Source organism: Halonotius sp. GCM10025705 (genome assembly GCF_042662885.1).
Taxonomy (GTDB): Archaea; Halobacteriota; Halobacteria; order Halobacteriales; family Haloferacaceae; genus Halonotius; species Halonotius aquaticus.
In genome coordinates this window covers 1,894,503-2,008,123 of the sequence record NZ_JBHSZD010000001.1, presented here as the reverse complement: position 1 = coordinate 2,008,123, position 113,621 = coordinate 1,894,503, and the positions used below count along the sequence as shown (strand labels likewise).

Annotated in this window: 101 protein-coding genes, 1 tRNA gene and 15 pseudogenes (2 of these 117 cut by a window edge); 63 read left to right on the top strand and 54 right to left on the bottom strand. The window is 62.6% G+C overall.

Annotated features, from left to right (window positions below):
* A protein-coding gene (locus ACFQJB_RS11215) for a DUF2150 family protein (protein WP_379727316.1) crosses the window boundary here: on the top strand, positions 1–343 show its 3' portion. 248 nt of this gene lie to the left of the window's left edge; only the last 343 of its 591 coding nucleotides appear in the window; the start codon falls outside the window, past its left edge; its stop codon occupies positions 341–343.
* A gap of 71 nt (positions 344–414) precedes the next feature.
* Positions 415–1,755, top strand: coding sequence for a hydroxymethylglutaryl-CoA synthase (gene hmgB / locus ACFQJB_RS11210; RefSeq protein WP_379727313.1), 1,341 nt, complete (start codon positions 415–417; stop codon positions 1,753–1,755).
* Positions 1,756–1,777: 22 nt separating this feature from the next.
* On the opposite strand, the gene ACFQJB_RS11205 is transcribed toward hmgB, so the two are convergent.
* The 3 genes from ACFQJB_RS11205 to fer all read right to left on the bottom strand — a co-directional run bounded on the left by ACFQJB_RS11205 (position 1,778) and on the right by fer (position 3,215).
* Complete coding sequence (locus ACFQJB_RS11205) at positions 1,778–2,290, bottom strand: hypothetical protein (protein WP_379727310.1); 513 nt, start codon at positions 2,288–2,290, stop codon at positions 1,778–1,780.
* Positions 2,291–2,593, bottom strand: a complete 303-nt coding sequence (locus tag ACFQJB_RS11200; RefSeq protein WP_379727307.1) for a hypothetical protein — start codon at positions 2,591–2,593, stop codon at positions 2,291–2,293. It abuts the gene before it with no gap.
* Positions 2,594–2,825: 232 nt separating this feature from the next.
* Entirely contained in the window at positions 2,826–3,215 is a 390-nt protein-coding gene (fer, locus tag ACFQJB_RS11195; protein WP_379727304.1) for a ferredoxin Fer, read from the bottom strand.
* 158 nt (positions 3,216–3,373) lie between these two features.
* Here fer and ACFQJB_RS11190 point away from each other — a divergent pair, with 158 nt between their 5' ends.
* The gene (locus ACFQJB_RS11190) at positions 3,374–4,243 is read left to right on the top strand and encodes a CheF family chemotaxis protein (RefSeq protein WP_120103651.1); all 870 of its coding nucleotides are present in this window, start codon (positions 3,374–3,376) and stop codon (positions 4,241–4,243) included.
* Positions 4,244–4,296: 53 nt separating this feature from the next.
* Here ACFQJB_RS11190 and ACFQJB_RS11185 read toward each other — a convergent pair whose 3' ends face one another.
* From ACFQJB_RS11185 to cheB, 6 genes and pseudogenes are all read right to left on the bottom strand, one after another.
* Entirely contained in the window at positions 4,297–5,160 is an 864-nt protein-coding gene (locus tag ACFQJB_RS11185; RefSeq protein WP_379727301.1) for a CheF family chemotaxis protein, read from the bottom strand.
* Between the two features lie 72 nt (positions 5,161–5,232).
* On the bottom strand, positions 5,233–5,778 hold the full coding sequence (locus ACFQJB_RS11180; protein ID WP_379727298.1) for a HEAT repeat domain-containing protein: 546 nt from the start codon (positions 5,776–5,778) through the stop codon (positions 5,233–5,235).
* Positions 5,751–6,098 (bottom strand): HEAT repeat domain-containing protein, encoded by a 348-nt coding sequence (locus tag ACFQJB_RS11175; protein ID WP_379727295.1) that lies wholly within the window; start codon positions 6,096–6,098, stop codon positions 5,751–5,753. Before ACFQJB_RS11175 ends, ACFQJB_RS11180 begins: the two co-directional genes overlap by 28 nt.
* Before the next feature lie 358 nt (positions 6,099–6,456).
* Positions 6,457–7,257: pseudogene (locus tag ACFQJB_RS11170) on the bottom strand (CheR family methyltransferase); the annotation flags it as partial.
* Positions 7,254–9,563: an ATP-binding protein gene (locus ACFQJB_RS11165; protein ID WP_379727292.1), complete on the bottom strand. Its 2,310-nt coding sequence runs from the start codon at positions 9,561–9,563 to the stop codon at positions 7,254–7,256. The pseudogene ACFQJB_RS11170 and the gene ACFQJB_RS11165, both read right to left, overlap by 4 nt.
* Positions 9,560–10,582 carry a chemotaxis-specific protein-glutamate methyltransferase CheB gene (gene cheB / locus ACFQJB_RS11160; protein ID WP_379728034.1) on the bottom strand — a complete coding sequence of 341 codons (1,023 nt, stop codon included), beginning with the start codon at positions 10,580–10,582 and terminating at the stop codon, positions 9,560–9,562. Before cheB ends, ACFQJB_RS11165 begins: the two co-directional genes overlap by 4 nt.
* Positions 10,583–10,827: 245 nt before the next feature.
* Between cheB and ACFQJB_RS11155 the strand changes: the two genes are divergently transcribed.
* From ACFQJB_RS11155 to ACFQJB_RS11130, 6 genes are all read left to right on the top strand, one after another.
* Positions 10,828–11,289, top strand: a complete 462-nt coding sequence (locus ACFQJB_RS11155) for a chemotaxis protein CheW (protein ID WP_379727290.1) — start codon at positions 10,828–10,830, stop codon at positions 11,287–11,289.
* A gap of 208 nt (positions 11,290–11,497) precedes the next feature.
* Positions 11,498–12,118, top strand: coding sequence for a DUF7504 family protein (locus ACFQJB_RS11150; protein WP_120103644.1), 621 nt, complete (start codon positions 11,498–11,500; stop codon positions 12,116–12,118).
* Positions 12,119–12,362: 244 nt separating this feature from the next.
* Positions 12,363–12,683, top strand: coding sequence for a DUF5783 family protein (locus tag ACFQJB_RS11145; protein ID WP_379727287.1), 321 nt, complete (start codon positions 12,363–12,365; stop codon positions 12,681–12,683).
* A 156-nt stretch (positions 12,684–12,839) separates the two neighbouring features.
* Positions 12,840–13,199 carry a NifU family protein gene (locus ACFQJB_RS11140; RefSeq protein ID WP_379727284.1) on the top strand — a complete coding sequence of 120 codons (360 nt, stop codon included), beginning with the start codon at positions 12,840–12,842 and terminating at the stop codon, positions 13,197–13,199.
* 281 nt (positions 13,200–13,480) lie between these two features.
* Positions 13,481–14,491, top strand: a complete 1,011-nt coding sequence (locus ACFQJB_RS11135; protein ID WP_379727280.1) for an NADP-dependent oxidoreductase — start codon at positions 13,481–13,483, stop codon at positions 14,489–14,491.
* 251 nt (positions 14,492–14,742) lie between these two features.
* Entirely contained in the window at positions 14,743–15,786 is a 1,044-nt protein-coding gene (locus ACFQJB_RS11130; RefSeq protein ID WP_379727277.1) for a hypothetical protein, read from the top strand.
* A 20-nt stretch (positions 15,787–15,806) separates the two neighbouring features.
* On the opposite strand, the pseudogene ACFQJB_RS11125 reads toward ACFQJB_RS11130, so the two are convergent.
* Positions 15,807–16,090, bottom strand: a pseudogene (locus tag ACFQJB_RS11125) (amphi-Trp domain-containing protein).
* A gap of 237 nt (positions 16,091–16,327) precedes the next feature.
* Here ACFQJB_RS11125 and ACFQJB_RS11120 point away from each other — a divergent pair.
* Together ACFQJB_RS11120 and polC are read left to right on the top strand one after the other, a co-directional pair.
* Positions 16,328–16,747 (top strand): PPC domain-containing DNA-binding protein, encoded by a 420-nt coding sequence (locus ACFQJB_RS11120; protein WP_379727274.1) that lies wholly within the window; start codon positions 16,328–16,330, stop codon positions 16,745–16,747.
* A gap of 101 nt (positions 16,748–16,848) precedes the next feature.
* Positions 16,849–21,914 (top strand): annotated as a pseudogene (gene polC, locus ACFQJB_RS11115) (DNA polymerase II large subunit).
* 118 nt (positions 21,915–22,032) lie between these two features.
* On the opposite strand, the gene ACFQJB_RS11110 reads toward polC, so the two are convergent.
* From ACFQJB_RS11110 to ACFQJB_RS11100, 3 genes are all read right to left on the bottom strand, one after another.
* A complete protein-coding gene (locus ACFQJB_RS11110; RefSeq protein WP_379727271.1) occupies positions 22,033–22,230 on the bottom strand; it encodes a hypothetical protein in 198 nt (65 codons plus the stop codon).
* A gap of 755 nt (positions 22,231–22,985) precedes the next feature.
* Positions 22,986–23,270 (bottom strand): hypothetical protein, encoded by a 285-nt coding sequence (locus ACFQJB_RS11105; protein ID WP_379727268.1) that lies wholly within the window; start codon positions 23,268–23,270, stop codon positions 22,986–22,988.
* 164 nt (positions 23,271–23,434) lie between these two features.
* Positions 23,435–23,602: a DUF7556 family protein gene (locus ACFQJB_RS11100; RefSeq protein ID WP_165853312.1), complete on the bottom strand. Its 168-nt coding sequence runs from the start codon at positions 23,600–23,602 to the stop codon at positions 23,435–23,437.
* 103 nt (positions 23,603–23,705) lie between these two features.
* Between ACFQJB_RS11100 and ACFQJB_RS11095 the strand changes: the two are divergent.
* The 13 genes and pseudogenes from ACFQJB_RS11095 (at position 23,706) to argF (ending at position 36,552) form a co-directional block, all read left to right on the top strand.
* Positions 23,706–24,562 (top strand): annotated as a pseudogene (locus tag ACFQJB_RS11095) (CBS domain-containing protein).
* Positions 24,562–26,355, top strand: a complete 1,794-nt coding sequence (gene glyS, locus ACFQJB_RS11090) for a glycine--tRNA ligase (protein ID WP_379727265.1) — start codon at positions 24,562–24,564, stop codon at positions 26,353–26,355. Before ACFQJB_RS11095 ends, glyS begins: the two are co-directional and overlap by 1 nt.
* A 49-nt stretch (positions 26,356–26,404) precedes the next feature.
* Complete coding sequence (locus tag ACFQJB_RS11085; RefSeq protein WP_379727262.1) at positions 26,405–27,022, top strand: dolichol kinase; 618 nt, start codon at positions 26,405–26,407, stop codon at positions 27,020–27,022.
* Between the two features lie 61 nt (positions 27,023–27,083).
* Positions 27,084–27,224, top strand: a complete 141-nt coding sequence (locus ACFQJB_RS11080) for a hypothetical protein (protein ID WP_165853311.1) — start codon at positions 27,084–27,086, stop codon at positions 27,222–27,224.
* Between the two features lie 107 nt (positions 27,225–27,331).
* Entirely contained in the window at positions 27,332–28,546 is a 1,215-nt protein-coding gene (locus ACFQJB_RS11075; RefSeq protein WP_379727259.1) for an argininosuccinate synthase, read from the top strand.
* 6 nt (positions 28,547–28,552) lie between these two features.
* A complete protein-coding gene (gene argH, locus ACFQJB_RS11070) occupies positions 28,553–30,049 on the top strand; it encodes an argininosuccinate lyase (RefSeq protein ID WP_379727256.1) in 1,497 nt (498 codons plus the stop codon).
* Positions 30,050–30,241: 192 nt separating this feature from the next.
* The gene (gene lysW / locus ACFQJB_RS11065; protein WP_142443720.1) at positions 30,242–30,412 is read left to right on the top strand and encodes a lysine biosynthesis protein LysW; all 171 of its coding nucleotides are present in this window, start codon (positions 30,242–30,244) and stop codon (positions 30,410–30,412) included.
* A 54-nt stretch (positions 30,413–30,466) separates the two neighbouring features.
* On the top strand, positions 30,467–31,348 hold the full coding sequence (gene lysX / locus ACFQJB_RS11060) for a lysine biosynthesis protein LysX (RefSeq protein ID WP_379727252.1): 882 nt from the start codon (positions 30,467–30,469) through the stop codon (positions 31,346–31,348).
* Positions 31,349–31,373: 25 nt separating this feature from the next.
* Positions 31,374–32,417, top strand: coding sequence for an N-acetyl-gamma-glutamyl-phosphate reductase (gene argC, locus ACFQJB_RS11055; protein WP_379727250.1), 1,044 nt, complete (start codon positions 31,374–31,376; stop codon positions 32,415–32,417).
* Between the two features lie 16 nt (positions 32,418–32,433).
* A complete protein-coding gene (locus ACFQJB_RS11050) occupies positions 32,434–33,399 on the top strand; it encodes an acetylglutamate/acetylaminoadipate kinase (RefSeq protein ID WP_379727247.1) in 966 nt (321 codons plus the stop codon).
* Positions 33,396–34,532 carry an aspartate aminotransferase family protein gene (locus ACFQJB_RS11045; RefSeq protein ID WP_379727244.1) on the top strand — a complete coding sequence of 379 codons (1,137 nt, stop codon included), beginning with the start codon at positions 33,396–33,398 and terminating at the stop codon, positions 34,530–34,532. Before ACFQJB_RS11050 ends, ACFQJB_RS11045 begins: the two co-directional genes overlap by 4 nt.
* The gene (locus tag ACFQJB_RS11040; protein WP_379727241.1) at positions 34,532–35,662 is read left to right on the top strand and encodes a [LysW]-lysine hydrolase; all 1,131 of its coding nucleotides are present in this window, start codon (positions 34,532–34,534) and stop codon (positions 35,660–35,662) included. The genes ACFQJB_RS11045 and ACFQJB_RS11040 overlap by 1 nt, the downstream gene beginning before the upstream one ends.
* Complete coding sequence (argF, locus tag ACFQJB_RS11035) at positions 35,659–36,552, top strand: ornithine carbamoyltransferase (protein ID WP_379727238.1); 894 nt, start codon at positions 35,659–35,661, stop codon at positions 36,550–36,552. Before ACFQJB_RS11040 ends, argF begins: the two co-directional genes overlap by 4 nt.
* 37 nt (positions 36,553–36,589) lie before the next feature.
* Here the strand turns inward: argF and ACFQJB_RS11030 are convergent, their stop codons facing one another.
* The 5 genes and pseudogenes from ACFQJB_RS11030 to ACFQJB_RS11010 form a co-directional block, all read right to left on the bottom strand.
* Positions 36,590–37,477 (bottom strand): hypothetical protein, encoded by an 888-nt coding sequence (locus tag ACFQJB_RS11030; protein ID WP_379727235.1) that lies wholly within the window; start codon positions 37,475–37,477, stop codon positions 36,590–36,592.
* A gap of 821 nt (positions 37,478–38,298) precedes the next feature.
* The gene (locus tag ACFQJB_RS11025) at positions 38,299–38,745 is read right to left on the bottom strand and encodes a hypothetical protein (RefSeq protein WP_379727232.1); all 447 of its coding nucleotides are present in this window, start codon (positions 38,743–38,745) and stop codon (positions 38,299–38,301) included.
* Positions 38,742–39,277, bottom strand: a pseudogene (locus ACFQJB_RS11020) (helix-turn-helix domain-containing protein). The gene ACFQJB_RS11025 and the pseudogene ACFQJB_RS11020 overlap by 4 nt, the downstream one beginning before the upstream one ends.
* 75 nt (positions 39,278–39,352) lie before the next feature.
* Positions 39,353–39,853, bottom strand: a complete 501-nt coding sequence (locus tag ACFQJB_RS11015) for a hypothetical protein (RefSeq protein WP_379727230.1) — start codon at positions 39,851–39,853, stop codon at positions 39,353–39,355.
* Positions 39,854–40,072 (bottom strand): UPF0175 family protein, encoded by a 219-nt coding sequence (locus ACFQJB_RS11010; protein WP_379727227.1) that lies wholly within the window; start codon positions 40,070–40,072, stop codon positions 39,854–39,856.
* A 105-nt stretch (positions 40,073–40,177) separates the two neighbouring features.
* On the opposite strand from ACFQJB_RS11010, the pseudogene ACFQJB_RS11005 reads away from it, so the two are divergent.
* Positions 40,178–42,364: pseudogene (locus tag ACFQJB_RS11005) on the top strand (ATP-dependent DNA helicase).
* Between the two features lie 91 nt (positions 42,365–42,455).
* Complete coding sequence (locus ACFQJB_RS11000) at positions 42,456–43,823, top strand: homing endonuclease associated repeat-containing protein (RefSeq protein ID WP_379727224.1); 1,368 nt, start codon at positions 42,456–42,458, stop codon at positions 43,821–43,823.
* 118 nt (positions 43,824–43,941) lie between these two features.
* On the opposite strand, the gene ACFQJB_RS10995 is transcribed toward ACFQJB_RS11000, so the two are convergent.
* Together ACFQJB_RS10995 and ligA are read right to left on the bottom strand one after the other, a co-directional pair.
* On the bottom strand, positions 43,942–44,487 hold the full coding sequence (locus ACFQJB_RS10995) for a DUF7437 domain-containing protein (protein WP_379727221.1): 546 nt from the start codon (positions 44,485–44,487) through the stop codon (positions 43,942–43,944).
* 43 nt (positions 44,488–44,530) lie between these two features.
* On the bottom strand, positions 44,531–46,642 hold the full coding sequence (ligA, locus tag ACFQJB_RS10990; RefSeq protein ID WP_379727219.1) for an NAD-dependent DNA ligase LigA: 2,112 nt from the start codon (positions 46,640–46,642) through the stop codon (positions 44,531–44,533).
* Positions 46,643–46,852: 210 nt separating this feature from the next.
* Between ligA and ACFQJB_RS10985 the strand changes: the two genes are divergently transcribed.
* The 4 genes and pseudogenes from ACFQJB_RS10985 to ACFQJB_RS10970 all read left to right on the top strand — a co-directional run bounded on the left by ACFQJB_RS10985 (position 46,853) and on the right by ACFQJB_RS10970 (position 52,605).
* On the top strand, positions 46,853–48,550 hold the full coding sequence (locus ACFQJB_RS10985; RefSeq protein WP_379727216.1) for a histidine kinase N-terminal 7TM domain-containing protein: 1,698 nt from the start codon (positions 46,853–46,855) through the stop codon (positions 48,548–48,550).
* An 88-nt stretch (positions 48,551–48,638) separates the two neighbouring features.
* Positions 48,639–49,919: an O-acetylhomoserine aminocarboxypropyltransferase/cysteine synthase family protein gene (locus ACFQJB_RS10980; protein WP_379727213.1), complete on the top strand. Its 1,281-nt coding sequence runs from the start codon at positions 48,639–48,641 to the stop codon at positions 49,917–49,919.
* Positions 49,920–49,958: 39 nt separating this feature from the next.
* A pseudogene (gene metX, locus ACFQJB_RS10975) lies at positions 49,959–51,214 on the top strand (homoserine O-acetyltransferase MetX).
* Positions 51,215–51,316: 102 nt separating this feature from the next.
* Positions 51,317–52,605 (top strand): annotated as a pseudogene (locus ACFQJB_RS10970) (O-acetylhomoserine aminocarboxypropyltransferase/cysteine synthase family protein).
* Positions 52,606–52,619: 14 nt separating this feature from the next.
* Here the strand turns inward: ACFQJB_RS10970 and ACFQJB_RS10965 are convergent.
* The gene (locus ACFQJB_RS10965; protein WP_120103610.1) at positions 52,620–52,862 is read right to left on the bottom strand and encodes a ferredoxin; all 243 of its coding nucleotides are present in this window, start codon (positions 52,860–52,862) and stop codon (positions 52,620–52,622) included.
* A 72-nt stretch (positions 52,863–52,934) separates the two neighbouring features.
* Entirely contained in the window at positions 52,935–54,044 is a 1,110-nt protein-coding gene (locus ACFQJB_RS10960; RefSeq protein ID WP_379727209.1) for a pyridoxal-phosphate-dependent aminotransferase family protein, read from the bottom strand.
* A gap of 127 nt (positions 54,045–54,171) precedes the next feature.
* Between ACFQJB_RS10960 and ACFQJB_RS10955 the strand changes: the two genes are divergently transcribed.
* The 3 genes and pseudogenes from ACFQJB_RS10955 (at position 54,172) to cgi121 (ACFQJB_RS10945) (ending at position 57,156) form a co-directional block, all read left to right on the top strand.
* Positions 54,172–56,664, top strand: a complete 2,493-nt coding sequence (locus tag ACFQJB_RS10955) for an ATP-dependent DNA helicase (protein WP_379727206.1) — start codon at positions 54,172–54,174, stop codon at positions 56,662–56,664.
* Positions 56,661–56,876 (top strand): annotated as a pseudogene (gene cgi121, locus ACFQJB_RS10950) (KEOPS complex subunit Cgi121); the annotation flags it as partial. The gene ACFQJB_RS10955 and the pseudogene cgi121 (ACFQJB_RS10950), both read left to right, overlap by 4 nt.
* 1 nt (position 56,877) lies before the next feature.
* Positions 56,878–57,156: a KEOPS complex subunit Cgi121 gene (gene cgi121 / locus ACFQJB_RS10945; protein WP_379727203.1), complete on the top strand. Its 279-nt coding sequence runs from the start codon at positions 56,878–56,880 to the stop codon at positions 57,154–57,156.
* Positions 57,157–57,269: 113 nt separating this feature from the next.
* On the opposite strand, the gene ACFQJB_RS10940 is transcribed toward cgi121 (ACFQJB_RS10945), so the two are convergent.
* Positions 57,270–57,342, bottom strand: a tRNA-Gln gene (locus ACFQJB_RS10940).
* 154 nt (positions 57,343–57,496) lie between these two features.
* On the opposite strand from ACFQJB_RS10940, the gene ACFQJB_RS10935 reads away from it, so the two are divergent.
* Entirely contained in the window at positions 57,497–58,090 is a 594-nt protein-coding gene (locus ACFQJB_RS10935) for an IMP cyclohydrolase (protein WP_379727200.1), read from the top strand.
* Between the two features lie 26 nt (positions 58,091–58,116).
* On the opposite strand, the gene ACFQJB_RS10930 is transcribed toward ACFQJB_RS10935, so the two are convergent.
* Complete coding sequence (locus ACFQJB_RS10930) at positions 58,117–58,536, bottom strand: universal stress protein (protein WP_379727197.1); 420 nt, start codon at positions 58,534–58,536, stop codon at positions 58,117–58,119.
* A 51-nt stretch (positions 58,537–58,587) separates the two neighbouring features.
* Positions 58,588–59,774: pseudogene (locus tag ACFQJB_RS10925) on the bottom strand (anion permease).
* 138 nt (positions 59,775–59,912) lie between these two features.
* Between ACFQJB_RS10925 and radA the strand changes: the two are divergent.
* The 4 genes and pseudogenes from radA (at position 59,913) to thpR (ending at position 63,483) form a co-directional block, all read left to right on the top strand.
* A pseudogene (radA, locus tag ACFQJB_RS10920) lies at positions 59,913–60,945 on the top strand (DNA repair and recombination protein RadA).
* 120 nt (positions 60,946–61,065) lie between these two features.
* Positions 61,066–62,457, top strand: coding sequence for a PAS domain-containing protein (locus tag ACFQJB_RS10915; protein ID WP_379727194.1), 1,392 nt, complete (start codon positions 61,066–61,068; stop codon positions 62,455–62,457).
* Positions 62,454–62,918 carry a sensor histidine kinase gene (locus ACFQJB_RS10910; protein WP_379727191.1) on the top strand — a complete coding sequence of 155 codons (465 nt, stop codon included), beginning with the start codon at positions 62,454–62,456 and terminating at the stop codon, positions 62,916–62,918. The genes ACFQJB_RS10915 and ACFQJB_RS10910 overlap by 4 nt, the downstream gene beginning before the upstream one ends.
* 4 nt (positions 62,919–62,922) lie before the next feature.
* A complete protein-coding gene (gene thpR / locus ACFQJB_RS10905; protein ID WP_379727188.1) occupies positions 62,923–63,483 on the top strand; it encodes an RNA 2',3'-cyclic phosphodiesterase in 561 nt (186 codons plus the stop codon).
* 36 nt (positions 63,484–63,519) lie between these two features.
* Here the strand turns inward: thpR and ACFQJB_RS10900 are convergent, their stop codons facing one another.
* Positions 63,520–64,950, bottom strand: a complete 1,431-nt coding sequence (locus ACFQJB_RS10900; protein WP_379727185.1) for a PAS domain-containing sensor histidine kinase — start codon at positions 64,948–64,950, stop codon at positions 63,520–63,522.
* A gap of 169 nt (positions 64,951–65,119) precedes the next feature.
* Here ACFQJB_RS10900 and sufU point away from each other — a divergent pair, with 169 nt between their 5' ends.
* Positions 65,120–65,548: a Fe-S cluster assembly sulfur transfer protein SufU gene (gene sufU / locus ACFQJB_RS10895; protein ID WP_120103600.1), complete on the top strand. Its 429-nt coding sequence runs from the start codon at positions 65,120–65,122 to the stop codon at positions 65,546–65,548.
* A 56-nt stretch (positions 65,549–65,604) separates the two neighbouring features.
* Here the strand turns inward: sufU and ACFQJB_RS10890 are convergent, their stop codons facing one another.
* The 5 genes from ACFQJB_RS10890 to ACFQJB_RS10870 form a co-directional block, all read right to left on the bottom strand.
* The gene (locus ACFQJB_RS10890; protein ID WP_165853309.1) at positions 65,605–65,769 is read right to left on the bottom strand and encodes a DUF7576 family protein; all 165 of its coding nucleotides are present in this window, start codon (positions 65,767–65,769) and stop codon (positions 65,605–65,607) included.
* A 97-nt stretch (positions 65,770–65,866) separates the two neighbouring features.
* Positions 65,867–66,853 carry a porphobilinogen synthase gene (gene hemB, locus ACFQJB_RS10885; RefSeq protein WP_379727182.1) on the bottom strand — a complete coding sequence of 329 codons (987 nt, stop codon included), beginning with the start codon at positions 66,851–66,853 and terminating at the stop codon, positions 65,867–65,869.
* A 78-nt stretch (positions 66,854–66,931) separates the two neighbouring features.
* Entirely contained in the window at positions 66,932–67,096 is a 165-nt protein-coding gene (locus ACFQJB_RS10880) for a DUF6757 family protein (protein ID WP_165853308.1), read from the bottom strand.
* Positions 67,097–67,126: 30 nt separating this feature from the next.
* Complete coding sequence (locus ACFQJB_RS10875; protein ID WP_379727179.1) at positions 67,127–67,915, bottom strand: PHP domain-containing protein; 789 nt, start codon at positions 67,913–67,915, stop codon at positions 67,127–67,129.
* Between the two features lie 61 nt (positions 67,916–67,976).
* Positions 67,977–69,047 (bottom strand): DUF5784 family protein, encoded by a 1,071-nt coding sequence (locus ACFQJB_RS10870; RefSeq protein WP_379727176.1) that lies wholly within the window; start codon positions 69,045–69,047, stop codon positions 67,977–67,979.
* A 116-nt stretch (positions 69,048–69,163) separates the two neighbouring features.
* On the opposite strand from ACFQJB_RS10870, the gene ACFQJB_RS10865 reads away from it, so the two are divergent.
* Positions 69,164–69,337, top strand: coding sequence for a DUF5786 family protein (locus ACFQJB_RS10865; protein WP_379727173.1), 174 nt, complete (start codon positions 69,164–69,166; stop codon positions 69,335–69,337).
* Between the two features lie 97 nt (positions 69,338–69,434).
* Here ACFQJB_RS10865 and ACFQJB_RS10860 read toward each other — a convergent pair.
* A pseudogene (locus tag ACFQJB_RS10860) lies at positions 69,435–70,156 on the bottom strand (hypothetical protein).
* Positions 70,157–70,180: 24 nt separating this feature from the next.
* A complete protein-coding gene (locus ACFQJB_RS10855; protein ID WP_379727170.1) occupies positions 70,181–71,164 on the bottom strand; it encodes an NAD(P)H-binding protein in 984 nt (327 codons plus the stop codon).
* A gap of 213 nt (positions 71,165–71,377) precedes the next feature.
* On the opposite strand from ACFQJB_RS10855, the gene ACFQJB_RS10850 reads away from it, so the two are divergent.
* The gene (locus ACFQJB_RS10850) at positions 71,378–72,268 is read left to right on the top strand and encodes a CheF family chemotaxis protein (protein ID WP_379727167.1); all 891 of its coding nucleotides are present in this window, start codon (positions 71,378–71,380) and stop codon (positions 72,266–72,268) included.
* A 30-nt stretch (positions 72,269–72,298) separates the two neighbouring features.
* Here the strand turns inward: ACFQJB_RS10850 and ACFQJB_RS10845 are convergent.
* Positions 72,299–73,983, bottom strand: a pseudogene (locus ACFQJB_RS10845) (ABC1 kinase family protein).
* Positions 73,984–74,343 (bottom strand): Hsp20/alpha crystallin family protein, encoded by a 360-nt coding sequence (locus ACFQJB_RS10840; protein WP_379727164.1) that lies wholly within the window; start codon positions 74,341–74,343, stop codon positions 73,984–73,986.
* Between the two features lie 94 nt (positions 74,344–74,437).
* Between ACFQJB_RS10840 and glp the strand changes: the two genes are divergently transcribed.
* Together glp and ACFQJB_RS10830 are read left to right on the top strand one after the other, a co-directional pair.
* A complete protein-coding gene (gene glp, locus ACFQJB_RS10835) occupies positions 74,438–75,697 on the top strand; it encodes a gephyrin-like molybdotransferase Glp (protein ID WP_379727161.1) in 1,260 nt (419 codons plus the stop codon).
* A complete protein-coding gene (locus ACFQJB_RS10830; RefSeq protein ID WP_379727158.1) occupies positions 75,694–77,646 on the top strand; it encodes a molybdopterin biosynthesis protein in 1,953 nt (650 codons plus the stop codon). The genes glp and ACFQJB_RS10830 overlap by 4 nt, the downstream gene beginning before the upstream one ends.
* 18 nt (positions 77,647–77,664) lie before the next feature.
* Here ACFQJB_RS10830 and ACFQJB_RS10825 read toward each other — a convergent pair whose 3' ends face one another.
* The 3 genes from ACFQJB_RS10825 to ACFQJB_RS10815 all read right to left on the bottom strand — a co-directional run bounded on the left by ACFQJB_RS10825 (position 77,665) and on the right by ACFQJB_RS10815 (position 79,179).
* Entirely contained in the window at positions 77,665–77,844 is a 180-nt protein-coding gene (locus tag ACFQJB_RS10825) for a hypothetical protein (protein ID WP_379727155.1), read from the bottom strand.
* Positions 77,845–77,885: 41 nt separating this feature from the next.
* Positions 77,886–78,263 (bottom strand): hypothetical protein, encoded by a 378-nt coding sequence (locus ACFQJB_RS10820; protein ID WP_379727152.1) that lies wholly within the window; start codon positions 78,261–78,263, stop codon positions 77,886–77,888.
* 67 nt (positions 78,264–78,330) lie between these two features.
* Positions 78,331–79,179 (bottom strand): ubiquinol-cytochrome c reductase iron-sulfur subunit, encoded by an 849-nt coding sequence (locus tag ACFQJB_RS10815; RefSeq protein WP_379727149.1) that lies wholly within the window; start codon positions 79,177–79,179, stop codon positions 78,331–78,333.
* Between the two features lie 161 nt (positions 79,180–79,340).
* Between ACFQJB_RS10815 and ppc the strand changes: the two genes are divergently transcribed.
* Positions 79,341–82,034: a phosphoenolpyruvate carboxylase gene (gene ppc / locus ACFQJB_RS10810; protein ID WP_379727146.1), complete on the top strand. Its 2,694-nt coding sequence runs from the start codon at positions 79,341–79,343 to the stop codon at positions 82,032–82,034.
* Positions 82,035–82,280: 246 nt separating this feature from the next.
* Here the strand turns inward: ppc and ACFQJB_RS10805 are convergent, their stop codons facing one another.
* Positions 82,281–83,300, bottom strand: a complete 1,020-nt coding sequence (locus tag ACFQJB_RS10805; RefSeq protein ID WP_379727143.1) for a hypothetical protein — start codon at positions 83,298–83,300, stop codon at positions 82,281–82,283.
* A 236-nt stretch (positions 83,301–83,536) separates the two neighbouring features.
* On the opposite strand from ACFQJB_RS10805, the gene ACFQJB_RS10800 reads away from it, so the two are divergent.
* A complete protein-coding gene (locus ACFQJB_RS10800; protein ID WP_379727140.1) occupies positions 83,537–83,797 on the top strand; it encodes an AbrB/MazE/SpoVT family DNA-binding domain-containing protein in 261 nt (86 codons plus the stop codon).
* 213 nt (positions 83,798–84,010) lie between these two features.
* Positions 84,011–84,241 (top strand): type II toxin-antitoxin system VapC family toxin, encoded by a 231-nt coding sequence (locus ACFQJB_RS10795; protein WP_379728032.1) that lies wholly within the window; start codon positions 84,011–84,013, stop codon positions 84,239–84,241.
* Here ACFQJB_RS10795 and ACFQJB_RS10790 read toward each other — a convergent pair.
* The 5 genes from ACFQJB_RS10790 to ACFQJB_RS10770 form a co-directional block, all read right to left on the bottom strand.
* The gene (locus tag ACFQJB_RS10790; RefSeq protein ID WP_379727137.1) at positions 84,234–84,569 is read right to left on the bottom strand and encodes a DUF7126 family protein; all 336 of its coding nucleotides are present in this window, start codon (positions 84,567–84,569) and stop codon (positions 84,234–84,236) included. The genes ACFQJB_RS10795 and ACFQJB_RS10790 overlap by 8 nt on opposite strands.
* The gene (gene guaA, locus ACFQJB_RS10785; RefSeq protein ID WP_379727134.1) at positions 84,566–85,483 is read right to left on the bottom strand and encodes a glutamine-hydrolyzing GMP synthase; all 918 of its coding nucleotides are present in this window, start codon (positions 85,481–85,483) and stop codon (positions 84,566–84,568) included. The genes ACFQJB_RS10790 and guaA overlap by 4 nt, the downstream gene beginning before the upstream one ends.
* Positions 85,484–87,172: a CTP synthase gene (locus ACFQJB_RS10780; RefSeq protein WP_379727131.1), complete on the bottom strand. Its 1,689-nt coding sequence runs from the start codon at positions 87,170–87,172 to the stop codon at positions 85,484–85,486.
* 82 nt (positions 87,173–87,254) lie between these two features.
* A complete protein-coding gene (locus tag ACFQJB_RS10775; RefSeq protein WP_379727128.1) occupies positions 87,255–87,599 on the bottom strand; it encodes a DUF5615 family PIN-like protein in 345 nt (114 codons plus the stop codon).
* Positions 87,592–87,894: a DUF433 domain-containing protein gene (locus tag ACFQJB_RS10770; RefSeq protein ID WP_379727125.1), complete on the bottom strand. Its 303-nt coding sequence runs from the start codon at positions 87,892–87,894 to the stop codon at positions 87,592–87,594. The genes ACFQJB_RS10775 and ACFQJB_RS10770 overlap by 8 nt, the downstream gene beginning before the upstream one ends.
* A 99-nt stretch (positions 87,895–87,993) precedes the next feature.
* On the opposite strand from ACFQJB_RS10770, the gene ACFQJB_RS10765 reads away from it, so the two are divergent.
* The 9 genes from ACFQJB_RS10765 to ACFQJB_RS10725 all read left to right on the top strand — a co-directional run bounded on the left by ACFQJB_RS10765 (position 87,994) and on the right by ACFQJB_RS10725 (position 95,512).
* Positions 87,994–89,649: a potassium channel family protein gene (locus tag ACFQJB_RS10765; RefSeq protein ID WP_379727123.1), complete on the top strand. Its 1,656-nt coding sequence runs from the start codon at positions 87,994–87,996 to the stop codon at positions 89,647–89,649.
* A gap of 68 nt (positions 89,650–89,717) precedes the next feature.
* Entirely contained in the window at positions 89,718–90,710 is a 993-nt protein-coding gene (locus tag ACFQJB_RS10760; protein WP_379727120.1) for a beta-ribofuranosylaminobenzene 5'-phosphate synthase family protein, read from the top strand.
* 14 nt (positions 90,711–90,724) lie between these two features.
* The gene (locus tag ACFQJB_RS10755; protein ID WP_379727117.1) at positions 90,725–91,795 is read left to right on the top strand and encodes a hypothetical protein; all 1,071 of its coding nucleotides are present in this window, start codon (positions 90,725–90,727) and stop codon (positions 91,793–91,795) included.
* Positions 91,796–91,870: 75 nt separating this feature from the next.
* The gene (locus tag ACFQJB_RS10750) at positions 91,871–92,233 is read left to right on the top strand and encodes a hypothetical protein (RefSeq protein ID WP_379727114.1); all 363 of its coding nucleotides are present in this window, start codon (positions 91,871–91,873) and stop codon (positions 92,231–92,233) included.
* Between the two features lie 24 nt (positions 92,234–92,257).
* A complete protein-coding gene (locus ACFQJB_RS10745) occupies positions 92,258–92,587 on the top strand; it encodes a transcription factor S (RefSeq protein ID WP_379727111.1) in 330 nt (109 codons plus the stop codon).
* A gap of 140 nt (positions 92,588–92,727) precedes the next feature.
* Positions 92,728–93,840, top strand: coding sequence for an AAA family ATPase (locus ACFQJB_RS10740; protein ID WP_379727108.1), 1,113 nt, complete (start codon positions 92,728–92,730; stop codon positions 93,838–93,840).
* A gap of 110 nt (positions 93,841–93,950) precedes the next feature.
* Positions 93,951–94,661 carry a TOPRIM nucleotidyl transferase/hydrolase domain-containing protein gene (locus ACFQJB_RS10735; RefSeq protein ID WP_379727105.1) on the top strand — a complete coding sequence of 237 codons (711 nt, stop codon included), beginning with the start codon at positions 93,951–93,953 and terminating at the stop codon, positions 94,659–94,661.
* A 247-nt stretch (positions 94,662–94,908) separates the two neighbouring features.
* Positions 94,909–95,154 (top strand): antitoxin VapB family protein, encoded by a 246-nt coding sequence (locus ACFQJB_RS10730; RefSeq protein ID WP_379727102.1) that lies wholly within the window; start codon positions 94,909–94,911, stop codon positions 95,152–95,154.
* Positions 95,155–95,218: 64 nt separating this feature from the next.
* The gene (locus tag ACFQJB_RS10725) at positions 95,219–95,512 is read left to right on the top strand and encodes a ribbon-helix-helix domain-containing protein (RefSeq protein WP_379727099.1); all 294 of its coding nucleotides are present in this window, start codon (positions 95,219–95,221) and stop codon (positions 95,510–95,512) included.
* A gap of 99 nt (positions 95,513–95,611) precedes the next feature.
* On the opposite strand, the gene ACFQJB_RS10720 is transcribed toward ACFQJB_RS10725, so the two are convergent.
* The 7 genes from ACFQJB_RS10720 to ACFQJB_RS10690 form a co-directional block, all read right to left on the bottom strand.
* The gene (locus tag ACFQJB_RS10720) at positions 95,612–95,749 is read right to left on the bottom strand and encodes a hypothetical protein (RefSeq protein ID WP_165853305.1); all 138 of its coding nucleotides are present in this window, start codon (positions 95,747–95,749) and stop codon (positions 95,612–95,614) included.
* Between the two features lie 61 nt (positions 95,750–95,810).
* Entirely contained in the window at positions 95,811–96,392 is a 582-nt protein-coding gene (locus ACFQJB_RS10715; protein WP_379727096.1) for a hypothetical protein, read from the bottom strand.
* A gap of 55 nt (positions 96,393–96,447) precedes the next feature.
* On the bottom strand, positions 96,448–96,891 hold the full coding sequence (locus ACFQJB_RS10710) for a chemotaxis protein CheW (RefSeq protein ID WP_379727093.1): 444 nt from the start codon (positions 96,889–96,891) through the stop codon (positions 96,448–96,450).
* 5 nt (positions 96,892–96,896) lie between these two features.
* Positions 96,897–97,664 carry a methyl-accepting chemotaxis protein gene (locus tag ACFQJB_RS15255; protein WP_417448580.1) on the bottom strand — a complete coding sequence of 256 codons (768 nt, stop codon included), beginning with the start codon at positions 97,662–97,664 and terminating at the stop codon, positions 96,897–96,899.
* Positions 97,665–98,309: 645 nt separating this feature from the next.
* Positions 98,310–99,929: a bacterio-opsin activator domain-containing protein gene (locus tag ACFQJB_RS10700; protein ID WP_379727087.1), complete on the bottom strand. Its 1,620-nt coding sequence runs from the start codon at positions 99,927–99,929 to the stop codon at positions 98,310–98,312.
* A 76-nt stretch (positions 99,930–100,005) separates the two neighbouring features.
* Positions 100,006–100,764: a DICT sensory domain-containing protein gene (locus ACFQJB_RS10695; protein ID WP_379727084.1), complete on the bottom strand. Its 759-nt coding sequence runs from the start codon at positions 100,762–100,764 to the stop codon at positions 100,006–100,008.
* 51 nt (positions 100,765–100,815) lie between these two features.
* The gene (locus tag ACFQJB_RS10690; protein ID WP_379727080.1) at positions 100,816–102,393 is read right to left on the bottom strand and encodes an ATP-binding protein; all 1,578 of its coding nucleotides are present in this window, start codon (positions 102,391–102,393) and stop codon (positions 100,816–100,818) included.
* A 334-nt stretch (positions 102,394–102,727) separates the two neighbouring features.
* Here ACFQJB_RS10690 and ACFQJB_RS10685 point away from each other — a divergent pair, with 334 nt between their 5' ends.
* Positions 102,728–103,594 (top strand): PspA/IM30 family protein, encoded by an 867-nt coding sequence (locus ACFQJB_RS10685; RefSeq protein WP_379727077.1) that lies wholly within the window; start codon positions 102,728–102,730, stop codon positions 103,592–103,594.
* Between the two features lie 365 nt (positions 103,595–103,959).
* Entirely contained in the window at positions 103,960–104,382 is a 423-nt protein-coding gene (locus ACFQJB_RS10680) for a universal stress protein (protein WP_120103569.1), read from the top strand.
* Positions 104,383–104,452: 70 nt separating this feature from the next.
* Here the strand turns inward: ACFQJB_RS10680 and ACFQJB_RS10675 are convergent, their stop codons facing one another.
* From ACFQJB_RS10675 to ACFQJB_RS10665, 3 genes are all read right to left on the bottom strand, one after another.
* The gene (locus ACFQJB_RS10675; protein ID WP_379727074.1) at positions 104,453–105,061 is read right to left on the bottom strand and encodes a Vms1/Ankzf1 family peptidyl-tRNA hydrolase; all 609 of its coding nucleotides are present in this window, start codon (positions 105,059–105,061) and stop codon (positions 104,453–104,455) included.
* 317 nt (positions 105,062–105,378) lie between these two features.
* Complete coding sequence (locus tag ACFQJB_RS10670) at positions 105,379–105,723, bottom strand: DUF5802 family protein (RefSeq protein ID WP_379727071.1); 345 nt, start codon at positions 105,721–105,723, stop codon at positions 105,379–105,381.
* 180 nt (positions 105,724–105,903) lie between these two features.
* On the bottom strand, positions 105,904–106,422 hold the full coding sequence (locus tag ACFQJB_RS10665) for a peptidylprolyl isomerase (RefSeq protein ID WP_379727068.1): 519 nt from the start codon (positions 106,420–106,422) through the stop codon (positions 105,904–105,906).
* An 81-nt stretch (positions 106,423–106,503) separates the two neighbouring features.
* Between ACFQJB_RS10665 and ACFQJB_RS10660 the strand changes: the two are divergent.
* From ACFQJB_RS10660 to ACFQJB_RS10635, 6 genes and pseudogenes are all read left to right on the top strand, one after another.
* Positions 106,504–107,482: pseudogene (locus tag ACFQJB_RS10660) on the top strand (succinylglutamate desuccinylase/aspartoacylase family protein).
* A gap of 48 nt (positions 107,483–107,530) precedes the next feature.
* Positions 107,531–108,459, top strand: a pseudogene (locus ACFQJB_RS10655) (NAD-dependent epimerase/dehydratase family protein).
* Positions 108,460–108,558: 99 nt separating this feature from the next.
* Positions 108,559–109,758: a lysylphosphatidylglycerol synthase transmembrane domain-containing protein gene (locus ACFQJB_RS10650; protein WP_379727065.1), complete on the top strand. Its 1,200-nt coding sequence runs from the start codon at positions 108,559–108,561 to the stop codon at positions 109,756–109,758.
* Between the two features lie 46 nt (positions 109,759–109,804).
* Positions 109,805–111,001: an alpha-1 4-glucan-protein synthase gene (locus tag ACFQJB_RS10645; RefSeq protein WP_379727062.1), complete on the top strand. Its 1,197-nt coding sequence runs from the start codon at positions 109,805–109,807 to the stop codon at positions 110,999–111,001.
* Between the two features lie 30 nt (positions 111,002–111,031).
* Positions 111,032–112,168, top strand: a complete 1,137-nt coding sequence (locus tag ACFQJB_RS10640) for an extracellular solute-binding protein (protein WP_379727059.1) — start codon at positions 111,032–111,034, stop codon at positions 112,166–112,168.
* A 33-nt stretch (positions 112,169–112,201) separates the two neighbouring features.
* Positions 112,202–113,621, top strand: partial view of an ArnT family glycosyltransferase gene (locus ACFQJB_RS10635; RefSeq protein ID WP_379727056.1) — the 5' portion only. 398 nt of this gene lie beyond the right edge of the window; the window shows 1,420 of its 1,818 coding nt (coding positions 1–1,420); it begins with the start codon at positions 112,202–112,204; the stop codon falls past the right edge of the window.

The window sequence follows — 113,621 nt, the reverse complement described above, 5'->3', positions numbered from 1 at the left end:
GGAGTTCGACGCCGAGAACAAGCTCCTCTTGCTCGACAGTGTCCAGACCAGCCTCATCCCCGTTTTCTATGCCGCCGAAGAGTACCTGATCGGTGGGGCTGTCGAGGAACAGCCGCTCGATGACAACATCAGTGCGGCTGTCGACGCGGCCGCCGAGGAGGATGAGGACGCTGCCCTCGCGTACCTCGTTCAGGCCGGCACCCAGATCATCGACGGCACCGAGTTCGACGGCAGCGACATCGAGGAACTCGACTCCTGGCTCGTCTCCGAGTGGCTCAACGGGCTTGATAGCTTGCAGGACGCCTTTGCTGACCCCGAAGTTATCGAAGAAGACGAGGACTGAGCCGGCTGTTCTTCGACGATCGACGTCATTCGTATCGACACACCCATAAGCCACCTCGGGCAACCTCGCGTATGGAACCTGTCGGCATCGACGCGGTTGAGGTCTGGACCGGCAAGCTCAAACTCGATCTGCCGGAGACCTTCGCCCCACAGAAAGGCGAGGATCCGGACAAATACCGCAAGGGAATCGGCCTCGTCGGCTCCTCGTTCCCGGATCTCTACGAGGATATCGTCACCATGGGTGCCAACGCCGCCAAGCGACTCATGGATCGCAAGGGGCTCACCCCCGACGATATCGGCCGGATCGACGTCGCCACCGAGTCGGCCTTTGATAACTCCAAGCCGGTGTCAACGTACATCGCCGGCTGTCTCGAACAGTACTTCGACGGCGAGTTCCGCCACGCCAACAAGGGCGAACGGAAGTTCGCCTGCGTCGCCGGCACCCAATCCATCGACGACGCCTACAACTGGATTCGCGCGGGGCGCAACCGCGGGCGAGCGGCCCTCGTCATCGCCACCGACACCGCCCTCTACGCCCGTGGTGATCCCGGCGAAGCGACACAGGGTGCGGGCGCGGTCGCCATGCTCATCGACGAAGACCCCGATCTCGTCGAGATCTCGAACGAGCAGGGGTACGGCAGCATGGACGAAACCGACTTCCTGAAACCGAACCAGCAGTTCCCGTCGGTCGACGGTAAACGGTCGATGCAAGTGTACCTCTCGCGCATGCGCGAGGCCGTCGAGGATTTCGAATCCGTTGCGTGGGATATGCATCCCGACGATTTCGCCTACGTCCCGTTCCACACCCCGTTCCCGGGGATGGTGCGAAAGGCAGCCTTGCTTGGCTACCGGCATATGAGCCGCGACACCGAGATCGAAGACGCCCTCGCCGACGAGATCGGTCGCCAGCCACGCGAGGACGATTACGCCTCACGAGAAGCCTACGAGGAGGCGATCCGCGAGTATATGGACGCTCTCAAAGAGACCGAGCAGTACCAAGCGTGGTACGATCGCACCATCGAGCCGACGCTCAACATCTCACGGCAGGTCGGCAACTGGTACACCGGTTCGGTGCATATCGCCCGTATTGCTGCGCTCCAGTACGCCGCAGAGGAAGATCAGGAGCTTGCTGGCGAGAAGCTGCTGGTCGGGTCGTATGGCTCCGGCGCGCAAGCCGAAATCCACGCCGAAACCGTCCAGCCGAACTGGGAACAGGAGATCGCTCAACTCAACGTCGACGCCCAACTCCAGGCTCGATACGATCTCTCGTATTCGGAGTACGAACACGTACACGACAGCCACAACCACGAGAAGGGGGCTGTCGATATCGATGACTTCACCGAGCCGAGCGACGAATTCGTGTTTACCGGTTGGGGCCGGATGAACGAGCGACAGTACGAGTACATAGAGTAATCATCTCTGTACGACCCTGATTTCACTCCTCGGCAAGCAACGATCGTGCCCGTTGGACATAGCTATTCGTGCTCCAACTGCGCTCCTCGCTGATTTCCGCAAGTAGTGTCCGAGCTTCTTCGGGTGGCAGAATGTCGGTTCGAACGAGCACCGACAGGAGGGTCGGCGTTGTGATGAGTCGTGTATCAGCGAGCGATGCGTGGAGAAGTCCGATTTGGGTGAATTCATCACAGAGCAGTACGGTAGCATCGATCTCATTGGCAAGGGTCACAGCGGCGTTTTCGCCGGCATCTAACGGAAACTCCTCGTCGAGCACAACTGAGCGGGTCGTCATCGAATCGGTTTGATCGAGTACGAGTGTTGCGGCGTTTCCGTGGGTGTCCTCGTAGGCGGCGATATCCTGTAGCTCGTCGATGACGGCCGTTGGAACGACAACCTCGTACCGGGTGAGACACATCGAGAGTGGATCTGGTGGCTTGCCCGCGACGATGCCAAGACTGACAAGCCCGGACGTATCCGGCACAAGAATCGACATCTACGTTTCAGCCACCTCGTCGATAAAGTCGTCGTCTAACTGCTGTTTCAAGACGCGAAGATTCGCAGCTTCCGCCGCACCCAGCAGCGTTTGCACCTGTTTGCTGGTGATCTCATCATCGTAGTAGGCGGCTGCGATCTCTTGGACAAGCGTGTCGTCGTGGGTCGCCTCCTGGAGGTACTCTCGGAGTGCGGTCACAAGGATATCTGTTCGGTTCTCACCGAGCACATCCGCAAGCGCATCGGTGCGATCGATAAGCCGATTGGGTGCCCGAAACTGGACACGCTTCTTCTCACTACTCATTGAATATACTGTGTGTTTCTCTCGACTTGTACCTTTGCGTGTGTACACTGTGAGTTTCTAACCTGTTGCCACTCGCGCGTTGAGTAACACTGAGCAGCCTGCAATAGGTCTGAGCAGGCTCACGACTCACGGTTTCCACAACCACGTATCGTGTCGCCAGCTATAGCTACGTACTAGAAGAAAGCCACACCCTCACGCGAGGATGTGTTGAGTGCTGGACACAGTCCAGCGTTCAGATAACGCGGTTCTGGAGGTAATCGAGGTGTTTGGCGTTGTAAACGATCTTCACGTTGTCGGCGTCTGGGCTGCCGATGCAGGTGAGTCGGACGTTTTTCTCTTCGACTTCCTCATCCGAGAGGATCTGCTGCATGTCCATGTCGATGTCGCCCTCTTTGACGATGGCGGCACAGTTTGCACACGCACCAGCGCGACACGAGAAGGGCCAATCGTAGCCCTGGGCTTCGGCGGATTCGAGGATGTACTCGCCTTCGTTGACATCGAGTTCGCCGTAGTCCTCGCCGTCAAGCCCTGCGTCCTCGGCTTTCTCGAAGAGGTCGTCGTCGTCCATCTCCCAGCCGTGATCGTCGAGCACTTCGTAGTTGAGGTAGGTTACCGTTGGCATCACCCGACGGTTGGGTACCCACCGCATTAGACTTTGCTGTTCCCGCAGGTGCGGACTCCTCTCTGTCTGTGTCTCGGGTCTCTCGGCCACATGGGAACCGGTACTGTGTCATCGACAGCGCGAAACAATGAAGAGGACTGCGGAACGAACAGTAGTATATGAGCGAGGCAGTGGTGGCGGATTTCGCCGGTCGGTTCTACACCGAGAAGATGGAGACGATGGAACCGATCACCGGCCGCGTGCTCCTCAGCCGCAAACAGTTGGTGTTGGTCACCGACGACCAGGAGACGCGCATCCCGCTGTCCTCGGTTGTCGACACCAACATCGGCTCGCCACCACAGGCGTTCAAGCAGTTTTTCAACGACACCGTCACCATCGCCTACAAGAAGGACGGCCAACAGAAGGTTGCGGTCATCGAGGGAACCGGCCAAAACGTCGAGAAGTTCAAAACTGTCTTTTTCAAGGTGATCATCGGCGGTCAAACCGTGATCGTCAAACATCCGGCCAAACGCGGTGGGCGGATCACCGACGCCAGCGACCGCAAGATGAAACTCGGCCTCAAACGCGGTCAGTTGGATCTCAAAGGTAACAACGAAACGGTGACCATCGACCTCGGCGGCGTCATTGACTTCGGCCGCGAACAGCGCGATATCGGCGGTAAGACCCGGCCAACGCTGTCGGTCGATCACTCCGAGGCCGGGACGACACTGACGACGCTGATCACGCTGCCAAACGGCCGCAAACTCAACCTGCTTGGTCGGTATGTCCGGCTCGAATACAGCGACATCATGGAGGATCTCGAAGAGATCGAGGTCGGCGAAGAGGAGGTCGAAACCCTCGTCTCGCTGTACAGTGCCGGCGGCAGCGCGGAACTTGGCATGCTTGTGACCGGCGATATCAACGAGACGAAAGCCATCGTTGACAAGCTCAAAAGCAAGGAACTCGTCGAGGACGGCGATGAAGGGCTGTCGTTGACGGCAAAGGGCCAAGTGATCGTCAACAAGAAGATCGAGTCCGTCAACGCCTGACGACGACAACGCGGCTCTGGGCTGTCGGCCTATTCTTCAGAATATCCAGGTGCTTACTGCTCGTTCATCGCCTCGCTGGCGATGTTGCGGCCACGCGAGTTCAGTGTGACCTCGTGGCGGGTTCGCACCTCATCGACGATATCGAGTTCGATGAGCTTCTCGAAGGTTTCCTCGACATTGTCGACGTCTTGACCGATGAACGCTGGGATCTCGAACGGTGAGACTCCGGAGTACAGCGCCATCAACACCTCTTTTTCGGAGGGTGCGAGATCGACATTGGCCTCACTGCGGCGTTCGCCCTCCTTGAGGAACGACTGGACAAAGACACAGGTTCGTTGCGGCCCCGTGATGTGGGTCTCGACGGAGGTTTGTCCTTCGACGTGGGAGACCTGAATCACGGTTCGCTCCTCGCCGCCCATTGTCCGTTGTTCGGTGTTGATCTCGCTGATCTCCTCTAATTCGAGTTCGACAAATTTCCCGCTTTGAAGGGCGGTGGCGATCGCATCTTCCTCGACTTTCAGGCGGGCTTTCTCCCAGGAGGTATCCTGGACGACGCCACCCTCGACAGCCGGGTGTTTGGCCTTGACGATGTTTTCATCGAGTACCGCTTTGAAGAATGCTGTCTTGAACTCCTCGTGGTCGGCGGCCGACACCAGCATGACATCCTCACCGAGTTTGAGTGCCAGATAGTTCGAGGCCGCCGCGATCGACTGACTGGCGTCCTGTCGGCCCGACAAGCCGGTGATATCTGAGAGGGCGATCGTCCGCTTGCCGTCGTTGCCGGCAAGGATAAGACGGCGGTTCGACAGCAGGATCCGGCCCTGTGACCAGTCGACGTTGTTGAGCTGTCGCCCATCCTTGACCGCCATGGCGAACCGGCCTTTCGTATCCGCGATCTTGTACTCACCCTCACTCATAGGAACTCACCGCCCCACATGGGGTGTCGATCGATACATGTTGTTGTACTGTCTCGCCCCTCTGTAATATCACTATCGACCTTTGAGTTTCGAAATGGCCGAGAATGCCCGCTTGCGAACCTGTTTACTATCATCCTCAGTAAGATTTTCGACCACATCGCGGGATCGCTCGCCGCCAACCTTCCCGAGAATGAACACGCCTTGTGCACGGGCGTCGTCTGGGGCATCACTTTCGACCAGCTCCAGCAATTCGTCTTCAACCAACTCCCCGCCCATCTCCGCAAGGCTGGTCGCCGCAAACTGGGCGGTTTGGGTGTCATCGCTTTCCAGCGCATCGACGAGTACGTCGACGGTTTTCCGGTTTGGTTCGTCGACGACCCGTCCGAGGAACCACGCGGCATTACGGCGTTGGCGTTGCTGACTGCTCTCTTCGAGGATCTCGACGATCGGTTCGACAGTTGCGTCGTCGGCATCCTGGAGTTCGGTGACGATCCGCTCGCGGATCGAGTGGCTCTTTTGGGTATCAACGTTTGACAGCAACTCGATAATCGAGTAGATCGCCGCGCTTCGCACCCCTTCGTCGGGGTCGTTCAACGCCGCCGCCAGCGGCTCGACCACGTCGGCGGTGCCAGCTTCCCCAGCGCTGAGGCCGCAATTCGTCGAATCGCCGTGTTGTCGGCGTCCATCATGTTTTTCAGCGCGCCAAGAGCCTGGTCGGTGCCGATCGCCGACAGCGCGATCGCCGCCTCATGACGCACCTGGCCGTTGGGATCGGAGAGCCGATCGATCAACGCCGGCACCGCCGAGGGATGGTTGATCTCGCCGAGGGCCATACAGACCCGCTGTCTGACACGGGGATCCTCATCCGAGAGCGCGCTCTTCAGCGAGTTGATGCCGGATTCATCGCCGAGCTTGCCGAGCGCGGAGGCTGCCGCCATCCGCAACTCGGGGATGTTTGAGGAGAGGGCCTTGGCGAACCGCTTGGCGACCGCCCAGTCGGCACCCTCGTCGATCTTTTCGCCGGTGATCTCGACCAGCAGCTGTTCGACAGCCTCCGCGCCGATCTCATCGAGGCCGTCGACGGCGGCGGCCTTGACTGCGCTGACTCGTCGGTGACCGCAACCGAGACGAGCGTCTCGATGGCATCCATATCCTCTTTGGTGGCGATCTCGCCGAGGAGCTCGCAGGCGCGTTTCCGCACCGCTGGGCTGTCGCTTTCCAGCAGCATCTCTTCGAGCCCGTCGACATCACCGGATCGTGCGAGATCGTACAACGACATTGGCACCAGGGTGTGTACTGGTAGATGCGGCAGCGCTTGTTGACCGGCTCGAAATCATCCCGCAACTCCTGTGGGATGGTTTCGGTCATCCCGATGACGAGATAGCTGCCGTCCTGCATCGAGTCGGTCAGGGTGTTGAAGATCGGGATCTTGAACTCGCTGTCGATGTAGATCAAGAGGTTCCGACAGAAGACCAGATCACAGTTTCGTCGTGGCCCGTCTTGGATCAGGTCGTGGCGTTCGAACTGGATCGAATCACGGATCTCCGGTTTGACCGTGAACGTGTTGTCCTCGACATTGACGTACTTCTCCGGATCGTCAAGCAGGCTGAGCTCCTCGCCGATATCGGTCGTCCGGGTTGTCTCGTAGGTACCCGCCCGGGCGTTTTCGAGCGCCTCGTCGCTGATGTCGGTGCCGACGATGGTGAGCCGGCTGTCGTCGATCTTTCGATCATCACGGGACAGCATCGACACCGAGTACGGTTCTCGGCCGTCGGCACACGGCGCGCTCCAGACTCGCACCCGGCGATGTTCGTCGGTCAGATCGCGCAACACCGGCCGGAGAGCCTCCCACATCTCCTGGTTGCGGAAGAAGTTGGTGACGTTGATCGTCAGCGAGTCCATCAACGCCTCCTTCTCGCGGCTGTCCGACTGCAGTATCTCAAGGTAGTCGTCGTACTCCTCGACCTCCTGGCGTCGCATCCGGGCGGTGATCCGCCGGTCGAGATAGTCCGGGTTGTAGTACTCCGGCTCGAACTCGACCTCATCCTGAATATGCCGGATCACCCGGCCGAAGCCTTCGTCTTCGAACTGTCTCATAGTGTCACCACATCGAGGACAGCAACCACATCACCATCACCCAACACGGCCGTCCCGCTGAGCCCGGGGATCCCGCTGAGGACGCCCTCAAGCGGTTTGACGACGACCTCCTCTTGATCGATCACCTTGTCACAATGCAGGGCGACCTTGCGGTGTTCTTCCCGAATCCGCAACAGCATCCCGTCGCCGTTGACGCTGCTCGGTTCGTCGAGGGCGTCGCTGAGCCGGAGGATCGGATAGATCTCGTCGTCGTGGTTGATGATCTCGTCGCCTTTGGTCGTCCGGATATCGTCGGCACGGGTGACCTCGGCGATATTTTTGACCGGAATGCCGTACTCGGTGCCGCCGACCTCGACGAACATCACCTTCACGATCGCCACGGTCACCGGCAGCCGGAGGGTGACGGTCGTTCCCTCGCCGAGTTCGCTCTCGACGTTGACGGTTCCGTCAAGCTGTTTGACGGTGTTGTGAACGACATCCATCCCGACACCGCGGCCGCTCACGTCGGTGACCTCCTCGGCCGTCGAGAAGCCCGGATGGAAGACCAGATCGTAGATCTCTGATTCCTCCATCCGTTCGAGTTCGCTCTCGGTTTTGACGCCTTTCTCGATGGCCTTCTCCTTGAGCATCTCCGGATCGAGCCCCGCGCCGTCGTCGGCGACCTCGATGTTGACGTGATCGCGGTCGCGGGTCGCCGTCAGCGAGACGTTGCCGGTCGGATCCTTGCCCTTCTTTTCGCGTTCCTCCGGCGGCTCGACCCCGTGGTCGACGGCGTTGCGCAGCACGTGGATCAGGGGATCGCGGATCTCGGTGAGGATGGTGCGGTCAAGCTCGATGTCCTCGCCGGTGACGGTGAAGTTCACCTGTTTGCCCGTCTCGCGGGCCACATCCCGCACCAGCCGCGGGAAGGTGTCGACGATCTTCGACAGCGGGATCAGCCGCATGTCCATCGCCGTATCCTGGAGATTGCCGGTGATCTTATCGAGTTCGTCGAGATTGTCGGAGTCGATCCCCTCCCGTTCCATCTCTCGGCGGAGCTTGATCCGGCTCGTAACCAGCTGCTCGACGAGATTGTAGAGTTCGTCGAGTTGGTTGACATCGACTCGCACCGACTGGATGTCGGCGTCGTCGGAACCGGAGCTGCCCGGCCCTGAGCGACCACCTGAATCGGGGCTGGATCGTCCGCCCCCGCTGTCGTCGCTGCTGTCACTGCTATCGTCGGTCTCGCTGTCAGCATCGCTGTCGGTGTCGTCACTTTCGGCGGTGTCGCTTTCGTCGTCGGCTGCTGTCTCAGGTTCCGCGTCGGCGTCGTCCGATTCCGCAGCCGGCTCCGCATCGGCGTCGCCTGCTCCGTCGGCTGATTCGACCGCCTCGGCGACAGTCATCGGATCGTCAACGTTCGGCGTCACCGGGCTGACGGAGGCAAACTCCACCTTGCCCAACTCGCCGAGAATCCCTTCGATCTCGCTGGCCGAGATGTCGACAACGAAGACGTCAAAGGTTTCATCGAAGTCGCCGTCCTCGATCGTATCCTGGGCCGGATCGGTGCCGAGCCGGTCGTAGGCGTCCTCGATCTCCTGCATGATGAAGATCGCCTCGACGCCCGGCATCTCGGTGTCACCGAGGCCGATCTCCGCCCGGTAGACCGCCTCGCTTGTCTCCAACTCGGCGTCGGCGATCTCGTCTGGGAGGTCGTCGATGGCGATCGTTTCGGTCTCGTCGCCACCGGTATCAGCCGTCGGTTGCTCGGCCGCCTCGGTGGCTGTTTCGTCGGCGGTGTCGTCACCGTCGTCGTCAACCGTCTCTGCGGCCGTGTCATCGGCTGGTTCCGCGGTCGTGTCGTCGCTGGCCGCGCCGTCGGGTTCATCGGCTGTGTCGTCGGGTGCCGTCGTCCCGCTATCACCCCCGCCGTCTCCGTCGCTGACGCTGCCGGTCTCCATCTTCTCTCTGAGATCGGATTCGACGCCGCTGGCGTCGATATCCGTTTCGCCGTCCTCGGCGATATCACTGACCATCGCATCGAGATAGTCGACGGAGTCGAAGAGTAGATCCATCAGCTCGATATCGACATCGATGTTGCCCTCTCGGACTTCATCGAGCAGATCTTCCATCTCGTGGGCCAGCTCACTGACCGACTCATATCCCATCGCTGAGGCATTTCCTTTCAGCGTGTGCGCGATCCGGAAGATCGAGTCCATCGCCTCGTCGTCGTCGGGGTCGGACTCTAGATCCAGCAGCGCGTTGTTAAGCTCGGTGATACCTTCCTCGCTTTCAGCCACGAAGGCCTTGCGGTGTGCGTCACTCATTGTACCAGCTCCCTGATTGTTGTCGCAATGTCATCGATATGGCAAACCTCATCGATACAGCCCGCCTCGATCGCGCGTTTCGGCATCCCGTAGATCACACAGCTCTCCTCGTTTTGGGCGATCGTCGTCGCGCCAGCCCGCTGCATCGCACAGATGCCCTCGGCGCCATCCGAGCCCATCCCGGTGAGGATGACCCCGGTGAGCGGATCGTCGATCTGTGCGGCGACCGACGTCATCGTCTCGTCGACGGCGGGTCGCACCGAGTGGCCGCGATCCTCCTCGATCAACTCGACGCGGATCCGCCCGTTGCTGTAGCCTGTGATCCCGAGATGGCTCCCGCCGCGGGCGACGACAGCCTCGCCGGCACCGATCCGCGCGCCATCGGTTGCTTCTCGGACGGTGTACCGAGAGGCGTTATCGAGGCGGTCGGCGAACCGCTCGGTGAACGCCTCCGGCATGTGTTGGACGATGATCACCCGACAGTCGCCGCCCGGCAACTCGCTCATCACCTGCTCGACGGCGTCGGGGCCGCCGGTTGAGGAGCCGATGACGACGGTGCGTTGGTCGTCGAAGGCCTCGATCCCCGTGGCCGCCGCGCCGCCAGCACCCGGACTCGCCGGCTGGCGTTGGGTCTCGGCGGCCTGTCGGCTGGCCTGTGTGAGGTCGGCGTCGGCGACCGATCGCAGTGTCGCCACGAGTTGGTCGGCGTGTTGGGAGACGCCCATTGACACCTCGCCGCCGGGTTTCGAGAAGAAATCCACCGCGCCCTTTTCGAGGGCCTCGAAGGTGACCTCCGCGCCGTCCTCGGTGTGGGCACTCAGCATGAGCACCGGTGTCGGATGCTCGTCCATGATACGCTCGACGGCCTCGATGCCGTTCATTCGGGGCATCTCCAGATCCATCGTCACCGCATCCGGATCCTCCTCGGCGATGACCTCAAGGGCCTCAACGCCGTCTTTGGCCTCGCCGACAACGGGTACCCCGGCCTCATCGAGGAGGTCGGAGATCAGTCCACGCATAAATCGGGAGTCGTCGACGACGACCGTCCGTGGCTTACGCACCGCTGTCACCTCCGGCCCACAGCCGGCGGGGCGGCTCGTCGGTGACACCGGGCACGGCGGCTGCGCCCATCGGCCTGCGTCGGATCTCGCCCCACATTGTTGTAGGTACTACAAAAAGGGCAAGAATAAACCCACCGGCTCTCTCCGGGTGATTGATACGTTATTGGACAGAGTTAACTACCGGTACCCCGTCAATAACGCACATGTCCGAGAGTGAAGCCCAACCCGCCGATGCTGACGCCGCCACGGGCGAGGCAACCAAAGTGCTGGAGTTCGGGCTCAGCGATGAGACGTACTGTCTTGATATCGGGGTGATCGACGAGATCGTCGATGCCGGTGATCTCACCCGTATCCCGAACTCGCCGCCACACGTTGAGGGCGTCATGGATCTTCGAGGGCGGACAACCTCGATTATCAACCCGAAGACGATCTTCGATATCGAGGAAGGCGGGGCCCGCGAACGGATCATCGTCTTCGATCCCGATGCCATGGACGACCAGGCGACCGTCGCGTGGATCGTCGATGAAGTCTATCAGGTCACCGATGTCACCCCCGACGAGGTCGACGAGACGACGACCGCCGACGACGAAAACGTCCACGGCATTGTCAAAGACGAGGATCGCTTTGTCGTCTGGGTTGATCCCAACGTCGTCACCGCCGAGTAGCCGATCGGTTTCACCTGTGAGAATTTGAGGCCAATGTTTATTTGCCACTGTGAGACGTATCTATCTATGAGCGTCCCCGCCGTCTGTCACCGACCTGCTTTGCTTCTCGGGGGGACACTCTCCGCACCCTGCCGAACGGCCGGGTCTCCGTATCGACCGCTCACCACGCGCCGCGTCGCCCGGCTTGTCGGCGGCCCCGTCCGATCCAATGTCCGTAACCGAACTCCCCTTGGCTGACCGGCTCACCGATACGCCGAGTATCATCATTGCCGGGCCGCCGATGAGCGGGAAATACGAGCTCATGCATCGGATCTTTGGCGCGCGCGCCGATCGCGCGCTCGTGTTATCGACCGGCCATGACGCTCCGACCGTCCGCGAGGATTATGAGACACTCACCGGCCACGACGGCGACACGATCGGCGTTGTCGACTGTGTCAGCCGCGAGCAGGGATCGGATGTCGAGGACACGGAACTGACGAAATACATCTCCTCGCCGAAGAACCTCACCGATCTGGGCGTGAAGTTCACACAGCTGACTGAGGCGATGGCCGACGACGACCTGACAGTCGGGCTGCACTCGCTGTCCCAACTCCTGATGTACTGGGAGGCCGACCGGATCTACCAGTTCACCCGGGTGTTGCTCGGCCAGACGCAAAACGAACAGTGGCCAACGATCGCGGTGATCAACGAAACGATGCACGACGAACAGACGATTCACACGCTGCTTGATCCATTTGAGACTGTCGTCGACACCCGAACGGCCGACGACGGCCGTGAACTGCGGATTCGTGGTCGGCTCTCCTCGCCGACGCCGTGGCAACAGTTCTGATTCGCCGTTCGACTCGGCTCCGCGTCGTCGATTTCGACAGCCACGTAGCGATGCGTAGCTGAGCAGCCATTTTCTTGGTGGACGAGGGCGTCGAGGACTTTCAAGCGGTGTTGGCGGAGGAGTAGGTCACGACACAGCCGGTACTTCGGCGATCCGTCGCTATCGAATCGAATTTGATATCGCGCTATACCATTTATCGCGGCGAATCGCCCCGCTTTTTGGCCTCCTTCCGAACTACCAGCCAATGGTCGAGTTCGATCCCGAGAAGTTCGAAGACAAGTACGAACACTACTTTCCACAGCTCCAGCGGGCCTACAAGAACGCATTCAACACGATGAATGAGGCCTACGACTCGACGTTGATCCACGGCATCGATCAGCAGGTGCTCAACGAAAGCGAGCCGATATACGACCCCGACGACGGGTTTACCGTCGCGTTGCCGGAAGATCCGTACGACCGGCTGACGGGTGTCGTTGTCGACCGCGAAACCTTCGAGGAGACGCTGGATCGCTACACCAAGGAGATCGAAACTGAGCTCCGCCAACTCTTCGAGTTGACCGAGTAAGCTGTTGGTCGAGTTGTGATCGTGATGTGGGGACGGCGAACATCGTGGTCGTGACGTGAGAACCGCGAACAGTGATGGCGGACGGAAGCGGTGTGATCACACGCCTCGCTCCACCTGAACCAAAGGCCTAAGCCCGTCGCTATGTAATCAGTCGGTATGAGTACCGATTCCGCAGCGTCCGATTCTGACCTCCAAGACCGCGTGGTGAACTTCCTGCGGCGCAACTTCCCGCAGATTCAGATGCACGGCGGCAACGCCGCGATCCAGCGCCTCGACGCTGAGACCGGCGAGGTCGAGATCCAACTCGGCGGTGCCTGTTCCGGCTGTGGCATCTCGCCGATGACGATCCAGGCGATCAAAAGCCGGATGGTCAAGGAGATCCCCGAGATCAACGAGGTACACGCCAACACCGGACAAGGTGCTGAACCGGATATGGGCGAAACTGAAGGGATGAGTCCCTCCTTCCCCGGTGAAGGTGGCGACGACAGCGACGAAGGCCCGCAGGCTCCGTTCTAACGCCGATTTCGGCTGTTTTCGCTGCGTTTTCACAGACTACATGCTCGTGAGCGGTTGCTGTGAAATCGCCGGAATAAATCGTATATTGCGATACAAAATCGCTGGAGCTCGCGAATCTGCCGTTCGGGGTGGGTGAAATTCTGACTGTTCTCGTTGTGTATGGCCAGGTTATCCCATGATTTCGCTTTCAACGGCAGCGCCACTCCAACCGCAAATAAACTGCTGGCTTGTTTGGTGTGTTTAACAAGCCTATTCCGCCCGCCGCTGCGATGAAAACGTGAATGTACGCAAACCGCCAGTGGGTTCTCGCCCAGCGGCCGGCCGGTAAACCTGATCTTGATTGTTTTGAGCTCCGCGAGACCGACACTGACGCGCCAACTGATGGGGAACTCCTCGTCGAAACCCGCTATCTCTCAGTTGACCCCTACATGCGAGGTCGGATGAGCGAGCAAGAATCCTACGCAGAGCCGTGGGCGGTCGGTGAGCCACTCGAAGGCGGCATCGTCGGTGAGGTTGTCGAAACTGACAGTGATGCCTACGACATCGGCGATCTCGTCACAGGCCAAGGCACATGGGGAGAGTACAGTCTCCTCGATGCTGCTGATGTCGCCCCAGTTGACCCGTCTGTGGCACCACCTGAAGCCTACCTTGGTATCCTGGGGATGCCAGGCCGGACGGCGTATTTCGGCCTGCTTGAGGTCGGCGATCCAGCACCCGGTGACACGGTCGTCGTCTCAGGAGCTGCCGGAGCCGTCGGCTCCGTGGTCGGCCAGATTGCGAAGCTGAATGGCTGTCACGTCGTCGGCTTTGCTGGCACTGATGAGAAAACACGCTGGCTGACTGAGGATCTCGGCTTCGACGCTGCGATCAACTACAAGACCACCGACGACTATCAGGCTGCCTTAGCGGACGCCGCCCCAGATGGCGTGGATGTCTACTATGACAACGTTGGCGGCCCGATCACGGATGCGGTCTTCACGCAGTTGAATCTGGATGCAACTGTCGCTGTCTGTGGCCAGATTGCGCATTACAACGCTGAGTCGATGCCGACGGGGCCGCGAAAGCTGCCCCAGTTGATCGCCCCGCGAGCAACGGTTCAAGGACTGCTTGTCGGTGACTTTGCCACCCGGTTTGAGGTGGCGACCGAACAGCTCAGCGAGTGGGTCGCCGACGGGAAGCTCACGCATCGAGAGAGCATTGTCGAGGGGCTTTCGAACGCACCCGAGGCGTTCCTTGGACTCTTTGCTGGCGATAATATCGGCAAGCAGGTCGTGCAAGTTGCGGGTGAATAAGCACGGATCGGCCCGAACGATACGTGATTGCACCCACGACAGCGAGATAGCCGCTCTCTGAGCGATTATTAATCAACCCGCGTCGGCGACACGCTCACAGCAGGCCGCCGGTGGCCATCATGAACCGCGTGTCGCTGCCCGCACCGGCGTTGATCGATAGTGTCTCGCTGTTTCTCTGTGTTCCGTCCCGCTGCCGGCACCCGGAGGTAATCGACCCCAAACCGTTTGCAGGTCGCCCGTCAACTGGTGGTATGACAGTCGCTGAGCTGCTCGATCTGCCGGTGTCGATCACGTCGCTATCGACTGAGCGATACGAACGCGAGACCTCACAGTTCACTCGGGTGACGACCGAGATCGTCCTGTCAGGTGACGGCGAAACGGGTCGCGGCGAGGATGTGGTCTACGAGGCCGACGCCCACGACGACCTCGCGGATGCAGGATTACCCGATCTCACCGGCGAGTACACGCTTGCCGCGTTCTCTGAGCGGGTCGCCGACGCCTCGTTGTTCCCCTCACCGCCGGCGCGACCGGTCTCCCGACACTACCGACAGTGGGCCCTCGAATCGGCCGCCCTCGATCTTGCGTTGCGACAAAACGAGACCGATCTCCCGACGCTGCTTGATCGTCGCCGCGAGCCGGTGCGGTTTGTCACGAGCATGCGGCTCGGCGATCCCCCGACGACCGAGCGGATCGACGCGCTCCGCGAACGGGTGCCCGGCGTCGAGTTCAAACTCGATCCGACGCAAGCGTGGGATGACACCCTCGTCGCAACGCTGTCCGACACCGACCGCGTCCGGATTCTCGACCTCAAAGGCCACTACGAGGACACCGATGTCGACTCGCCAGCCGACCCCGCGCTCTACGAGCGAGTTATCGATGGGTTTCCCGAGGCGATCATCGAGGATCCCGCGCTGACAGCGGAGACGCGGCCGCTGTTCGAGGACGACGCCGTCCGGAGCCGGGTCTCGTGGGATGAACCGATCGAGAGCCTCGCTGATGTGAAATCGCTGCCGTGGGAACCCGACTGGCTTAACATCAAACCCTCGCGGTTCGGAAGTCTTGAATCACTGCTTGAGACACTAACCTACTGTGAGGCCCAGGGGATTCGCTGCTACGGCGGCGGGCAGTTCGAACTCGGTGTCGGCCGCGGACAGCTCCAACTGCTGGCGTCGCTGTTCTACCCTGATGGACCCAACGATATCGCCCCGCGAGCCTACAACGAGCCGGCGGTCGGGGATGCGTTGCCGACGAGTCCGCTCACTCCGCCCGACAGCCGCGGGTTTCGCTGGGAGTAGCCGCTCCTGTCGGTGCTCGCTTACTCGACCTGTGGGGCGGTGTCGTCCGGCCGCCCGGGGAGCTCGATCTCCAGTTCGAGTTCGGGATCGTCCATCCCCTCAAAATCGACTTCGACTTCGACCGGCTCACCGAAGGCAAGGGAAGCTCCCACTCCTCGTCGGTGATCGTGATCTCGTCGCTATCGCGGAGCTGTTCGCCGACCGCGATCAGAAACTCGCCGGTCTCGGCGGCCGACAGCCGGTAGGTCTGCTCGAAGTTGCGGCCGGTGCGGATGGTTGTTTGCTCATCGCTGTCGTTGGTCATTTCCTCATCGCCAGCCGCTTCGTTGTCGGCGGTCGCCTCGGTATCATCCGGGCCGCTCTCTATGTCAGTCATGTGTATCTACCTCATCGTGGCCCAGCGGTAGATCAGTTCTGAATCATGGTGTATGTCTACATACCACTATTCGGGGCCATGCGGTGCTGTCATCGATCGGGCTGGTGCGGCGTCTGCCCCGTCGACAACTGAACCTTTTTGCCCTCCAGCCCCGATGGTGAGTCCATGAACTACCGCGAGGTCACCGTCACCGGCGAGTACGTCGCTCGACTCGAAACCGGGGCGGACTGGCGGGCTGAGATCGAATCGCTCGCCAGCGAGGTCGACGCCGAGGCCGGCTGGTTTTCCGCGATCGGCTCTGTCGAAGACGCCGAGGTCTGGTTTTACGATCAGGACGACGGCGAGTACCAGTCGGTCGACTTCGAGGAACCGCTGGAGGTCGCTGCCTGCGTTGGCAACGTAAGCAAGCTTGACGGCGAGCTGTTCGCCCACACCCACGCCGTGCTCTCCCGGCGAAGCGGACAGGCTCTCGCCGGCCACATCAACACGGCGACCGTCTTCGCGGGCGAGCTCTACTTCCGGGCTTTCGAGGAACCACTCACGCGCGAGTACGACGAGACGACGGCACTGGATCTCTGGTTGTGAGCGAAACGAGCGATCCGGATGGGGGCGGAAGCGACGCTGCCGATAGCGACGCCGACGCCAATAACGCAGGCGACGACGCCAGCGAATCCAACCGTACGCCGATGCGGCCCGAAGACGAGCAGTATTTCGACCGTCTTGAATCCGGCCTCGACGAGGCGATGACGGTCGCCGAACGCGCCAAGGGCCAGGGCAAAGACCCCGAACCCGAAGTCGAGATCCCCATTGCCAAGGATATGGCCGACCGCGTCGAGAACATCCTCGGCATCCCCGGCGTCGCCGAACGCGTCCGCGAACTCGAAGGCGAGATGTCCCGCGAGGAGGCCGCCCTCGAACTCGCCAAGGACTTCGCTGAGGGCCGGGTCGGCGACTACGAAGGCAAGGCCGGAAAGATCGAAGGCGCGGTCAGAACCGCCGTCGCCCTCCTCACTGAGGGTGTCGTCGCCGCGCCGATTGAGGGAATCGACCGCGTCGAACTGCTGGAAAACGACGACGGCACCGAATTTGTCAACGTCTACTACGCCGGGCCGATCCGCTCGGCGGGCGGCACCGCCCAGGCTCTCTCGGTGCTGGTCGCCGATTACACCCGGAGCATCCTCGGCCTCGCCGAATACAAGGGCCGGGACGCCGAGATCGAACGCTACGTCGAGGAGATCAACCTCTACGACAAGGAGACGGGCCTCCAGTACTCGCCGAAAGACAAGGAGAGCCGCTTTATCGCCACCAACATGCCGATCATGCTCGACGGCGAGGCGACCGGCGACGAGGAGGTCTCAGGGTACCGCGATCTCGACCGCGTCGACACTAACTCCGCGCGTGGTGGGATGTGTCTGGTCGCTGCCGAGGGGATCGCACTCAAGGCCCCGAAGATTCAGCGGTACACCCGCCAACTCGATGAAGTCGAGTGGCCGTGGCTGCAAGACCTGATCGACGGCACCATCGGCAACGACAGCGGCGACGCAGCCGATTCCGACGATGACGGCAGTGACGGCGACGAGGATGCTGCCGACGACAGCGACGCCGACGACGCCGATGGCGACGCTGACGACCCCGCAGCCGATGCCCCCGCCGGCCCGCCGCGCGTCGAACCGAAATCGAAGTACCTGCTGGATCTAATCGCCGGCCGGCCCGTTTTCGGCCACCCCTCCGAGGCCGGTGGGTTCCGACTTCGCTACGGCCGAGCGCGAAACCTCGGCTTTGCGACCGCGGGCGTCCACCCGGCGACGATGCACATCATCGACGATTTCCTCGCCACGGGCACCCAAATCAAAACCGAACGACCGGGCAAGGCCGCCGGCATCATCCCCGTGGACTCCATCGAGGGGCCGACTGTCCGGCTGGCGACCGGCGAGGTACGGCGGATCGACGACCCCGAGGAGGCGCTCGAACTCCGCAACGGCGTCGAGAAAATCCTCGATCTCGGCGAATACCTCGTCAACTACGGCGAGTTCGTCGAGAACAACCACCCGCTCGCGCCCGCCGCGTACGCGCCCGAGTGGTGGGTGCAGGAGTTCGACGACGCCGGCGCGGACGTGCAGGCCCTCGAAGACGACCCCCGGATCGATCTTGAGGATCCCTCAGCGGCCGAGGCCATCGAGTGGGCCACCGAGTACGACTGCCCGCTGCACCCGACCTACACCTACCTCTGGCACGACATCTCGGTCGACGACTTCGAGGCACTGGCTGCGGCTGTCGCCGACGGCGAAACGGCGGACGGGCATCTCGTCATCGACCGCACCGAGTCGGTTCGGGAGACGCTGGAAACGTTGCTCGTCGGCCATCACCAACGCGAGGCGACCATCGCAATCCCTGACTGGAAACCGCTCGCGCTGTCGCTCGGCCTCGACGACGACCTGACGAAACCGTGGGACGAGCTCTCAGCGGCGGCTCGGGAGTTCGACGGCGGCGACAACGCGATCACCGCTGTCAACGAGGTTGCGCCCTTCGAGATCCGGGAGCGTGCACCGACCCGGATCGGCGCGCGGATGGGCCGCCCCGAGAAATCCGAAAAACGTGACCTCTCACCGGCCGTCCACACGCTGTTCCCGATCACCGAAGCCGGCGGCAATCAGCGCGATGTCGCCAAGGCTGCGACGACGATGGACGAGCAGGGTCGCCGCGGCGTCCACGACATGCAGATCGGCCAGCGTCGGTGTCCCGACTGCGAGGCCGAGACATTCAAACTGCGGTGCCCGGACTGCGGCAGCCACACCGAGCCCCACTACGAATGCGAAGAGTGTGAAATCGTCTGCGAGCCCGACGAGGCCGGTCGCGTCGAATGTCCGGGGTGTGGCCGCGAGGTCGACGCCGCCGGCTGGGAAACTGTCGACCTCAACGCCGAGTACCACGACGCTCTCGACGAGATCAACGAACGCGAAGGCAACTTCCAGATCCTGAAAGGCGTCAAGGGGTTGTCCTCGGCGAACAAGACACCCGAACCGATGGAGAAAGGGATTCTCCGGGCAAAACACGATGTCTCCTCGTTCAAAGACGGCACCGTCCGCTACGACATGACCGACCTCCCGGTCACGGCGGTCAAACCTGAGGAGTTGGACGTGACGGCCGATCACTTCCGCGGACTCGGCTACGAGACAGACATCGACGGCGATCCGTTGCGGCATGACGATCAGGTGGTCGAACTCAAGGTACAGGACATCGTTCTCTCCGATGGCGCGGCCGAACACATGATCAAGACGGCCGACTTCGTTGACGACCTTTTGGAGCGGTTCTACGGGCTGCCGGCGTTCTACGATATCGACGAGCGCGACGACCTCGTCGGCGAACTCGTCTTCGGGATGGCCCCTCACACGAGTGCCGCAGTTGTCGGCCGTGTGATAGGATTTACGAGTGCCGCCGTCGGCTACGCACATCCGTACTTTCATGCCGCCAAGCGGCGGAACTGCTTCCACCCCGACACGAAACTCTGGCTCGAAGACGAGGCTGGCGAGTGGCACCACGAGACGATCCGGACAGTCGTTGAGGATCGCTTAGACGACCCACGCGAGGACGACTTCGGGACGCTCATCGAGGAGATCGACGGCGCGATTTCGGTTCCCAGCATCGACGAAGGCGGGTCGCTTGTGACGAAGTCGGTCGAGGCCCTCTCGAAACACCCCGCACCCGAGCACATGGTCGAGATCGAAACCCGGAGCGGGCGGGAACTCACAGTGACACCGGATCACGAGATGCAGGTTTTCGCGGACGGCGAGCGACGAACGAAACGGGCCAACGAACTCACGACGGCGGATTCGCTCATCACGCCGGAACACCTCGATACGGTGCAGCCGTCCGCGGAGCCACAGCAGTTCGATCTGTTAGCGGAGTTCATCCGCGCCGACACCATCGACAACAGTCGGTTGATGATCAAAGGCATCGAGAAGGATGCTCTCTACGACCTCTTCGAAGCGAAACTGGCGGCTGAGTGGGACGGGCAGTTCTACCCGCTGAAGCATACGGCCGAGTACTTCGAGATGTCGCACAAGACGCTGAGCAACTATCTCTACCGAGGGAGCGTGCCGGCGCATATCCTGCTAGAACTGTGCGACTCGGTCGAGGCCGTTCTCGACTTCGTCCCCGATGACGTGACGCTTGGCATGAAACGGGATTCCGCTGAAATGAACCGCATGGTGGATCTCACCGAAGACGTTGCGACGCTGCTGGGATACTATGCCGCAGAGGGATTCGCCCGCGAACAGGAGACACCGAAGGGGACGATCCACCAGACGACGATCTGCGGGACAGAGACGGAAGCGCGTGAGTTCTACATTGACGTGTTCGAACGCGAGTTTGGCGTTGAGCCGTACCGCGAGAACGACGCGAAAGTGACCGTCTCGGGGCGGTTGCCGCGGACGTTCTTCGATACGGTGTTAGACGCGGGTATCTTCGCGGAGACGAAGCGCGTGCCGCAGTGTATTTTCAACGCACCGAAGCCGATTATCTCGGCATACCTCAGTGGCTATTTCAGCGGTGACGGAAGCACTGCTTCGGGCAGTCTTGCTGTGTCGGCAACAACAGTGAGTCAGGAACTGAAACAGGATCTCTTGGCACTTCTCACTCGACTTGGAATCGCCACGAGAGTAACGACAACCGATCCGAAACCCCTCGTTGAAAACTTCCCCGCGTTCTATGATAGTGAGGAGTCGCCTCTCTCGGCGCGGTGCTACAGGCTCAGAATAAGTTCACAGGATACCGTCCGGTTCGCCGAAACAGCCGGGTTTCACCTCTCAGGAAAGAAACACGACTTCAGCAACAGGTAGAATCGATCCCACACAGAAGACGGCGCGTGTTCGACGGTGGAGCTGGCGATTTCCTTGTTGATCCCGTTGTGACTACTAATAATACAAAATCTGACACTGAATATACGTATTGTCTTACTGTCGAAGATACCCATAGAATTGTCGTAAACGACACGCTGCAAGCCCAGTGTGATGGTGACGAAGACTGCGTCATGCTGCTCATGGACGGCCTCTTGAACTTTAGCCGACAATTTCTCCCGGACAAACGCGGCGGCCGGATGGACGCCCCACTGGTTATGTCCTCGCGGGTTGATCCAACCGAGATCGACGACGAGGCCCACAACATGGATATCGTCTCGACGTATCCTCGGGCGTTCTACGAGGCGACCCGCGAGATGGCCGATCCGGAGACCGTTGACATCACAACCGGCGAGGATACTCTCGATACGACCGAGCAGTACCACGGCTTCGAACACACCCACTCGACAACGAACATCCACATGGGGCCAAGTCTCTCAGCGTACAAGACGCTGGATTCGATGATGGATAAGATGGATGCCCAACTGGAGTTGGCGCGCAAACTCCGGGCAGTTGACGAAACTGACGTGGCCGAACGCGTCATCGAGTACCATTTCCTGCCCGATTTGATCGGCAACCTCCGGGCCTTCTCGCGGCAGGAAACTCGGTGTCTCGACTGCGGAGAGAGCTACCGTCGGATGCCGCTGTCGGGTGACTGCCGGGAGTGTGGCGGCCGGGTGAACCTGACTGTTCACGAGGGATCGGTCAACAAATACATGGACACCGCCATCGCCGTCGCCGACCGGTTCGGCTGTCGGGAATACACCAAACAGCGACTTCGTATTCTTGAGCGTTCTTTGGAATCGATCTTCGAGAATGACAAAAACAAACAAAGCGGGATCGCGGACTTCATGTGAAGCTCGGGCTGGCGAGCACGGTGCTGCGCTTACTCGGTTGCTTGCCACCGAAAACGGAGCACACCTCGGAGACGATGTGGATGTTTGTCTCAGCGGAAACGCTTCGTTTCGAAGCTAACTACTGCGGACTGTCTCCCGATAGTTGGTGTTCGATCCGGGCGAGGTAGCCGAGGCTGAGACAGGTCGCATGGACGACCCAAAGAGCGAGGCCGACAACCAGCAGCGCGGCACTTGTATAGAGCATTACACGGGCGACGACAAACGAGAACAGATTCAGGCCAAAGGAAAGCGCGACCGCGACAAGCCCGCCGATCATGAACGTACCCCCGTAGAGCAGCAGGGTATCCGAGTTCGGATTTGTCTTTAAGTGCTCAGAAAAGTATGTCTCGGCGATCCAGCACTGTATTTGTGCTAGAATTGACACTATTCTTCCGATGCTATCGCTACCCCTCGGTCTGTCCCCGTTGGTTTGCTGTCGCACTCTAAACCCCCGTTAGCTATGCTGTTGTGTTCCGCGTGTAAAAACGATTGTACTACCGATCTGATAGGTGTGGGTATCGCGTTGTCGCTGACAGCCACAGTGGATGGCGGCGTCAGTGTCGTGAACTGATAGCAACGAACAGCGACCGGGTTCCAACAGTCATCGTTGAGAGACGTAGAGTGGGAAGTACGTATCACTTCCCGACCTGTTCCGGGCAGGCGTGTTCGACAGTCGCCGTCGTTGACACGGCGACGCCTGTTGATTCCGACGTGTGATATAAATAAGTAGTGTTCAGAATATCAAATCAAATAATGCAATCCAACCAACACGACTGCAGTCCGGATCTCTGCTTGAGACGGCGCGAACCGACCGACTCGGGAAATTATTTTCTCTGAGACTTTCACGGATAGTTTTATTACCATTCCCGTCCACATTTCTGATACCGTCTGACCTTTTCCGGGCAGGCGGAAACCGCCACCTTTCCGGGCAGGCGGTTTGAACAGTCAACACACGTTGACACTGGTTTGGTATCGCCTGATCCCGTCATACAGACGGGAGGGCGGTTTTCGACACATTGGTTTCTCCGGCTTTCAGTTGATCTGATCCCAGTCGCCGGCGTGTCCGGCACGGATCTCAACTTCGTGTTCATCCAGCATCTCGTACGGTTCGGAGTCGAGTTTGTCCTCTAAGGTTTCGTCGATGGAGTCGATGATTCCTGAGAGAGCGGCCCAAATTCCGGCGTCCTCAATGGGTGAGGTAAAGATCTCGTTTTGGCGTTCGATCCGCATGACGATCTCGCCGTCAACCTTGATTTCGATGACTTTCCCGTTTTCGAACCGCCGCGTCTCGCTGGGATCCGGGATGTCCTTCGGCATACGTGGTGGTATTCGGTGTGGGGATTTGACTGCACCGGGTTATCCCGGGAGCATGGAATCAGGCGATCGGTGGTTGCTGTGAGCGCATATGAGCCGTTATCGAGGGTAGCAACAGCTGACCCGCAGTGACCGATACAGCAACAGGCAGGTGTGGGCGGTCGGCCTCAACACCACTCAGAAAGGATCACAGCGTCGGTTTCGTGGACGGAGAGCCACGCGCCGTCCCGGCTGATGTCGGCGATGACATACGAGGGCCGGCTGTCGGCGTCGTCGACGGCGGCCATGACTTCGGGTGTTCCGGCATCCCCAACAGGCGTGTGATCCTGTGTCATGGAATACTGTCACACGCTCAGGTATTTAATGATGTCGGAACCGACCGTCGCGCCGACGGCCGCCTTCGGTTGATACAAGAGGCTGGCCGACGGTAGCCGGGGTATGAACGTCGCTGACGCGATGACACCCCGTGACGAGCTTGTCACTGTTGAGCTGCCCGGCACTCGTGACGATGTCCTGACGTACCTGCAAGACCACGGCTTTTCGTCGGTTCCGGTGACCAAAGCCGTCGATGGCGTCGATGTCTACCGGGGGATCATCTCCCGGGATTCGCTGATCGAACGCCCTGATGAGGATCAACTCGCCTTGCTCACCCGCGAGGTCGAGACGGTGACCCCCGACACTGATATCCTCGATGCGGCGGCTCACATGGTCGACAACGACGCCCGCCGCGTGCCAGTTGTCGATCCTACTGACAACGACGAACTCGACGGGATCATCACCGTTACCGACGTGGTACGCGCCATCGCCCGCGAGCAGATCCCCGGCGACACCCAGGTCGGCGAGTTGGCGACCCGCGATATCAACACCACCTACGTCGGTACCCCCTCACTGTCGCCGAACGCGAGATCTACCACGCAAACGTCCCCTACACGGTCGTCCTCGACGACGACGGCGACATGACGGGGATGCTCACGGAGGTCGACATCGTCGAAATCGCCCGCGTCGTCGAAGGCGAAGACGACACCGGCGAATCCATCGCCGAGCAGGACTCCGAGTGGGCCTGGGAGGGAATCAAGGCCGTCGGTAACAGCTACTTCCCGACCCGCAACGTTGAGATCCCCGCGGAACCGGTCGCTGAGATCATGACCAGCGATGTGATCACCATCGGCAAGACGAAAACCGCGACCGACGCCGCCCAGACGATGATCTCCAATGAGATCGAACAGATCCCGCTCGTTTCGGGTGGTGAGCTGATCGGCATCGTCCGCGATATCGACCTGCTGGAGGGGCTCTGATGGCCAGCCAACAGGCTCTCACTGAACTCGCCAAACGCCGGGGCTTCTTTTTCGGTGCCAACGAGGCCTACGGCGGGACGGCGGGCTTCTACACCTTCGGCCCGGAGGGCGCGGCGCTCAAACGCAACGTCGAGTCCGCGTGGCGCGAGCAGTTCACGCTCCGGCTCGGTAACGAGGAGATCGAAGCCCCGACCGTGATGCCCGAGCCCGTCTTCGAGGCCTCGGGACACCTCGACGGCTTCGACGACATGCTCATCGAGTGCGCCGAGTGCGGCGAAAGTCACCGTGCCGACCACCTGATCGAAGACGCCGTCGCCGACATCGAGGACGCCGAAGCCCTCGGCGTCGACCGCGTCGAGGAACTGATCCGCGACCACGACCTCGCGTGTCCGACCTGCGGAGCCGACCTCGCCGGCGAACCGGTCGAGGACTTCAACCTCATGTTCGAGACTTCGATCGGCCCCGGCAGCGGCCAGCCCGGCTATCTGCGACCAGAAACCGCCCAAGGGATCTTCGTCGAGTTCCCGCGACTCAAGGAGTACGCTCGCGGGCAACTCCCCTTTGGTATCACCCAGATCGGCCCGGCCTACCGCAACGAGATCAGCCCACGTCGCGGGATCATTCGCGTCCGGGAGTTCACCCAAGCCGAACTCGAACAGTTCATCGATCCCGAGGAAGATGAGCCGCCGCTCGAAGCTGTCGAAGATGTCGAGGTTACGCTCTACCCTGTCAGTGAACAGCACGCCGACGACGGCGAGTATATCGAGACAACGATCGGCGAGGCGGTCGATGACGCGATCATCACCTCGCCGTGGGTCGCCTACTTCCTCGGTGTCGCCCAGGGCTGGTACGAGCGGGTCGGCGTCGACATGGATCGGTTCCGGTTCCGCCAGCACCTCAGCGGCGAGCGCGCCCACTACGCCGCCGACTGTTGGGACGCCGAAAGCGAGATCGGCGGTAACTGGATCGAGATCGCCGGCTTCGCCTACCGCGGCGACTACGACCTCACGAAACACGGCGAACACTCCGAGGATCGCTTTACGGTCTTCAAACGCTACGACGAGCCAAAAACGGTCGAAACGGCGACCGTTGATCCCGATATGGCCGCCCTCGGCCCCGAGTTCGGCGGCGCGGCCGGCGACGTTGCCGACGCGCTGCAGGCCCTCGCTGAGTCCGATCCCGACGCCTTCGATGGCGACGAAGTCACCGTCGAGATTGATGGCGAGATCTACACCGTTGACACCGAGGTCGCAAACTTCTCCGTCGAGGAGCAGACGGAAAACGGCGAACACATCACGCCGCACGTCGTCGAACCCTCCTTCGGCGTTGGCCGGACGGTCTACACGCTGCTCGAACACGCCTACAGCGAGGACGAAGTCGACGACGAGACACGCACGTACCTCTCCTTAGCACCGGAGATCGCGCCGACCGATGTGGCCGTATTTCCGCTGGTCAGCAACGACGATGCACTCATCGACGTTGCCAGCGACCTCGCAGACGAGCTCCGAGCGGCTGGCATCTCTGTCAGCTACGACGACTCCGGCTCGATCGGCCGCCGATACCGCCGCCAGGACGAGGTCGGCACGCCGTTCTGTGTGACTGTCGATCAGGACGGCTTGGAGGGCGACGACGAGACGACTGTGACGTTGCGAGAGCGCGATTCCGCGGCCCAACTCCGGTTGCCGGTCGCCGACCTCGCCGCGGAGTTGGAGGCCGTCTTCGACGGCGACCGCGAGTTCGCCGATCTGCAGGATCGCTACGAGCGCGTCGACACCGACGTGACGACTGACTGACGATGCACCGGGCAGTATCGACCTCCTGGTTAGTTCCGAGACAACGCCCATGAGCGAGTACGGCCGGCGGGCGATCCACGCCAGCGGCGTCGGGATGCCGGCGATCTACCTGCTGGACATCGTCACGTGGCGGGAGCTCCGATACTTCATGCTCGTCGTGACGGGGATCGTTTTCACCCTCGAATTTCTCCGGCTGGTCGTCGGCCTCAACCACCGGCTCTACGACGAGATCACCCGCCCGTACGAGCAGCACGCGGTCGCCGGCTACGCGCTGTATATGCTCAGCATGACCACCGTCGCCGTGCTGTTCGGCCCGTCGGTGACGATTCCGGCGATGCTGATGTTGATTCTCGGCGATCCAGTCAGCGGGATGCTCGGCGACAACGCGGCCGACGAGCACAAACGGCCCGCCGTCGTCGCCGCGACGTTCGGGGTCTGTTTTCTGTTGGCTGTGCCGTTCACGGTCGCTGGCAGCAGTACTACAGTCGGCGTCGCCGCGGCAGGGGTCGGTGCGGCCGTCGGCGCGGTCGCTGACGGCGTCAAGCCGGTCATCCGTGGCGTCGGCGTCGACGACAACCTCACGATTCCGCCGATCGCGGCGGCCGGTATCGTCGTCACGTTCTGGCTGTTCGGCGTCGACGTTGGATTCGATCCGTTGTGGGCCTGAAATCGGCTCCACACGAAGCGATCACGAAATCGTTTTGTAGCCGACCGCCAAGGAATCACTAATGACCGCTGACCGTCGCTCTGCTGTGCCTGTTGTCGGCCAGCGGCGGCTGCGGCGACTACCGCGAGCGGGGCCGACCGGCGGCCTCGCCTCGTCTCGACGGTCGGGCCGGGAGGCCTCATTTCGGTTCGACCGTCGCTGATTCCTTCCGCGAAAATCCTGTTTTCAGCCACGTAGAGCCGTCTATCCGGCTATTTTCGGATTTGTAAATCACTGAATTTAAGGCCTACTCCCCGTTTGGTGTAGGTAATGACAAACCGCGTGGCACTGGCGTTCAGCGGTGGGCTCGATACCACCGTCTGCGTGCCGGTTCTCGAAGAGGAGTACGGCTACGACGAAGTGATCGGCGTCACCGTTGACGTCGGCCAGCCGGATGATGAGTTTGAGGAGGCTCGGGAGACTGCCGAGGCACTTGACCTCGATCACCACGTCGTCGACGCCAAAGCGGAGTTCGCCGACCTCTGTTTCGACGCCGTTCGCGCCAACGCTGACTACCAGGGCTATCCGCTCGGGACGGCCCTCGCACGCCCGGTGATCGCCAAAGCGATCCTCCGCGTCGCCGAGGAGGAAGGCTGTGACGGCATCGCTCACGGCTGTACCGGCAAGGGCAACGACCAGCTCCGCTTCGAGGCGATCTGGCGTGCCTCCGACCTCGAAGTCATCGCGCCCGTCCGCGAGATGGGGATGACCCGCGACTGGGAGATCGAGTACGCCGCCGAGCGCAACCTCCCCGTCGAGGCCGGCAACGAAGGCACGTGGTCGATTGACACCAATCTCTGGAGCCGTTCCATCGAGGGCGGCGATCTCGAAGAACCCGATCACGTCCCGGGTGAAGAAATCTACGAGTGGACGACCGCGCCGAGTGGCTTCGGCGAGGAGATCGAACTCGGCTTCGAGAACGGGTATCCCGTCTCGCTGAACGGCGAGGCAATGGAGCCTATCGAGTTGATCGAGGAACTCAACGAACTCGCCGGCTCCTACGGCGTTGGTCGCACCGACATGATGGAAGATCGCATGCTCGGCCTGAAAGTCCGCGAGAACTACGAACACCCCGCGGCGACGACGCTGCTCAACGCCCACGAAGGGCTGGAAGCACTCGTCCTCACGAAAGAGGAACGCGACTTCAAACAGCAGGTCGACGCCGAGTGGAGTCAGAAGGGGTACGAAGGACTCGTTGATGGTCCACTTGTCGCCGCGCTTGAGGGCTTCATCGAGGAAACCCAGACCAAAGTCACCGGCACGGTGACGATCCGCTTCGAGGGCGGCCAAGCCCGCGTCGTCGGCCGCGACAGCGAGTATGCGGTGTACTCTGCCGACGCCGCTTCCTTCAACACGGAGAAAGTCGGCGACATCACCCAAGCCGACGCGACCGGCGTCGCCAAATACCACGGCTATCAGGATCGCATCGCCGCCGAGGCCAAGCGCGCCGCCGAGGCGAAGCAGGCCGACAGCGACGACGACTAACGAGCAATGGTAGATGACGAGCGCAGCGATACCGACGGAGCCGGCGACGACGAGACGGTCGTCCGCCGTGACCGCTTCAGCGGCGGCCCCGCCCGCGAGTTCCTGTCGAGTCTCGCCGGCGACAGCCGGATTTTCGACGCTGACCTCGCGGTCGACCGCGCCCACGTCGTTATGCTCGCAGAACAGGGAATCATCGGCGACGACGAGGCCGGCGACATTCTGGGCGCGCTCGATGATGTCGAAGCAGCCGGCCACGGCGACCTCCCCGACGGCGAAGACGTTCACGAGGCTATCGAGTCGGCGGTTATCGACCGCGTCGGCCCCGACGGTGGGAAGATGCACACCGCCCGCAGCCGCAACGACGAGGTGGCGACCTGTATTCGCTACCGCCTTCGCACCGATTTGCTGGACGCAGTCGAGACGACGCTCGCGCTGCGCGAATCGTTGCTGGAGGCCGCCGCCGAGCACACCGAGACGGTGATGCCCGGCTACACGCACCTCCAGCCGGCCCAGCCGATCACGGTCGGCCACTACCTCTCGTCATATGCGGCCGCCGTCGGTCGCGATACGGCGCGGCTGCTCGATGCCTACGACCGCACCAACGCCTCGCCGCTCGGCGGGGCAGCCTTCGCGGGCACGCCGTTCGATATCGACCGCGAGCGTACCGCCGAACTGCTCGGCTTCGACCGCGTCGTCGAGAACTCGATGGATGCCGCCTCGGCGCGGGATTTCCTCGCGGAAGCGACCGCTGCCCTGGCGATCCACGCGACCACGCTGTCGGGGCTCGCCGAGGACATCGTCGTCTTCGCCAACAAGGGCTACATCGAGCTATCGGACGACTACAGTTCGACCTCCTCGATCATGCCACAGAAGAAAAACCCCGACACGCTGGAGTTGACCCGCGCGGTCGCTGGCGACGCGACCGGCGAGCTGACCGGGTTGTTGACGACGCTGAAGGGACTGCCACGGGCGTACAACCGTGACCTCCAGCGCGCGCATCCGCACACGTTCCGTGCGGTCGACGCCGTCGTTGAGGCGTCGTCGATTGCGGCTGGCGCGGTGGCGACCGCCGAATGGAACGCCGAGGTGTTGGCTGCGGAAGCGGGTGCCGGCTTTGCGACGGCAACCGGGATTGCCGACCTGCTGGCGATGGCCGGGTTGCCGTTCCGCACGGCTCACGAAGTGGTCGCGCTGGCTGCCGAGGAGGCGGAACACAGCGACAACGGCGTGACCGCTGCCGTGCTCGACGCGGCCGCCGAGGATGTGCTGGGCGAATCGCTGTTCGCGTACGTCGACGAGGCGAGCGTCGAGTCGGCACTCGATCCGGCCGACAGCGTGGCGAGCCGCGATTCGGTCGGCGGCCCCGCGCCCGGAGCCGTCGACGCGTCGATCAAAACGGCCCGTGAGAGTGTGGCGACCGACAGCGACGCCCTCGACGCGCGCCGGGAGACGCTGTCGGCTGCTGCCGCGCGGCTCCAGCGGGAGGTCGACCAGTATGTCTGAGCTTCGGCGGCGGCGCGTCCGACTCCGGCGACCCCCGTTCGGGGGCACTCACCAAACATGAAATTCAGCCGAGAATTTCGCCAGGCCGTCGATACGCGCTCAACCGCCGGGAGTGGCGACGCTGAGTAGTATAAATTATCCTACAAGTTCGATGTGTTTAAGTATATACGTCGGGAACGCCTGCATACACCCATGTCAGAAGCAGATTGTCCGGAATGCGGTGCCGGCGTCGACTTACACGACGACCTCGAAGTCGGAGAGATCCTTGACTGTGGCACCTGTGGTGCCGAGTTGGAAGTGCTCGCAGCCGACCCGCCGGAACTCGACACAGCCCCGGAACTCGAAGAGGACTGGGGCGAGTAACGTGACCGCGACGCCCGTGGCGCCAGCGGGAGCGACTGATTCACAGATAGTATCATGAAAATCGGTATCCTCTACTCGCGCATCCGCCAGGACGAGAAGCTGTTGCTCAACGAGCTACGCGACCGTGACCACGAGATCGAAAAGATCGACGTGCGAAAACACCAGTTCGGTCTTGACGGCACGACGGCCGACGTCGACGACCTCGATATCGTCGTCGACCGCTGTCTCTCGACCAGCCGGTCGCTGTACGCGACGCGCTTTATCGACCACTACGGGGTTCCGGTCGTCAACAGCCCAGAGACCGCCGACGTGTGTGCCGACAAGGCGAAAAACAGCCTCGCGCTCGACGCCGCGGGCGTGCCGACCCCCGAAACGAAAGTCGCCTTCACCGTCGAGTCGGCGATGGACGCCATCGAATCCTTCGGCTACCCCTGCGTCCTGAAACCGGTCGTCGGCTCGTGGGGTCGCCTAATGGCGAAAATCGACTCCGAGAGCGCGGCCGAAGCGATCTTGGAGCACAAGAAAGTCCTCGGCCACTACGAACACAAGGTGTTCTACGTCCAGGAGTTCGTCGACAAACCCGGCCGCGACATCCGCGTGCTGGCGACCGACGGCGAACCCGTCGCGGCGATGACCAGAAGTTCGGATCACTGGCTCACCAACGCCGCGAAAGGCGGCGACACCGCGGGCTTCGAACTCGACGACACCGCACTCGATCTCGTCGAACGCGCGAGCGACGCGGTCGGCGGCGGCCTGCTCGGCGTCGACCTGATGGAGGTCGGCGGCGAGGAAAGCGGCGACTACACCGTCCACGAGATCAACCACACCGTCGAGTTCAAAGCGCTCAACGGCTGTGTCGATATCGACGTGCCCGCCACCGTCGTCGACTGGCTGGAGACGAAAGCGAACGAAGCGACGCCGGAGGCGACGCAATGAGCGACACGACCCCGGAGGCATCCCGATGAGCGAGACCTACACCGCCAGCGTCGTCGGCGGCACCGGCTTCACCGGCGGCGAACTCCTCCGCCTGCTCGCCGGGCATCCCAACTTCGAGATCAAACAGGCCACGAGCCGCTCGAAAGCGAACAAGACGGTTGGGTACTCGCATCCGAACCTCCGCGAACTCGACCTGCGGTTCAGTTCGCCCGATGACCTCGAATCAGTCGATGTGCTGTTCGCGGCAACCCCGCACGGCGTTTCGATGGAGCAGATCGACGAGTTTGACGAGCACGCCGACACCGTCGTCGACCTTTCGGCGGATTTCCGTCTCAACACGGCCGAGCAGTACGAGGAGTGGTACGACGGTCACAGCGCGCCCGAATACCTCGAGGAAAGCGTCTACGCGCTCCCCGAGCTGACCCGCGAGCAGTTGCCGGGTGCCGACCTCATCGCCAGCGGCGGCTGCAACGCCGCCTCGACGATCCTCGGCCTCAAACCGCTGTTCGACGACGGAATTCTCTCGGGCGACGAACAGATTGTCGCCGACGTGAAAGTTGGCTCCTCGGAGGGCGGCGCGGGCGGCGGCGACGCCTCCAGCCATCCCGAGCGGTCGGGCGTCGTCCGCCCGTACGCACCGACGGGCCACCGCCACGAGGCAGAGATCGAGCAGTTCCTCGGCGTTTCGCTGTCGTTCACCGTCCACGCGGTCGATATGACACGTGGCTCGTCGGCGACCTGCCACGTCTTCCCCGGCGAACCGGTCTCGAAGGGCGACCTCTGGAGTGCCTACCGCGAAAGCTACGAAGAGGAACCCTTCGTGCGCCTGGTCGCCGGCGGCGGGGGCGTCTACCGCTACCCCGAACCGAAGGCGGTCGCCGGCACTAACATGGCCGAGATCGGCTTCGAACTCGACCCCGGCAACAAGCGACTCGTCGCCTTCTCGGCAATCGACAATATGATGAAAGGCTCGGCCGGGCAGGCGATCCACGGCACGAACATCGCCCTCGGCCTCGATGAGACGGCCGGCCTCGACTTTCAGGGGCTCCACCCGGTCGGCGCGCCATAACACGGAGTGGTTGCTTATGACTGAACACGATTCACCAACACCTACTCGCCGTTGCCAGCATCATTCTGCTGATCACTCACAGACCCACACAGACACACGACAGCGGCGACTCCGGGCCGACGGCGGTCAGCCGCCGGTCGTCGTCAAAATCGGCGGCGCGAAAGCCGTCGATCCCGAAGGCGCGGTCGGTGATATCGCCGCGCTCGTCGAATCGGGCCGCGAGGTCGTCGTGGTTCACGGCGGCTCGACGGCAGTCGACGACACGCTCGAACGCATGGACATCGAGCCCACCTACGTCGAAACGCCGGGCGGCGTCACCGGCCGCTTTACCGACGAAGAGACGATGGAGGTCTTTGCGATGGTGATGGCGGGCAAGCTCAACACCGAGTTGACGACGCTGTTCCGCAACGCCGGCGTCGACGCCGTCGGCCTGTCGGGTGTCGATGGCGGCCTGCTGAGCGGCCCCCGCAAATCAGCGGTTCGGGTGCTCGAAGACGGCAAGAAGAAAATCAAGCGCGGCGATCACTCCGGCAAGATTACCGACGTGAACAGCGAGCTGCTGGACACACTGCTCGACGACGGCTACACGCCGGTCGTGAGCGTCCCGATGCTCGGCGAGGACGACGACGAAGTACTACCGGTCAACGCCGACGCCGACCGCTCGGCAGCCGCCGTCGCCGGCGCGCTCGGAGCCGAACTCGTGGTGTTGACGGACGTGGACGGCATCTACGCCGACCCGGACGACCCCGAGACGCTCATCGAGTCGGCAGCAACACCCGAGGAACTGGAAGCGGTGAAAGACGCTGCAGAAGGATTCATGAGGAAGAAAGTGATGGCCGCAACCGAGGCACTGGAAGGTGGCGCGACGGCAGTCCACGTCGGCGACGCCAACCGCGACGCGCCGGTAACCGACGCGCTCAACGGCGCGGGCACGAAAATCGAGGCGAGCGCGCTGGCAGATAACGGAGAGATCACCCAATGAGTGGCTTTGTCTTCTCGGAGAAACCGATCGAGATCGTCGAGGGTGACGGCGCGTTCGTCACCGACAGCAACGGCACCGAGTATCTGGACATGGGCGCGAGCTACGCCTGCGTCCCGCTCGGCCACGGCCACGAGGCCGTCCACGACGCCATCACCGACCAGCTTTCACGACTCACCTACGTGCAGGCGTCCTATCCGGTCGAAATCAGGACGAAGCTGTACGAACTCCTCGCCGAAACCGCCCCCAAAACCGTCGACAAGGTGTGGCTCTGTAACTCCGGGACGGAGGCCAACGAGGCAGCACTGAAGTTCGCCCGCTCGGCGACGGGGAACTCGAAGATCATCTCGACGAAGCGCGGGTTCCACGGCCGGACGATGGGCGCACTCGCAACGACGTGGAAAGACAAGTACAAGAAACCCTACGAGCCACTGATCGGCGATGTCGAGTTCGTCGCCTACGACGACGCCGAGGAGATGGCCAACGCCATCGACGACGACACCGCTGCGGTGATCGTCGAACCGGTGCAGGGCGAAGGCGGGATCAACCCCGCTCGCAAGGAGTTCCTCCAGCGCGCTCGCGTCGAAACCGCGACCAGCGGCGCGGCGCTGATCTTCGATGAGGTACAGACCGGAATGGGTCGCACTGGGACGCTGTGGGCTTCAGAGTGGGCCGACGTGGTGCCGGATATGATCACGAGCGCGAAGGGCCTCGGCAACGGGCTCCCGATCGGCGCGACGCTCTGCCGTGACTGGATCGCCGACAACTACGGCTCGCATGCCTCGACGTTCAGCGGCGGCCCGGTCATCTCCGCGGCAGCACACGCGACCGTCTCGACTATCGTTGACGAGGAGATTCCGCAGCACGCCGCCGAAATGGGCGAGTACATGATGAGCGAGATCGAGGCCGCCGCCGAGGAACACGATCTCGGCGTCCGCGACGTACGCGGTAACGGGCTGATGGTTGGCGTCGAGGTGAAGAAGGGCGCGAACCGCGTCCTCCGCGACTTAGCGATGAACCACCAGATCCTCGCGCTGCCGGCGGGCCGCACGGTCGTCCGATTTTTGCCTCCGCTCACCATTGACGAAACACACGTCGACCGCGTCGTCGACGCGCTCACGGAGGCACTGGACTGATGGCTGTCGAATCAACCCACGGCGCGTTGGAGCATCCCGCTATCGACACCGAGGGCCGCCGACTCCTCACCGAGTTGGTGTCGATCCCCTCGGTCTCCGGCGAGGAGACGGAGGCAGCCGAACGGCTGGCGGCCTTTTTCGAATCGCATGACCGCGAGGTCTGGATCGACGACATCGGCAACGTCCGCGCGCCGGGCGACGATACCGTCCTCCTCACCTCACACATCGACACCGTCCCCGGTGAGATCCCCGTCGAAATCAAAGACGGCGAGGATGGCCCCGAACTCTGGGGTCGCGGCAGCGTCGATGCGACGGGCTCGCTGGCGTCGATGGCGATTGCGGCGGTCGAAACCGGCGCGTCCTTTGTCGGCGTCGTCGGCGAGGAATCGACCTCGCGTGGCGCGTGGTACCTGACCGACCACCGCGAAGCACCCGACCTCATCATCAACGGCGAGCCCTCCGGCTGGGACGGCATCACGCTGGGCTACCGCGGCCTCCTTGAGGGCACCTACGTCGCCGCCAGCGAGTCCGGCCACCACTCCCGGCCCGATCTCAACGCGATCCAACACGCCATGAGCTGGTGGGATCGCGTCGAGACGATCTTCGAGCCCGACGAGTGGGTACCCGTCTTCGAGCAGGTGACGACGAAACCCGTCGACATCGAGGGCGGCGTCTCCGTTGACGGGCTTTCGATGGAGGCGACGATGGAGTTCCAGCTTCGCGTCCCGCCCGAGCGAACGCCCGACGAAGTGCGCGAACTCTCGGATGCCGAACTTGAGGTCGGGACGGTCAACTGGACGGAGTCGATCCCGCCGGTGATGACCAACCCCCGCACGGAGTTGGCCCGCGTCTTCCGCGCGGCGATCCGCGAAGGGAGCGGCGATCCGCGCTTGCTCCGGAAAACCGGTACCAGCGACATGAACGTCTTCGCCACGGAGTGGGACTGCGGCATGGTGAGCTACGGCCCCGGCGACTCCAGTCTCGATCACACGCCGAACGAACACCTCCCGCTCGCCGAGTTCGACAACGCCATCGAGGTGCTGATCGACGTCTGTGAGCGACTCGGCGTTGGCGACGCTGCGGCGAGCGACGACAGCGAGGCGACGGCTGACACGGAGGCAGCACAATGAACGCCGAGAACTTCCTCGATATCGACGACGTCTCGGCCGACGAACTCGACGATCTGCTCGCGCTGGCAGCCGATCTGAAAGCCGGCGACAACGACACCCGACTGGCCGACCAGACGCTCGGCATGCTCTTCGAGAAACCGAGCACGCGCACGCGAATCTCCTTCGAGACGGGGATGACGCAACTCGGCGGCCACGCGATCTTCATGGGCCCCGACGACATCCAACTCGGCCACGGCGAGCCGTTGAAAGACACCGCTCGCGCGATGGGCCGCTACGTCGACGGGATCATGGCCCGGCTGTTCGATCACGACGACGCCGAAACCCTCGCCGAATACGCCGATGTCCCCGTGATCAATGGCCTCACCGACGACGCCCACCCGTGTCAGACCCTCGCTGATCTGTTGACGATCCGCGAGCAGTTCGGCGGCCTTGACGACGTGCGAGTCGCCTGGGTCGGCGACGGAAACAACGTCGGCCAGTCCTTTGCGGTCGGCTGCGCACTCGCCGGCGTCGATCTCGCGGTCGCAACGCCACCCGAGTATGCGATGGACGACGCCGTCATCGACCGCGCCGACGAACTCGGCGAGGCCCCCGAGGTCTACACTGATCCCGACGCCGCCATCGACGGTGCGGACGTGATCTACACCGACGTGTGGGTCAGCATGGGCGAGGAGGACGAACGCGAAGAGAAATTGGCCGCCTTCGACGGCTTCCAACTCAACGACGAACTGCTGGCCGACACTGAGGCGACGGTGATGCACTGCCTGCCGGCCCATCGCGGCGAGGAGATCACCGACAGCGTCATCGAAAGCGACCGCTCGATTGTCTGGGAGCAGGCCGAAAACCGGCTGCACGCCCAGAAGGCCCTGCTGGTCGAGTTACTCGGCTAACTGGCCACCGCTGCGGCCTGCGTTTTTTGCTTATCAGTTACCGATCAGATTGCTGGCGGCGGCCACCACGGCCGTGTTTCCAGGCCTCCGAGAGGCTCCCCGCTATTAAGAGCCCAGCCATCACGCCCCAGGCGAGTCGGTAGCCATGGAGGTCGAATACGGCAAACAGCAACAACATGCCACCCAGTGGGAGATACGACAGCGGCAGCCGCCGGGCCGGCGAGTCAGAGAGCCGGAGGCCGATGTCCGGGCCGAAAAACAGCAGCACCAACAACGCGAGGACGAGCAACACGAACGTTCCGCCGGGGAAGCGCACAAGCTCCGCGGCGGTGAGCCCGCCGCTGCGGACGACGGTAGCGGCGAGGCCCCAGCCGACGTACAGCGAGCCGAACTCGACGACCGTTGCGGTCGGGATCGCATACGTTGCCGACAGCGGTGGCTGCGGCGTTCGTCGCATCGTCCAGTAGACTGCCAGGCCGATCACGGCGGCCGACAGCGGCCAGACAAGCCCGTACAGCGAGAGGATCGCGTCGGCCGCCCCGTAGAACGCAAAGTCGGTCACGTCGCCGATCTGGATGAGGACGATCGCATGCGTGATCACGAGCGCAAACGGCACCAACAGCCACGCTGGCCGCGCAACCGGCTCGTCCGTCGGCTGTTCACCGAGTGTGTCCACGCCGGCCGCCTCGTGCCACGCTGTGAGAAACGCCGGCAGTCGTCGAAACACCCGGGCCCAAAACCACAGCGCGTACAGACATGCCGCGGCGATACCGACGATCATGCCAACGACCGCCCACGCGAGCACCGGCTCAGCGACGCTGACTGTGTCGCCGACCAGTAGCCGACGGGTGTACACCGGCAAACCGACGAGAAGAATCGTTGCTGGCACGCCCATCCCGAGGCTGACGAGTGTGAGCGTCGGCACCCCTTCTCCGATCGGCGGACGACCGAGATGATCTTCAGTGTGTCGGCGATCTGATCGCGTGGGTTCGGCTGCCAGTTGATTCGGGCAGCCACCGCTACCCCAATCGGCCAGCCGATCGCCAGCAGCTCCGGAAGCGGATACAGGCGTCCACCGACAGCGAGTAACAGCCCGGCGAGGGTGAGCCCGGTGCCGAGGCCGACACCGGCGTAGAGACAGGTCGTCGCTCTCCCCGGATCGTCGCCGCCGGATCCGCCGATCCGTCGCTCCAGTGTAGACCCTGCCGAATCGAGGTCGACGCCGCGCCAGTAGACAAGGATCGCCACGTAGGCCGTTGTGATGGCCACCGCGCCGATCGTGATAGCGATCAACACAGCTTGTGGTGTCGATGCCGCCCCACCGATCAGCGTGCCGAACACCGTTGCCGTGCCGACGGCGATGACCGCAGCCAGCAGCCGGAAACTCCATCGATTTGTGACGGCTGCAAACTCCGTGGGGATGAGCCGTGGGAGGACAACGGCGGCTGCGAGGCCGAAAAACAGCAGCCTGACGGCGATTGTGACGGGGCTGCCTGCAACTCCAAGCACCGATCCGGCGAAGGTCTCTCTTGCTGCCGGGGCGGCGGCTGTTGTCTCGGCTGTGAGCAGCAGGATCTCGACGACGGCGAGGCCAGCGACCGCGAGCAGCGGGCTCACCTGCTGTCGTCGAGCGGTGCGTTCCATGCGCTCTCCAAGGGTCGGTGCGTACTAAAACGATTCCCGCGCAGTCGCCGACGGCGGATGGTACCGTCTCACGTCGACACTGGATTACTGTGGCCTCACCCGTTATGAGCTGTCTGCCCAGCGGTCACTGAGTCGTTGCTGAATTGCCGAAAACACTGTTGCGTACACATCAAGCGGGTGTTGTGAGTCTAAGGAAAGATCTCGAACCGCTTCCGCGTCGGGCGGCTGATGAAAATGCAGTCGAGTGTTGTGGCTGTTGGGATGGCGATCCCAGCGGCACTCCCATTGCTTGCCATCGGTCGTCGTTTCGATGTAGTGCAGCGAGAAATCGCCGGTCGTGAACCATCGGATGTCAAGCCGAGCGGTCGCAACTGTCTCGGGAAACGCGTCGGTATCGAGTGTCGCCATCAGGCGGCGCGGCTCCGTCGCGCTCGGCTGGAATTCAGTATTGGTGACCAGCGGCGTGGTCGCACACTGGCGTTCGAGCAGTCGCAACGTTTGGCGATCCGGCGGCCCCGTCGAACCGCCTGGCGGCTCCGCTGGCGTCATGCTGGGATCAGGTGCCCATCGTTTTGCGCGAGTTGGCGGGCAGTTCGTAGAGTCGCAGATCCCGGATCAGCCCTTGCCACTCGCTAACTGCGGTCATACGCTCGTGAATCTCGTCGTGGTTGTCGTGATCGAAGACGGATACTTCGGCGGGGTCGGTCGTCCCGAACCGCTCTTCGTACTCGTCGCGCTCGGCTTCCAGCGATTCAACGCGGTCGATGATCTCGGCGACCGATAGATCGCGGGCGATCTGGCTGGCCTCCTGCCATTCGAGGTAGCCGTCGTTGCGGCTGTAGCGTGCGGGGCGGCTTTCGCGGTCGGCGTTGACGACGCCCATCTCTGCCAGTCGGGAGAGGTGTTTGGTCGCGGCGTTGGGCGAGCAGTCGGCGATCTCAGCGATCTCGGCTGCAGGTGCCGGTGTCGTGATGCCGAGCACAACGTCGTAGACCCGGCCAAAGGTGTCGGTGTCACCGAGCCACTGCTGACGTGGCTCGGTCACGTCGTCAACGGCTGGAGCCGGATCGAACTCATCCATGCCTGTCTATACGGGGTGTGTTGCAATATAGTTTGTGAGTATGCAAATATATGCAAAAGTCGCCTCGTCGGATGGCTACAGTACCCCAGAGATGCTGTCGACAGGGGCGTAGTATCCGCGTTTGTCCCGCCACGTCGTGAGCCAGTCGTCCGCGGTTTCGGGACTCAACTCATCGTGAGTAATGCAGTGAACGAGAAGTCCGATTGAGCCGGTTACCGGCACGTCCTGCTGTGTGGCGGCCCGTCGTGCGGCCAGATCGTCGGTTGCGATGGTTCCGTCGGTGGCAATCGCACCCCGAAGTGATTCAGCCTCACCAGCATCGAGTTCAATCTGACTCGACGGTTCCACAGCCGGTGTTGACACCGTGTGAACGGAGATGGTATCGCCGATGGCAGCCACTGCCGTCGCAAGGTATTCATGGCCGTGGGCTTCGCCGCGTTCGAGCTCGTCTTGGACTGCTGGCGTGACTACCGGAGAATCAAGCGTTCGGGCAAGCAGTTCACAGCCGTCCGTGCTGGCAAAATTGCTGACGACCGTCGCATCGAGAAAGAGTGGCCCCGGATACACGTCAGCCATCTACTCGTTGAGGTTCCGTGCAGTGTCGATTTCCTCGGCTAACTGATCATCCGTTCGCGGGCCATAGAGCGCGTCGAAGCCGGCCTCCTGTAGCCGCGTTTCGAACTCCCAGCGCGACAACCCCGCAGCTTCGGCTGCCTTGCCGAGTGACACCTCACCGAGGACGTACCGGCCAATGGCCGTTGCCAACTCCTCGTTTGTGGATCCAGTCGAGGCCATCGTATGTCATAGTAGAGCCCCTACGTGCAAGAATCTATCTCCAGTCTATATTGATCAAGCCGCTGTGGCCCCCACGTTTTAATCGATTGCCGCCAAAGGGCCGGTGTGACAGCCGCGGACGACGACCTCCGGTTCTTCCCCTACGAGACGCCGTATCCGAACCAGCGCGAGGCCATCGACCGGATCGCCAACTCGCTGGGCCAGGCCCGCGACGTGCTCTTCGAGGGCGCGCCCGGCACGGGAAGACCCTCTCGGCGCTCGTGCCTGCCCTCGCCTACGCGCGCGACAACGACAAAACGGTCGTCATCACCACCAACGTCCACCAGCAGATGCGGCAGTTCGTCGACGACGCCCGTTCGATCACCCGCACGAAGCCGATCCGGGCGGTCGTCTTCAAGGGCAAAGGCGAAATGTGCCACATCGACGTGGGGTACCAGGAGTGCCAGACGCTCCGGGATACCACCCGCGAACTCGTCGACACCGAAACCGACCACGAGGAACTGGCCGCCCGACAGGAGGAACTGCTCGAAGCGAGCCAAGAGGGTGAGGCCGGCGCGGCCGAAGCCCGCAGTGCCGTCATGGACGAACTCGACGACCTGGAGGAGGAACTCGACGAGCTACAGGACGGCAACGTCTGCGACTACTACTACAACAACCTCACCGCCGACACCGACGACTTCTTCGGCTGGCTCTTTGAGGACGTACGAACGCCGGAGGAGATCTACGAGTACGCCGACCAGCAGAACCTCTGTGGGTACGAACTCTTGAAAGAGGGAATGGAAGACATCGACCTCGTCGTCTGCAACTACCACCACCTGCTCGATCCGATGATCCGCGAGCAGTTCTTCCGGTGGCTCGACTGCGATCCCAGCGACGTGATCACCGTCTTCGACGAGGCCCACAACATCGAGGGTGCGGCCCGCGACCACGCGACGAAAACCTTGACCGAGAACACGCTTGACGCCGCGCTCGACGAACTCGCCGGCGTCGAGGACTCTCGCGCCGAGCCTGCACGCAACGTCATCGAGGCGTTCCGGGACGCGCTCATCGTCGCCTACGAGGACGAACTCAGCGAGTACGAACGCGACAACGTCGGCGAGCACTGGGAGGACGTATCGATCTCCAATCCCGACGCTCGCGATGAGGTCACGCTGGCCTTCCTCCGGCTCTACGAGGGCCGCGGCATCGATACCGAAACCGAACTCGCGGTACAACTGGGCCGCACGCTCGACGAGGAGTACGAACGCGCCTACAAGGAAGGCGAAGCGACGAGCCGCGCGGAGTGTCAGACCCTCCAGGCCGCCCAGTTCATCAGTACCTGGATGTCGGAGGGCAGCGAACTCGGCCAGCACCCGATGGCCGGCGTCCGGCGAAACGACCAGACCGACGAGGTCTATGGCCGGGCCGAACTCTACACCTGTATTCCACGAGAAGTCACCCGCGACCTCTTCGACGAAGTCTATGCCAGCGTGCTGATGAGCGCGACCTTGCGGCCCTTCGAGGTGACCGAAGACGTGCTCGGCCTTGATTCGCCGGCGACGATGGCCTACGGCCTCGCCTACCCCGAGGAAAACCGCCGGACGTACGCCGCCAAAGTACCGGCCCTGTTCGCCAGCGAGCGCGACGATCCCGAGACACAGGAGACGATCACAAACCTCCTCCGGGACGTGATCCGATTTACGCCCGGCAACACCCTACTCTTCTTCCCCTCGTATTCGGAGGCCGAACGCTACCACGACCGCCTCAGTGCCGAAAACCGCGGCGACGAGCCACTCGGTCAACTCATCCTCGACGAATCGGGGAAATCGACCGAAGAACTCCGCCAGCGGTTCGTCGCCAGCGACGACGCCACGCTGTTCACGTCGCTGTGGGGCACCCTCGCCGAGGGGTGAGCTTCGACGGCAACCAGGCCCGCACCGTCGCCGTCATCGGCGTGCCGTACCCCAGCTCTCCGAGCGGATGGAGGCCGTCCAGGACGCCTACAAACGCGCCTACAAGGGCAAACACCAGAAGCGCGACGCCGGCTGGGCCTACGCCGTCGAGATTCCGACGATCCGCAAAACACGGCAGGCTCTCGGGCGCGTCATCCGCTCGCCGGAGGATTTCGGCGTGCGGATTCTCGCCGACAAGCGCTACACCAACGCTGACATGGGGAAATACAGCGTCCGGCGGAGTTTCCCGGTCGAGGAACGCGAGGAGTTGGTCGACATCAGCCCCGAGAAGCTGAAGTTTGCGATGCTGAACTTCTACACCGATCACGACGCCTACGACGGTGCGCCGCCGGAGCCGTGAAAACGATGTGCTCTACTTAGAGAATAAATTTTGTAGTTGATGTTATAATCAAGGAGATTCTACATTAACACGACAGATTACGTGATTCGTCGTGAGCGATCAATCCAATATCTCAGATTTCGGAGTGGGCGAGGTTCCAGAGACGAATCTATATGAATGTGAAATCTGTGGAAGTGAATTTGATTCAGCGAAGGGCAGAGGTATTCATAGATCAAAAGGACACGAAGAAGAAGAAATCAAGAGAGTCTATATTGGCGAGTTACAGAGACTTGCAGACGAATTAGATAGGTCTCCCAGTTTGAGTGATATGAATCAGTACGGAAATCATAGTTCAAAATCATATCAGAATACATTCGGTTCATGGAATGAGGCTCTCAAACAGGCTGGTCTTGAGATTAATGAAGAGCAGAACATAGCTAAACCTGATTTATGTGAGGAAATGGAACGTCTTGCGGATGAACTTGAACGGACACCAACCAGTCGGGATATGGCTGAGAATGGCAAATATTCAACTGCAAACTATTCACGAAAGTTTGGCTCTTGGAACGATGCCGTTCAGGAAGCAGGGCTTGAACCAATACGAGAACAATGCGTGCCTACAGAGGAGTTGTTGAACGAACTTGATAGGGTGGGTGAAAAACTGGGTCATGCACCCACAACCGTACAAATGAAACAATACGGCGACTATGGAGTCAGCACGTACACAAGCGAATTTGGTACTTGGAACGATGCTGTTCGGGAAGCGGGGTTTGATCCAGTGAGAGAAAAAAATGTCTCCGAGGGCGATTTAATTGACGCGATTCATTCTCTCGGCGATGACCTTTGTCGGACACCGTCTGCTTTTGAGATGGATAAGGTGGGAGAATATAGCGTAGGTGCGTATGAAAGACGGTTTGGGTCGTGGAACAACGCTCTTCAAGAGGCGGGATTCGACCTAAATAATCGATCAGGGGTACCAGACGACGAACTCATAGCCGAACTCAGAAATCTTGCTTCAAGATTAGATCGGACTCCGAGGGCTATTGATATGGATTCTGAGGGTCAGCATGGGTCTGCGACATACACAACATCGTTTGGATCATGGGCAGAGGCTCTAAACAGAGCTGATCTTGAACATAAGAGGATTTTACATCCAGATCATTTGGATCACTTAGCGCGCTCAGGGTATGAAGTAGAAGTGGCAGAGATACTGCTTGATATCGGTATAGAGTATGAATATGAAGGTTTGGTGATTGAGTACGAAGATAATCGGACATATACACCAGACTTTGTGACCGAGCAGTACGTTATTGAGGTGAAAGGTCACGTCTATCGCAATGAGGAAAAATTAGCAGAGTTAGCATTAGAGAAACTAAGCGAGAAGCAGTACGTGGTCATACAAGATTCAGGTCCGAAACTCCCCGCAGACGTACACATCTCGTGGGACGAACGAGGGAAAGTCCGTAGATTATTTGAGTAGAAGTTGTCAGCGAAAAGAGGATTGAAGAAGTTACTGTGTTGCAAACGCGCCCGGAGTGCTGCGATAGAAACGGTCTACAAACTCATTCGGAGAGAGATTCCAACGATGTACGCTGTCCTCACGTGATCCGGTACTCGGTCACGACAGGTTCCAGTGCTTGCAGAATGATTTCGGCCTCAAGCGGCGAGAGATCGAGTTCGCGGGCTGTGATGCGATGGTTGACGGTTCCCTCAACGTAGTCGGCAGCATACTCAACTGCAGCGGCAAGGCCGTCGAGGCCGTGGCGGTCGATGAACACATCGATATCCTCGTCGGTTTCACCGCGAGCGACGGCCGCAATGAGTGCTGACGTGATCGTTTGGCTGTCGTCATCAGTCGAAGACGTGCGCGGAATCGTCTTAGTGTCGTACTCGGCGGGCCGCTGGTCGTCGATTTCGACATCAATCCCACGATCAGCAAGGTAGGCCTGTGGATCGGATATCTCTTCGCCGTCGCCGAAATGACTAACGAGAGCATCAGCAAGCTGGCGAAGGGCTTCGGACTCGGTGTCACCAAAGGAGGCGACGCCGGCCTCAACGTGCCGGGCCGTGACGCGACCGTCATCCTCATGGACAAACTCTATATCGGCCAGTAGATCGTGGCCGGTATCCGATCCAGCGACCATACTTCCGATATGTAGCGAGAGCGACCTAAGCGTGCCGCCTGATTTACTCGCCCGGCGGCCAGGGGATCCCGTAGTCGGCCAGCAGTTCGGCGAAATCACGCTCCGAGAGGATCGGTACGTCGTTGTCGTCGGCGTCGTCCTGTTTTCGCTGGCCGGCGTTGTCGCCGGCGACGAGGTAGTCGGTGTTGCCGGAGACACCCCCGGTCGCGTTCGCGCCGTGGGCTCCGACCAGCGCCTGGGCGTCGTCCCGCGAGACCGCCAGCGAGCCGGTGAAGACGAAGGTGAGCCCAGCGAGTTCGTCGCCAGCGTCAGCCCCCTCGACTGGCTGTGGATCGACACCCGCCTCCAGCAGTGCGTCGATGGCGTCGCGGTTGTCAGGGTTGTCGAAGAACTCCCGAATCGTTTCGGCGACAATCGGCCCTACGTCGTCGACGGCTTCGAGGTCGGCAGTGTCGGCGGCAATCAGCGTATCGAGATCGCCGAACTCCCGGGCGAGGGCGGTCGCGGTCGCGCCGCCGACCTCCGGAATAGAGAGGGCAGTAAGGAACGAATCAAGCGGCGGTTCGCTGGCGGCGTCGATCTCATCGAGGAGGTTTTGCGCGCTTTTCTCGCCCCACCCCTCCAGTGCGGCGAGTTCCTCGCGGTCGAGCCGATAGAGGTCGTCCAGCGAGTCGAGCAGGTCGGCCGCCCGGAGTTGAGTGATACGCTCGGGGCCCAGCCCCTCGATGTCAAGGCCGCCGCGGCTGACGTAGTGCTCGATGGCGCGCTCGCGCTGGGCCGAACAGCCCAGCCCACCGGTGCAGAACGCCAGCGGGCCGTCGCGCTCGACCGGGCTGTCGCAGACCGGGCAGGTTCCGGGGAACGCGAAGGTGCCGCCCGTCTCATCGTCGACGACTTCGTCGATGTAGGGGATCACGTCGCCAGCGCGCAACACGCGCACTCGGTCGCCGACATCGACGCCGAGGGATTCGATCTCGCCGGGGTTGTGCAGGGTGGCCCGCGAGACGGTGACGCCGCCGACCTGTACCGGCTCCAAGAGGGCGACAGGTGTGAGCCGCCCGGTGCGGCCGACCTGCACGACGATATCGGTGATCGTCGTCACTTCGGTGCGGGCCGGGAACTTGTAGGCGAACGCCGACCGTGTCTCGCGGGCCGTGTTTCCGAGGGCGTCGGCCGCGGCGGTGTCGTCGACTTTGATGACGACGCCGTCGATCTCGTAGTTTAGGTTCTCGCGGTCGTCGAGCAGCGAATCACGGTACGCGATTGCGCCCTCGATGTCGTCGACGCGGTCGGCAAGGTCGTCGACGTGGAACCCCCACGCCTCGATGGCGTCACGTTCGGCCCATTGGGTGTCGGGGCGGTCGTCTGCCTCGTCACCGGCCTCGTAGGCCATGATATCGTAGACGAAGCAGTCCAGCGGCCGGTCGGCAACGACCGACGGATCGAGTTGGCGGATCGTCCCCGCGGTCGCGTTTCTGGGGTTGGCGAACGGCTCTTTCCCGTCTTCGACGCGCTCGCGGTTGTGCTCCCGAAAACCGTCTTTCGGCATGAAGACCTCGCCGCGAACCGCCAGCAGGTCGGGTGCGTCGCCGCGGAGTCGCTGTGGAATCGCGCGGATGCGACGCGCCTGTGCGGTCACATCGTCGCCCTCCGCGCCGTCGCCGCGGGTCGATGCGCGGGTGAGGCGGCCGTCCTCATAGACGAGTTCGATCGAGATGCCATCGAATTTGGGTTCACAGACGTAGCCGATTGCGTCGGGGTCGAAGCCCGCATCGCGGAGTAGTCGGGCGGTTCGCTCGTCGAATTCGCGGACATCGTCGGCGTCGCCGCTCTGGCTGATCGAGAGCATCGGGGCGGTGTGTTCGACCGTGTTGAGGTCGTCGACCGGCTCGCCGCCGACGCGGTTAGTCGGACTGTCGGGATCGTCGAGATCGAATTCGGCTTCGAGCGTCTGGAGGCGGTCGAACAGGTGATCATAGACGCGGTCGGCGATCAGCGGATCGCTGTCGACGTAGTACAGATAGTCGTGGTCGCGGATCGCAGCTCTGAGCTGCTCGACCTGCTGTTCGGCTTCGTCGGGTGTGAGGTCGTCGACAGGGCTGAATTCGGTTGGTGGATCACGGAGATAGGGGTTGTCGCTGTCGGCGTAGCTCATTGCCAGCAGGTAACAGCCCGTGTGTGAAAAGTCAATTCGATCCACGTGGGACGAAACGCTGATTCAGTCAGCGATGGACACGAGACGGCATACGAGGCAGAGTGCCACACCTTCGTATGAAGGCTCAAAACCGCAGAATTCCCCGGTGCTGGAATCACTAGCCTATTTATGACACGCGAGTAATAGAATGGATAGTGAGCGATCCCCGCAATGGCCGATGACGTCGTCCTGAGCCTTGTCGTCATTGGACTCGTCTTCCTTGCGACGATTGTCAGTGGGCTGCTTGCCGTCTACTCATTCGGCCGGATTGACCACCCGCTGTCGGAATCCTACGGCGTACTGATGGCTGTGGATAGCTTTTGGGCTGCCGGCTACTTTTTGATGCTTGTCGCGGGGGGCACACTGTTCGCGGAGGTTGGGCTGTTCATTAAGGCTCTGTCCTCGGCGTTGGCCGCCTTCGCGTGGCTCCGGTTTGTCAGCGAGTACACCGGCGACAGCGAGTGGCTTCCAGGGTGGCTCTGGTGGGTCGGGGCGATCGAATCCGTTGTGTGGTCGATTCTTGTCGTGAGCAACCCTGGCGGCCTCATGCTGGCGGGCGTCGATGTCGGCCAGTTTGGCGTGGTCACGGCCGCCATCGAGGTTGCTGGGCTTGGTGCTTTCCTCCAACTGCTGATCGGCGCGGCGTTGGTCGGCCTCTCGCTGTTTTTGCTGGGCCGGTTTTTTGTTCAGACACAGGGCATCTATCGGTATCAGGCGCTGATCATCTTCGTGATCGGCGCAATCGTCCTCGTTTCGACAACGCTGTTTATCGGCGATTACCGCCCGCATCCGCTGGTTGACCCGACGCCACTCCTGTTTAATCTTCAAGCACTCGGTGTCGGGTGGGCACTCTACCGGTATGATTTCCTGCGTGTCGCCCCGGTGATTGTCACCCGATTTTTCCGGGAGATGGGCGATCCGGTTTTGCTGATCAACGGCGAGCGTGTCGTCGCCGATTTCAACGCGGCTGCCGACGACTTAGTCGATGGCCTTCGCACGCAGGTCTCAATCGACGCGCTTGCTGACACCGCATTCAGCGAGACGCTCACGGCCGCTGTTGCCGACCCTGACGCCCCCGGCGAGTTCACGACGGCGTCGGCTGCAACCGGCTCGCAACGAACGTATGATATTGAGGTAACTGAGGCCACCGATCAGTTCGATATCACCCGTGGCTATGTCGTCGTCCTCCGCGATATCACCGACCGCAAACAACGGGAGCGACAGCTTGAGGAGCAAAACGACCGTCTCGAAGAGTTCGCCGATGTCGTCTCGCATGATCTCCGCAATCCGCTGTCAACAGCTGAGGGGTGGACAGCCGCTGTCGGGGACGCGCTTGACGGCGAGGAGCCGGATATCGAAACCGCCCAGATGGGGCTTGAGCACATCGCACACTCCCACGACCGGATGGACGAACTCATCGAGGTGTTGTTGACGATGGCCCGGCAAGGCCAGACAGTTGCCGATCCCGAACCCGTCTCCATCGAGGACTGTGCGACCGACGCGTGGGTGACCGCCGACACCGGTGAGATGGAACTCGCTGTCGAGGGCGACCGAACCGTCGCCGCAGACCCAGCCCGCCTCCGGCAGGCCTTCGAGAACCTCTTTCGGAACGCCAACGATCACGGCGCGGCATCGACGGTGACGGTCACACTAACGCCCGACGGCTTTGCTGTTGAAGACGACGGAGCCGGCATCGACCCCGACGACCACGAGGAACTCTTCGAGTTCGGCTACAGCACCGACGAGGACGGAACCGGGATCGGCCTTGCGGTAGTCAAACGGATCATCGAGGCCCACGGCTGGCAGATCAGGGTCGACGAGCGCGACGACGGCGGGACATGCTTCGAGATTACCGGCGTTTCGACCTAAGCTATCGTTTAGTGATACCACACCGCATACCAGCCGCTTTTGCCGTAACTCTCACGCATAAACACGTAGAGATATATGCACACTATACATGACCACGGGCTTCAACACGCGGAGTCTGCACGCCGGGACGGAGCCTGACCCCGACACCGGCGCGCGGGCGACGCCGATCTATCAGACCTCCTCCTACGTGTTCGATGATGCCGACACCGCCGCGGATCTGTACGCCCTCCGCGAGGAAGGCGACGTGTACTCGCGGGTCTCAAATCCCACCGTTCGCCAGCTCGAAGCCCGGCTGGCCGACTTAGAGGGTGGTGTTGGCGCGGTCGCCACCGCCTCGGGGATGGCCTCGCTGGACTCGCTGACAACGGTGCTGGCCCAGAGCGGCGACAACATCGTCGCCAGCCGCGACATGTACGGCGGCACCGGCAGCTACCTCTCGACGCTCGCGCCGCGCCGCGGGATCGAGGCCCGCACGGTGCCCACCCTTGAGTACGATGCCTACGCCGAGGCCATCGACGACGACACGGCCTACGTTCACGTCGAAACTATCGCCAACCCCTCACTCGTCACGCCGGATTTCGAGCGGCTGGCCGACATCGCCCACGACCACGCCGTCCCGCTTGTCGTCGACAACACCTTCGGGACGCCCGCGCTCTGCCGCCCGCTGGAACACGGCGCGGACATCGTCTGGGAGTCGACGACCAAGTGGATCCACGGCTCGGGAACGACCGTCGGCGGCGTCGTCGTCGACGGCGGCACGTTCCCGTGGGATCACCCCGACGCCGACTACCCCGAGCTATCGGGCGAAAATCCCGGCTTCGGCTTCGACTTCAGCGAGCGGTTCGGCGACCGCGCGTTCACGCTGGCGGCTCGCCATCGTGCGGTTCGGGCCATCGGCAATCAGCAGTCACCGTTCGACGCCTGGCAGACGATGCAGGGGATCGAAACGCTGCCACTGCGGATGGATCGACACTGCGCGAACGCCCACGAAGTAGCGGCGTTCCTCCGGGACGACCCCCGCGTCGCGTGGGTGACGTATCCCGGCTTCGACGACCACGCGACCCACGACACCGCAAGCGACTATCTCGACGGGTACGGCGGGATGGTCACCTTCGGCGTCGAGGGCGGCTTCGAGGCCGCCAAGGCGTTCTGTGAGGCCACCGAGCTGACGAGTTTCCTCGCCAACATCGGCGACGCGAAGACGCTGGTCATCCACCCGGCCTCGACGACCCACGCCCAACTCAGCGAGGACGAACAGCGCGCGGCTGGTGTCGCCCCCGACATGCTCCGGCTGTCGGTCGGCATCGAGAACAGCGAGGACATCATCGCCGACCTTGACGCCGGCCTGGAGGTGGCCGCCGACCAATGAGCACCACTATCACCGAGGACGACAAACTGGAGGCAATACATGAGTGCGACTGAGGTCGACCGCGGGACGGTGGAACTCGGCGAGTTCCGCTTCGAGTGCGGCGAGTCGATCCCCAACTTAGAGATTGCCTACGAAGCCTACGGCGAGTTCACCGGCGACAACGCCGTGTTGGTCTGTCACGCGCTGACCGGCAGCCAGAACGTCGCCAGCTACAACACGCCCGGGACGGCGGGGCAGGCCCGCGCGTGGTGGGGCGACATCGTCGGCCCCGGCAAGGCTATCGACACCACCGACTACTACGTCGTCTGCGCCAACGTCCCCGGCTCCTGTTACGGCTCCTCGGGGCCGTCGTCGACGAACCCCGAGACCGGCGAGCCCTACGGCACTGACTTCCCACCCGTCACTATCAGCGACTGGACGCGAGCCCAGCGTCGCTTGCTCGACCATCTCGGCGTTGGTCGCCTGCGCCTCATCATCGGCGGCAGCGTCGGCGGCATGAACGTCTTGGAGTGGGCCAAACAGTTCCCCGACGACGCGGAGTTGATCGCGCCGGTCGCGGCGGCGGCCACCCTCGACCCGCAGTGTCTCGCCATCGACGCCGTCGCGCGGCGAGCGATCCGCAGCGACCCCAACTGGAACGGCGGCGACTACTACGGCGGCGACGACGAAGAGGCGAGCCCGCCACAACAGGGCCTCGCCATCGCCCGCCAGCTCGGCCACATCATGTACCTCTCGAAGGCCTCAATGGAGCGCAAGTTCGGCCGCCGCTCGGCCGGACGGGACAGCGGCATCGAGGGCAGCGACGCCTTGTTCCCGCCGGATAAGGCCGCGGCGTTTTCCCCTACCGGGAAGTCGAGTCGTATCTCGATTACAATGCCGAGAAGTTCACCGAGCGATACGACGCCAACAGCTACCTCTACCTGACGCGGGCGATGGACGACTACGACCTCGCGGAGGGCCACGGCACCATCGAGCGGGCGATCTCGGCGTTTGAGGGCGAGGCCCTGTTGCTGTCGTTCACGTCGGATTGGCATTTCACGGTGAGCCAGTCGGAGACGCTGGCGGAGGCGTTCCGCGCGGCCGACGTGCCCGTCGCTCACCACGTCGTCGACTCCGATCACGGCCACGACGCGTTCCTCGTCGAACCCGAAAACGTCGGCCCGCCGGTGGCTGATTTCCTCGCCAACGGCCTCGATGGCCGGGCGATCACCGATACGGCAGCCGACGACGAGGAGTCCGTCGACGACGGCGAGGCCGACTTCGCGCCCGTCCACAGCAGCCTCTTTTCGGGCTGACGCTGTCGCCAACGGCTACTACGGCAGCATCGCGTCCGAGATACCGGCAGTCCGGCGGGCAGCAGGCAGTTTTAGGTGGCCGCTCGGCGTCTACCCGCCCGTATGTCCGACGACACAGACGGCTTCGAGACCCGAAGCCTCCATGCCGGCACCGATCCCGACCCCGCGACCGGGTCGCGCGCACCGCCGATCTACCAGACCACCTCCTACGTCTTCGACGACGCCGAAGACGCCGCCAAACAGTTCGCCCTCGAAAAACCGGGTCACATCTACTCGCGGCTGATGAACCCGACGGTCGGCAGCCTCCAAGAGCGGCTGGCCTCCCTTGAGGGCGGCGTCGGCGCGGTCGCCACCGCCTCGGGGATGGCCGCCCTTGACGTGGCGACGTTCCTGCTGGCGGAAGCCGGCGACAACATCGTCTCCTCGTCGTCGCTGTACGGCGGCACCTACACCTACTTCACCCACAGCGTCGAACGCCGCGGGATCACGACCCGCTTCGTCGATACCCTCGACTACGATGCCTACGCCGAGGCCATCGACGACGACACCGCCTACGTCCATCTCGAAACCATTGGCAACCCAGCCCTCGTGACGCCCGACATCGAACGCATCGCCGACATCGCCCACGAGCACGACACGCCGCTGTTCGTCGACAACACCTTCGCCTCCCCCGCGCTCTGTCGCCCGCTGGAACACGGCGCGGATCTGGTCTGGGAGTCGACGACGAAGTGGATCCACGGCGCTGGCTCGACGGTCGGCGGCGCGCTCATCGACGGCGGCTCCTTCGACTGGCTGCCCACGCCGACGACTACCCTGAGATCGGCGCGCCGAACCCGGCCTACCACGGCGTCAACTTCGCCGAGACGTTCGGCGACGCCGGCTTTACCTACGCTGCGATCGCCCGCGGGCTGCGGGATCTCGGTAATCAACAGAGTCCGTTCGATGCGTGGGTCACCATGCAGAAACTCGAAACGCTGCCGATGCGGATGGAGCGACACTGCGAGAACGCCATGGCCGTCGCCGAATTCCTCGACGACCACTCGGACGTGTCGTGGGTGACCTATCCGGGGCTCGAAAGCCACGAAACCCACGAGATGGCCTCGAAATACCTCGACGGCGGCTACGGCGGCATGATCACCTTCGGGCTGGAAGGCGGCTACGACGCCGCCCGCGGGACGGTCGAATCCACCGAGTTGGCGTCGCTGTTGGCGAACGTCGGCGATGCGAAAACGCTGATTATTCACCCGGCCTCGACTACCCATCAGCAGTTGAGCGACGAGGAGAAACTGTCCGCGGGCGTCACCGACGACCTCGTGCGGCTGTCGGTCGGGATCGAGGATCCGCAGGATATCATCGACGATCTCGATCAGGCGATCACGGGGTCGAGTTAGGATACGTCGGCAGGTCAGATGATCTGCTCGCCGTCGTCATCGTAGACGGCAATGGCGTCGACCGGGCACGAGCGGGCCGAAAACTTCGCGTCGAGTTCCTTGCCCTCCGGAATCTCGGCAACAAAGACATCTTCCTCGGTTTCTTCGCCACCTTTCAGCACAGCCTTGCCGGCGTCCATATCCTTCTCGAAACCGTCCCACTCGGCAACGCACTGGAACATCCCGATACAGGTATCGCGGTCGAATTCGATCTGCATGCGTCGGTGTTGGGAGGTGGGCTACATAGCCGTGTTGCACGCGGAAGATTTGCAGAGAAACGGTGATGTCGTCTACAGGTCAGCGACGTCTTCGATCGCGTCGGTGAGTTCCGTGATCGACTCAAGGGTGTGTTCACCCATGTGGCCGATCCGGAACGACTCCTCGCTGAGATCGCCGTAGCCGCTCGAAAAGACCATGTCGTACTCCTCGGAGACCTGTTCGACGGTGGCCGCGACATCGATGTCGCGGGCGTTCTCGATGCAGGTCACGGTCTGTGACTCATACCCCTCCTCGGGGAAGAGCCCGAAGTGCTCGCGGGCCCACTCGCGGGTATACTCGGCCATCTCCTGATGGCGTTGGTCGCGAGCCGTGTGGCCCTCATCGAGCATGTGTTTCATCTGCTTGCGGTAGGCCAGCATGAGCGGGATCGCAGGCGTCGAGTGGGTCTGACCCTTCCGGTCGTAGTAGTCGAGACACCGCTGGAAGCCGCCGTACCACGACGCGGAGTCCTTTGCCAGTTCGCGCTCGTAGGCGGCATCGCTGACGGTACAGACGGCGAGGCCGGGCGGCATGGCGAAGGCCTTCTGGACGGAGGTGAAGATGCAGTCGATGTTGTGTTCCTCGACATCGATCTCGTCGCCGCCGAGACAGGAGATCGCGTCGACGACGAAGTAGGTATCCGGGTAGTCGCCGAGCAGGTCGCCGATCTCTTCGACCGGGTTGCGGACGCCGGTCGAGGTCTCGTTCATCACCATGCCGACGACGTCGTACCCCTCGTCGCTGGCTTCGAGTGCGTCGCGGATGTCGTCGGGTTTGACCGCTTGGCCCCACTCGTATTCAATGCGGTCGACCTCCTTGCCGAGGCGTTCGGCGACGTTGGCCTGTCGCTCGCTGAATGCGCCGGAGGTCGGCACGAGCATCCGATCCTCGACGAGGCTGAGCGTCGTCGACTCCCAGAACTCGGTGCCTGAGGCCGTGAGGATGATGACCTCGTTGTCGGTACCGAGGAACTCCTTGGTGTCCTCGACGATCGTGGTGTAGAGGTCGGTCATCCGATCCATCCGATGGCCGAACATCGGCTGGGCCATCTCCTCGATCACGTCGTCGCGGACTTCTGTCGGGCCGGGGAGATACAGCGTCTTCTCGGGATAGTCGCCGGTGTACTCTTGTTTTTTGCTCACGGAATCCACCTTGTAGCAGTAGGTCGTCAGCGAGGGGGCATGGTAGTTTTGATACCGCGCTGGCGGCGTTGCGACCGATGGCCCGCTGTCCGGAAATTTAAACCCGACCACCGGCCAAGGAACGCTAATGAAGCCAGCCGAGATCCCCAACCTACCGCCGGGGGTCGCCGACCACCTCGCCGGCGAGGGGATCGAGGAGCTGTACCCACCCCAAGCCGAGGCCGTTGAGGCCGGCCTCACCGAGGGCGAAAGCCTCGTCGCCTCGGTGCCGACCGCCAGCGGCAAGACGCTGATCGCCGAACTCGCTATGCTGTCGGCCATCCAGCGCGGCGGCACCGCCCTCTACATCGTCCCGCTGCGTGCCCTCGCCAGCGAGAAGAAGACCGAGTTCGAACGCTGGGAGGAGCAGGGCTTCTCGGTCGGCGTCTCGACCGGCAACTACGAGGCCAGCGGCGAGTGGCTGGCGAGCCGCGATATCATCGTCGCCACCAGCGAGAAGGTCGATTCGCTCATCCGCAACAACGCGCCGTGGATCGACGACCTCTCCTGTGTCGTCGCCGATGAAGTCCACCTCGTCGACGACACAAACCGCGGGCCGACGCTGGAGGTCACGCTCGCCAAACTCCGCCGCATCAACCCTGAGCTCCAAGCTGTCGCGCTGTCGGCGACCGTCGGCAACGCCAACGAAATCGCCGACTGGCTTGATGCCGAACTGGTGCAGTCCGACTGGCGGCCCATCGACCTCCGGATGGGTGTCCACTACGGCAACGCGATCAACTTCGACGACGGCAGCCAACGGGAGGTGCCGGTTGCGGGCGGCCAGCGACAGACCGAAGCCCTCGTCGACGACACGCTGAGCGAGGGTGGCTCGACGCTTGTGTTCGTCAACTCCCGGCGCAACGCCGAATCGGCCGCGGATCGGCAGGCCGCCGTCGTTGACCGCCATCTCACCGACGACGAGCGCGCCGACCTCCGCGACCTCGCAAGCGAGATCCGACAGGTCTCCGATACCGACACCAGCGACGACCTCGCCAACTGCGTCGAAGGCGGTGCGGCGTTCCACCACGCCGGCCTCGCCGCGGAGCATCGCAGCCTCGTTGAGGATGCCTTTCGGGATCGACTCCTGAAGGTGATCTGTGCGACGCCCACTCTTGCGGCGGGCGTCAACACGCCGAGCCGCCGCGTCATCGTCCGCGACTGGCGACGCTACGACGGCGAGTTCGGTGGGATGCAGCCGCTCGATACCCTCGAAATCCACCAGATGTGCGGGCGCGCGGGTCGTCCCGGTCTCGATCCTTACGGCGAGGCCGTCCTGCTGGCAAAGGACACCGAGACGATGGACGAACTCTTCGAGCGATACGTCTGGGCCGACCCCGACCCTGTCCAGTCGAAACTGGCCGCCGAACCCGCCCTGCGAACGCATCTGCTGGCGACGATTTCCTCTGGTTTCGCCAACAGCCGCGAGGCCCTATTAGAATTCTTAGACGCGACGCTGTATGCAACTCAGACCGGCGACGAAGGCCGGCTGGCCACCGTGACCGACACCGTCCTCGCCTACTTGGAGCGCAACGAATTCATCGAACGCGAAGACGACACGATCCGCGCGACGAACATCGGCCACACCGTCTCGCGGCTCTATCTTGATCCGATGAGCGCCGCCGAGATCATCGACGGGCTGCGGTACGGCGAGGAGAATCGCGGGGCGACGGCGGATACGTCGCCTGCGAACCGACAGGACGACGACTTGGAGCGACCGGCAGCCGACGACGGTGACGGGTTTGTCTCAGCGAGCGAACTCCAGTCGAACGGGGCTGACGACGATGTCGCCGCCGAAAGCGACAGCGAGAGCGGCGAAACCGACGGCGAGGACGACGACACCGACAAGGAGCCAGCGCAACCCCCGCCGCTCGGCCTCTACCATCTCGTCAGCCGGACGCCGGATATGTACGAACTCTATCTGAAATCCGGGGATCGAGAGACCTACACTGAGCTCTGCTACGAGCACGAATCCGAATTCCTTGGCCGCGTCCCCTCGGAGTACGAGGATGTTGCCTTCGAGGACTGGCTGGCCGCGCTGAAGACGGCGAAGCTGCTGGACGACTGGGCCAGCGAGGTCGACGAGGATCGAATCACGGAACGGTACGGCGTCGGGCCCGGCGACATCCGCGGGAAGGTCGACACCGCCGAGTGGCTGCTTGGTGCCGCCGAGCAGTTGGCCGGCGAACTCGGCCTGTCCTCCCGCGTTGCCATCCGCGAGGCGAAAAAACGGATCGAGTACGGTGTACGGGAGGAACTGCTTGATCTCGCGGGCGTCCGCAACGTCGGCCGGAAGCGTGCCCGCCGGCTCTACGAGGCCGGCGTCGAGAGCCGCGCCGACCTGCGTGCGGCCGACAAAAGCGTCGTGTTGGGCGCGTTGCGGGGCCGCGAGAAAACGGCCGAAACGATCCTCGAAAACGTCGGGCGACAAGATCCATCGATGGACGACGTGAACGCGGCTGAAACGGCAACCGCCGCGGTCGCCACAGGTGATGATGGCGCAGGCGGCGACAGCAGTAGCGACACCGGCCGCACCGTCGGCGACGACGGCGACGATCAGTCCAGCTTGGGTGATTTCGGATGAAAACCGTCACCGCGACGACAACCATCGACGACCTCGATGGCTTTCTCGGTGAGATTGAGGCGATCAGCGAGGCGACCGGTGCGGCGATCCAGTGTGTCGACGCCGACTACGTCGCCGGCGACCGCCATCTTCGACGGGCGGTTGAACTCGCCGCCCGCGCCCGCGAGCAGGGCACGGCCGTCGCCCGCGAGCCGGCGGTCGAAATCCTGCTGTATGCGGCTGGGCGACGCCAGATCAACCAAGCACTCGAAATGGGCGTCAGCGAGGAAAGCTGGCGTCGTCGCCGTCGTCAGCGGTGGCGACGAATCAGCAGCCGAACAGCGCGTTCGAGACCTGCTCGGTGCGACCGACGTTGGCGACGGAGTCCCTTCCGGTGACGCGGACACGATCAAGACGTTCTTCGATATCGGCGACGCCGAGATGGCCGTCGTTGACGGCGATCTGGAAGCGATCGTTCTCGAACGCGTTGCGCTGCTCGATGTCGAAAAGTAGCGATTCTGGCCGATCCCCTTCGTTTCAACTGGAGATCAGCTGACGAGTGTCTGACGCATGGCCGACGCGCGTTCGTATCGTGGCGAACCGTCGGAAAAGATCAAACAGCTGAATAGTTCCACCAGGATTCGAACCTGGGTCGTTGCCCCCAGAAGGCAACAGGATTGGCCACTACCCCATGGAACTGCGCACTCGATGGAAGTGGATGTGTTTACAAAACCGTGTCGGTTCCCCGCCTGTGGGTGATTCTGCCACACGTATCGCTGTCAATCGGGGTGTTTCGGCCGTCTCCCGCGGCCGTATCAGCAGCTATTTGTTCGGTAGCAACGCTCCAACGAATATGTACATCGGCCGTTTCATCGTCGTTGGCCCGGGCGTTGGTGCCTACCGCGTCTCCTCGCGGTCGTTCCCGAACCGCCGGATCGCCGACCGCGACGACCTGCTGACCGTCGAACCGACACCGGATGCTCCCGAGACGGACAACCCCTACGTCTCATATAACTGCCTCCAGGTGGTCTCGCCACCAGCCAGCGACGACGAGTGGGTCGTTGTCGGCAACGGTTCTCATGTCGACCCGATCGCCGAAAAGATCGAGTTGGGCTACCCCGCCCGCGATGCACTCGCCGAGCCGTTGCTCGCCCTTGATTACGAAAAAGACGACTACAACACGCCACGGATCGCGGGCGTCGTCACCGCCGAGTCGGCCCACATCGGTACCGTCCGCGACGATGCGCTACTGGTCAAGGCCGTCGATGAGCCGACGCTGGTGGCGACCTACGAGGAAGATAGCCCGCGACCCTACGATTTCGATGTGGAGAGCGCGGCTGATGCCGCAGCGGCGGTCTACGACGCCGACTACGAACACGCGATCTGTGCGGCCGCCGCGACCGCCGACGCTGACGGCGTCAGCTACGCTATCGACAACGGCGAGTAGGGATCAGTCCTTACCCTGGGATCGTGTCATCGAACGATCGTGACCGGAATTGGTGCGTCGCGGGCGACGGTTTCGGCAACGTTGCCGAGCAAGAGCCGCGAGGCAAGCGAACTGCTGTGGCTGCCGAGGACGACCAGATCAAAGCCCTCCGCGTGGTCGATGATCGTTTTCGCCGGCGAGCCAAGTTCGATCTCGGTGGTGATCTCACGGTCGGCGTCGTCGGCGATCGCTCTGGCGCGCTCGAAGACGGGTTCGGCGCGGTCGGCGACCGCTGCATCGACATCGTCGGCGACAGCGAGACTCATCGCCTCACCCATGTAGGATGTCGGCCCGCCGGCGACATGGAGCACGGTCACCGCCGCCGAGGGAAACGCCGACAGTGCAAATTCAAGAGCAGCATCGGCCATCTCGGAGTCATCCATCGGGACGAGCACACGTGATACCATATCACATAAACGAGGTCATGGGTGATAAACCCGCCCCCGTCGGTGCCGTCGTTATGAGAAGCCGAAGACGGGAAGAAACCGGAAGACGAGATATGCCCCGATCGTCGAGATCAGCGGGACGACGTTCTGCATCAAGATCACCCGGGCGGTCGTCGAGGGGTTGAACAGATCGGCCGCCGCGGGGATATCCTCGGGATCTTCCTCGCCGATGTCGGGCAGTTCCTCACCCTCGGTGTCGGCGGCCAGCGAGCCAACGGTGACGCGGGCGTCGCTGGCTTGATCGCTGATCGATTCTCTGGAGGCCCGCATCGTCCGGGTTGCTCGCCCCCAGCCGAGGCCGATGATCGACATCGTGGCGATGACGACGAAACTGGCGGGGATCTTGATCGCCGAGAGGCCGATCACAAGCAACGAGCTGACGGTGGCGACGACGATCGCCGCTGTCAGCGGAAGCGAGGTGATGTCGCTGCCGAGGGTGTCCAGTGTTCGGCGGGCGATCGTGAACGCTCCAAGCGCGACGGCGACACAGGCGAGGATAATCCCGGGGTTCATCTCAAGGGCCCCGCTGCCGACCAGCGGCGCGATGGCGTTGGCAACGTTGCTGGTGCCGGAGCTAAACGCCATGATACAGCCGATCGCAACGACGATTGTGGTGCCGACCATCTCCCGTCTGGTCGTCCCCGGCCCAAGCGCGATTTTCGGGAGCGTTCCGGAGCGATCGACGGTCACCAGCGGGCCATCGCTTTGGACGAGGGCGACCCGCTTGTTGAGCGCGGCATAGAAGTACCGCCCGATGACCGCTGAGACCCAAAACCCGACGACGGGCGCGACAAGCCACCAGGTGACGATCTCGCCCATGACGGCCCAGTTCAGCGAGTTGCTGGCGAGCCCAAGGCCGGCGATCGCGCCGACGGCGGTCATCGACGTCGAGGCCGGGACGCCGAAGACATTGCCGACAAACAGCGCGAGGCCGATGAAAAACAGCACCGTGATGCTGGCCGGCAGCGTGAAGACGCCGGGGTTGGTGACGAGTTCCCGGCCCAGCGTGTCGACGACGCGGCGGCCGATCGTCCATGCACCGAGGAAAAAGAAGAGGCTCATCAACGCGGCGGCAACCGTCTTCGAGATCGTTCCCGCCCCGACCGCCGGCCCGAAGGCGGGTCGGTGGTCGACCCACCGATGTTGTAGCCGACAAACATCGCAACGAGCACACCGATGAGTAATAATCCCTCTATCACGCCTCTCGTTTTGCCCTCGGGTGGGTTAACTCGTCGGATATCCGGCGACCACTCACCTGCGACCCAACCGACGGCCAGCCGTCAGCCGCTCACGGTCGCGGAGCGATCCCTTATGCCACCACGGCGACTACCACCGGGATGGCCACGCATACCGACATGGAAGCGCTGCCCGGCGTCGGGCCGGCAACCGCGACGAAACTCACCGACGCCGGCTATGAGTCCTACGGCGGGCAGCAATCGCTGCCCACGGGAGGTCGTTGCCGCCACCGATATCGGCGACGGCACCGCCACCGACATCATCGCTGCGGCCCGGGAGGCCGCCGACGTTGGCGGCTTCGAAAGCGGAACCGCGATCCGTGAACACCGCACCCAGATCGGGAAACTCTCGACGGGCGTCCCGGCTGTCGACGATCTCCTCGGCGGCGGCATCGAAACCCAGTCGATGACCGAGATCTACGGCGGCTTCGGCGTCGGCAAATCCCAGTTCAGCCATCAGTTAGCGGTGCTGGTACAACTGCCAGAAGAATACGGTGGTCTTGCCGGGCGAGCCGTGCTTGTCGACACCGAGGACGCCTTTCGGCCCGAGCGGATCGACGATATGGTTCGTGGACTTGACGGCGAGATCGTCGCCGCCGAACTCGACCGCCGTGGGATCGAGGGCTCGCCCGACGATCAGGCGACGATGGACGCGCTTGTGGCTGATTTTCTGGAGTATATCCACGTCGCCCGGGCGTTCAACTCCGATCACCAGATGTTGTTGGCCGAGACCGCAGCCGATATCGCCAGCGAACACGCCGACAGCGACCGCCCGGTGCGACTCGTCATTTTCGACTCCCTGACGGCGCATTTCCGTGCGGAGTACGTCGGGCGTGGCGAACTCGCCGCCCGCCAGCAGAAACTCAACCGCCACATCCACGATCTGTTGCGGCTCGGCACCCTCTACAATATCGCGATTCTCGTGATGAACCAAGTCCAGAGCAACCCTGATTCCTACTTTGGCGACCCGACAAAACCCGTCGGCGGCAATATCCTCGGGCATGCCTCGACGGTTCGGATCTATCTCAAGAACTCGAAGGGAACGAAACGCGTCGTTCGGCTGGTCGACGCGCCGAACCTCGCTGACGGCGAGGCGATCATGCGCGTCGAAACCGGCGGCCTGCGACCGGAGTGAACCGTGCCGATATCCGGCGTGAGAACCCCGTGACACGCCGGGTGGGATCAGCTGTTGTTCTCCTTAGCGTAATACTAACAATTAACCCCGGACTTGCTAATAGTAGTACAATCGCCTGCGATGAGTGATCCCACTGTCAACTCCCTGCTTGCCGTCAGCGATGGACTGTTTCTCGTGTTCGACGAGTCCGGGGAGCTTTGCGATTGGAACCAGACGGTCGTCGAGCGAACCGCGGCTGATCCCGAGTCGCTGTCGACGATGACTCCCGGCGATATCGTCGCCGACGAGGATGCCGACACCATGCAGGACGCCATCGAGGCACTCGACGAGACTGAGCGTACCACCGTTGAGACCGTCTTGGTGACCGATGCCGGCGCGCGACGCCACTACGAGTTCACCTTACAGCAACTCACCGAAGCGGATGGCGAGCCGACCTATGGGGCGATCGGCCGGGATATCACCGAGCGCAAACGCGCCCAACAGGAACGGGAAGCGATCTTTGATCGCATGTCCGATGGCGTCTTCGCTGTCGACACCGGGTGGCACATTACCTACGCCAACGCCTTTGGGGCGACCGTGCTGTCTGAGGCGATGGGCCGGGAGCTAACCGCCGACGAGATCGAGGGCTGCCACCTCTGGGAGGAGATCCCCGAAGCCGTCGACACCGTCTTCTACGACAACTACCACGAAGCGATGGCGACTCAGGAGCCGGTAACCTTCGAGGAGTACTACGAGCCGCTGGACATCTGGTTTGACGTGCGGGCGTACCCCTCCGAGACCGGGCTGTCGGTGTATCTGTACGATATCACCGAACGCTACCGCAACCAGGCCGCTGTCGAGCGCCGCGAGCGCATCCTCCGGGAGATGCACGAGATCATCGCCGATCACGATCGTGGCTTTCAGGATCAGGTCGAATCCCTCCTCGAACTTGGCCGGAACGTCCTTGAGACGACGTACGGCACACTTTCGCGGATCGACGGCGAGGAGTATCACTTCGAGATCGTCGCCAGCGACGACGATTCGATTCAGTCCGGCGATGTCGGCACGCTGTCGGCGACGAACTGCGAACGTGTCGCCAGCACCGAGGAGACGGTCGTCCTCGGTGATGTCGCACGCGACGCCCCCGACCAAACTGACCGCGTTGGCTTCACCGACTGGGGGATCAGCTGTTATATCGGCGCGCCGGTCTACGTTGCCGACGGTGTCTATGGGACGTTCTGTTTCTACGACACCGACCCACGGGACGGCGAGTTTTCGACGTGGGAACAGACGATCGTCGATCTGATGAGTCGGTGGGTGAGCTATGAACTCCAACGCCAGCGGGCGACCGAACAGCTCGAAGCCAAAACCGAGCGACTGGAAGCGAAAAACGAGCAACTGGAGCAGTTCGCCGAGATGGTCTCTCATGACCTCCGAAATCCCCAGAAGTCCTCACTGGCTGGCTGCAAAACGCCAACGAAACCGGCAGCGAGGACGCCTTCGATCGCTGTTTCAACGCCCTCGATCGGATGAATACCCTCATCGACGATATCCTCACGCTGGCACAGGCCGGCTCTGTCATCGACGAGCGGACGCCCCTCGATATCGCGGTCGTCGCCCAGGCAGCCTGGGAGACCGTCGAAACGCCCGACTCGACGCTTGTCGTCGAGACCGACCGCACCATCAGGGCCGACGAAACGCGGCTGCAACAGCTCTTTGCGAATCTGTTTCGGAATGCGATCGAACACGGGGGACGCGACGTGGCGATCCGGATCGGCTCGCTTGACGACCACGGGTTCTATGTCGAAGACGACGGCCCTGGAATTCCGGCGGCTGACCGTGAGGCTGTTCTCGAAAGTGGGTACACCACAAGCGACGACGGCACCGGCTTCGGCCTCGCGATCGTCGCTGAGGTCGCCGACGCTCACGGCTGGGAGGTAACGGTGACCGAGGGTGCCGATGGCGGCGCGCGATTCGAGTGTACGGGGGTGTGAGCCGATGCGGCTTTTCGTCAGCGTCGACCTTCCGTCGTCACTTGCCGAGGCGGTCGCCGACGCACAGGCCCCCTTCGAAGCCCGCGCCGGCCTCCGGCTGACCGATCCAACGCAGGCCCACTGCACGCTCACCTTCCTCGGCGACACCGATCCCGACCGCGTCGACGAAATCGAGGCCGCCCTCGAAACGGCCGTCGCCGACGCCGGTGTCGACCCGTTTGACTGTACGGTCGGCGGGCTGGGCGTGTTTCCCTCCATGGCGTACATCAGCGTCATCTGGGCTGGCGTCCGTGAGGGTGCCGGCGACGCCGAACTCACCGCCCTGGCTGCGGCTGTCGAAGACGAACTGACAGCGATCGGCTTCGATCCTGCCGACCACGAGTTCACCCCACATATCACCCTCGCCCGGATGGATGCTGCCCACGACAAACAGCGCGTCCAGCGGCTCGTCGACGAGACGGATCCGATAGTCGGGACGTTTCAGGTCGAGTCCCTTCGCCTCACGAAGAGCACGCTGACCGACGACGGCCCGGTCTACGAGACGGTCAGCGAGATCCCGCTGTGATCGGCTGCGGTAGGGGAGTTTGACCTGCTGCGGTTCCTACCGGATGTCGACGCCTGAGAACACAAACCGCGTGCCGCCGCCGCTGCCCTCGGTGATCGCCACCTGCCAGCCGTGGGCCTCGGCGATCCGCTTGACGATTGTAAGCCCGAAGCCGGTGCCATCGCGTGTCGAGCTGTGGCCGGGCTCGAAGACCGTCTCGCGGTCGTCCTCGGGGATTGGTGGCCCGGTATTTTCGACAAAGAAGGCGTCGGCTCCACACTGTTGGACACGAACGGTCACAGCAGCCCCGCCGTGTTCGATCGCGTTCCGAAACAGGTTCTCGAAGATGTGTTCGAGGCGACTTCGATCACCCATGATCGTCGTTTCGCCATCGAATTCGAGGTCGGCGTCGGCTGTCGAGACGTTGCCCCAGCAGGTGGCGACGACCGCCCCGAGGTCGACCGGTGTCGGTGCTGCGACCACTTGGCCCTGTCTGGCGAGGGTCAGCGTCTCCGAGACGAGCGTCTCGATCCGATCTAACGCCCGGGTGATCGGCGGCAGGTGGTCGCTGTCGCAGTCATCGGCAAGCAAGTCTACTCGTCCCTGTGCCACGCCAAGCGGGTTGCGGATGTCGTGGGCGACGATGCCGGCGAAGGCATCGAGCTGTTCCTTCTGGCTTCGGAGCTGTCGTTCACGGCCGACGCGGTCGGTGATGTTGCGGGTCACCCCGATGATCTGGCTGACCTCGTCGCCGGTGATGACGGGTGTCAGGCTTGTCTGCCAGTGGCGCGCGCCGGTGTCGACGGGCACCTCCTCTTGGTACTGCCGTGACTCACGCTGGTCGACACACTGCCGGTAGTTGGCCGCCATCTCGCCGCCGAGTTCGTCGCCAAAGACGGCTGTCGGCGACCGCCCGCGGATCTCGCTGGCCGCGATCCCCGTGACCGTCTCGAAGGCGTCGTTGACCCGGATGAACTGAAATGTCGGCTCGGCTCCCGCGGTGTCGACATCGAGAAAAAACAGTCCGTCATCGATCGTCGACAGGAGCGTTCGGTACTCCTCGGCAAGGGCGCGAAACCGATGATCTCGCGCCTTCCGCGTCGAGATATCCCGGGAGTTGATGACGTAGTGGCCCTCCGGCGTCGGCGTCGACGAGGCGACCGATTCGACCCAGAGATAGTTGTCGTCGGCCACGCGATGCCGGTATTCGACGGTTTCGATCTGGTGGGCTGTCGCCACCTGCAGCGTCTCAAACGCGTCGAGTACCCGCTGTCGATCCGATGGGTGAATGTATTCAGCGACTTGTTCGCCGACCAGTGCGTGTTGGTCGTAGCCGTACAACGCTTCGATCGCCGGGCTCTCATAGCGAATCGTTCCGTCGGCATCGAGCAACGTCAGGAGATCCGTCGAGTGCGTCGGTAGCGTCTCCAGATCCGGGATCGGTGGCCCATCCGTGGTTTCATCCGTCCGTGGCGTCCGCTCGTCCATGGCATCTACTAGCGTCGAGAGCACATCACGCTACTGGTTAGCAGCGTGACGCTTGCTGTCGATCCCTCCCGATTTGTTCGGTGTGCTATCGATCGAATCAATCCAGCTGTGCGGCTCCGTTGTCGCCCCCGGAACCCTTTTGCGGCCGACTGGCTTATCGGCGTACAACATGGGAACAGGCTCTGACATGTATCGACAGCAGATCCTCGATCACTACAAGAGCCCCCGAAACTACGGGGAACTCGAGGATCCGGATTTCAGCCATACCGGCGAAAACCCCTCCTGTGGCGATACGATCCAGATGGACGTGAAACTCGACGAGGACAACGAGGAGATCGAATACGTCAGCTTCACCGGCGACGGCTGTGCCATCTCACAAGCCTCGGCGAGCATGCTCTCGGAACGACTTGTTGGGATGACCTTAGCAGAGCTAGAGGATCTCGAAACCGACGATATCACCGACATGCTCGGCGTGACAATCTCGCCGATGCGGATCCCCTGTGCCGTGTTAGGCAACCAAGTTGCCAAGGACGGCGCGAAGATCTATCAAGGTGAGCTTGATCCCGAGGACTACGGCGAGACGATCACCGAGGAGTAACGGCGGCGTCGCTTATCGATCAGTCGATCGGGTCAAAAAATCTGCTCACCCGGCGATTAGGTGTGATACGACGACTCACAGCTCGCCGAGCAGAAATGTTTGTAGCTGACCTCGCCGTCGGCCGTGGTTGCGATCACACGGTCAGTCGGCAGATCAACGATTGATTCGTCACACACGGCACAGTTTGGCGCGTTTTCCTCGGCGATTGTTGTGTCGCTCATACAAGCAGATGAATACTGGGTGAATATATAGTGCTACTGCGGCTGTGCTATGCGAGCGCACACCCCGAAATGAGGTTGGATCTGCGAAGGCAATCGGTTACAACTGCTCGGCAATATCCTCGGCGAAATAGGTCAAGATCAGATCCGCGCCCGCGCGCTTGATGCTTAGCAGCGATTCATATGCCGTGGCTTCGAGATCCAGCCAGCCCTTCTCGGCGGCCGCATGAATCATCGCATACTCCCCGGAGACGTTGTAGGCGGCGACCGGCTTATCGGACTGTTCGCGCACGTCACGGACGATATCGAGATACGGCAGTGCCGGTTTCACCATCAGCACGTCCGCACCCTCCTCGGCGTCGAGAGCGACTTCGCGGTGGGCTTCCCGCCGGTTTGCGGGATCCATCTGGTAGTGTCGCCGGTCGCCGAAGGCCGGCGCACCGTCGGCAGCTTCGCGGAACGGCCCATAGAAGGAGGATTCGTACTTTGCGGCGTAGCTCATGATCGGGATATGCTCGAAGCCAGCATCGTCGAGAGCCGCCCGGATCGCCCCGACCATCCCGTCGGTCATACTGGATGGGGCGACCATATCTGCGCCGGCCTCAGCCTGTGAGACGGCGATATCGGCCAGCAGCTCCAGGGTGTCGTCATTTTTGACCGTTAGCGTCGGATCGTCGTGGGCATGCGGTTCGAGGACGCCACAGTGGCCGTGGTCGGTGTACTCACAGAGACAGACGTCGCCGATGACGTATGCATCGGTGTTGGCGGTGATTTCACGGATACCGCGTTGAACAACGCCATCCTCGGCGTAGGCCTCGCTGCCGACCTCGTCTTTCGTGTCGGGGACACCGAAGACGATGACAGCCTCGACACCGGTTTCCTGGATCTCTTCGACGCGGGCGGCAGCCTCGTCGACGGGGACGCGCTCGTGGCCTGGCATCGAACTGATCGGGACGCGCTCGTCGGTCGTTTCGTCGACGAAGACGGGCGCGATGAGATCCTGTGCATCCACGGTTGTCTCCCGCACCAGTGGGCGAATGCCGTCGGTACGGAGACGGCGTGGCCGGTCAGTCGGCGTAAATGACATACCGGATCGTCGGCCGCACCGCCCATAGACGTATCGCTCCGAAAACAGCCGCACCACACCTGCCCCGCTGCCCGTCAGCTACTCGGTTCGGTTGACATCGAGTTGATCCTCAAGATCGGCGAGTTCGGCGGAGTCGGTGAGCTCCTCCATGCGCTCTCGGAAATGCTCCGTACAGAGGCCGACTTTCAGCCCGTCTTTCTCCGCCGCAAACGCCGCCTCCTCCTCACAGTAATGACAGCGCATACCTCAGTGTAGGGCTGGGTTGTGTTTAACTCACCGCTTTTCGAGCCGGCGGCGAAATGCTTCGACGGCCGACGGCGGTGGCCCGGCCTGTCCCAGCGTCGTCCTGTGGGCATCGCTGCCGCCGGTCGCCAGCAGCGAATGGCGGTCGATGGCGGCGTCGACGAGGTCGGTATCGACCGCGTGATCGTAGGGGTAGTAGCGTTCGACCGCATCAAGCTCGGCGGCGTGATCGAGGGCCGCGCTGGGATCGTCGTACCGAAGCGGATGGGCGAGGCCGACGACCGGACAGGCCTCGGTGAGGAGGTCGATCCCGCGGTCAACCGGCGTGATCTCTCGGGGGACATAACAGGGGCAGCCGTTTCCGATGAGTTCGTCGAAGGCTCCCTGAAAATCGTCGTCGGCGTCGCTGTCGGCGATCGCCCGCGCGATGTGTGGACGGCCGATACCGGGCTGTGGGTCGAGATCGAGAGCCACACCGAGCCGCGTTTCGACGCAGTCGATGATCTGCTGAGCGCGCTCGATGCGATCTTGCTGGAGGCGATCGAGTTCGGTGGTCAGTGCGTCGGTGGATCTGACGCCGTAGCCCAGCAGGTCGAGTCGCTGGCGGTCGGTGTCGACCCGCAGCTCGATCCCGCGGATCACGGTCACCCCGTCGTGGTCGGTGATCGGCGCGTCAAGTTCGGGATGGATTCGATCATGGTCGGTGACCGCAACGAGATCAATATTTGCGGCGTCGGCCGCCGCCGGCACCTCCTCGATGGTCAGTGTCCCGTCAGAGGCCGTCGTGTGAACGTGGAGATCCGCGGCCGGCTGCGCCATACGCTTCGTCGCCGCCGCTGTGAAAAGAGGCTGTCGGCCCCCGCGACGACAGCAGCAGCGGCTACACTGCCGGCTCGTTATCGGGGATGAACTCGATGGCATCGTCGAGCGACAGCGGGAGCCGCCCCGTTCGGTAGCCAGTTGTGGTTCCGTCCGGTCGACGCCGGAAGACAACTGCCGGTCGGTGGCCGACCTCCGGCTGCTCGGCGACGATCGGCTGCCAGTCTGCGTCGGGAAACGACGAACAGTCGACCAACAGCACGACGCCGCCGGCGTGGGCGTCGAGTTGGCCATCGGTCTTCGTTTTGACCGTCTCTCGGATCGCGGTCGTTGCGGCGTTTGCCGCCCGTCGATCCGGCGGCAGCGGGCGGGTCACCTCGACAAGGATCGCGTCTCTCCCGTCGTTGTCCGGCAGATCCGCCCGGAAGTCGATCGAGTGGCCGGTCGTGACCTCGATCTCCGGGGTGATCTCATAACCCGCCTCGACCAACAGCTTCGCAACGTTGAACTCGCCCATCGCGGCGGTCATCCGCGTGAGATCAAGCTGTTCGGAGGTGCCGAGCTTGCCGGCCATCTCCTCGCGGTACTCGTCGAGTGCGCCGGTGTGGAGGACGTCCTCGTAGTGCTGGAGGGCCTCTTCGGCGGTCGCGTTCGGAAAGCCGGCGGCGTGATCGATGAAAAACGACCGGGTGCTCTCGCGGCCATCCTTCGAGAGGAACACGGGCAGAAAGAACCACGCGAGGTGGTCGTAGGGCGCAAGCCACGGCGATTCCATCCGTAGCTGCGCCAACAACTCGCGTTCAGCCCACCGCGAGACCGGGTAGGGCACCTCGCTGAACCCGTATTTTTCGGTTCGCCAGAGGCTGCTCGGCGTTTCGGTGTTACCGAGCCAGTAACCGCCGGGGCCACCGTCGACGCCATCGGGGCCGTCGTCGCCGTCGGTCCAGATGAAGAGGGCAGTGTCGCCGTTGTCCATCGCAAAGCGAACCGCGTCGTAGCCACTTGGCGGTCGGTACCACGGCCCGTCCATCGTCGCGCCGAGGTTGTCGTCCAGCGGCTGGAGCACCTCCGAGCGGAGTCGGTCTCTCGACCACCTGCCGGGGGCATACCGGAAGCGAAGCGGTCGCGCCACGCACACATAGTCGCCTGCGGGGTAGTTACGTGTTCTGGCTTCGGCAGGTCGGCTGTGCGCAGCGATGCCGCTGACCGATATCTATTTATTTGGCAGCTTCCAAGGTATGGTATACCATGTCACTTGGCGACTACGACGAAGCTGAACACGAACGCCGGGAGCGAAAGAACGCGACGGTCGATGCCGATTTCGAGCAGGCCCGCTCCGAGTACGAGGGGTCGATGGAGTACGACACCGGCGAGTCCGCCGACAAGCTGTTGGCGCAGTTCGAACAGCTCCAAACCGAGTGACCTGCCGGGTCGCCGCGGTGACACCGTCTGTCGGGCTTTCATTCGCGTAGCACCGCTGCTATCGACCCGTCGCTGTCATCGGCGTCGACAGTTGTCCTCAGTCGGGTGTCGTCGCTAAAAGCGGGTCGGCGGCTGTCCGCGTGAGCCAGATCGACGCCGCCGAGACGACACCAACGGCAACGATGTGGCCGCTGACCGCGACGAGCAACACCGGCTGGTCGAGCAGAAACGGCAGCAGGATGACCTGTGAGAACGCAAACCCGACGTTTTCCAGATCGGTTCGAACGAATTGGTTCGCAACGCCCGGCTCACAGGCGATGGTGAGCGCGCGCCACAGCGAGACGACAGCAGCCCACCACGAGGTGCCGATCCGGTAGCAGAGATCCCAGGCGACCAACAACACGAGGTAGACGACGACCACCGGCGGCTCGGGGCCGAACAGTGTGGTGATCAGCGGTTCGCCGGGCGACTGCACGTCAAACACGAATAGATGCGTAATAAGCGCGATAAACGCCAGCACCGACAGCACGACCTCGATGCTGGAACCAAACAACAGCCGGTAGTATTTTGCTGGCGCGTCGATCGCCCGGTTTCGTGTGCCAGGCGGTGCATGGCGACGCTGCCAACCGTTGCGACGACGACGGCGGCCGTGCCGGCAAGGGCGGCCGACCAGAGATCATAGATCGCCGCAAACACGAAGATCCCGACCTGAAACAGCCCAAACTGGATGGCGACGGCATGGGTATTCGAGAGGTCGATCCCCGGGAGTCCGCCAACAATCCCTTCATAGACCCACGTGTCGCCGTACTCCTTGGCCATCAGTGTCTCCCGATTGACCGCCAGCTACTCGGAGCTATCGGTTTCGGTGTCGGCTCGCCGACGCCGCTCATGGCTTGCTCCCGCGAAGCAATCGCCCGAGGCGAGCCTTCGGGGTCGGTGTTGCTGCCGGCTCGTCAGCAAGCGCGTCGGCGACCGCTGCCTCGAAGCGGAGCCGATCGCGGGGAGGATATCCTGGATTCGGGTGTCGGTGACGACAACGGAGTTTTTGACGCCGTCGATCAGCGGGCGGGCGACCGCGGGGTCGACATCGGTCACAAAGCGGATCCACCACGAGGATAGCCGCGGGGTCAACACCGGTACCGGCACGATCCGGAGCCGACCGCCGAGCTGGCGGCGCGTTTCCTTGAGAATCTCCGCGTAGGTCAACACATCTGGGCCGCCGATCTCGTAGGTTTCGCCGGCGGTCTCGGGCGTTTCGGCGACGCCGACAAGATAGCTGATCACATCGTCGATGGCGATCGGCTGGCACTTGGTGTGTACCCATTTTGGCGTGATCATCACCGGCAGCCGCCCCGCGAGTTGCCGAATTAACTGAAAGCTGATCGAGCCCGCGCCGATGATGATCGCCGCCCGAAGGACGGTGAGGTTGTACTCGCCACGGCCGAGGATGCGCTCGACCTCCCGGCGTGAGCGCAGGTGCGGCGAGAGGTTGTCGCGGTCGGCCCCAAGCCCGCCGAGGTAGACGACGCGGTCAAGATCGGCGTCGCTGGCGGCTTCCGAGAAGTTGCGGGCGGCCCGGCGGTCGCGTTCGGCGTAGTCGCCGCCGGCACCCATCGAGTGGATCAGATAGTACGCGAGGTCGACATCGAGGGCGTCAGCGAAGCTGCCCGGCTCCAAGACGTTGCCCTCGACGACCCGAACTTCCTTGGGGCCGTCGTAGCGCTCGCGGCTTCGGGTGAGGATCGTCACCTCATGGTCAGCAGCGAGAAGGGCGTCGACGAGGTTGCCGCCGACGAACCCGGTCGCGCCGGTGACGAGTATTTGCATATATGCTGTACGGTCGGGACGCGAATAACTGTTGGCTCGAATGGTTTCACGACTGTCGGCCACGGCGGTCACCACTGGGCGTTGTTTCAGTCGTCTCGCCACTGCCCACTGACACCACCACGGGGGTGCTCTTGGCATTAACTGTGTCACTGACCAGCAGGGCAGACCGAGGATATATTCAATAGCACGATCGAACACACCTACTACACACCTATGCGCGGCGGCGACGATCCGGCTGGCTTTACAACACAGTTCCAGACCCGATTTTACTCCACCGCCATCAGGCGCTCGGATATCCAGAACGGCGTCTGTGAACTCGATGGCGACAGCATCTCACTTCGGGCCGGCACCCAATCGGTGGACATCGCCGTCGATACGGTCACGAACCTCACTATCGGCACCCCACCCGAGCGATTCGAGGATGCGTTTACACAGGCCGTCGGCATCAAATTCTCTCCCGAAGACAGCTCCCACGTCTGTTTTATCGAGTACGACCCGGAGTACGCTGATGTCTTTGAGTATCACCTGTTTGCGAAGTCCATCAACGGCGCCACTGGCCTTGTGGAATTTGGGGCCCAGAAGGGTGGCCAACAGACGGACACAGCCGCCCAACAGGTGCAGGTCGCGATCAAACCGGATCGGGTGGTGTTCACACCGGAGACAGGGGGCACCAAATCGATCGCTCTTGGCGAGATCGTAAATATTCAGTTCGGCAAACGGACGATCGGCGGAGGCAAACGGGATGTGATCAAGGTCGATCACATGAATTCCCACACCCGAACCACCAGCTACCTCTCGCTTACGCAGACCCGCCTGCAACGCCTGTTCAACCGCTATCTCCGGACGGAATACGCCCAACTCCAAGCGGAGATCGAGGAGACGAACGTGAGTGAGGCTGAAACCCAGTTAGTCGTCGGCTACTACACCACGCATGATCTCACACAGACCATGCACGCCCTCACTGACGGGAATACAAGCGAATTTGAGGCACTCTATGAGCAAGCACTTGATCATGGATTGGTGACACATCCCGACGACGGCGTCGGCCTGACACAGAAGGGCAAGATGCTGGCGAATACAGAACTTGACACGGTCAACACCTAACCTGCCAAGAGTGCAGCCACGTCACGCGGGCTATCGCTCCTCGTCACGCTGCCGCTGTTGGCGCATGCTCTGGCGGGTGAACTGCGGGCGCGCCCGCAGCCCGGTCGGCTGTTTGAACGACCGATAGAGGAAGAACACCATCGGCACTGTCAACGCCAGAATCGCCACCGAGATGCGCCACTGGCCGGTAAAGGAGTAGATGATCGACGCCGACAGCAGCCCAACGGCGACGATAATCGAGTAGGAGATGCGCTTGGCCAGCTTATCCAGCACGTGGTTTTCGTCATCGATCTGGACGTTGACGGTCAGGTTGTCGCGTTCGACTGTATCCAACACCCGGTTCAGCTTTGGTGGGACGGTAAACAGCGCCTCGGCAGTGTCCTGTACCTGTTCGCCGGCCTCCGTGGCCAGCCGCTTGACCGTCTCCTCGCGGTAGCCCTGCTCGGTGAGGTAGTCGGTCGCCACCGAGATGAAATCGAAGTCCTCATCGAGGGTGACACAGACTCCCTCGACGACGGTCGCCACCCGGAGGACGAGCGCGAGATTGCGGGGGAGCCGCAGCGGGAACTCATAGATCGTCGACTCGACCTGTTCGATGATCTGGTTGACGCGGTACTGCTCGATGTCCTCCCCGCGAGCATCGGCGATAGCGAGCTCTAAGACGTTGCCCATGACCTCCCGATCGGCCGTTGGGCTGAGCGTCCCCATGTCGATCAGCGTATCGAGGATCGCGTCGATATCCTGGTTGGCGACGGCGATATAGAACTCGACGATCTTCTCTTGGATGAAGGGGTCGACCGTCGTCGACATCCCGAAATCATAGAAGATGATCGTGCCATCGTCTTTCACCGCGAGATTACCCGGATGGGGGTCAGCGTGGAAGACGCCGTCCTCGATGATCATCTGGAGGTAGACCTCCTGGAGCGTCGTCGCCAGCTCGGTGCGGTCGAGCCCCTTCTCGTCGAGCGTTTCGATATCGTTGATCTTCGTTCCGGGGATGTACTCCATCGTGAGCACCCGCGGGCTACAGACCGGATCGATCGGCTCGGGGATGTCGATGGCGTCGTTGCCGTCGAAGTTGCCGCGGATCTCCTCTAAGATGTCGCGTTCGCGGCTGTAATCCATCTCTTGGCGGATCGTTTTGCTGAACTCGTCGGCGAGGCTGTCAAGTGAGAAGGCACGGCCCTCGCCGATGAACCGCACGAGGATCGGAATCGACCACCGCAACACCTTCAGATCGGCTTCGACAAGCGATTCGATCCCCGGTCGGCGGATCTTGACGGCAACCTGCTCGCCCTCGTATTCGGCGAGATACACCTGGCCGAGGCTCGCGCCGCTGATCGGCTCGGTGTCGAAGTCGTCGTAGACATCGTTGACGTCGCCCAACTCCTCTTCGATGACGAGCTTCGATTCCGCCCACGGCGCGGGCGGCACGTCGTCCTGCAGGCTCGACAGCACCTCGATGTAGGCCTTCGGCAGGATGTCGGGCCGTGTCGACAGCAGCTGGCCGAGCTTGATGAACGTCGGCCCAGCGTCAACAGCGTGTCTAAGAGTACCGCTGCGCGCTCGCGTTGCATCTCGCGGCTGACCTGCCGGCCCCCGCCGACGATGAGGAACCGCCGCCGATCCCGAAGGTAGGCGACGATCAGGGGCAGAAACCGGTAGGCGACGACGACGAACCGCCAGTAGGCACGCAAAGAGACCAGAGCGACCACCTACGCCGAGGCGTCGTCGATCGGGATCGGCTCCCCGTCGGCGTCGGCTTTCGGCAGCCGGATCTCTAAGACGCCGCGGTCGATCTCGGCGCTCGCCGCGCTCCCGTCTGCCTCGCGTGGCAGCGGCAACTCGGCGTCGAGAAACAGCGGCCGATCCTCCCGGAGATACTGAAACTCCGGTGGCACCGACTTCCCGCGGCGGGCCTCGACGACCAGCCGTCCGCCTTCGGTGCGGATGTCGGCGGTCTCGGCGGTCACCCCCGGAACATCGAGCACCAGCAGGTAGGCGTCGTCGGACTCCAAGAGATCAGCGAACACCGCATCCGGCAACTCCTGCAACGCATCGCGCAATGGTGACATATGCTCTTGTAGGGTCGGGAGGTCGAAAACCCCGCGGTCGGTGCCGTTGTGCCGCGAGGCCGCGGCTTAAGAGGACGGCCCTGTAAGCGAGGCTATGCCACCCGAGGATCGACGCCGTGCCGGGTTCAAGGATCGAACCCGCCTTGCGGCCGCCCGCGAGCAGTTGCTGTCGGCGATCACACCCCACGACCGCACCGAACGCCTGCGGCTGTCGCTGGCCGACGGCCGTGTGGTGGCGACAGAACTCACAGCCCCCGCTCCGGTGCCAAACTATGAGCGCGCCGCGATGGACGGCTACGCCGTTCGCGCACGCGACACCGTCGGCGCGTCGAGCCGCAGCCCAGTCGTTTTGGACGCACTCGACCGCGAGGCCGACTGTCGACCCGACGGAGCCGTTCCCGTCCACACCGGCAGTGAAATCCCACGCGGAGCCGACGCCGTCGTGAAAATCGAGGAAGCCGACCCCGTCGGCGACGAGATCGAGGTCTTTGCGGCTCTCGCTGCGGGCACCAACGTCGGCCCGATCGGCGAAGATGTCACCGAGGGTCAGTTGCTCTACGAGCCGGGCCACCGGCTCCGACCCTCGGATCTCGGCTTGCTGAAATCGGTCGGCTGCTACGAGGTCGAGGTCTACCAGACCCCCACCGTCGGCGTCGTCCCGACCGGTGAGGAACTCGTCGAGGCTGATCCCGAGCCGGGCGAGCTCATCGAGACAAATGGGCTGACCGTCTCGCAGTTGGTCGATCGGTGGGGCGGCGTCGCAACCTACCGCAACACCGTCACCGACGACGAATCCGCGCTCCGGGCGGCGATCCAGCGCGATCTTACGAAGGACGTGATCGTCACGACGGGTGGCTCCTCGGTCGGCGAGCGCGATCTCCTGCCGGAGGTCGTCGACGAACTCGGCGAGGTGTTTGTTCATGGTGTGGCGATCAAACCCGGCTCCCCCGTCGCCCTCGGTGTTGTTCAGGAGACACCGGTGCTCATGCTGCCCGGCAATCCGGTCGCCTGTATCATCACCGCCCAGCAGTTCCTCCGCCCCGCGCTCAAGCAGGCGGGTCACATGTCAGTTGAGCCGGTGCCAACGCAGTCGGCGACGCTGGATCGCAAACTCCCCAGCGAGCCCGGTACTCGAACGTTCGCTCGTGTCAAAACGAGCGCGGGCGACGGCGACAGCGAGACCGACACTGGCGACGAGGAGAACAGGCTCACCGCAACGCCAGTCCGCACCGGCGGCGCGGGTATCCTCTCCAGCGTCGCGCTGGCTGACGGGTGGGTCGTCATCCCCGAGGAGCGGGAGGGCTACAGCGCGGGCGAGACGGTCGCGGTCGAACGCTGGGAGGCGATGCCATGACCAAGGAGTTCCGCACACTGGCCGACCCCGACACCGTCCGCGAAACCATCGCCGATCTCGATCTCGGTGGCGGGGTCGAACAGGTCGACCTCCGCGACGCCCGCGGTCGGGTGCTGGCCGAGCGCGTTGACGCCGCCATCGACGTGCCGGGGTTCGATCGGGCGGCGATGGACGGCTACGCCGTTCAGGCGAGCGACACCGTCGGCGCGGGCGAGGTCGATCCAGCCGTTCTCGATCTCGCCGGCACGGTTCACGCCGGTGAGACGCCGGAGGTGACAGTCGCCCCCGGCACGTGCGTCGAGATTTCGACCGGCGCGGTCATGCCGCCCGGTGCCGACGCGGTCGTCGTTGTCGAGCGAACCGACGAGATCAATGATGATGGCGACGCCGACAACGACGACACTGCCATCGAGATCCGCACGGCGGTCGCCCCAAGCGAGAATGTCATGCTCGCAGGAGCGGATATTGCTGCCGGCACGCGCGCACTCGGCCCCGGCACCCGCCTGACGCCGCGGGAGATCGGCCTGCTGTCGGCACTCGGCGTTGACGAGGTGCCGGTTCGGACGCGCCCACGCGTCGGCATCATCTCGACGGGCGACGAACTCGTCCCGCCGGGCGACCCGCTCGACAGCGAGCGCGGGGAGATCTACGATGTCAACACGACCACGATCGCCGCCGGTGTCGACGCTGCGGGCGGCGAGCCCGTCGTCTATCCCCACGCTGGCGACGACTTCGAGGCGATGGAGACCCTGCTCCGACAGGCGGCCGACGAATGTGATCTCGTGCTCTCCTCAGGGTCGACCTCCGCCAGCGCGGTCGACGTGATCTACCGTGTCATCGAGGAACGCGGCGAACTCCTGCTCCACGGCGTCGCGGTCAAACCCGGGAAACCGCTGTTGGTCGGTCGGATCGACCAGCACGACGACGCGACCGAGCCGTCAGCAACCGGCGAGACGGCCCAATCAGCCTACATCGGGTTGCCGGGCTACCCCGTCTCCGCGCTGACGATCTTCCGGGTTTTTGTCGCGCCGGCGATCCGGGCCGCTGCGGGCCAACCCGAACCGACAACCGCGACCGTTGACGGCGAACTGATCGCCCAGCAGCGACATGACGAAGGCCGGCTTCGTCTGCTCTCGGTCGCGCTGATCGAGGACGCCGACGGCGAGCCGTTGGTGTATCCCGTGGATAAGGGCTCGGGCGCGACGACGAGTCTCGTCGATGCCGACGGCGTCGTTGCGATCGATCCTGATACCGACTATCTCGCAGCCGGCGAGTCGGTGACGGTACAGCTGTTCGATCCTGACGTGCGCCCGCCAAGCCTGCTCGCGGTCGGTGAGGCTGATCCGGCGCTTACCGAACTGCTGGATCAGCTTGACCGCCCCCGATTTCTCCCGGTGGGGAGCCGTGAGGGGCTACGCCGGCTTCGGGATGGGATCCCCGATCTCGCGGTCGTTGCCGGCCCGACCGACCGCGAGGTCGACGCGGTCGACGTTGGCGAGTTGTCACGGGAGTGGGGGCTCCTCGTCCCCAAAGGGAACCCTGACGGCGTCGATGGGCTTGCCGATCTCATTGACGACGATATCGATTTCGTCAACCGCAACCGCGACTCCGGGCTGCGAGCCAGCTTCGACGCCGAACTCGACGCGCTGGCAGCGTCTCGCGGCGTCGACCGCCGCGATCTGACGGCGGCGATCAACGGCTACGAAGCGACTGTGAGCGGGGTCGAAAGTCCCGCCCGCCGCGTCGCCGACGACCGAGCGGCCGTCGGGCTCGGCCTGCGAGCGACCGCCGACCGCCACGATCTCGGGTTCGTGTCGCTCGGAACCCAATCCGTCCGGCTGCTCGGTAATCCAGATCGAGATGAGAAACCCGCAGTCGACGCGGTTCAAGACGCACTCGACACGCTGCCGGCGGCCTGCTCGTCGCTTGCAGGCTATCAGTTTGAGTGATGGTGACGCTTGTCTCGATTAGAGAAACCAGACGATTGCACCACCGATGACGACCGCTGCCGGAATCGCCTGTGCGATCCCGGTCGCCGTGAACCCGCCACCGTTTGCGATGCCGAGCACAGCAACCCAACGAGCGCGAGCAACGCGACTACTTTCCCGCCGATCGACCCCTTGGGCAACTGGTTGTTGTCCATGCACGACGTTCCGATCAGCGCGACACAAAACCGTTGCCAAACTGCTCACTCTTCGTGGGTCGTGTCGTCGTCGACACCGTTCGTTTGTTCAGTGGGAGTGTCAGCATCGGTTACTGCCTCGTCGATGTCGTCGGCCGCTCCTTCGATCGGGAGTTCATCGAGTTGCCCGGCGATCGCTGCCGCGTCGGCGGCGACAGCCTCGTAGTCGGCACCGGCTTCGGCGGCGACCGCCCGGATATGGGTTGCCAACAGCGAGAGCGTGTGGATGCTCGGGTTGTAGTCGCTGGCTGGATCTCTGGCGATAACGGTGTCGACGGTCTGATCGTCGCGGATGACGCCGAGATGCAGGCCGGTGATGTCGTCGTTGTCCAGCAGCCTTCGCGCACGGTCGCGGTCGGACGTAAACTCAGAACGGTCGCTCATAGGCACTCTCGACGGAGAACGCTGAAAAAGACGCGGGTCGGGCGACCGTGGCTGTGACGCTGGGTCGTTATCCGTCCGGTCGCGGGCGGCCGACGTAGATCGCACTGACGATCGAGAACGGGTCGTACACCGACTGGTGGCACTGACAGTAGACCTTATCCTCGGCGTCGTAGCCCGCTGAACCACTGAGCGTTTTATACCCCGGCACACAGCAGAAGTGCGTACACTTGTTCAGGTACGCCATGACACCCTGATCGGTGCTGGCTTGCAGCCACGGATCGTCTTGGGCGGCTTCTTCGATCGCCTCCGAGCGGATGATCGCCACTGGCACAAGATTCTCGGAGTCGGCTGATCGCCACTTTGCCTGTGCTGGCTTGCCGAGGCCGGCCTGGCCGATCCCGTTGCCCCACTCGGTGTAATCATCGAAGTCGCTAACGTTGAACCGATCGCCCTCCGATTTCGCCTCCTGTTGCCACGCGTAATCGGGGGCTTCCGTGGCGACAAAGTAGTTGTCCGACTCGTAACTGGGGACGAGTGCGTTGTTCGATTCGAGCCCGCAGTACTGGAACCACTCCTGGGAGTAGGTGACACCCGAGCCCTTGAAGTCCTCCTGTTTGGCAACCTCGAACTCGACGCCCTGTTGCTTTTCCGTTGTTACTTCCGGCCAGACACCCTTGATGAAGCCATCGTCATCGATCTCGATGGGGATCTGTGGCATCCCACGTGGGGCCGGGCCAGCAACGTTCTCGACAACGCGGGCTTCGACCGTCCCGCCACCCGCACCTGAGGCGGTTGTCAGGGTGTTGACCGAGACCGCACCGGTTGCGCCAACGCCGGCCAACGCGCCACCGCCAACGACGCCTTTAACGAACCGCCGTCGCCCGGACTCCGGGGGATACTTGTCGTCTTCGCTCATGGCCGAAAGTTGGTCGCGGGCGTGAAAAGCATGACGAATATCGTGACCCTGAACTGACCGAAATCAGCCCGTTTGTCGGCTCTCGCGTAGTATATCTGTCGAAAACGCCTGGATAGCCGATGTGGTGAGACTTTTAGGAGTGGGTTGTTCTACCATACGGTATGTCTTTGCACAACCGAGGTGTGCGGCAAGATGTCCGTGAACTCGGTGCCCTACTTGGTGACGTACTGAAAGAACAGACTTCGACCGGTGCCTTCGAAACCGTCGAATCCCTCCGCCAGGCCGCGATCGCCTACCGCGACGGCGAGATCAGCTCCCGCGATGAGCTCCGTACCACGATTGAAGGATTATCCCCCGACGAAGAGGGTGACGTCGCACGTGCCTTCACCACCTACTTCGAGTTGATCAACCTCGCCGAGGAGCGCGAACGCGTCCGCGCGGTTCGAGAAGGCTCACAGGAAGGCACCCTTGATGACAGCCTCGATAAGACGATCTCCACGCTTGCCGACGACGGGGCCGACAGCGAGACCGTCGAAGGCATCCTCAACGATGTGCTCATCGAGCCGACGTTTACCGCCCACCCGACAGAGGCCCGCCGCAGCACGGTCAAAGCCAAGCTTCGCTCGATCGCCGACCACCTCAAAACGCTTGACGAACACAATCTCACCGACCACGAGGCCGACGATGTCTGGCAGGATATCACCGCTGAGGTGACCAGTCTCTGGCAGACTCGACAGGTGCGGCAGCGACAGCCCGAGCCACAGGATGAGGCTCGCAACGTGCAGTGGTATCTCGAAAACACGCTGTTCGATGTCGTCGGCGAGGTCTACAGCGAGTTTGAGGATGTCATCGCCGACGAGTACCCCGATATCGACGTGCCAAAACTCTTCGAGTTCCGCTCGTGGGCTGGCAGCGACCGCGACGGCAACCCCTTCGTCACCGTCGACGTGACCGACGAAACGCTGGAAACCCAGCGGGATATCGTCCTTGATCGCTACAAGACCCAACTCAAGCGGCTTTCGGCCGTGTTGAGCCAGGACGGCAACCGGTATGCGACAACCGGCGCGTTCCAAGCCTCCCTTGAGGCTGACATGGAACGGTTCCCCTCCGTCTCCGAGGTCGCCAAGGAACGCTACCCCGAGGAGCCCTACCGCCAGAAGTTCGGCCTCATGCGGGAGCGACTCGCCCGCGTCGGCGACGTTCGCCCCGGCGGCTACGAGGATGAAGAAGAGCTTCTGGCCGATCTCGAAACCGTCGACGCCAGCCTGCGGAGCTACGGCGGCGTCGACATCGCCGATGCGTTCATCGAGCCGCTGATCCGCCAGGTCGACACCTTCGGCTTTTCGCTGGCCAGCCTCGATCTTCGGGATCACCGCATCCAACACACGAAAGCGGTCGATGAAGCCCTCGCCAACGAGGGGATCGACTACCGCGATCTCGACGAGGAAGCCCGCGCTGAACTCCTGACGGAGGCGATTCTTCAAGACGAGCCGCTGATCGACATGGAGTCGCCGGGCGACCTCACCGAGGAATCCCAGAAGGTACTCGACCGGTTTGTCGCTCTCGGCGACTGGCAGACGGAGTACGGCACCGAGGCCATCGACACCTACTGCATCTCGATGGCCGAGGAGCCGAGCCACGTCCTCGAAGTCCTCTTCCTCGCCGATCAGGTGGATGTCGTCTCCCTGCCCGATCACGTCGGCCTCGACATCGTCCCGCTGCTCGAAACCGAGTACGCGCTCAACGGGGCCGACCGGATCATGGGCACGCTGTTCGAAAACGAGGCCTACGGCCAGGCCCTCAAGGCCCGCAACGACACCCAAGAGATCCTGCTGGGGTACTCCGACTCCAACAAGGAAAACGGGTTCATGGCGGCCAACTGGGATCTCTACAAGAACCAGCGACGCCTCGCGGAGATCACCGCCGACTACGATATCACGATGCGGCTGTTCCACGGTCGCGGCGGCTCGATCTCTCGTGGCGGCGGCCCGATGAACCGCGCGCTGCTCGCACTGCCCAACGAGACTGTCACCGGCCAGGTCAAATTCACCGAGCAGGGCGAAGCGATCGCCGAAAAGTACGGCACTCCGCGGATCGCCGAGCGCAATCTTGAACAGATGCTCGACGCCCAGATTCGCGCGCGCAACAACGCCCTGCAGGAACCCGTCGAGCAGGTGCCCGACGAGTGGACGGCGGCGATGAACACGATGGCCGCGGCCGCACGCGAGGAGTACCGCGACCTGCTGGAAACCGATGGTTTCGTCTCCTACTTCGAGCAGGCGACGCCGATCACCGTTATCGAGAACCTCAACCTTGGCTCTCGGCCGGCCTCCCGTTCCGAGGAGCGTTCCGTCGAGGATCTCCGGGCGATCCCGTGGGTGTTCTCCTGGACGCAATCGCGGTGTATCCTGCCGGGCTGGTTCTCGCTGGCCGCCGGCATCGACGCCTATCTCGACGATGGCGGCGACCTCGATACCCTCGTCGAGATGTATGAGGAGTGGCCGTTCTTCCGGACGACCTTCGATCGGGCGACGATCGCGCTTGCGCGAACCGATCTCGAAATCGCCGACGAGTACGCCGCTCTCGCCGACAGCGAACTGCGCGAGGAGTTCCAGCCCCGACTTGAAGCCGAATACGAGCAGGCCGTCGACTACATGCTGGAGATCACCGGGCGCAACTCGCTGCTCCGCCGCGACTGGCTCGAAGAGAGTCTCGAACGCCGCAACCCCTACGTCGACCCGCTGAACCTGCTGCAGACACACCTGTTGAGCCAGACTCACCTCACCGATGCCGAGGAGCGAACCCTGCGGCTGACGGTCAATGGGATCGCTGCCGGGATGAAAAACACCGGATAACGCGTCGATTCGGCGGTTAGCGCGCTGTTCGCTACGTCTTGTCGGTTTGTCGTTCTCGCCGCTTTCTATGGGTTAGCAGTCGAGTCTGTCTCAGAATCGTATCCGTGGCGATATCGTGGAGGGAGAGTCGTCAGCGGGAGATGGTACCCACACGCCGCGGAGTGCCGTAGGTGGCGTGTGGGCGTGCCCGGAAAACCGCAGTGGAGTGACACCGCATACTGGGTGTGGTGATGGTGCTGTTACCGATTACGCTGTCCCACCTCCGTTGCCGGCGTTTCCGTTACCGTTGTTGCCGGGTGCGTTCCCGGCGTTGCTCGGGCCGTTCCCGTTACCGTTGCTGCGTGGACTGTCGACCGCGTCACTGTCGCCGTCGGCATCGTCATTGTCGGCTTCACCCGCGTTGCCCGGCCGATCCGGCGCGTTGCTGGCACCCGCATCATCCGGCGCGTTGCCGGCGTTGCTGGGTGCGTTCTCAGCACCCCGATCGGCTTGCCCGGGTGCGTTGCCAGCGTTGCCGGCCTGTGGGGGCGCGTTGCCTGAGTTGTTGCCCGGTTGGTCAGGGGCATTCCCTGCGCCGTTGCCCGGCTCCTCAGGCGCGTTGCCGTTGCCGGCTGCCGAGGAGACGATCGGGCCGAGTTTGTCGTACTCGCCGTTCTGGAACGCGGTGATGAGCTCGTGAATCGTCGAGACCTGGTCAGGCACCGGCTCCGGCAGCTCCGTCGGCGGGCCCGCCGCGTCGTCTTGGGCCACAAGTGAGCCGTCTTCGACCGCATAGACCGTCGTCTGGGTGACGTTGTCGACTGTTACCGCGAGCTCGAACGCCGAGCGGTTGCCGAGATCGACGCCGAGGGTGCCGTTTGCGTCGGTCGCACCCACGGTAGTCTCGTTGATCGCGACGGTCGCGTTTGCGACAGCCGAGTCGTTTTCGGTCACCGTGACGGTGACCGTGCCGTTGTCAAGCGTTGCGTTGGATGCGAACGCGACATCGGTCTCGTTGTCGGCATCATCGACATCGTCGGTTTCGTTGTCGACATCGTCAGTCTCGTTGGTATCGTCGCTCTCGTCAGTGTCCTCGAACCCGTCATCATCTGACGCGTCGTCATCGGACGTGTCGTCGCTGTCCTCCGTTTCGTTTGTTTGCGTCTCGTTGGTGTCCGTTTCGTTGGTCGGCTCGTCGGCAGTCTGAGCTGCGACCGCGCCCGAGGCGATCGGGACGGCCAGCAGGCTGACGGCCATCACCACAGCCATGATCGTGGTTCGGTTCATTGCGATCAAGCCTACCGGCGGTACCTACTTCAACCCGGATAGCAGTCGCGTCGAATTATCGCGTTTTAGCCACAGTTGCGCCCGTTTTCGCCGGATTGCAACTCAGCACAACCGTCAACAGAATTTTATAGGAGTTACCGAACCGATTTGGGCAACTCTGTAGCATCAATCGTCGGTTCTGTTTCTCACCAAGAACTATGGTGATCAAACTCTGTTGATTAAATACAGGTGATTCAATGAGTCAAACTGACGACGACACCGATACCGGCGAGCAGTACGGCACAGCGGAGTTGAACGACCGCGGCCGGCTGACGATTCCGAAACCGCTCCGGGAGGACTTACAGCTCGACGGCGGCGTTGAGTTTACCGTGATTCGGGAGGGTGGCGATATCCGTCTCGTCCGGGAGTTACCGGAGTTGGAAACGGTTACCCGCGGCGATGAGTGGGGCGAAGAAGCGTTCCGCGACGCTGGGGAGGCGACGTTCGGTGGCCGATAGAGTCCTCCCCGATCTGAACGCGCTGACGATCCAGTTGATCGACGACCATCCGGGCCACCCGTACGTCGCCGACGAGTTGGTGCCCGCACTCCGCGGCAGCGAGACGCTGTTGGTCTTTGGGTACCTCCCGCTTCGCGTCCAATGGTTGTTGGAGGATCTCGGCTTCGAGACAGTCGAGGCTAGAAACGCGGTTAACTCCTCCTCGCATATCCCATCGAGTTCGTCGATAGCGACGAGGAGACCGTCCGCAACGCCTACGAGATCAGCGCGACAAAAAATCACGATGTCTACGACTGTTTCTACCTCGCGCTCGCACGACAGGCCGAGGCGGATCGTATTGTCACGACTGATCGGGATTTCGAGGTGTTATGCGACGGCGAACCGTTCGAGTACCTAAACCCGGTGCCGGCATCCGTCCTTGAGGAATTTCACAGCGTCAGCTAGATTCGGCGGCCAACTCTTCGGCGACAACGCTCACGTCCAACAACGCGGGATCGACAGCCAAGTCTGTCTGCCGTGTTGCGACCTCCGGCAGCGACTGCTCGCTGTAGACGACCACGCGCACATCCGGGTTCAGTTCCTTGGCCACAGGAATCCCGCTGGCCTCTCCCACATCGGTCAGCACCAACATCGCGGCGTCGTCGATGCCGGCGGCCTCCAGCGTTGACGACGAGACGACATCCTCGATTCGGGTGATGCTGAACCCCTCGCTGGCGAGGGCGTCGCCCAGCCCGTCTGGATCGGGGCCGGCGACGATTGCGGTTTCGCTCATTCGTACTCGATGGTCGCCGGCGGTTTGTGGGTCACGTCGTAGACGACGCGGGCGACGTTGTCGTTCTCGCCGGTGATGCGGCTCTGGATGCGCTGGAGCGTCTGCCAGTCGATCTCTTGGGCGCGGGCGGTCATCCCATCGCGGCTCTCGACCGACCGGACGGCGACGACCCAGCCGTGGACGCGGTTGTCGCCCTTGACGCCCGTCGCTTTGCCGATGACGGCGGCGAAGGCCTGCCACGGCTCGTACTCCTCAAGTTCCTCTTCGACGACGTGGCAGGATTCGCGGGCGACCTCGACCTTCTCGGGCGTCACTTCGCCGATGATCCGTACGGCGAGACCGGGGCCGGGGAACGGCATCCGTTCGGAGATAATCGCTTCGAGGTCGAGTTCGCGGGCGACCTCGCGGACTTCGTCCTTGTAGAGGTCTCGTACTGGTTCGACGATCCCCTCGAAGTCGACTACGTCGGGCAGCCCACCGACGTTGTGGTGGGATTTGATGTTGCCTTCCGACTCGATGCGGTCGGGATAGATCGTTCCCTGCACCAACTGTTTGGCGTTGGTCTCTTTGGCCTCGCGTTCGAACTCGCGGATGAACTGCTCGCCGATGACCTTGCGTTTCTCTTCGGGGTCGGTCACGCCTTCCAGCGCATCGAGAAACCGCTCGCGGGCGTCGACGATCTGGAGGCTATCCATGAAGGAGAACGTCTCGCGGATCTGCTCGGTTTCGCCCTTCCGCATCAGGCCGGTGTCGACGTAAACGGGCGTCAACTGTTCGCCGACCGCCCGATAGGCCAGCGTCGCGGCCACGGAGGAGTCGACGCCGCCCGACAGCGCGATGATCGCGTTGTCGTCGCCGATCTGCTCGCTGATCGATTCGACTGCCTCGTCGATAAAGTCGGGTGCGTTTACCATTTAGATGGTCGCCTCGGTTTCGGTGTCATCGTCGGTTGGTTCGCTCGTCGTTTCGGCTGTCTCTTCGTCGCTGTGTTCCGTGACCGCTTCAAGGAAGCTCACGAACGGCGGGCTGGCGCGGTCGGGTCGCGACCGGAACTCGGGGTGGAACTGCGTCCCGAGGAAGAACGGGTGGTCGTCGAGTTCGAGGATCTCCATCCGGCGGCCAGAGACACCGGAGAACACCATGTTCCCGGACTCCAGTTCGTCGATATACTCGGGGTTGACCTCATACCGGTGGCGGTGGCGTTCGGTACAGGCATCGGTCTCGTAGATCTCGGCGGCCAGCGTGTCGGGTTCGATCTGGGTTTCGTGGGCACCGAGCCGCATCGTCCCGCCCATGTCGTCGATCTCCTTCTGTTCGGGCAGGATGTCGATGACGGGGTGGGGCGTCTCCTCGTCAATCTCGGCGGAGTGAGCACCCTCCAAGTCAAGGACGTTGCGCGCCTGTTCGATGACCGCCATCTGGAAGCCCAGACAGAGGCCGAGGAACGGCACGTCGTTTTCGCGGGCGTAGCGGACGGCGTCGATCTTGCCCTCCGCGCCACGGGAGCCGAAGCCGCCGGGAACGATGATCCCATCGGCTGACTCCATGCGCTCGGCGTGTTTCTCTTCCATTTCATCGGCGTTGACCCACAAGACCTCGACATCGGTTCGCTGTTCGATCCCGGCGTGTTTCAGGGCCTCGTGGATCGACATGTAGGCGTCTTCCAGCCCGTACTTGCCGACCAGCGCGATCTTGACGCTGCCATCGCGTTCACGGGTGACGAGATCCCGCCAGCGTTGGGAGCGGTCGGCCTTCGGGACGGCGTTGTCGGCGATGCCGAGCCGTTCCATCACGTACTCGTCGAGGCCCTCGTCTTCGACCATCAACGGCACCTTGTAGATGTCGTCGACATCGGGATTCGAGAAGACGGCATCGGTCGACACATCGCAGAAGCGGGCGATCTTCGTTTTTGTCTTCTCGTTGAGCCGCTCCTCGTTGCGGCCGACCAGGATATCGGGCTGCAGGCCGATCGAGCGCAGTTCCTTGACGCTGTGTTGGGTCGGCTTGGTCTTCTGCTCGCCGTTCATCGAGTTGGGGACGAGCGTGACGTGCATGAACAGCAGGTCATCGTCGCGTTCCTCGCTGGCGAACTGGCGGAGGGATTCGAGGAATGGCATCGACTCGATGTCGCCGACGGTGCCGCCGATCTCGACGATACAAACATCTGTGCCTTCGGCGGCCTCACGAATGCGGCGTTTGATGTCATCCGTCACGTGGGGGATGATCTGGACGGTTTTGCCGAGGTAGTCGCCGGCGCGCTCGGCCTCAATGACGCTCTGGTAGGTCTTGCCCGTCGTCACGTTGTGATCGGAGGTCATGTCGATCCCGAGGAAGCGTTCGTAGTTACCGAGATCGAGGTCGACCTCGCCGCCGTCTTTGAGGACGTACACCTCGCCGTGCTCGTAGGGGTTCATCGTCCCGGCGTCGACGTTGAGATAGGGGTCGACCTTCACCGCGGTCACGTCGAAGCCGGCGTTGGCCAGCAGGCGGCCCGTGCTCGCGGCGGTGATCCCCTTCCCGAGCCCGGACATGACACCTCCGGTAACGAAAATAAACTTCTCCCCCAGCGTGGGGTCGTATTCGGTGGTCGGTTCGGGTGGCATACCGACTGTGCGGCAGGTTTCATGAAAACGGTTTCGATGGGGCTGACTGACTGTCGGATCGTTGCATTCTCAGTGAGGGCCGCTAACACCACGGATCGAGTTGTTCCCACCCCACGAACCGATCTCGGCTTCCGTATGCGTCGATCATCGCACGCAATCCGGCGGCGATCTTATGTGCGGCCATCGTATCATCGTACAGTAACACGACGCCTGCGTGGGCATCCGGGGAGAACGCGCCAAAATCGCTCACGTCGCTGGTAACAATAATCCGATCTGTCTTACGAAGGAAGGGGAGGATATCATCCTCGTCGTCGGCTCCTTCGCCGAGCGCGTCCAGCACGTGTTTGATATCGACAGCTTCCGTCTGCAGATAGCTCGTCGTTTTCGGGTCGATATTTTCGTCGAGCAGGAATCGCCACTCAGTCATCAGCGGTCGAGTCCGGATCGACACCGGCCGGTCGGTCGATCTCATCGCGGACTCCATCGACCGCCGCCTCGCGGTCGGCATCGACAGCCTGCATTTCCTGTGGGTGGTCGTGATAGTAGGCCAGTGCGTGATACACGTCGGCGACGTCAAGATCGAACCGATCGGCGACCGTCTCGGGGGTTGTGTCTCGTTCCTCAACGAGGGTCGCCACCTGCCTGACGCTCACCCGCCGACCGCGGATATGCGGCTCGCTCAGCAGCTCGTGTGCGACGCGGAGGAGGCCGCTATCCGACATACCCTCTATTTCGATCCGCGTTGGCAAAAGCATACTGCCGAGCCCTGCCGATTCGCTCCCAGACAGGAGCGTTTTGTATACCCGTCTGTATGTTGCGGTATGCGAAGCCTCCGGAAGCGTGTCGGCTACTTCCTCGTGTTCATTATCGGCTTCGTCGTGGTGACCGCCGCTGTCTACGATTTTGGGATGCACAACCTCGAGCCCGGCCCCTACCCGCCGCCGGGGACGGAAATCTCGCTGGTACACTCAATGCAGGTCGTCGTCGAGACGATCACCGCGACCGGCTACGGCTCTGACGCGCCCTGGAAGAGCACGCCGATGAATCTGCTTGTGATCCTGTTGGATCTCACCGGCGTCGGGCTGTTCTTTCTCGCGTTGCCGGCGATCCTGCTGCCGTGGTTCCGCGAGCAGTTTTCGGTCTCGGTGCCGACCGCCGTTGACGACGACCACAGCGATCATGTCGTCATCTGCACCTATACACCGCGAGCCCGGGAGTTGATCGACGAACTTGACTCGAAGGACGTTGACTACGTACTCGTCGAACCGGATCACGAGCGGGCGGCCGACCTCTATGGGGAGGACTACACCGTCATCCACGCCGATCCACAGTCAGCGGCCGACCTTCGGGACGCCAATCTCGGCGCGGCCCGCGCCCTCGTCGCCGATGTCTCGGATCGGGTCGACGCCAGCATCGTCCTTGCGGCCCGCGAAGTCACCGAGGAGGTGACCGTCGTCAGCGTCGTCGAAGATCCATCGCTTACCGCCTACCACGACCTTGCCGGGGCCGACCATGTTGTCACGCCCCGACAACTGCTCGGGGAGGGGTTGGCCCGGAAGGTGACAACCGCCATCGAAACCGATCTCGGGGACTCGATCCAGTTGGGCGAGGACTTTGAGATCGCCGAGATCTCCGTCCGGGCTGACAGCGAACTGGCCGGGCAGACGTTGGCCGACAGCGACATTCGTGATCGGTACAACGTCAACGTCGTCGGCGCGTGGCACAAGGGCGACTTCGAGACGCCGCCGCCGTTGGACACCCCGTTGGAACGCGGAATGACGTTGTTGGTGACCGGTGATCGAGCCGCCCTCGAACGACTCCGCACCGCAACCGGCTCGCGGATTCGACAGTTCGGTCGCGGGCGAGTTGTCGTCGTCGGCTACGGACAGGTCGGCCAAACGGTCTCGGAGCTGCTGTCGGCGGCCAATATCACACACACCGTCGTCGATATTGAATCGAAAGAAGGGGTTGATGTCGTCGGCGACGCAACGGTCACTGAGACGCTTACCGCCGCCGATGTCGAAACCGCCGAGTCAGTTGTGCTGGCGATCCCCGATGAGACCGCCACCGAGTTTGCGACACTGATCGTCCGCGAACTCGACCCGGAGACGGAGCTCATCGCCCGCGCCGAAACCGGGGCTGCGGTGCCGAAAACATACCGCGCGGGCGCGGACTATGTTCTCTCGTTGGCGACGGTCAGCGGGCGGTCGATCGCGTCGTTGGTGCTTGCCGACGAGGAGATTCTCGGCATCGAGACCAACGTCGAGATCGTGAAAACGACCGCGCCGGGGCTGGCCGGTGAGACGCTGGCCAGCGCGGCGATCCGAGAGGAAACCGGCTGTACGGTCGTCGCCGTCGAACGCGACGGTCGCACGCTGACGGAACTGGCGGCGACATTTCAGCTGGAACGGCGCGATCGGCTCGTCGTCGCCGGCAGCGACGCGGATGTCAACACATTCCTCGACCGGTTCTGTTGAGCGAGCGGCTCTACCCCGATCGCTGCCGCTGTCGAAACCCGAATACCACCGCATGCCCAACCACGAGTATGACGCAGGTCGCCGTCGGCGGGCGGCTGCATTTCGGCTTTAGCAATCTCTCGCTGTCCCACAGCCGACTGTATGGCGCGCTTGGCGTGGCGCTCGATGCGCCACAGGTGTCGCTGTCGGCAACCCCGGCTGCGTCGATCGACGCGCCGCCGGCGATCGAATCGGTTGCCGCCACGGTCTGTGCGCAACTCGGTGTCGATGGTGTCTCACTGCAGGTCGACCAGCAGCTCCCGACACACGTCGGGCTCGGCAGCGGCACCCAAACGATGCTGACGGTGGCAACGGCGGTCGCTGACGCCTACGACAAGGGAATCGCCGTCCGAGAGATCGCCCCTGCCCTCGGCCGCGGTGGGCGGTCGGGGATCGGTGTTGGCACCTTTGAGGCTGGCGGGTTCGTGCTTGATGGCGGCCACCCGACCGCGCGGTTCACGACCGATCGCCCACAGGACGGCGACTGGATGGTGCCGCCGATCGCCGCCCGCCACCGGATCCCTGACCACTGGCGATTTCTGTTGGTGATCCCCGACAGCGAGCCAGGCCGCAGCGGCGACGTGGAGGACGACAGCATTCGCGCGGCGATCGAGCGCGCCGAGCCGGCGATCGCCGATCGCATCTCGGGGCTGCTCACCCGGCGGGTGTTGCCGGCGATCGCCGCCGGCGACGCCGACCGCTTTGGCGCGGCTGTCGCCGAGATCGGCCGGCTCAACGGCGCGTGGTACACCGACGAACAGGGCGGTGTTTACCGGCCGCCGGTCGGCGAACTCGTCGACTCGCTGTCGGGGTCGCCGGCGATCTACGGGGCAGGGCAATCCTCGTGGGGGCCGACCGTTTACGGCGTCACCGACGCCACCCACGCCGACGGGGCTCGCGACGCTGGTCGGGCGGCACTCGATGCGGCTGAGATCGACGGCACGGTCGATCTTGTGGCTGGTCGCAACCACGGCGCGCGGGTCGGCGGCGACCCGCTCGACGTAACGGCTAAACGGGCGTAGCCGTATCGCCACCTATGGTCGATATGCCGTTCGGCGTCTCCCGGCTGGATTCGATGCTCGACGGGGGCGTCCCCACGGGCAGCGTCGTGTTGTTGGCGACCGAACCCGGAGCCGGCGGCCGGAAGTTCGCCCAGACCAGCGCGGCGATGAACGCGCTGGCGACGACCGACAACGAGGCCTTCGAGCGTCACTATCGGGGGATCGACCACGAAGGGGTGATCGTCCCCGCGAGTGTTCACTACCTCTCGGTGGCGGCAACGACCGATTCGCTGGAAGCTGCACTGACCGAGACAGTCTCCACCGAGATCGCCGCGCGCGCGGCTGCGGGGATCACCTACCACGATCTCTCGGCGACGTATTTCGATGCGACTGACGTGCCGGCGGCGTGGTACCAGGACAGCGACGACCCGCCGTCGCTGCCGCCGGAGCCGGCTGCTGACGGTGACACCGTCTCTGATGGCGACTCCGACGACGCTGTCGAGAACGACGAAGCAGCTGATCCCTTCGACTACGGTGAGACCACTGCAACGATCCCCAGCGACGACGCCGGTGACAGCACTACCGCTGGCGACGGCACCAACGCCGCCGCCACCGACGCCGGCGACACCGTGGCCAGTGACGCATCGTCGACAACGGGTGCCGGTCGCGACGCTTCGGGGGCGACTGACACCCCGGCGATTCTGTCGGCGTTGCGGGCGTCGCTGGACGACGCCGTCGGCGGGAACCTCGTCGTGATCGACGCGATCACCGATCTCGACGACCTCTCGGACGATGTGGTATCGTGGGCGGCTGTCGTCCGCCTGCTTCGCGGGCTGACCCGGATGGTTACCGCCCGCGGTGGGCTGGTGCTCGTCGTCGCCGACGCGGAGGCGGTGACCGACGCCCAACTGGGCAGCCTTTCGGCGGCGACAACTGGGACGCTGTCGTTTGGGTGGGAGACCGGCGGTTCACAGCGCGCTCGCCTGCTGTCGATCCGTGAACTCCCCGGCGCGCTCGATCGGCTGGATCGAGACGAGATCGCCGCCTTCGAAAGCGAGCTTCACGACCGCGGCTACGATCTGAGCAACGTCCGGAAGATCCGCTGACCCCCGCGTTTTGGGAGTAGTCAACGCGATAGTATGTCCGAAATCTTAACTACTAGGTGTGTGTTGCGGTACCATATGACGGATCACAAGCCAGCCGACGAGCCGGCGGCTGCCAGCCCAAATGGGGGTGACGGCGACGCGGCGTCGACGACCGACAGCGAGGTACCGTGGCGGGATGTTACCGACGGCGCGGCGAGTGAGACGATACCGTCGCCGTCGGGCGACACCACACCGACACAGGTGATCGCCGGAACGACAGCCTTCATCGACCCGACCGCCTACTGCCAGCAGTGTCCACAGTTCGATGAGTCGGCGGGTGAGTGCACCAACGCCGACACCGATATTCTCGAAACGCTCCACGACGGGCGGTTCCACGTCGCTGACTGCCCGGTCGTCACCGCCGACGGGCCGGCCTTCGACCGCGGACAACGAGATTAAACCGCCCCGGCCAGTACCGCGGGTATGCAGTTCTGCGACGAGTGTGGGACAATGATGGTCTCTCAAGACGGTGAGATGGTCTGTACCAACGATGACTGTGGGGCGACCGCCGACCGCGACGACGACCGCGCCGACGCCTTCGTCTCAACGACTGAGCAGAGTGACGACGAACTCATCGAAACCGAGGAAAACGATCAGTTCGAGGGGAAACCGACCGCTGACGACGTGACCTGCGAGGAGTGCGGCCACGGCGAAGCGTGGTACACGATCAAACAGACCGGCGCGGCCGACGAACCGCCGACTAGATTTTTCAAATGCAAGGAGTGCGGCTATCGGTGGCGAGATTATAATTAACAACGAAATAGGACAAAATAATAAACGAGCCAACTCAGATCTAAAACGAATTTGTGAGAATTGACATATTAATACTGGACGTTGAGCGTTTAAATTGATGTAGGAGTAGGTTTTTCTACTTGGTTTACATGAATGCCTCTATGAATCTTGAATCGATACGTATCATGGGTTTTCGCTCGATCAGCGATACTGATTGGGTTGAGATAGATGAAGATATTACCACGCTAATTGGCAAAAACGAGAGTGGAAAGACAGCCATTCTTGAATCACTAACAGAACTCAAACATAATAATCCTATCAGTGAATCCGATATACATGATTCTGTTGATTCAGATCCATTCACACCCGTAATTCGGGCAATTTATACTACAAATAATGGGTCTAACCGCATAGAAATTACTAAATTCAAATGCGGTGCCAGACATTTGGGATCAAACAGTGACCATTCTATTATTGAGCCATTTAGTTTAGAATTATTATCCGATATTCTGAATCATCTATTCGAAAAAAGAACTACGCAAATAGACGATGATAAAGTAAATCGGTTCAAAAAAGAGCATAACATACCTGGTTCAAACAATATTGAAGGCCAATCGAATGAAAAAATTGAACAAACAGGCCAAAAAATAATAAATGATCTTCTCGATGAAGAACTCAACGAGAATGCAGATAAGAAACTAATTGCAAATAATATTAGGAATTTATTGAAAACAGAATTCGAAAATAAAAGAGATATTGAATATCCAATCTCGGAATTAATCGAAAATAAACTCCCTTCTGTAGTTTATATTGACAGCACCGATCAACTCCCTGACGAAATCAATAAGTCGAATGTAGGATCGGATAAGCATAAAACTTTCAATAATTTAATAAGAATCTCCGGGTTTGACCCAAATAGCATTGATTCGATGGAAGCCAGAGAGCAGGCCGAAATGATTGACAAGATTTCAACAACTATAGAAGGTAATTTAAACAAACTTTGGGATCAAAAAACAGTCGAAGTAAATGTTAGAGAGGCCAACTCTAACTATATTCCATTGGTTCGAGACAGTGAAATTGGGGGAGAAAATGTATCACGAGAACCCAGAATTCCATCCGAACGAAGTAAAGGGTTCCAATGGTTTCTTTCATTTTACATTAATAGCAAAGCAGAAGCCAGTGATTCAGACAAGAAGCTATTCTTATTAGATGATCCTGCTGTTTACCTACATCCGGAAGGAAAAAAGACTGGCTGGACGCAATCGAAAACTTAGCAGAAGACAATCAAATAATCTACACTTCTCATTCGCCATATTTAATCTACAAAAATCGACCTTCACGCGTTCGAATAGTTGAGGACCAATCTGACCGTGGAACGGTTGTGTTGGATGAATTTCATAGTTCTAATACAGCCTCTCTAGAACCTCTTAGAAATGCTCTGGGGATTGGTATCGGAAGTACTCCATTTGCAACGAAAAGAAAAATTCTGGTCGAAGGACCATCTGATAAATATATTCTCAGAGGTGCGATTCATTATTTAGATGAACGCGGAAAAGATATTTTACAGAAAAATTCCATATCAATTATACCTACTGGGGGTGCTGATAAAATGGTCAGGGCCGCCAAATGGGTTGACTCAGAGAATTTCTCCTACGTAGTTGTTTTAGATAAAGATCAAAAGGGTGACACTGTGGTGAATAAATTAAAAACTGATGCCCCGGAATTGAACACTGAACGTATCATTCAGCTTAAAATAAATGATGAGAGTGTGAACCAGCATATAGAAATTGAAGATATGATGCCTGCCGACTTCTATATCAGTTGTGTAAATGATGTTTATAAAGACGAATTAGATGAATATACTCCAATAGAATTGTCGGAAGAAGATAGTCAAAAATATATTAATTCAGTGGAGTTTAATGATAGGAAAATAGCTTCAAAAATAAATCAGGTTTTTGATTCGGAGGGATATGGTGACCTTGACAAACTAATGGTTGCAAAGGAAATTGGAAATAGACTCATATCTGGCGACGTAGATGAAGATGTTTTATCGAACTTTGTAATTGTTCTCGGGGAATTGGCAGAGAGAATATAGTATTAAACCGTGCCTCCAACTGATTAATTAGGATATATTTGTCGGTCAAGTAGAGCAAGCAATTAAAAATAAATCAGGCATCCGCTCGCAACGCGCTCACGCTTTCTCTGACTCAGGATTGTTTTCCGGTGGGAGCCAACCAATTTCTCCAAGGGTGTCGCTGCTGTCGTTGTCGAGCAATTCGGCTCATAGAACGCTCATACCCCACGAGCAAAACTTCAATCCGCTCGTGTACGACTGTATTCACATGGGCACGAAATCAGTCCGGCTTGATGAGGAAGTCTACGAGCGGATCGCGGCTCACAAACGCGACGATGAGACGTTTTCGGAGGCGATCGATCGGCTCACCAGCGACTACTCCCTGCTTGCGTTCGCGGGCGGCTCCTCGGCCGAGGCGGCCGACCGGCACCGCGAACTACTCGCCGAGGCTGACGCGAAAGTAAGTGAGGATCGGCGCGAACGACTCCAGCAGCTCGGCGTCGATACCGAATGATTCTTTCTTGACCGAATCACCCAGAGCCAAGGTTTAGGCATATAGCCGCGTAAAGCATACGCATATGTCAGAAACCGATTCCGCAGACGGCCCCGACGATCCGGAAACCGTACAGATCAATCTCCGGCTCAGTAAGGCGTTTCTCGACGACATCGACACAACGTGGAAGGAGGAGGGGTTCAACTCCAGAAGCGAGTTCCTCCGGTATGCCGCCCGCGATGCGGTGAAACACCCCGCATTTTCGCGGGAAGGGTGGAAACAGATCGCGGCGAGCGAACACGATCTCCGATCCGGTGACGCCGAACTCGTCTCTCGGGAGGAAGTGATCGAGCTGATAGATCAAGACGACGATGACTAACGAGTGGCGTTGGACGTTCTACGGACTACCAGATAGCGTGCTAAATCACGGCAAAACGGAGTTGGAGGGCGATACACGGGGACGCTGTGTCGCTACCGATCAGGCCGTATCCGACTCAGGATTGTTCGCGCGTCGGTAGGAACCAACCATCTTCCAGAGCGTCTCGCTGATGTCTGTGTCAAGCGATTCGGCTTCGAGCTGTCGGTACAGGTCGTCGGAGACGGTGATCTGGGGCATCACCAGCACATTGCGGCGACAGGTGTATAAATTTACTGCGAGTACAAATCGAGTTAATTTCTTAGCGGTCGCCGAGCGTGGCGGCGAATTCGAGGATGCCAGCCCGCCCGTGGTCGTCGCGTCGCGCCCGGAGTCGGCCGTCGTCGGCGACCGCGAGATCGAACCGCTCGGCGACAGCGTCGACGGCGGCCTCGAATCGTCGCCGCGTTGCCGCCGGCAGCGCGTCGAGATCGCCCCGTCGCTGGCCGCCGTCGGTCGCGACCGCGGTCGATCCCTCGTCGATGTTGGCGTCGGCAGCGCGATACAGTCGGATCTCGGCTGTGTCGGCCATCGTCTCAGTCTGTAACAGCCGGATCACGGTTGCCGAATCCCGGTAAATCGTCGTCTCCGGCTCGGGGAGCCGCGTCGGGATCGACAGCTCGCCGGGTGGTCTCTCGGCCGTTGTCGACGTGCCAGCTGTCGATCCGTCGGTCAGCGAGTCGATCGTCGAGTCCTCGCTCGTCGTTGACGGCTCGGTGGTTGCTGCTCGCTCGGCGGTCGCCAACGAGTCCGCAAGCGAGGTTGTGTTCGCTGGTGCCGTTGCGGTGGCATCGGTCGTCCTGCCGGCCCAGTTCTCGGTCGTCTGGTGTGTGGTCGCGTTCATGCGTATGAATGAAAGGGAGTGTGGTGATCGCGGTGGTGGCTACTGTTCGGTGCTGTCAGGCGGTCAGTTCGTGTGGATCAAGCCACAGCGTGAAGTTGTCATTCGCGTCGTCTTTCAGGAAGCCCCGGAGGAACGGGCTCTCGGTGACGCTGCCGGTATCGAGGGCATCGCTCGCCACTTCGTTGACCGCCCGCACCTCCTCGACGAGCCAGCCGACCGGTGACTCCGTCCCCAACGCGTCGGCATCGAAGACGATGATCCGCTCGGTCGCCTGGCCGCCGTCGGTCAGCAGTTGCCCGGCGTCGACCTCCAGCAGTGTGCTCGGATCGACGATGGTGGTCGTCTCCCCGCGGAGGTCGGTGACGCCCTCAACGTGGGGGTCGGTGTTCGGCACCGATCTGACCGTGTCGCCGCCAACAATCTCGGCGACGTACTCGATGGGGACGCAGTACTCCTCTTCGCCCAGCGTAAACGTGAGTACCTGTGTGGTGTCGCTCATTGTTCTTAGTTGCGGCTGGCCTCGAACTCGATCTCGCTGTCTTCGCCGACAGTCTCGACGAGGTCGGCGATCTCGGTGACCATGCTGGTCTGTTCTTGATTGGCCGCCGCGAGTTCGTCCATCTCTTGGGCTAACAGACGCGCGTTGTCGTTGGCGTCGTCGGTCATCGCGGCGATCTCTTCGGTGCTGGCGGCCTGCTCGTCGGTCGCGTCGGCGACCTCTTTGATGCCGTCGTTGATCTCACCGACCGCGTCGCCGATCTGATCGAGGCTCTCGATGGCGGTGTCGACCCGGCCGAGGCCGTCGTCGATGCGGTCGTTGGCGCGCTCGATGCTGTCGACGGTCTCGTCGGTGTTGTTCTTGATCCGGGTGGCCATCTCCTCGATGTCGACGGCTTGGTCTTGGGTCTCCTCGGCAAGTGTTTTGATCTCGTCGGCGACGACCGCAAACCCGTCACCGGCATCGCCCGCGCGGGCGGCCTCGATCGAGGCGTTGAGTGCGAGCAGGTTCGTCTGCTCGGCGATATCCTGAATCACGGCGACGATCTCGTCGATGTTTTCGACCCGATCCCGGAGCGCGGCGATGTCGTCGGCGACCTCGGTGGCCGCCTCGTCGACGGTGTCCATCGCGTCGATGGCGTCGTTGGCGGCGGCTTGGCTCTCCTCGGCCAGCTCGCGGGCGTTGTCGCTTTCGGCACGCACCTGATCCGCGCTGGAGGCGATCTCCTCGATTGTCGCCGAGAGATCGGAGGCCTCGCTGGTGACTTGGGCCATATTCTCGGCCTGCTCGCTGGCGACGCCGTTGACCTCCTCGGTGCTCTCGGCGACCTGGGTTGCCGCCGAGGCGAGTTCCTGGGTTGCGGTCTGGAGCTCTTCAAGCCGATCGCGCTCGATGACGACTGTCTCGGCGTCGGCGTCGGTCGTGACCGTGCCGCTGGCCTGTTGTGTGGTCGCCGCTCCCTGCCCGGCGGACTGTTGGGGTGCCGTCTGTGCGTCTACCCCGCCGTCGGCGGCGAGTTGGGTGGTGGCCTTCGCGGATGCTTCAGGATGCTCGACTGTTTGCTCCCCGTCGTCGGGCGCGGGTGGAGTGCTGTCGACGGCGGTCGCATCGGTGGTGTCGACAGCGGTCGCATCGTCGCTGTCTGCATCGCTGTTGGCTGTTGTCTCATCCGGTGTCTCGTCGGCTACTGACGCAGTATCGACCGTTTCCTCATCGCTTGTCTGGTCTGTCGAATCAGTGCCCGGTGTCGATGTCTCGTCCGTCGACAGCAGTCCGGCGATTGAGTCAAGCATCACCTGTTACAACGGGTGAAACACACCTAACGGTACGTGCTAGGTGAATAGGAGCGATCACGCCACCCCGCGTCCTATTAGTAAAGGGTCGCTGGGATGACGCGGGACGGCGGCGGTGGCAGGGGTCTACTCCGGGTTGTCAGGATCGAACAGCGATTCGACGATCCGCCGTTGAGCGGCCCAGAAGTGTTCGGCGAAGGTCGGCTGGGCGATCCCCAGCAGGTCGGCGACGGCCTCACTTGAAACCGCATGGGGCCACTCGTAGTAGCCCGCCTCGTAGGCCGTCTCGACGACCTCCTGTTGGCGGTCGGTGAGTCGCTCGGCGACGGTGGCCTCAAGCTCGGTGAGTGATCGCTCCCGGCGGGCGCGCTGTTGGCGGGCGACTGGTTCGATCCCCGGTGCGTGGGCTGTCAGCGTGTCGACGACTGCCCGAACCGTCACGTTCGGCGGGAGTTCAACGGTGATCGTCGCGCCGTCATCGTCAGCGCTCGCGACTTTGATATTCGCGCCGTAGCTCTCGGTGAGTGCGACCCACCACGGCTCGTCGCTGGCGACCGACAGCGTGTCGGCCGCGCCGTCGACCTGCTCGACGTCTGCCGACACCACTGTCTCGGCCGTTTCGGCGGCGTCCGCTGGCGGATCAGCAAGCCGGTAGACCGTTCGGGTCGTCCCGTCACTGCGGTGGCTCGTCTGGCTGATTTCGACCGCACAGCCGACGGCGTCGGCCACCCGAACAAACGGCAGGTCGGTTGTGCTGGCGTCGAAGGTGACCTCGGTGACCTCTTGGCTGGTGTCGCCCTGCCGGCGTTCGCTGGCCCCGATCGCAAACGCGGTGAGATCGGCGATCGTCCTCAGCGTCGCCACCTCGTCGTCGCCGAGGTCGCTTCGGGTGGTGTAAACGCCAAGCACGCCGTAGGGGACGCCCGCTCTGGTGATCGGAACGCCGATCGCGGCGGCCATCCCGTTGTCGGCGGCCGCGACCGCCCACGCGTCGTCTCGTTCAGCGAGGTCGCTGGCGACGTGGTGGTCGCCGGTTGCCATCGCCTGGGCTTCGACGCTGTCCTCGCGGGCGGCTACAGCCGCGAGATCATCCAGCAGGGCTGTCTCGCCGGCGCGGGTTCGGGCGGTGATCGCCTCGCTGTGGGGATCGGATTCGACGATCCAGGCCGCCGCATACAGGTCGGTGTCGACGAGGTGCGTACAGATCCCCGTCTCGATGGCCGCTCGCGTTGGCTCGCTCAACGCCGTGTCGAGGGCCTGCTGGCTGAGGGTGTCCAGTCGGCGTTGCCGACGGGCCTGCTGGCGGGTGTGATACTGGGCGACGAGATTTTCGATCCGGTTCGCCGAGATGGCGTACTGTTCGGCCGAGCCGTCCTTGACAATGTAGTCGCTCACATCGGCGGCGATCGCGCGTTTGGCGACCTCCTCGTCGCCTTTGCCGGTAAAGAGAATAAAGGGGAGCTCCGGATACGTCTCGCGGATGGTTTCGAGGAATTCGATGCCGTCCAGTTCTGGCATCCGAAAATCGGAGACAACACAGTCGATGGTTTCGAACTCCGTCGCTTCGAGGGCGTGCTGTGGATTGGTCTCGGTGGTTGTGTCGATCCGGTCGCTTTCGGCCTCCAGGAGTGTCGAGGCCAACGCGACGAAATCCTCGTCGTCGTCGACCAACAGCACCCGTATCGACTCGCTGTCCGTCTCGGCCGGCGGGGGCGTCGACCCCGCGGCTGTGTCTGCGTCCGTCACGCTCGCTAGTGCACTCGCTCCCGGGTCGCTTAAAACCCACTTCCGCCGCCCACTGCGTCGTTCACCTCCTGTCGGCTTACGATCGGGTCACGGCCGTCTGGGTGACGACATCGCTGATCGCCGCGATCCGCTCGGGCGTATATGTCCAAAACCCCTCCCAGTGGTTTGCACCGCGGGCGAGAGCGTACAACGCCATCGGCTCGGCGGTCGCCGTCGCCGGCTCGAAGATGACGAACCACCCTCGCCGGTGGAGCGCGGAGTCGCCGGTGTGGGCGGTCACCCCCAGTTCGTCGGGGACAGCGACATCGCCGACGCCGTAGGCATGGACGTCGACATCGGTGGCGGCCAGTTGCTCGTAGACCTCGGTGGTGCCGGGTTCGTTGACCAGCCGGGAGAGCTGCTGGAAGCCGACACGCAAGGTTCCCGCGCCGGCCTCGATGGCTCGCCGTTCGATCCGTCGGGAGACGGCGATCAACAACAGCTTCTCGCTATCCGAGTCGGGATACCCCCGCAGCCGAAACGGGATGTCGGAGAGCGCGGCCAACACATCCGGCAGCGTCGCCTCGGTGACCGGGCGACTGCCGGTGATATACACATCGGAGTTGATGAGCAGCAGCGACTGCAGCAATGCGTCCACTGAAGAGGTGGCGACGACGCGGCCGTCTCGGCTGGCGACGACCTCGGCGGTCTGGTCGGCGTCGCCTTCGGTGACGGTGACCTGCTCGGTGCCAAAGAGCTGACTGAGCCGGGATCTGACGGGTGCGACTGAGGCGTCGGGATCGACCTGGACGGTCACCGTGGTTGCCGGCAACTGCGTGAATGGCCGCTCGATCACACCTGAAGCGTAGACGGGCAGGCGGTTTAACTGTGCGCGTCTCTCCCACGATCAGTTCAGCCGGGTTTCGACATCGCTGAACACAAACCGCGCGCCACCGGCCGTCCCATCGGTTACCGAAACGTCCCAGTCGTGGGCTGCCGCGACAGTGCGCACGATCCGCAGCCCAAAGCCCGTCCCCTCGTCGTGGGTGGTATAGCCGGGCTCAAAGACGGTCTCTCGGTCGTCCGGGTCGATTCCGGGGCCATTGTCCTCGACGTAGAAGCCGTCAGGCAGGTCGCCGACACGAACTGTGACCGCCGCGTCGTGGTCGACATCGTCGACTGCCGGCTCCGTATCGTCGACTGCTGGCTCCGCGTCGACAGCCTGCGATCGATCGCCCGGTGACCCGTGCTCTATGCTGTTGCGAAAGAGGTTTTCAAGCAGTTGTCGGAGTCGTGATCGGTCGGCGACGATGCTGTCGGTGGCGGGCACCGCCAACGCGGCGTCGTCAGTTGCCACTCCATCCCATGCGTCTGCGGCAACCGCCGGCAGCGACACCGATTCGAGGGCGTCCTCATCGAGATCTTCCCCATCCTGTGCCAGGGTCAGCAGATCATCGATCAGCGTTGCCATCCGGTCGTGAGCGCGCTCGACACGCTCGAGACTGTCGCCGTCGCCGGCACCGCGTTGGGCGACTTCGACGCCGGCCTTTGCGACCGACAGCGGATTGCGGAGATCATGGGAGACGATGTTGGCGAACTCCGCTAAGCGCTCGTTCGTTTCGCGGAGCTGCTGTTTCTGGTCGAGTTGATCGAGGGCCGCCTCAACATCGGCAGCGAGAATCTTCCCCATCGAGACGGTGCGGTCGTCGAAGGCACCTGCCTGCGGCGAGCTGGCAATAAAGACGCCGTGGTCGCCAAGCGGCAGCAGCAACTCACTTCGGATGGCGGTGTCGGGATTGTGAACGGTGTCAGCGGCCTGTATATCATCGTAGACGTGTGGCTCGCCGGTCTCAAAGGTCTCCCAGGCGATGCTGTCGCCGGGACCGAACGCTGGCGGCTCGCCGAACGCTTCCACGGTGGCGTCGGTCGTGGCGACCGGTGCGAGCACGTTGTCGTCGGCGTCGTACAGATGAATCCCACAGAGCGACAAGCCGAGCACCCCGCGGGCGGCGTCGACAGCGACGCTGGCGACCGCGTCGGTGGTGTCTTGCCCGAAGAGCTTGCGGTTCGTCTCGAAGAGCCGGTTGAGCCGCTGTTTGTGCTGTTTCTCCGCTGTGATGTCCTCGATCGCGCCGCGAACCCGAACGACCGCGCCGTTTTGTTCTTCGGGCTCGCCGTAGACCCGCACCCACCGCTGGTCGTCGTCTTCGGGCTGAAGTCGCCACTCGCCTTCGAAGCCCTCCCCGGCGTTGATGGCCCCGTCGATGGCGGCCCGCACCGCCGGCTGATCCGACGGATGAAACTGCTCGATCGTCGTCGACAGCGTCAACTCGTTGCTGGCTGGCTGGCCACAAAGTCGTGTGACCTCGTCGGTACAGGATAGCGTTTCTCGTTGGATATCGTACTCCCAGCCGCCGACGGCGGCGAGCCGTTGGGCGGTCGCCAGCAGTTCCCGATCGCGGTGCTGTTCTTGGGCGTCGCTCATCACACCACGCCCCGTTCCGTTCTATCGGCGTGGCCGCCGGTTGCGGCTCTCGGCCGACCGTGCCAGCGGCGATTTTTGTGGGTGCCTTGATGGCTCACGCGTTGAATGGAAGTACGCCCTGTTCCAACCTAATGCTATCCACTATCTGAATAGGGCTCCACACGAGCAGTGGGCCTCATAGTATAGGGTACCCTGTTGGTTCGGGGCTCGCGTCGGTATCGACACCGCCAGCCTGCGGGCGGTGACCAGCCACACCATGACGGGCCGTACGGGCCGTCGAGCCTCCGAGGGCCCACATCTCAGGTTTTAAGCACGCCGTGGCCCAACACAGCCTATGGGAATCCTCTCGCGCACCTCCTACGTTGTTCGGTCGAAGCTCAACGCCCTCCTCAACCGATCGGAAGATCCCACCGAGACGCTGGATTACTCCTACGAGAAGATGCGAGACGAGCTGCAGGATGTCAAACAGGGGATCGCTGACCTGACGACCCAGAAGAAACGCTTAGAGATGCAGAAACGCCGCCTGGAGGAAAACGTCGACAAACACAACGAGCAGGCCCGTGAGGCTGTCCGGCAGGATCGGGACGATCTCGCTCGGAAAGCCCTCGAAAAGAAGCAATCGAAGATGACCCAGATCGAGGAGCTCAACGACCAGATCGCCGACCTCCAGGCCACCCAGGATGACCTCGTCGACAAGAAGGACAAACTCCAGGGTCGCATCGAGGAGTTCCGCACGAAAAAGGAGACGATGAAGGCGAAATACGAGGCCGCCGAGGCCTCCTCACAGGTCTCGGAAGCCCTCAGCGGCGTTGGCGACGAGATGGGCGATGTCGCCCGCTCGATCGAGCGCGCCGAGGAGCGCACCGAGGAGATGGAGGCCCGCGCCGAGGCGATGAACGAACTGGAGGAAACCGGCACGTTCGACGACGCGCTCTCTGATGGCGATGAGATCGACCGCGAACTCGAATCACTGTCAAGCGGCAAGGCCGTCGACTCGGAACTCGATACGCTGAAAGCCGAGATGGGCGACGGTGACGGAGAGACAACCGATGCCGACACAGCCGATAGCGACGAGAACGCCGATGTCGAGGCCAGCACGGCCGACGCGGACGTGGATGCCGAACTGTCGGATCTTGAGGCTGACGTCGACGACGCCGAGGTCGAAGCCGAACTCGATGAGCTTCGGGACGACGACGCCTAACCGAGATCTCTGACACCGCCTTTTTCACCACTACAACGCCGATTGTACCGGCCCGAAGACACTTACTCCGCTCGGCTGACTATCAGATATGCACCGTCGTTCCTATCTTGCCGGGGTGAGTCTCAGCACCCCTGAAGATCTGTTCCGACCTCCAGCCGGGTCGCTACCGGTTTGCCTACTGGGGTGTTCCGGACGGCCATCTCGCGGTTCAGTTCGACTATACTGGGTGACCGACCGGATTCCGCCGCTGTCGTACACCGACCGTCCTGCGTTGTCGATACATCCTGGGTTGGGTGAGGGATTGCCCGCTCGACAGCGAGCCGCTGTCGCCATGTTATTGTATCCCTGCCAGCGAAAGACCGAGTATGGCTCGCCGACTCCTTGTGCCGCTTGATGGTTCGCCGCCGTCACAGGAAGCACTGCGCTACGCGCTGGATACCTTCCCGGACGCGACGATCGTCCTCGTCCACGTCCTGACACCGGTTGACGGCAACGTTGGCCCGGATGGCCTGCTCGGCGATCCGGCCGGCGTCGTCGATGACCAGCGGAACCGCGCCGAGGAACTCTTTGATGAGGCTGCGGCGACCGCTGGCGACGACCACGAGATCGAACGCGAACTGTTGGCTGGCCGCCCAGCCACCGAGATCGTCGGCTGTGTTGAGGAGTACGACATCGATCAAATCGTGATGGGTAGTCACGGCCGCGATGGGGCCGCGCGTCTGCTGCTCGGGAGCGTCTCCGAGACGGTCGTGCGACGGTCGCCGGTTCCGGTGACGGTCGTCCGGTAAACGGTCGCCCGGTAGCGCGCGTTCGGTCGCCGTATCAACTCAGACCGCGACCAGCCGCGTCGTCCAGAAATCAGCAAACGCGTGTTCGATCGCGTCGGCTGGCTTCCCCCGGCGTCGGTACTGGCGGTGTGGTCGGCAGCTCCGCAAGTTCGCCAACGATCACTTCCTCACCGGTGAGGACGACCCGGTCGGGGCTGCTGTCCTCGATCAGCGTTTCGATCAGGTCGGCTGAGTCATCGAGATGTTCGTCGATCTGTTCGTCACGGATGCGCTCGAAGCGGCTCTGGGAGAACCCGCCCTTCGAGTGCTCCGATTTGACCGAGCTTTCGAACCCCTCAAAGTCGACACGCTCGCCGTCCTCGTAGACGCCGACGGCACATACGTCGGCACGGACGACCGCAAACACCAGTCGGCCGACAGGCTGGAACCACTCGCGGTCGATGTCGAAGCGATCATCCCACGCGGTGAAGGCATCGGGCATGATCGGCGGACGGAGCGCCACCGAGAGGAGGCCGGCATCGTCGGTGTAGTAGAGCGTCGGCGCGGCTCCCCGAATGACGCCGGCGCAGTCGTCGTCGACCGCGGTTGTGACAGCGTCGGGGAGCGTGTTGTCGTCGGAGATTGCTGCGCTGAGCGCGCCCTCTCGGCCTGTTTCGACTGATTCGAGCCGACCGAGCACACTGTCGAGGCGGTCGCCACGGAGTGATTCGGTGCGCCGCGGCTCGCGGTCGCGCTCCCCCGTTGTTGACTGCGTTCGACGCGGTCTTCGAGTTCGGCGATCCGGTCTTCCAGCCGGTTGATCCGTTCCTCGGCGGCCTGCTTGTCGCTGACGGCGTCGGCCCGACGATCGGATTCGGCCTCTAGCTGTCGCTCCAAGTGGTGCTTTTCGTCTTCTAACTCCTCGATACGGGCCTTGAGTTCGGCGCGTCCGAGCAGTGTATCGAGCATGCCGGATGACTGCGGCCAGCGGACTTGAAACGTTGGGTCGGCGACCGGTTAGGTGCCGGCTGTGGGCTCCCAGCCTGCATACCGCAACAGCTCCATCGCGCGCTCGCGGTCGGCAAGGAAGACCTCCCGAGCACTCGCAGTCTGCTCATCAAGCAGTTCGGATGGCACCGCCAGCGTGCCCGACGGCACGCCTTCGTCGCCGCCAACCGGGAAGTGGGCGGTGTCGAGCTTCATCACCAGCGGCGCGTCCAGCCGTTCGACACCCTCGTTGTCGGCATACAACTGCTCGTTGACGGCCTTGTGGTCGGCCTGTTGGATGACAGCGCGGTCGCCGTCGTGCGGTTCGACGTACAGTTCGCCGAGGTAGTAGCCGTCGGAAAATGGTTCAAACATTCGATTCACGATATGGTATGCCGTACCATGATATAAGCCTTGCCGCAAGCTTTTATATCCAACCGCAATCAGATCGCTGGATCAACAGCTATTCTCTCAAAAGCTAGCTGTATCGATGTAAAATTCGGCTGTCGTATGAAAAACAGCTGTTTTAGCCGCGTTGTGGGGTTGCTTTCCGGATTAGTGCCACTCGACGTCGACCGATTCGAGGACGACATCCTCACGCGGTTTGTCGTTGCGGTCGGTCGGCACCGAGCCGATCTCTTCGACGACATCCATCCCGTCGGTGACCTCGCCGAACACGGAGTGTTTCCCGTCGAGATGCGGGGTGGCGTCGAGGGTAATGAAGAACTGCGAGCCGTTGGTGTTCGGCCCGGAGTTTGCCATACTCAGGATGCCAGCGCTGTCGTGGGTGAGGTCGTCGTGGAACTCGTCGTCGAACTCGTAGCCGGGGCCGCCGCGGCCGGTGCCGGTCGGGTCGCCGCCTTGAATCATGAATCCCTCAATGACGCGGTGGAAGAGCACGTCGTCGTACAGCGGTTGATTCTGGACGGTGTCGCCGGTCTCAGGGTCGGTCCACTCCTTTGAGCCGGTCGCCAGCCCGATGAAGTTGCCGACGGTGTTGGGGACGCGCTCCTCAAAGAGTTCGACGGTGATGTCGCCGTGGTTCGTCTGCAGAGTTGCTGTTGGGTTTGCCATAGCTGATGGTTGGCCGGTAGGCGGAAAACAGTGCTGGCTTGCGCCGATAGCTTACAAACCCCGAGCCCATTGGCACCGATAATGCATACCGCCGATCGGGTGACGCTCTCGCGACTCCCCTCCGGCGTCCCCGTCGAGACGACGATCCACCGTTACGGCGACGGCGATGGCCCGACGTGCTACGTGCAGGCGGCCCAACACGGTCGGGAGATCAACGGCACCGATGTCCTGCGTCGCCTCCACGAGCGACTGATCGATCCCGCTACTGTTGGCCCTGTTGCCAGCGATCTCGACGGCACGCTGATCGTCGTTCCCGTCGCCGACCCACTGACGTTTGATCGCGTCGCCTACACGACGCCGGAACCCATCGACTCGGCGGCTCCGAACATGAATCGCTGTTGGCCCGGTAACAGCGCGGGGACAATCCACGAGCGGATGGCCGCCCGCCTGTGGGCCGACGCGAGCGACGCCGACGCCATCATCGATCTCCACACCGGCAGCCCGGAGATGCAGACCCACACGGTCTACCTCCGCGGTGACGACGCCTCCCGCCAACTGGCCGAAGCCTTCGGAACCCACCTTCTGCTGCGGAAGCCGCTGGCGACGACGCCGACACCGAGTGGAACGAGCGCAACTTCGGGGGAAGCTCCGCGTCGCAGCGACCCGGGAGGGCATCCCGTCGATCACGCCGGAACTCGGCTCAAACAAACAGCTCGACGACGACGCGATCCAGGCTGGTCTCGATGGCCTCTTCGGCGTGTTTCGCCACCTCGGCCTGCTCGCCGGCGACCCCGATCCGTGGGACGGCGTTCGCGCGCGCAACCACCTCGGTCGCGTTCGAGCGGCGGACTCGGGACTGTTCGTCCCCGACGCTGCTGCCGAACTCGGAGCCGATGTCGACGCCGGCGACACGTTCGGCACCGTCTACGATCCGGCGACCTACGAGTCCCTACAGACAGTCACCGCCGACCGCGCCGGCGTCGTCTACTCCATCGCCCGCGAGGCAACGGTGACAGCGGGCCAGACGCTCGTCGGCATCGCCGAGCGACTGGACGGATAGCCGGTCGACAACAGAACGCTTTCCTACCGACTGGCAACTCATGGGCGTATGGATCTCTCGACTCAGCATGTCCTCGTCACGGGTGGCGCCGGCTTCGTCGGCTCACACCTCGTCGACCGCCTGCTCGCCGACGGCGCGACCGTCACCGTCGTCGACAACCTTTCGTCTGGCTCCCGCGACCGCGTCGCTGACGACGCCGAACTCGTCGAAGCCGACCTGACCGATTCGGATGCGCTCGACGGTGTTCTCGACGGCGTCGACCTCGTCTTCCATCTCGCGGCCTCGAAACTCGTTGACACTGACCGCCCACACGGTCAGTTCGAGGACAACACGCAGATGACGCTGAATCTCTTGGAGGCGATGGCCGACGCCGACGTGACCGAGATCGCCTACACCTCCTCGTCGACGGTGTACGGCGAGGCTCCACGACCAACACCCGAGGATTTTGCCCCCTCGAACCGATCAGCGCGTACGGCGCGAGCAAACTCGCCGACGAGGGCCTCCTCTCTGCACGGGCCCACAGCCACGATCTCACGGTCTGGAACTTCCGCTTCGCCAATGTCGTCGGCCCGGGGCTCCGCGGAGCGGTCATCCCTGACTTCATCGAAAAGCTCACTGACGACCCCGAGACGCTCACCATCCTCGGCAACGGCCGCCAGGAGAAATCCTATCTCCACATCGAGGATTGCGTTGACGCCATGTTGCACATCGTTGCCACCGCTGACGATGCGATGAACACCTACAACCTCGGGACACGGACGACCACCTCTGTCGACCGGATCGCCGCTATCGTCGCTGACGAGATGGGTCTCGATCCCGACTACGAGTACACCGGCGGCGACCGCGGCTGGACGGGCGACGTGCCGAAAATGCGGCTCTCGATCGAGAAACTCGCTGCCCTCGGCTGGGAGCCGAGCCTGAGCAGCGACGAAGCCGTCCGGAAATCGACCCGAGAGCTGATCGACGAACTCTGTTGATCGCGGCTGTTGGTCGCTCATTCCGCCGAAATGAGCAACAAGACGCGGCCGCTCTCAATTTTTAGGTGGGCTTAAATATCTCGCTACGAACGGCTGTGTATGACCAACGGCGACGACGCGGGGACAACCAATCGCGGGTTCCTCACGCAGCGTCGCCTGATGCTCGGCGGCACCGTCCTCGTCGTCGCCGGCCTGCTGGTCGCGTTCCGGGACGTCGAGTTCGACCGCGTCGTCGGCGAGATGGCGGCTGCCGATCCATGGATGCTGGCGGCGGCCGTCGCCGTCTACACCGTCTCGTGGCCGCTGCGAGGCCGGCGGTACGGCGACGTGCTGTCGACGACGGGCCACCCGCTCGGAACCGGCTTTCTCACGCTGGCCGTCTTCCTCAGCCAGACGGCAAACCTCGTCGTGCCCGCTCGGGCAGGCGACGCGGTGCGGGCCTACGTCCTGCAGGCGCGCCGCGACGTGGACTACCCCGCGGGCTTCGCGTCGCTGGCGGTCGAACGCGGCTTCGACCTTGCTGCGATTGCCGTGTTGGGAGCCGCCGCGACCGCGTGGCTTGTCGTCGGCGACGCGACCGCACTGGCGGCGCTGACCACCGGCGACACCCAAACCGCGCTGCTGGGGGCCGTCACCGTTGCAGCGGTGACGCTCATCGGTGGCGTGCTCACGCTCGGCGTCGCCAACGCGAACCGCTCACGCAGCCGTCGGTTCGGTCGTCGACTCCGCGAAACTGTCGCCGGGCGGCCACGATTGCAGACTGTGGTTGACGCCGCACTCGATTTCGCGGCCGACATCGCCGTCGTCGCCCGCGATCCGCGAGCGGTCGCCGTTATCGGCGGCGGCAGCCTGCTGATCTGGTCGCTGGATGTCGCCACCGCGGTGCTCGTCCTCGCCGCACTCGACAGCGGGCTGGCGGTCGGCCCGCTGCTCGCGGTCGGGACGCTGGCGGTCAGCGTCGGCAACCTCGCCAAGGTACTGCCACTGTCGCAGGGCGGCGTCGGCCTTTATGAGGCTGCCTTCACCGGGTTGGTCGTCGCGTTGACGCCGCTTGGGGCGAGTCTTGCTTTGGCCGCGGCGGTCGTCGACCACGCCCTGAAAAACGCGGTCACGCTCGTCGGCGGCGGCGTCGCGGTCGCTGTCCTCGGGATCGATCCCTCGACGGCCGCCCGGCGCGGTAGCGACGTTGATGCTGGTGGTGATGCTGACGCGACAGCGGCGACCGCGACGGAGCCGCCCGTCACCGGCGAGGCCCGAGCCGACGGCAGCGGCGAGGCGACGAGCAGCCCCGACGACTGAATCCGACACACCTTTTAGGATCACCTAAAGAATGGTGAGTACCCAAATGAGCCGAGACATCTGCGTTATCGTGCCGACGATCCGCGAGTACGAGTGTATGCGGTCGTACTTCGAGAACGCCCGCGAGCACGGGTTCGACCTCTCGCGGCTGGATGTGATCCTCGTCACCGAGGACTTCTGTGAGACCGACGAGATGGAAGCGATGCTCGAAGAGGAGGACGACGTTGCCGGCGAAGTCTTTGATGGGACGCGCCGCGAGGAGTGGTACGAGGCCCACGGTGTGAGCGAGTACAGCCACATCGTGCCCGCCGCCAGCCACGCCGAGACCAGCTTTGGGCTCTTGTACATGTGGGCCGGTGACTACGACTACGGCTTCTTCATCGACGACGACACCCTCCCGCACGACGAGTGGGACTTCTTTGGCACCCACCTCGACAACCTCGCCTTTGAGGGCGAGATCGAGACCGTCTCCTCCGACGAGCAGTGGGTGAACGTCCTCTATCAGAACGCCGACGAACACGACCTCTATCCGCGCGGCTATCCCTACTCGGCGATGCACGAGAGCGTCGAGACTGAGCAGGCCCACGCCGACACTATCGTCGCCTCCCAGGGCCTGTGGACGAACGTGCCCGACCTCGATGCCGTCCGAATTCTGATGGACGGCGACCTACAGGGCCAGGCCCAAACCCGAACCACGAAAGACGATTACGACGGCGATTTCGTTGCTGCCGAGGGCAACTACCTCACCGTCTGCTCGATGAACCTCGCCTTCCGGCGTGAAGTGATTCCGGCGTTCTACCAGCTGCCGATGGACGAAAACGAGTGGGACGTGGGCCGGTTCGACGACATCTGGTCGGGCGTCTTCCTCAAACGCGCCTGCGACATTCTCGGGACGCAGATCTACAACGGCGAACCGCTCTGTGAGCACAACAAGGCCCCACGGAGCACCTTCGACGACCTCAACAACGAGGTGCCGGGGCTGGAACTCAACGAACACCTCTGGGAGATTGTCGACGACGTTGGCGAGGAAGCCGCCGCAGCCGTCGACCAGTCAGGCGATGCGTTCGGGGCTGATCCCGAAGCCTACGCCGCGGTCTTCGAGGCGATGGCCGACGAGCTCGAAGGCGGCGACTGGGAGGAGTACAACAACGGCGCGTTCTTCAACTACGTCGGCGAGTTCATGGGCGATTGGCTCGACTGCCTCGACGCGCTCGCCGAGACAACCCCGACAGCGAACCAGTGAGTATAAGTCGTTTTAGGCTGACCTAAAAATATGACACAGAACGTGGACGGCGACGGACTGACACACAGTAGCCGACGGCGGTTCCTCGCAGGCGCAGCCGGCGTCAGCGCGGTTGCGATCGCCGGCTGTGCCGGCAATGACGGCGAGGCAACCGAGGGGCCAACCGATTCCTCGATCGGGCAGATCGGCTCCGGTCGCGCCGGTCGGCCAGCCCCCGGTGGGACACCGATCGCCGAACTCCCGGATCTCGAAGGCGAGTTGGAGCTGTACTCCGGCCGCAACGAGTTCCTCGTCGGCGAGTTGATCTCGTTCCTCGACGAGACCTATCCGGATTTCACACCGAGCGTTCGCTACGGCGGTGGCAGCGACCTTGTCAACACGATCGACACCGAAGGCGACGGCTCGCCGGCTGACGTGTTCTACACGGTTAACGCCGGTAACCTCGGCGCGCTCGCCGACGCCGGCCGCACCCAGACCCTCTCGACAGAGATCCAGGAGACGGTCAGCGAGGAGTTCCGCACCGACCAGTGGGTCGGCACCTCCGGCCGCGCCCGCACCGTCCCGTTCAACACCAACGCCTACAGCGAGAGTGACATCCCCGACGACGTCATGGCCTTCCCCGAGTTCGACGGCGACCTCGGATGGGCCCCGACCTACGGCTCCTGTCAGGCATTCGTCACTGCGATGCGCATCTTCGAGGGCGAGGAGGCAACCCGCGAGTGGCTGGAGGGCGTCGTCGACGCCGGGATCACCCCCTACGCCGACGAGTTCCAGGTCGCCCAGGCGATCGCCAACGGCGAACTCGACGCTGGCTTCACCAACCACTACTACATCCAGCGCGTCCTCGATGGCTCCCCGAGCGCGCCGATCGACACCGCCTTCACCAGCGGTGACGCCGGCGCGATCTTCAACGTCGCCGGCGCGGCCGTCGTCGACACGGCCCCGAACCCCGAGCTCGCCCAAAACTTCGTTCGGCATCTCCTCTCGGCGGAAGCCCAGGAATACTTCGCCGTCGAAACGTTTGAATACCCGCTCATCCCCGAGGTCGAACCGGTCGGCGATCTGCCGACCGTCGACGAGCTGGATGTGCCGGAGTTCGATATCGCCGAGCTCTCGAACGTCCGGGCAACGATCGACCTGATGCGCGACGTGGGTATCAGCACGTAGGCCGTGTCGTTCGACCTGCGTTCCCTGCCGGCGATGGTCGCTCGGCCGCTCCGACAGCAGTTTCGTCGCCTTGCCAGTACCGACGCAGCCACCCGCGTCGGCCGGCTTCGACGCCGGATCGATTCGGGCACTGCCGGCTACCTCACCCTCGGTGTGGGTGCGGGGATCGCCGTCTTTCTCATCGCCGTTTTTGTCTTCCCGTATCACTCGGTGAACCACGACGAGGGAGTCTACCTCATGCAGGCGTCGATGCTGCTTGAGGGCCAACTCACGCTGGCCGGCGGCGACCTCGCCGATGTGTTCCGGCCGTGGTTTTTCATCGCTGACGGCGGCGACCTCTACCCGAAGTACAACCCCGTACCAGCGGCGATGTTTGCGGTCTCGATGGCCCTGTTCAACGAACCACGGGTGACGCTGGCGGTCGTCGCCGCCGGCAACGCGGTGCTCGTGGCGATACTCGGCTCGATGGTTGCCGACCGCCGCGTCGGGCTGCTGGCCGGGCTGTTGTTCGCGGCGTCGCCGATGACGCTGTTCACGTCGTCGGTGTTTCTGCCTTACGCGCCGACAACGCTGCTGAATCTCTCGTTTGCGGTTGCCTATCTCCACGGTGTCCGAACCGGGTCGCTGCGGGCGGCCGCAGTCGCCGGCGTCGCTATCGGGCTCGCCGCGTTCGCTCGGCCCTATACGGCGATTTTGTTCGCCGCGCCGTTCATCGTCCACGCGCTGTGGGAGTTCGGCCACGGGCTGTGGATCGATGACCGCTCGCTAACGCAGCAGGTGCGGCTGGCTGGGAGTCGAGCCGGGTTCCGGTCGCTGCCGAATCCTGTCCAGCGCAACACGCTTACCGGCATCGGCGGGCTCGCCTTTGTCGGGCTCACGCTCGCGTACAACGCCGTCCTCACCGGCGCGCCGCTGACCTTCCCGTATCAGGCGTTCGCGCCGTTGGACGGCCCCGGCTTTGGTTTTCGTGAAATCCTCGATCATGAGGTGGTCTACACGCTTGATCTCGCCATCGAGTCCAACCGCTACGCGCTGCAGTTTCTCGGCACCCGGTGGTTCGTCGGCGGTGTCATCGGGACGCTGGCGGCGGCTGGCGGCTTGCTTGTCGCCGCACGATGGTGGCGAAAGCGCGACCGCGAGTGGGGCTCAACGGCGGGGCTGTTGCTTGCGGGACTCTTCGTGTCGGTGCCGCTCGGCAACATCCCGTTTTGGGGCACCCACAACATGCTCGCCGAGTTGGACAATCCAGCCAACGGTCTGGTTTCGCATTTCGGCCCGTTCTACTACTTCGACCTCTTGGTGCCGCTGTCGATCTTTGCCGCCCTCGGCCTCGTCGTCGGCTGGCGATGGCTCCGAGAGGGGGCCGCCTTCGACCGTCTCGCTACCGTCACGTCACCGACGGCCGCCGGGGGATCGCCGTCGCTGTCGCCCTCGTCGCCGCCCTCGCGGTTGG

What these genes read in the sequence shown, in the direction of transcription:
- hmgB (WP_379727313.1), top strand. Translation starts at nt 415, where the DNA reads ATGGAACCTGTCGGCATCGACGCGGTTGAGGTCTGGACCGGCAAGCTC.
- ACFQJB_RS11205 (WP_379727310.1), bottom strand. Translation starts at nt 2,290, where the DNA reads ATGTCGATTCTTGTGCCGGATACGTCCGGGCTTGTCAGTCTTGGCATC.
- ACFQJB_RS11200 (WP_379727307.1), bottom strand. Translation starts at nt 2,593, where the DNA reads ATGAGTAGTGAGAAGAAGCGTGTCCAGTTTCGGGCACCCAATCGGCTT.
- fer (WP_379727304.1), bottom strand. Translation starts at nt 3,215, where the DNA reads ATGCCAACGGTAACCTACCTCAACTACGAAGTGCTCGACGATCACGGC.
- ACFQJB_RS11190 (WP_120103651.1), top strand. Translation starts at nt 3,374, where the DNA reads ATGAGCGAGGCAGTGGTGGCGGATTTCGCCGGTCGGTTCTACACCGAG.
- ACFQJB_RS11185 (WP_379727301.1), bottom strand. Translation starts at nt 5,160, where the DNA reads ATGAGTGAGGGTGAGTACAAGATCGCGGATACGAAAGGCCGGTTCGCC.
- ACFQJB_RS11175 (WP_379727295.1), bottom strand. Translation starts at nt 6,098, where the DNA reads ATGGCGGCAGCCTCCGCGCTCGGCAAGCTCGGCGATGAATCCGGCATC.
- ACFQJB_RS11165 (WP_379727292.1), bottom strand. Translation starts at nt 9,563, where the DNA reads ATGAGTGACGCACACCGCAAGGCCTTCGTGGCTGAAAGCGAGGAAGGT.
- cheB (WP_379728034.1), bottom strand. Translation starts at nt 10,582, where the DNA reads ATGCGTGGACTGATCTCCGACCTCCTCGATGAGGCCGGGGTACCCGTT.
- ACFQJB_RS11155 (WP_379727290.1), top strand. Translation starts at nt 10,828, where the DNA reads ATGTCCGAGAGTGAAGCCCAACCCGCCGATGCTGACGCCGCCACGGGC.
- ACFQJB_RS11150 (WP_120103644.1), top strand. Translation starts at nt 11,498, where the DNA reads ATGTCCGTAACCGAACTCCCCTTGGCTGACCGGCTCACCGATACGCCG.
- ACFQJB_RS11145 (WP_379727287.1), top strand. Translation starts at nt 12,363, where the DNA reads ATGGTCGAGTTCGATCCCGAGAAGTTCGAAGACAAGTACGAACACTAC.
- ACFQJB_RS11140 (WP_379727284.1), top strand. Translation starts at nt 12,840, where the DNA reads ATGAGTACCGATTCCGCAGCGTCCGATTCTGACCTCCAAGACCGCGTG.
- ACFQJB_RS11135 (WP_379727280.1), top strand. Translation starts at nt 13,481, where the DNA reads ATGTACGCAAACCGCCAGTGGGTTCTCGCCCAGCGGCCGGCCGGTAAA.
- ACFQJB_RS11130 (WP_379727277.1), top strand. Translation starts at nt 14,743, where the DNA reads ATGACAGTCGCTGAGCTGCTCGATCTGCCGGTGTCGATCACGTCGCTA.
- ACFQJB_RS11120 (WP_379727274.1), top strand. Translation starts at nt 16,328, where the DNA reads ATGAACTACCGCGAGGTCACCGTCACCGGCGAGTACGTCGCTCGACTC.
- ACFQJB_RS11110 (WP_379727271.1), bottom strand. Translation starts at nt 22,230, where the DNA reads ATGATCGGCGGGCTTGTCGCGGTCGCGCTTTCCTTTGGCCTGAATCTG.
- ACFQJB_RS11105 (WP_379727268.1), bottom strand. Translation starts at nt 23,270, where the DNA reads ATGCCGAAGGACATCCCGGATCCCAGCGAGACGCGGCGGTTCGAAAAC.
- ACFQJB_RS11100 (WP_165853312.1), bottom strand. Translation starts at nt 23,602, where the DNA reads ATGACACAGGATCACACGCCTGTTGGGGATGCCGGAACACCCGAAGTC.
- glyS (WP_379727265.1), top strand. Translation starts at nt 24,562, where the DNA reads ATGGCCAGCCAACAGGCTCTCACTGAACTCGCCAAACGCCGGGGCTTC.
- ACFQJB_RS11085 (WP_379727262.1), top strand. Translation starts at nt 26,405, where the DNA reads ATGAGCGAGTACGGCCGGCGGGCGATCCACGCCAGCGGCGTCGGGATG.
- ACFQJB_RS11080 (WP_165853311.1), top strand. Translation starts at nt 27,084, where the DNA reads ATGACCGCTGACCGTCGCTCTGCTGTGCCTGTTGTCGGCCAGCGGCGG.
- ACFQJB_RS11075 (WP_379727259.1), top strand. Translation starts at nt 27,332, where the DNA reads ATGACAAACCGCGTGGCACTGGCGTTCAGCGGTGGGCTCGATACCACC.
- argH (WP_379727256.1), top strand. Translation starts at nt 28,553, where the DNA reads ATGGTAGATGACGAGCGCAGCGATACCGACGGAGCCGGCGACGACGAG.
- lysW (WP_142443720.1), top strand. Translation starts at nt 30,242, where the DNA reads ATGTCAGAAGCAGATTGTCCGGAATGCGGTGCCGGCGTCGACTTACAC.
- lysX (WP_379727252.1), top strand. Translation starts at nt 30,467, where the DNA reads ATGAAAATCGGTATCCTCTACTCGCGCATCCGCCAGGACGAGAAGCTG.
- argC (WP_379727250.1), top strand. Translation starts at nt 31,374, where the DNA reads ATGAGCGAGACCTACACCGCCAGCGTCGTCGGCGGCACCGGCTTCACC.
- ACFQJB_RS11050 (WP_379727247.1), top strand. Translation starts at nt 32,434, where the DNA reads ATGACTGAACACGATTCACCAACACCTACTCGCCGTTGCCAGCATCAT.
- ACFQJB_RS11045 (WP_379727244.1), top strand. Translation starts at nt 33,396, where the DNA reads ATGAGTGGCTTTGTCTTCTCGGAGAAACCGATCGAGATCGTCGAGGGT.
- ACFQJB_RS11040 (WP_379727241.1), top strand. Translation starts at nt 34,532, where the DNA reads ATGGCTGTCGAATCAACCCACGGCGCGTTGGAGCATCCCGCTATCGAC.
- argF (WP_379727238.1), top strand. Translation starts at nt 35,659, where the DNA reads ATGAACGCCGAGAACTTCCTCGATATCGACGACGTCTCGGCCGACGAA.
- ACFQJB_RS11025 (WP_379727232.1), bottom strand. Translation starts at nt 38,745, where the DNA reads ATGACGCCAGCGGAGCCGCCAGGCGGTTCGACGGGGCCGCCGGATCGC.
- ACFQJB_RS11015 (WP_379727230.1), bottom strand. Translation starts at nt 39,853, where the DNA reads ATGGCTGACGTGTATCCGGGGCCACTCTTTCTCGATGCGACGGTCGTC.
- ACFQJB_RS11010 (WP_379727227.1), bottom strand. Translation starts at nt 40,072, where the DNA reads ATGGCCTCGACTGGATCCACAAACGAGGAGTTGGCAACGGCCATTGGC.
- ACFQJB_RS10995 (WP_379727221.1), bottom strand. Translation starts at nt 44,487, where the DNA reads ATGGTCGCTGGATCGGATACCGGCCACGATCTACTGGCCGATATAGAG.
- ligA (WP_379727219.1), bottom strand. Translation starts at nt 46,642, where the DNA reads ATGAGCTACGCCGACAGCGACAACCCCTATCTCCGTGATCCACCAACC.
- ACFQJB_RS10985 (WP_379727216.1), top strand. Translation starts at nt 46,853, where the DNA reads ATGGCCGATGACGTCGTCCTGAGCCTTGTCGTCATTGGACTCGTCTTC.
- ACFQJB_RS10980 (WP_379727213.1), top strand. Translation starts at nt 48,639, where the DNA reads ATGACCACGGGCTTCAACACGCGGAGTCTGCACGCCGGGACGGAGCCT.
- ACFQJB_RS10965 (WP_120103610.1), bottom strand. Translation starts at nt 52,862, where the DNA reads ATGCAGATCGAATTCGACCGCGATACCTGTATCGGGATGTTCCAGTGC.
- ACFQJB_RS10955 (WP_379727206.1), top strand. Translation starts at nt 54,172, where the DNA reads ATGAAGCCAGCCGAGATCCCCAACCTACCGCCGGGGGTCGCCGACCAC.
- cgi121 (WP_379727203.1), top strand. Translation starts at nt 56,878, where the DNA reads ATGCGGCTGGGCGACGCCAGATCAACCAAGCACTCGAAATGGGCGTCA.
- ACFQJB_RS10935 (WP_379727200.1), top strand. Translation starts at nt 57,497, where the DNA reads ATGTACATCGGCCGTTTCATCGTCGTTGGCCCGGGCGTTGGTGCCTAC.
- ACFQJB_RS10930 (WP_379727197.1), bottom strand. Translation starts at nt 58,536, where the DNA reads ATGGTATCACGTGTGCTCGTCCCGATGGATGACTCCGAGATGGCCGAT.
- ACFQJB_RS10915 (WP_379727194.1), top strand. Translation starts at nt 61,066, where the DNA reads ATGAGTGATCCCACTGTCAACTCCCTGCTTGCCGTCAGCGATGGACTG.
- ACFQJB_RS10910 (WP_379727191.1), top strand. Translation starts at nt 62,454, where the DNA reads ATGAATACCCTCATCGACGATATCCTCACGCTGGCACAGGCCGGCTCT.
- thpR (WP_379727188.1), top strand. Translation starts at nt 62,923, where the DNA reads ATGCGGCTTTTCGTCAGCGTCGACCTTCCGTCGTCACTTGCCGAGGCG.
- ACFQJB_RS10900 (WP_379727185.1), bottom strand. Translation starts at nt 64,950, where the DNA reads ATGGACGAGCGGACGCCACGGACGGATGAAACCACGGATGGGCCACCG.
- sufU (WP_120103600.1), top strand. Translation starts at nt 65,120, where the DNA reads ATGGGAACAGGCTCTGACATGTATCGACAGCAGATCCTCGATCACTAC.
- ACFQJB_RS10890 (WP_165853309.1), bottom strand. Translation starts at nt 65,769, where the DNA reads ATGAGCGACACAACAATCGCCGAGGAAAACGCGCCAAACTGTGCCGTG.
- hemB (WP_379727182.1), bottom strand. Translation starts at nt 66,853, where the DNA reads ATGTCATTTACGCCGACTGACCGGCCACGCCGTCTCCGTACCGACGGC.
- ACFQJB_RS10880 (WP_165853308.1), bottom strand. Translation starts at nt 67,096, where the DNA reads ATGCGCTGTCATTACTGTGAGGAGGAGGCGGCGTTTGCGGCGGAGAAA.
- ACFQJB_RS10875 (WP_379727179.1), bottom strand. Translation starts at nt 67,915, where the DNA reads ATGGCGCAGCCGGCCGCGGATCTCCACGTTCACACGACGGCCTCTGAC.
- ACFQJB_RS10865 (WP_379727173.1), top strand. Translation starts at nt 69,164, where the DNA reads ATGTCACTTGGCGACTACGACGAAGCTGAACACGAACGCCGGGAGCGA.
- ACFQJB_RS10855 (WP_379727170.1), bottom strand. Translation starts at nt 71,164, where the DNA reads ATGCAAATACTCGTCACCGGCGCGACCGGGTTCGTCGGCGGCAACCTC.
- ACFQJB_RS10850 (WP_379727167.1), top strand. Translation starts at nt 71,378, where the DNA reads ATGCGCGGCGGCGACGATCCGGCTGGCTTTACAACACAGTTCCAGACC.
- ACFQJB_RS10840 (WP_379727164.1), bottom strand. Translation starts at nt 74,343, where the DNA reads ATGTCACCATTGCGCGATGCGTTGCAGGAGTTGCCGGATGCGGTGTTC.
- glp (WP_379727161.1), top strand. Translation starts at nt 74,438, where the DNA reads ATGCCACCCGAGGATCGACGCCGTGCCGGGTTCAAGGATCGAACCCGC.
- ACFQJB_RS10830 (WP_379727158.1), top strand. Translation starts at nt 75,694, where the DNA reads ATGACCAAGGAGTTCCGCACACTGGCCGACCCCGACACCGTCCGCGAA.
- ACFQJB_RS10820 (WP_379727152.1), bottom strand. Translation starts at nt 78,263, where the DNA reads ATGAGCGACCGTTCTGAGTTTACGTCCGACCGCGACCGTGCGCGAAGG.
- ACFQJB_RS10815 (WP_379727149.1), bottom strand. Translation starts at nt 79,179, where the DNA reads ATGAGCGAAGACGACAAGTATCCCCCGGAGTCCGGGCGACGGCGGTTC.
- ppc (WP_379727146.1), top strand. Translation starts at nt 79,341, where the DNA reads ATGTCTTTGCACAACCGAGGTGTGCGGCAAGATGTCCGTGAACTCGGT.
- ACFQJB_RS10805 (WP_379727143.1), bottom strand. Translation starts at nt 83,300, where the DNA reads ATGAACCGAACCACGATCATGGCTGTGGTGATGGCCGTCAGCCTGCTG.
- ACFQJB_RS10800 (WP_379727140.1), top strand. Translation starts at nt 83,537, where the DNA reads ATGAGTCAAACTGACGACGACACCGATACCGGCGAGCAGTACGGCACA.
- ACFQJB_RS10790 (WP_379727137.1), bottom strand. Translation starts at nt 84,569, where the DNA reads ATGAGCGAAACCGCAATCGTCGCCGGCCCCGATCCAGACGGGCTGGGC.
- guaA (WP_379727134.1), bottom strand. Translation starts at nt 85,483, where the DNA reads ATGGTAAACGCACCCGACTTTATCGACGAGGCAGTCGAATCGATCAGC.
- ACFQJB_RS10780 (WP_379727131.1), bottom strand. Translation starts at nt 87,172, where the DNA reads ATGCCACCCGAACCGACCACCGAATACGACCCCACGCTGGGGGAGAAG.
- ACFQJB_RS10775 (WP_379727128.1), bottom strand. Translation starts at nt 87,599, where the DNA reads ATGACTGAGTGGCGATTCCTGCTCGACGAAAATATCGACCCGAAAACG.
- ACFQJB_RS10770 (WP_379727125.1), bottom strand. Translation starts at nt 87,894, where the DNA reads ATGTCGGATAGCGGCCTCCTCCGCGTCGCACACGAGCTGCTGAGCGAG.
- ACFQJB_RS10765 (WP_379727123.1), top strand. Translation starts at nt 87,994, where the DNA reads ATGCGAAGCCTCCGGAAGCGTGTCGGCTACTTCCTCGTGTTCATTATC.
- ACFQJB_RS10760 (WP_379727120.1), top strand. Translation starts at nt 89,718, where the DNA reads ATGACGCAGGTCGCCGTCGGCGGGCGGCTGCATTTCGGCTTTAGCAAT.
- ACFQJB_RS10755 (WP_379727117.1), top strand. Translation starts at nt 90,725, where the DNA reads ATGGTCGATATGCCGTTCGGCGTCTCCCGGCTGGATTCGATGCTCGAC.
- ACFQJB_RS10750 (WP_379727114.1), top strand. Translation starts at nt 91,871, where the DNA reads ATGACGGATCACAAGCCAGCCGACGAGCCGGCGGCTGCCAGCCCAAAT.
- ACFQJB_RS10745 (WP_379727111.1), top strand. Translation starts at nt 92,258, where the DNA reads ATGCAGTTCTGCGACGAGTGTGGGACAATGATGGTCTCTCAAGACGGT.
- ACFQJB_RS10740 (WP_379727108.1), top strand. Translation starts at nt 92,728, where the DNA reads ATGAATCTTGAATCGATACGTATCATGGGTTTTCGCTCGATCAGCGAT.
- ACFQJB_RS10730 (WP_379727102.1), top strand. Translation starts at nt 94,909, where the DNA reads ATGGGCACGAAATCAGTCCGGCTTGATGAGGAAGTCTACGAGCGGATC.
- ACFQJB_RS10725 (WP_379727099.1), top strand. Translation starts at nt 95,219, where the DNA reads ATGTCAGAAACCGATTCCGCAGACGGCCCCGACGATCCGGAAACCGTA.
- ACFQJB_RS10720 (WP_165853305.1), bottom strand. Translation starts at nt 95,749, where the DNA reads ATGCCCCAGATCACCGTCTCCGACGACCTGTACCGACAGCTCGAAGCC.
- ACFQJB_RS10715 (WP_379727096.1), bottom strand. Translation starts at nt 96,392, where the DNA reads ATGAACGCGACCACACACCAGACGACCGAGAACTGGGCCGGCAGGACG.
- ACFQJB_RS10710 (WP_379727093.1), bottom strand. Translation starts at nt 96,891, where the DNA reads ATGAGCGACACCACACAGGTACTCACGTTTACGCTGGGCGAAGAGGAG.
- ACFQJB_RS15255 (WP_417448580.1), bottom strand. Translation starts at nt 97,664, where the DNA reads ATGGCCCAAGTCACCAGCGAGGCCTCCGATCTCTCGGCGACAATCGAG.
- ACFQJB_RS10690 (WP_379727080.1), bottom strand. Translation starts at nt 102,393, where the DNA reads ATGAGCGACGCCCAAGAACAGCACCGCGATCGGGAACTGCTGGCGACC.
- ACFQJB_RS10685 (WP_379727077.1), top strand. Translation starts at nt 102,728, where the DNA reads ATGGGAATCCTCTCGCGCACCTCCTACGTTGTTCGGTCGAAGCTCAAC.
- ACFQJB_RS10680 (WP_120103569.1), top strand. Translation starts at nt 103,960, where the DNA reads ATGGCTCGCCGACTCCTTGTGCCGCTTGATGGTTCGCCGCCGTCACAG.
- ACFQJB_RS10670 (WP_379727071.1), bottom strand. Translation starts at nt 105,723, where the DNA reads ATGTTTGAACCATTTTCCGACGGCTACTACCTCGGCGAACTGTACGTC.
- ACFQJB_RS10665 (WP_379727068.1), bottom strand. Translation starts at nt 106,422, where the DNA reads ATGGCAAACCCAACAGCAACTCTGCAGACGAACCACGGCGACATCACC.
- ACFQJB_RS10650 (WP_379727065.1), top strand. Translation starts at nt 108,559, where the DNA reads ATGACCAACGGCGACGACGCGGGGACAACCAATCGCGGGTTCCTCACG.
- ACFQJB_RS10645 (WP_379727062.1), top strand. Translation starts at nt 109,805, where the DNA reads ATGAGCCGAGACATCTGCGTTATCGTGCCGACGATCCGCGAGTACGAG.
- ACFQJB_RS10640 (WP_379727059.1), top strand. Translation starts at nt 111,032, where the DNA reads ATGACACAGAACGTGGACGGCGACGGACTGACACACAGTAGCCGACGG.